Source organism: Mesorhizobium sp. B4-1-1 (genome assembly GCF_006439375.1).
In the GTDB taxonomy this organism is placed as follows: domain Bacteria; phylum Pseudomonadota; class Alphaproteobacteria; order Rhizobiales; family Rhizobiaceae; genus Mesorhizobium.
Genome location: NZ_VFTH01000006.1, coordinates 1 through 115,343, shown reverse-complemented (window position 1 = coordinate 115,343; position 115,343 = coordinate 1). Strand labels below are relative to the sequence as shown.

General features: G+C 64.6%; 103 protein-coding genes (1 of these 103 running past the window's edge). 63 read left to right on the top strand and 40 right to left on the bottom strand.

Translation table 11 applies throughout. The annotated features are described in order from the left end of the window. On the bottom strand, positions 1–519 hold the 5' portion of the coding sequence (locus FJW10_RS10840) for a CGNR zinc finger domain-containing protein (protein WP_140900092.1). The gene continues 90 nt to the left of window position 1, outside the view; only the first 519 of its 609 coding nucleotides appear in the window; it begins with the start codon at positions 517–519; its stop codon lies beyond the left edge, outside the window. A 95-nt stretch (positions 520–614) separates the two neighbouring features. Between FJW10_RS10840 and FJW10_RS10835 the strand changes: the two genes are divergently transcribed. From FJW10_RS10835 to FJW10_RS10820, 4 genes are all read left to right on the top strand, one after another. After that, on the top strand, positions 615–1,520 hold the full coding sequence (locus FJW10_RS10835) for a branched-chain amino acid ABC transporter permease (protein ID WP_140900091.1): 906 nt from the start codon (positions 615–617) through the stop codon (positions 1,518–1,520). A gap of 174 nt (positions 1,521–1,694) precedes the next feature. Then, positions 1,695–2,300 (top strand): TRAP transporter small permease subunit, encoded by a 606-nt coding sequence (locus tag FJW10_RS10830; RefSeq protein WP_140900090.1) that lies wholly within the window; start codon positions 1,695–1,697, stop codon positions 2,298–2,300. Further along, the gene (locus tag FJW10_RS10825) at positions 2,300–4,084 is read left to right on the top strand and encodes a TRAP transporter large permease subunit (RefSeq protein ID WP_140900232.1); all 1,785 of its coding nucleotides are present in this window, start codon (positions 2,300–2,302) and stop codon (positions 4,082–4,084) included. The genes FJW10_RS10830 and FJW10_RS10825 overlap by 1 nt, the downstream gene beginning before the upstream one ends. Positions 4,085–4,094: 10 nt before the next feature. Next, the gene (locus FJW10_RS10820) at positions 4,095–5,123 is read left to right on the top strand and encodes a zinc-dependent alcohol dehydrogenase family protein (RefSeq protein WP_140900089.1); all 1,029 of its coding nucleotides are present in this window, start codon (positions 4,095–4,097) and stop codon (positions 5,121–5,123) included. A gap of 134 nt (positions 5,124–5,257) precedes the next feature. On the opposite strand, the gene FJW10_RS10815 is transcribed toward FJW10_RS10820, so the two are convergent. Beyond that, positions 5,258–6,367 carry a TRAP transporter substrate-binding protein gene (locus tag FJW10_RS10815; protein ID WP_140832070.1) on the bottom strand — a complete coding sequence of 370 codons (1,110 nt, stop codon included), beginning with the start codon at positions 6,365–6,367 and terminating at the stop codon, positions 5,258–5,260. 264 nt (positions 6,368–6,631) lie between these two features. On the opposite strand from FJW10_RS10815, the gene FJW10_RS10810 reads away from it, so the two are divergent. Continuing rightward, entirely contained in the window at positions 6,632–7,405 is a 774-nt protein-coding gene (locus FJW10_RS10810; RefSeq protein ID WP_140900088.1) for a gamma-glutamyl-gamma-aminobutyrate hydrolase family protein, read from the top strand. Between the two features lie 18 nt (positions 7,406–7,423). Here the strand turns inward: FJW10_RS10810 and FJW10_RS10805 are convergent, their stop codons facing one another. From FJW10_RS10805 to FJW10_RS10785, 5 genes are all read right to left on the bottom strand, one after another. Beyond that, positions 7,424–7,810, bottom strand: coding sequence for a hypothetical protein (locus FJW10_RS10805; RefSeq protein ID WP_140900087.1), 387 nt, complete (start codon positions 7,808–7,810; stop codon positions 7,424–7,426). Positions 7,811–7,981: 171 nt separating this feature from the next. Further along, entirely contained in the window at positions 7,982–8,965 is a 984-nt protein-coding gene (locus tag FJW10_RS10800; protein ID WP_140900086.1) for a 2-hydroxyacid dehydrogenase, read from the bottom strand. Then, complete coding sequence (locus tag FJW10_RS10795; RefSeq protein ID WP_140832062.1) at positions 8,962–9,984, bottom strand: LacI family DNA-binding transcriptional regulator; 1,023 nt, start codon at positions 9,982–9,984, stop codon at positions 8,962–8,964. Before FJW10_RS10795 ends, FJW10_RS10800 begins: the two co-directional genes overlap by 4 nt. 81 nt (positions 9,985–10,065) lie before the next feature. Beyond that, positions 10,066–10,950: a DMT family transporter gene (locus FJW10_RS10790; protein ID WP_140900231.1), complete on the bottom strand. Its 885-nt coding sequence runs from the start codon at positions 10,948–10,950 to the stop codon at positions 10,066–10,068. Between the two features lie 177 nt (positions 10,951–11,127). Then, positions 11,128–11,535, bottom strand: coding sequence for a DUF2000 family protein (locus tag FJW10_RS10785; RefSeq protein ID WP_140832060.1), 408 nt, complete (start codon positions 11,533–11,535; stop codon positions 11,128–11,130). A 45-nt stretch (positions 11,536–11,580) separates the two neighbouring features. On the opposite strand from FJW10_RS10785, the gene FJW10_RS10780 reads away from it, so the two are divergent. Next, positions 11,581–12,438 carry an AraC family transcriptional regulator gene (locus FJW10_RS10780; RefSeq protein ID WP_140900085.1) on the top strand — a complete coding sequence of 286 codons (858 nt, stop codon included), beginning with the start codon at positions 11,581–11,583 and terminating at the stop codon, positions 12,436–12,438. Between the two features lie 205 nt (positions 12,439–12,643). Here the strand turns inward: FJW10_RS10780 and FJW10_RS10775 are convergent, their stop codons facing one another. Continuing rightward, entirely contained in the window at positions 12,644–13,114 is a 471-nt protein-coding gene (locus FJW10_RS10775; protein ID WP_140832056.1) for a MarR family transcriptional regulator, read from the bottom strand. Between the two features lie 387 nt (positions 13,115–13,501). Between FJW10_RS10775 and FJW10_RS10770 the strand changes: the two genes are divergently transcribed. The 5 genes from FJW10_RS10770 to FJW10_RS30380 all read left to right on the top strand — a co-directional run bounded on the left by FJW10_RS10770 (position 13,502) and on the right by FJW10_RS30380 (position 19,589). Beyond that, entirely contained in the window at positions 13,502–14,530 is a 1,029-nt protein-coding gene (locus FJW10_RS10770) for a GTP-binding protein (RefSeq protein WP_140832054.1), read from the top strand. A gap of 224 nt (positions 14,531–14,754) precedes the next feature. Then, a complete protein-coding gene (locus tag FJW10_RS10765) occupies positions 14,755–15,729 on the top strand; it encodes a WD40 repeat domain-containing protein (protein ID WP_140900084.1) in 975 nt (324 codons plus the stop codon). Positions 15,730–15,894: 165 nt separating this feature from the next. Continuing rightward, positions 15,895–17,277 (top strand): aspartate aminotransferase family protein, encoded by a 1,383-nt coding sequence (locus FJW10_RS10760; RefSeq protein ID WP_140900083.1) that lies wholly within the window; start codon positions 15,895–15,897, stop codon positions 17,275–17,277. An 11-nt stretch (positions 17,278–17,288) separates the two neighbouring features. Next, the gene (locus FJW10_RS10755) at positions 17,289–18,695 is read left to right on the top strand and encodes a glutamine synthetase family protein (protein ID WP_140900082.1); all 1,407 of its coding nucleotides are present in this window, start codon (positions 17,289–17,291) and stop codon (positions 18,693–18,695) included. Positions 18,696–18,698: 3 nt separating this feature from the next. Continuing rightward, positions 18,699–19,589: a UdgX family uracil-DNA binding protein gene (locus FJW10_RS30380; RefSeq protein WP_281405122.1), complete on the top strand. Its 891-nt coding sequence runs from the start codon at positions 18,699–18,701 to the stop codon at positions 19,587–19,589. Positions 19,590–19,943: 354 nt separating this feature from the next. On the opposite strand, the gene FJW10_RS10740 is transcribed toward FJW10_RS30380, so the two are convergent. From FJW10_RS10740 to FJW10_RS10725, 4 genes are all read right to left on the bottom strand, one after another. Beyond that, positions 19,944–21,203 carry a glycerate kinase gene (locus FJW10_RS10740; protein ID WP_140900081.1) on the bottom strand — a complete coding sequence of 420 codons (1,260 nt, stop codon included), beginning with the start codon at positions 21,201–21,203 and terminating at the stop codon, positions 19,944–19,946. After that, positions 21,200–21,703: a heme-degrading domain-containing protein gene (locus FJW10_RS10735; protein ID WP_140900080.1), complete on the bottom strand. Its 504-nt coding sequence runs from the start codon at positions 21,701–21,703 to the stop codon at positions 21,200–21,202. The genes FJW10_RS10740 and FJW10_RS10735 overlap by 4 nt, the downstream gene beginning before the upstream one ends. A 75-nt stretch (positions 21,704–21,778) precedes the next feature. After that, positions 21,779–23,092: a guanine deaminase gene (gene guaD, locus FJW10_RS10730; protein ID WP_140900079.1), complete on the bottom strand. Its 1,314-nt coding sequence runs from the start codon at positions 23,090–23,092 to the stop codon at positions 21,779–21,781. A 2-nt stretch (positions 23,093–23,094) separates the two neighbouring features. Beyond that, entirely contained in the window at positions 23,095–24,321 is a 1,227-nt protein-coding gene (locus tag FJW10_RS10725) for a urate hydroxylase PuuD (protein ID WP_140900078.1), read from the bottom strand. Positions 24,322–24,476: 155 nt separating this feature from the next. On the opposite strand from FJW10_RS10725, the gene FJW10_RS10720 reads away from it, so the two are divergent. The 3 genes from FJW10_RS10720 to FJW10_RS10710 all read left to right on the top strand — a co-directional run bounded on the left by FJW10_RS10720 (position 24,477) and on the right by FJW10_RS10710 (position 27,863). Continuing rightward, positions 24,477–25,397, top strand: coding sequence for a LysR family transcriptional regulator (locus tag FJW10_RS10720; protein ID WP_140900077.1), 921 nt, complete (start codon positions 24,477–24,479; stop codon positions 25,395–25,397). Between the two features lie 256 nt (positions 25,398–25,653). Further along, positions 25,654–26,616 (top strand): LLM class flavin-dependent oxidoreductase, encoded by a 963-nt coding sequence (locus tag FJW10_RS10715; RefSeq protein WP_140900076.1) that lies wholly within the window; start codon positions 25,654–25,656, stop codon positions 26,614–26,616. Next, the gene (locus FJW10_RS10710) at positions 26,613–27,863 is read left to right on the top strand and encodes an LLM class flavin-dependent oxidoreductase (RefSeq protein ID WP_140900075.1); all 1,251 of its coding nucleotides are present in this window, start codon (positions 26,613–26,615) and stop codon (positions 27,861–27,863) included. The genes FJW10_RS10715 and FJW10_RS10710 overlap by 4 nt, the downstream gene beginning before the upstream one ends. 6 nt (positions 27,864–27,869) lie before the next feature. Here FJW10_RS10710 and FJW10_RS10705 read toward each other — a convergent pair whose 3' ends face one another. After that, complete coding sequence (locus FJW10_RS10705) at positions 27,870–28,706, bottom strand: PhzF family phenazine biosynthesis protein (RefSeq protein ID WP_140900074.1); 837 nt, start codon at positions 28,704–28,706, stop codon at positions 27,870–27,872. 223 nt (positions 28,707–28,929) lie between these two features. Between FJW10_RS10705 and dps the strand changes: the two genes are divergently transcribed. Further along, positions 28,930–29,418 carry a DNA starvation/stationary phase protection protein Dps gene (gene dps, locus FJW10_RS10700; RefSeq protein ID WP_140900073.1) on the top strand — a complete coding sequence of 163 codons (489 nt, stop codon included), beginning with the start codon at positions 28,930–28,932 and terminating at the stop codon, positions 29,416–29,418. 30 nt (positions 29,419–29,448) lie between these two features. Here the strand turns inward: dps and xdhC are convergent, their stop codons facing one another. From xdhC to uraH, 4 genes are all read right to left on the bottom strand, one after another. Further along, positions 29,449–30,351: a xanthine dehydrogenase accessory protein XdhC gene (gene xdhC / locus FJW10_RS10695; protein WP_140900072.1), complete on the bottom strand. Its 903-nt coding sequence runs from the start codon at positions 30,349–30,351 to the stop codon at positions 29,449–29,451. Positions 30,352–30,413: 62 nt separating this feature from the next. Beyond that, complete coding sequence (gene xdhB / locus FJW10_RS10690; RefSeq protein ID WP_140900071.1) at positions 30,414–32,777, bottom strand: xanthine dehydrogenase molybdopterin binding subunit; 2,364 nt, start codon at positions 32,775–32,777, stop codon at positions 30,414–30,416. Then, positions 32,777–34,252: a xanthine dehydrogenase small subunit gene (gene xdhA, locus FJW10_RS10685; RefSeq protein ID WP_140900070.1), complete on the bottom strand. Its 1,476-nt coding sequence runs from the start codon at positions 34,250–34,252 to the stop codon at positions 32,777–32,779. Before xdhA ends, xdhB begins: the two co-directional genes overlap by 1 nt. A gap of 3 nt (positions 34,253–34,255) precedes the next feature. Continuing rightward, entirely contained in the window at positions 34,256–34,630 is a 375-nt protein-coding gene (uraH, locus tag FJW10_RS10680) for a hydroxyisourate hydrolase (protein ID WP_140647132.1), read from the bottom strand. 168 nt (positions 34,631–34,798) lie between these two features. On the opposite strand from uraH, the gene puuE reads away from it, so the two are divergent. Genes puuE through FJW10_RS10660 form a run of 4 tightly spaced genes read left to right on the top strand, consistent with a single transcriptional unit; the run spans position 34,799 to position 38,202 of the window. Beyond that, a complete protein-coding gene (gene puuE, locus FJW10_RS10675) occupies positions 34,799–36,223 on the top strand; it encodes an allantoinase PuuE (protein ID WP_140853712.1) in 1,425 nt (474 codons plus the stop codon). Between the two features lie 21 nt (positions 36,224–36,244). Next, a complete protein-coding gene (locus FJW10_RS10670; RefSeq protein WP_140853711.1) occupies positions 36,245–37,105 on the top strand; it encodes a bifunctional allantoicase/(S)-ureidoglycine aminohydrolase in 861 nt (286 codons plus the stop codon). Then, on the top strand, positions 37,102–37,593 hold the full coding sequence (locus FJW10_RS10665) for an ureidoglycolate lyase (RefSeq protein ID WP_140647135.1): 492 nt from the start codon (positions 37,102–37,104) through the stop codon (positions 37,591–37,593). Before FJW10_RS10670 ends, FJW10_RS10665 begins: the two co-directional genes overlap by 4 nt. 15 nt (positions 37,594–37,608) lie before the next feature. Beyond that, entirely contained in the window at positions 37,609–38,202 is a 594-nt protein-coding gene (locus FJW10_RS10660) for a nucleoside deaminase (protein WP_140853709.1), read from the top strand. Between the two features lie 10 nt (positions 38,203–38,212). Here the strand turns inward: FJW10_RS10660 and FJW10_RS10655 are convergent, their stop codons facing one another. Both FJW10_RS10655 and FJW10_RS10650 read right to left on the bottom strand, forming a co-directional pair. Beyond that, entirely contained in the window at positions 38,213–38,524 is a 312-nt protein-coding gene (locus FJW10_RS10655) for a BrnA antitoxin family protein (RefSeq protein WP_140900069.1), read from the bottom strand. Then, positions 38,511–38,765, bottom strand: a complete 255-nt coding sequence (locus FJW10_RS10650; protein ID WP_140784933.1) for a BrnT family toxin — start codon at positions 38,763–38,765, stop codon at positions 38,511–38,513. The genes FJW10_RS10655 and FJW10_RS10650 overlap by 14 nt, the downstream gene beginning before the upstream one ends. 185 nt (positions 38,766–38,950) lie before the next feature. Here FJW10_RS10650 and FJW10_RS10645 point away from each other — a divergent pair, with 185 nt between their 5' ends. From FJW10_RS10645 to FJW10_RS10600, 10 genes are all read left to right on the top strand, one after another. Continuing rightward, positions 38,951–40,936, top strand: a complete 1,986-nt coding sequence (locus FJW10_RS10645) for a CocE/NonD family hydrolase (protein ID WP_140900068.1) — start codon at positions 38,951–38,953, stop codon at positions 40,934–40,936. Positions 40,937–41,082: 146 nt separating this feature from the next. After that, positions 41,083–42,672 carry an ABC transporter substrate-binding protein gene (locus FJW10_RS10640; protein WP_140900067.1) on the top strand — a complete coding sequence of 530 codons (1,590 nt, stop codon included), beginning with the start codon at positions 41,083–41,085 and terminating at the stop codon, positions 42,670–42,672. 100 nt (positions 42,673–42,772) lie between these two features. Further along, entirely contained in the window at positions 42,773–43,732 is a 960-nt protein-coding gene (locus FJW10_RS10635) for an ABC transporter permease (RefSeq protein WP_140832007.1), read from the top strand. 55 nt (positions 43,733–43,787) lie between these two features. Then, a complete protein-coding gene (locus FJW10_RS10630; RefSeq protein ID WP_140832006.1) occupies positions 43,788–44,609 on the top strand; it encodes an ABC transporter permease in 822 nt (273 codons plus the stop codon). Then, the gene (locus FJW10_RS10625; protein WP_140900066.1) at positions 44,609–46,264 is read left to right on the top strand and encodes an ABC transporter ATP-binding protein; all 1,656 of its coding nucleotides are present in this window, start codon (positions 44,609–44,611) and stop codon (positions 46,262–46,264) included. Before FJW10_RS10630 ends, FJW10_RS10625 begins: the two co-directional genes overlap by 1 nt. A gap of 115 nt (positions 46,265–46,379) precedes the next feature. Further along, a complete protein-coding gene (locus tag FJW10_RS10620; RefSeq protein WP_140900065.1) occupies positions 46,380–47,969 on the top strand; it encodes an ABC transporter substrate-binding protein in 1,590 nt (529 codons plus the stop codon). 80 nt (positions 47,970–48,049) lie between these two features. Next, on the top strand, positions 48,050–48,889 hold the full coding sequence (locus FJW10_RS10615; RefSeq protein ID WP_140900064.1) for an alkaline phosphatase family protein: 840 nt from the start codon (positions 48,050–48,052) through the stop codon (positions 48,887–48,889). Between the two features lie 395 nt (positions 48,890–49,284). Beyond that, a complete protein-coding gene (locus FJW10_RS10610; RefSeq protein ID WP_140702217.1) occupies positions 49,285–49,851 on the top strand; it encodes a sigma-70 family RNA polymerase sigma factor in 567 nt (188 codons plus the stop codon). Next, complete coding sequence (locus FJW10_RS10605; RefSeq protein ID WP_140900063.1) at positions 49,848–50,516, top strand: anti-sigma factor; 669 nt, start codon at positions 49,848–49,850, stop codon at positions 50,514–50,516. The genes FJW10_RS10610 and FJW10_RS10605 overlap by 4 nt, the downstream gene beginning before the upstream one ends. Continuing rightward, on the top strand, positions 50,506–51,963 hold the full coding sequence (locus FJW10_RS10600; protein WP_140900062.1) for a S8 family serine peptidase: 1,458 nt from the start codon (positions 50,506–50,508) through the stop codon (positions 51,961–51,963). The genes FJW10_RS10605 and FJW10_RS10600 overlap by 11 nt, the downstream gene beginning before the upstream one ends. A gap of 47 nt (positions 51,964–52,010) precedes the next feature. Here the strand turns inward: FJW10_RS10600 and FJW10_RS10595 are convergent, their stop codons facing one another. From FJW10_RS10595 to FJW10_RS10585, 3 genes are all read right to left on the bottom strand, one after another. Beyond that, the gene (locus FJW10_RS10595; RefSeq protein WP_140900061.1) at positions 52,011–53,357 is read right to left on the bottom strand and encodes an FAD-binding oxidoreductase; all 1,347 of its coding nucleotides are present in this window, start codon (positions 53,355–53,357) and stop codon (positions 52,011–52,013) included. A 225-nt stretch (positions 53,358–53,582) separates the two neighbouring features. After that, the gene (locus FJW10_RS10590) at positions 53,583–54,071 is read right to left on the bottom strand and encodes a DUF417 family protein (protein ID WP_140831993.1); all 489 of its coding nucleotides are present in this window, start codon (positions 54,069–54,071) and stop codon (positions 53,583–53,585) included. A 315-nt stretch (positions 54,072–54,386) separates the two neighbouring features. Continuing rightward, complete coding sequence (locus FJW10_RS10585; protein WP_140831991.1) at positions 54,387–55,409, bottom strand: substrate-binding domain-containing protein; 1,023 nt, start codon at positions 55,407–55,409, stop codon at positions 54,387–54,389. Positions 55,410–55,768: 359 nt separating this feature from the next. On the opposite strand from FJW10_RS10585, the gene FJW10_RS10580 reads away from it, so the two are divergent. From FJW10_RS10580 to ugpC, 5 genes are all read left to right on the top strand, one after another. Further along, a complete protein-coding gene (locus FJW10_RS10580; RefSeq protein ID WP_140900060.1) occupies positions 55,769–57,124 on the top strand; it encodes an ABC transporter substrate-binding protein in 1,356 nt (451 codons plus the stop codon). A gap of 166 nt (positions 57,125–57,290) precedes the next feature. Further along, on the top strand, positions 57,291–58,304 hold the full coding sequence (locus FJW10_RS10575) for a sugar ABC transporter permease (protein WP_140900059.1): 1,014 nt from the start codon (positions 57,291–57,293) through the stop codon (positions 58,302–58,304). Between the two features lies 1 nt (position 58,305). After that, the gene (locus FJW10_RS10570) at positions 58,306–59,460 is read left to right on the top strand and encodes a carbohydrate ABC transporter permease (protein WP_140831986.1); all 1,155 of its coding nucleotides are present in this window, start codon (positions 58,306–58,308) and stop codon (positions 59,458–59,460) included. Positions 59,461–59,464: 4 nt separating this feature from the next. Further along, positions 59,465–61,129 (top strand): alpha-glucosidase, encoded by a 1,665-nt coding sequence (locus FJW10_RS10565; RefSeq protein ID WP_140900058.1) that lies wholly within the window; start codon positions 59,465–59,467, stop codon positions 61,127–61,129. A 33-nt stretch (positions 61,130–61,162) separates the two neighbouring features. Beyond that, positions 61,163–62,275 (top strand): sn-glycerol-3-phosphate ABC transporter ATP-binding protein UgpC, encoded by a 1,113-nt coding sequence (ugpC, locus tag FJW10_RS10560; RefSeq protein WP_140900057.1) that lies wholly within the window; start codon positions 61,163–61,165, stop codon positions 62,273–62,275. 94 nt (positions 62,276–62,369) lie between these two features. Here ugpC and FJW10_RS10555 read toward each other — a convergent pair whose 3' ends face one another. Further along, positions 62,370–62,603 carry a DUF680 domain-containing protein gene (locus FJW10_RS10555; RefSeq protein WP_140900056.1) on the bottom strand — a complete coding sequence of 78 codons (234 nt, stop codon included), beginning with the start codon at positions 62,601–62,603 and terminating at the stop codon, positions 62,370–62,372. Positions 62,604–62,673: 70 nt separating this feature from the next. Beyond that, complete coding sequence (locus tag FJW10_RS10550) at positions 62,674–62,880, bottom strand: DUF680 domain-containing protein (RefSeq protein ID WP_140831980.1); 207 nt, start codon at positions 62,878–62,880, stop codon at positions 62,674–62,676. Between the two features lie 614 nt (positions 62,881–63,494). On the opposite strand from FJW10_RS10550, the gene FJW10_RS10545 reads away from it, so the two are divergent. Then, positions 63,495–63,923: a PqqD family peptide modification chaperone gene (locus tag FJW10_RS10545; RefSeq protein ID WP_140832469.1), complete on the top strand. Its 429-nt coding sequence runs from the start codon at positions 63,495–63,497 to the stop codon at positions 63,921–63,923. A gap of 61 nt (positions 63,924–63,984) precedes the next feature. On the opposite strand, the gene FJW10_RS30755 is transcribed toward FJW10_RS10545, so the two are convergent. After that, complete coding sequence (locus FJW10_RS30755; RefSeq protein ID WP_246674204.1) at positions 63,985–64,188, bottom strand: hypothetical protein; 204 nt, start codon at positions 64,186–64,188, stop codon at positions 63,985–63,987. Positions 64,189–64,203: 15 nt separating this feature from the next. Here FJW10_RS30755 and FJW10_RS10540 point away from each other — a divergent pair, with 15 nt between their 5' ends. From FJW10_RS10540 to FJW10_RS10520, 5 genes are read left to right on the top strand one after another with little or no spacing between them, the layout of a single operon-like run. Then, positions 64,204–65,037 (top strand): serine kinase, encoded by an 834-nt coding sequence (locus FJW10_RS10540; protein WP_246674202.1) that lies wholly within the window; start codon positions 64,204–64,206, stop codon positions 65,035–65,037. Continuing rightward, positions 65,006–65,758, top strand: coding sequence for a glycosyltransferase (locus tag FJW10_RS10535; protein ID WP_181177489.1), 753 nt, complete (start codon positions 65,006–65,008; stop codon positions 65,756–65,758). Before FJW10_RS10540 ends, FJW10_RS10535 begins: the two co-directional genes overlap by 32 nt. Before the next feature lie 46 nt (positions 65,759–65,804). Beyond that, positions 65,805–66,557, top strand: coding sequence for a glycosyltransferase family A protein (locus FJW10_RS10530; protein ID WP_140900054.1), 753 nt, complete (start codon positions 65,805–65,807; stop codon positions 66,555–66,557). Next, on the top strand, positions 66,557–67,234 hold the full coding sequence (locus tag FJW10_RS10525) for a glycosyltransferase family A protein (RefSeq protein WP_140900053.1): 678 nt from the start codon (positions 66,557–66,559) through the stop codon (positions 67,232–67,234). Before FJW10_RS10530 ends, FJW10_RS10525 begins: the two co-directional genes overlap by 1 nt. Beyond that, positions 67,234–68,706: a nucleotidyltransferase family protein gene (locus FJW10_RS10520; protein WP_140900052.1), complete on the top strand. Its 1,473-nt coding sequence runs from the start codon at positions 67,234–67,236 to the stop codon at positions 68,704–68,706. Before FJW10_RS10525 ends, FJW10_RS10520 begins: the two co-directional genes overlap by 1 nt. A 13-nt stretch (positions 68,707–68,719) precedes the next feature. On the opposite strand, the gene FJW10_RS10515 is transcribed toward FJW10_RS10520, so the two are convergent. The 6 genes from FJW10_RS10515 to FJW10_RS10490 all read right to left on the bottom strand — a co-directional run bounded on the left by FJW10_RS10515 (position 68,720) and on the right by FJW10_RS10490 (position 74,701). Beyond that, positions 68,720–69,466 (bottom strand): ferredoxin reductase, encoded by a 747-nt coding sequence (locus FJW10_RS10515; protein ID WP_140900051.1) that lies wholly within the window; start codon positions 69,464–69,466, stop codon positions 68,720–68,722. 24 nt (positions 69,467–69,490) lie between these two features. After that, entirely contained in the window at positions 69,491–70,102 is a 612-nt protein-coding gene (locus FJW10_RS10510) for a molybdopterin-dependent oxidoreductase (RefSeq protein ID WP_140900050.1), read from the bottom strand. Positions 70,103–70,215: 113 nt separating this feature from the next. After that, positions 70,216–71,754, bottom strand: a complete 1,539-nt coding sequence (locus FJW10_RS10505) for a DegQ family serine endoprotease (protein WP_140900049.1) — start codon at positions 71,752–71,754, stop codon at positions 70,216–70,218. Between the two features lie 186 nt (positions 71,755–71,940). Then, entirely contained in the window at positions 71,941–72,687 is a 747-nt protein-coding gene (locus FJW10_RS10500) for an MBL fold metallo-hydrolase (protein WP_140900048.1), read from the bottom strand. A 14-nt stretch (positions 72,688–72,701) separates the two neighbouring features. Next, a complete protein-coding gene (locus tag FJW10_RS10495) occupies positions 72,702–73,868 on the bottom strand; it encodes a diphosphate--fructose-6-phosphate 1-phosphotransferase (RefSeq protein ID WP_140900047.1) in 1,167 nt (388 codons plus the stop codon). A gap of 164 nt (positions 73,869–74,032) precedes the next feature. Continuing rightward, positions 74,033–74,701, bottom strand: coding sequence for a L,D-transpeptidase (locus FJW10_RS10490; RefSeq protein ID WP_246674219.1), 669 nt, complete (start codon positions 74,699–74,701; stop codon positions 74,033–74,035). A gap of 332 nt (positions 74,702–75,033) precedes the next feature. Here FJW10_RS10490 and FJW10_RS10485 point away from each other — a divergent pair, with 332 nt between their 5' ends. From FJW10_RS10485 to xylB, 3 genes are all read left to right on the top strand, one after another. Continuing rightward, on the top strand, positions 75,034–75,657 hold the full coding sequence (locus FJW10_RS10485; protein WP_140900045.1) for a LysE family translocator: 624 nt from the start codon (positions 75,034–75,036) through the stop codon (positions 75,655–75,657). 103 nt (positions 75,658–75,760) lie between these two features. Beyond that, positions 75,761–77,080 (top strand): tetratricopeptide repeat protein, encoded by a 1,320-nt coding sequence (locus FJW10_RS10480; RefSeq protein ID WP_181177499.1) that lies wholly within the window; start codon positions 75,761–75,763, stop codon positions 77,078–77,080. An 82-nt stretch (positions 77,081–77,162) separates the two neighbouring features. Next, positions 77,163–78,617: a xylulokinase gene (gene xylB, locus FJW10_RS10475; RefSeq protein WP_140900043.1), complete on the top strand. Its 1,455-nt coding sequence runs from the start codon at positions 77,163–77,165 to the stop codon at positions 78,615–78,617. A 227-nt stretch (positions 78,618–78,844) separates the two neighbouring features. On the opposite strand, the gene FJW10_RS10465 is transcribed toward xylB, so the two are convergent. Then, positions 78,845–79,207, bottom strand: coding sequence for a nuclear transport factor 2 family protein (locus FJW10_RS10465; RefSeq protein ID WP_140831952.1), 363 nt, complete (start codon positions 79,205–79,207; stop codon positions 78,845–78,847). A 113-nt stretch (positions 79,208–79,320) separates the two neighbouring features. Here FJW10_RS10465 and xylA point away from each other — a divergent pair, with 113 nt between their 5' ends. After that, complete coding sequence (xylA, locus tag FJW10_RS10460; RefSeq protein ID WP_140900042.1) at positions 79,321–80,646, top strand: xylose isomerase; 1,326 nt, start codon at positions 79,321–79,323, stop codon at positions 80,644–80,646. Between the two features lie 170 nt (positions 80,647–80,816). After that, positions 80,817–81,020 (top strand): hypothetical protein, encoded by a 204-nt coding sequence (locus tag FJW10_RS10455; RefSeq protein WP_140702175.1) that lies wholly within the window; start codon positions 80,817–80,819, stop codon positions 81,018–81,020. Between the two features lie 77 nt (positions 81,021–81,097). Here the strand turns inward: FJW10_RS10455 and FJW10_RS10450 are convergent, their stop codons facing one another. After that, positions 81,098–82,078, bottom strand: coding sequence for a GlxA family transcriptional regulator (locus tag FJW10_RS10450; RefSeq protein ID WP_140900041.1), 981 nt, complete (start codon positions 82,076–82,078; stop codon positions 81,098–81,100). A gap of 131 nt (positions 82,079–82,209) precedes the next feature. Between FJW10_RS10450 and FJW10_RS10445 the strand changes: the two genes are divergently transcribed. The 12 genes from FJW10_RS10445 (at position 82,210) to FJW10_RS10385 (ending at position 100,119) form a co-directional block, all read left to right on the top strand. Continuing rightward, positions 82,210–83,133, top strand: a complete 924-nt coding sequence (locus tag FJW10_RS10445) for a 3-keto-5-aminohexanoate cleavage protein (protein WP_140900040.1) — start codon at positions 82,210–82,212, stop codon at positions 83,131–83,133. A 13-nt stretch (positions 83,134–83,146) separates the two neighbouring features. Further along, positions 83,147–83,770: an HD domain-containing protein gene (locus FJW10_RS10440; RefSeq protein ID WP_140900039.1), complete on the top strand. Its 624-nt coding sequence runs from the start codon at positions 83,147–83,149 to the stop codon at positions 83,768–83,770. Between the two features lie 5 nt (positions 83,771–83,775). After that, on the top strand, positions 83,776–84,924 hold the full coding sequence (locus FJW10_RS10435) for a carnitine 3-dehydrogenase (protein WP_246674200.1): 1,149 nt from the start codon (positions 83,776–83,778) through the stop codon (positions 84,922–84,924). A 4-nt stretch (positions 84,925–84,928) separates the two neighbouring features. Continuing rightward, positions 84,929–86,092 carry an acyl-CoA dehydrogenase gene (locus tag FJW10_RS10430; protein WP_140702167.1) on the top strand — a complete coding sequence of 388 codons (1,164 nt, stop codon included), beginning with the start codon at positions 84,929–84,931 and terminating at the stop codon, positions 86,090–86,092. Between the two features lie 64 nt (positions 86,093–86,156). Next, positions 86,157–88,235 (top strand): acetate--CoA ligase family protein, encoded by a 2,079-nt coding sequence (locus FJW10_RS10425; protein ID WP_140900038.1) that lies wholly within the window; start codon positions 86,157–86,159, stop codon positions 88,233–88,235. Then, complete coding sequence (locus FJW10_RS10420) at positions 88,228–89,010, top strand: carnitinyl-CoA dehydratase (RefSeq protein ID WP_140900037.1); 783 nt, start codon at positions 88,228–88,230, stop codon at positions 89,008–89,010. Before FJW10_RS10425 ends, FJW10_RS10420 begins: the two co-directional genes overlap by 8 nt. A 216-nt stretch (positions 89,011–89,226) precedes the next feature. After that, complete coding sequence (locus tag FJW10_RS10415; RefSeq protein WP_140900036.1) at positions 89,227–90,159, top strand: alpha/beta hydrolase; 933 nt, start codon at positions 89,227–89,229, stop codon at positions 90,157–90,159. A 365-nt stretch (positions 90,160–90,524) separates the two neighbouring features. Beyond that, positions 90,525–92,486 carry a hypothetical protein gene (locus FJW10_RS10410; RefSeq protein WP_140900035.1) on the top strand — a complete coding sequence of 654 codons (1,962 nt, stop codon included), beginning with the start codon at positions 90,525–90,527 and terminating at the stop codon, positions 92,484–92,486. Between the two features lie 10 nt (positions 92,487–92,496). Next, on the top strand, positions 92,497–96,372 hold the full coding sequence (locus FJW10_RS10405; RefSeq protein WP_140900034.1) for a DUF11 domain-containing protein: 3,876 nt from the start codon (positions 92,497–92,499) through the stop codon (positions 96,370–96,372). A gap of 390 nt (positions 96,373–96,762) precedes the next feature. Continuing rightward, a complete protein-coding gene (gene rpe / locus FJW10_RS10395; RefSeq protein ID WP_140900033.1) occupies positions 96,763–97,440 on the top strand; it encodes a ribulose-phosphate 3-epimerase in 678 nt (225 codons plus the stop codon). 258 nt (positions 97,441–97,698) lie between these two features. Continuing rightward, on the top strand, positions 97,699–98,436 hold the full coding sequence (locus tag FJW10_RS10390; RefSeq protein WP_246674198.1) for a GntR family transcriptional regulator: 738 nt from the start codon (positions 97,699–97,701) through the stop codon (positions 98,434–98,436). A gap of 156 nt (positions 98,437–98,592) precedes the next feature. Beyond that, the gene (locus tag FJW10_RS10385; protein ID WP_140900031.1) at positions 98,593–100,119 is read left to right on the top strand and encodes a malonyl-CoA synthase; all 1,527 of its coding nucleotides are present in this window, start codon (positions 98,593–98,595) and stop codon (positions 100,117–100,119) included. A 65-nt stretch (positions 100,120–100,184) separates the two neighbouring features. Here the strand turns inward: FJW10_RS10385 and nagA are convergent, their stop codons facing one another. Genes nagA through FJW10_RS10365 form a run of 4 tightly spaced genes read right to left on the bottom strand, consistent with a single transcriptional unit; the run spans position 100,185 to position 104,027 of the window. After that, a complete protein-coding gene (gene nagA / locus FJW10_RS10380) occupies positions 100,185–101,345 on the bottom strand; it encodes an N-acetylglucosamine-6-phosphate deacetylase (protein WP_140900030.1) in 1,161 nt (386 codons plus the stop codon). Then, entirely contained in the window at positions 101,342–102,373 is a 1,032-nt protein-coding gene (locus FJW10_RS10375; protein ID WP_140900029.1) for an SIS domain-containing protein, read from the bottom strand. Before FJW10_RS10375 ends, nagA begins: the two co-directional genes overlap by 4 nt. Then, on the bottom strand, positions 102,370–103,149 hold the full coding sequence (locus FJW10_RS10370) for a GntR family transcriptional regulator (RefSeq protein WP_140900028.1): 780 nt from the start codon (positions 103,147–103,149) through the stop codon (positions 102,370–102,372). The genes FJW10_RS10375 and FJW10_RS10370 overlap by 4 nt, the downstream gene beginning before the upstream one ends. Further along, on the bottom strand, positions 103,146–104,027 hold the full coding sequence (locus tag FJW10_RS10365; RefSeq protein ID WP_140659692.1) for an N-acetylglucosamine kinase: 882 nt from the start codon (positions 104,025–104,027) through the stop codon (positions 103,146–103,148). The genes FJW10_RS10370 and FJW10_RS10365 overlap by 4 nt, the downstream gene beginning before the upstream one ends. Positions 104,028–104,228: 201 nt before the next feature. On the opposite strand from FJW10_RS10365, the gene FJW10_RS10360 reads away from it, so the two are divergent. The 6 genes from FJW10_RS10360 to FJW10_RS10335 all read left to right on the top strand — a co-directional run bounded on the left by FJW10_RS10360 (position 104,229) and on the right by FJW10_RS10335 (position 110,649). Then, positions 104,229–105,179: an N-acetylmuramic acid 6-phosphate etherase gene (locus tag FJW10_RS10360; protein WP_140900027.1), complete on the top strand. Its 951-nt coding sequence runs from the start codon at positions 104,229–104,231 to the stop codon at positions 105,177–105,179. 117 nt (positions 105,180–105,296) lie between these two features. Then, entirely contained in the window at positions 105,297–106,556 is a 1,260-nt protein-coding gene (locus tag FJW10_RS10355; RefSeq protein ID WP_140659690.1) for an ABC transporter substrate-binding protein, read from the top strand. Between the two features lie 243 nt (positions 106,557–106,799). Continuing rightward, positions 106,800–107,729, top strand: coding sequence for a sugar ABC transporter permease (locus tag FJW10_RS10350; RefSeq protein ID WP_140659703.1), 930 nt, complete (start codon positions 106,800–106,802; stop codon positions 107,727–107,729). 8 nt (positions 107,730–107,737) lie between these two features. Further along, the gene (locus tag FJW10_RS10345) at positions 107,738–108,577 is read left to right on the top strand and encodes a carbohydrate ABC transporter permease (RefSeq protein ID WP_140900026.1); all 840 of its coding nucleotides are present in this window, start codon (positions 107,738–107,740) and stop codon (positions 108,575–108,577) included. Next, positions 108,574–109,635: a Gfo/Idh/MocA family oxidoreductase gene (locus FJW10_RS10340; protein ID WP_140900025.1), complete on the top strand. Its 1,062-nt coding sequence runs from the start codon at positions 108,574–108,576 to the stop codon at positions 109,633–109,635. The genes FJW10_RS10345 and FJW10_RS10340 overlap by 4 nt, the downstream gene beginning before the upstream one ends. 15 nt (positions 109,636–109,650) lie before the next feature. After that, the gene (locus FJW10_RS10335; protein ID WP_140900024.1) at positions 109,651–110,649 is read left to right on the top strand and encodes an ABC transporter ATP-binding protein; all 999 of its coding nucleotides are present in this window, start codon (positions 109,651–109,653) and stop codon (positions 110,647–110,649) included. 95 nt (positions 110,650–110,744) lie between these two features. Here the strand turns inward: FJW10_RS10335 and FJW10_RS10330 are convergent, their stop codons facing one another. The 3 genes from FJW10_RS10330 to FJW10_RS10320 all read right to left on the bottom strand — a co-directional run bounded on the left by FJW10_RS10330 (position 110,745) and on the right by FJW10_RS10320 (position 115,234). After that, complete coding sequence (locus FJW10_RS10330; RefSeq protein ID WP_140853621.1) at positions 110,745–111,590, bottom strand: fumarylacetoacetate hydrolase family protein; 846 nt, start codon at positions 111,588–111,590, stop codon at positions 110,745–110,747. A 194-nt stretch (positions 111,591–111,784) separates the two neighbouring features. Continuing rightward, positions 111,785–112,516, bottom strand: a complete 732-nt coding sequence (locus FJW10_RS10325) for an SDR family oxidoreductase (RefSeq protein WP_140900023.1) — start codon at positions 112,514–112,516, stop codon at positions 111,785–111,787. 342 nt (positions 112,517–112,858) lie between these two features. After that, on the bottom strand, positions 112,859–115,234 hold the full coding sequence (locus FJW10_RS10320) for an aldehyde dehydrogenase family protein (RefSeq protein WP_140900022.1): 2,376 nt from the start codon (positions 115,232–115,234) through the stop codon (positions 112,859–112,861). Positions 115,235–115,343: the final 109 nt, after the last annotated feature.

Sequence of the window (115,343 nt, the reverse complement as noted above, 5' to 3'; positions counted from 1 at the left end):
GAGGCGGCTGGCGTTGCGGCTGCGGTCGACGAACAGCCAGCTGCAATTGGGACAGATCCTCAGCCTCGCCACCGTTTCGTCGCGCAGCAGCGACAGGGCCGAAACGGCCAAAGCCGCCTCGAAGGCGATCGGTGTTTGCGGATCGCCGAAAGGCTGGCCAGGCGTTCCGATCTCGGTCTCGCTGCCGGACAGGCCGCCGGCGCAGGCCGTGAGGAAATCCGGCAGGTGGCTGGTCGCGAGCGCGCCGTTCGACACGGCGTGGCGAAACAGGCGATCGGTCGCTTCGCGGATCGAGATGACGATTGGCTTTATCTCGCCCGGCTCCGGCGCCCGCAGCCGGCGGCCGCCGAGCTCGGCGGCGCGAAAGCCGCTCGCCGCTTCGGCGAAACGGGCGATCTCGGCCGGTTCGTCGAACCGGTCGAAGGTTTTTTCCGGATCATTGCGCAATACGACGGTGTTCGCCGTATCGAGCGCAAGGATGCCACCGGTGAAACGATGCGGGGTCCAGGAGACTGTCATGCGCGGAAATCTAACCGATAAAACGCATTTGACAAGTTAGATTCCGAATGCAACGGTCCGTGCAGGGTCGCGTCATGCGACCCGTGGGATGCCGCATGCTCTATTTCTTCCAGCAGGTGCTGAACGGGCTGCATTCGGGCGCGCTCTATGCCCTGCTCGCCTTCGGCTATGTGCTGACCAACGGCATCCTGCATCGGACCAACCTCGCCTATGGCGCGCTGTTCGCCTTTTGCGGCCAGACGATGATCCTGACGGCCGCTTTCGGCTACCAGGCGCTGTGGCTGACGCTGGCCGCCGCGGTGGCGCTTGGCGTGGTCGCAGCCGTTCTTTATGCGGCGCTGATCAGCCATGTGTTGTCGCGCAGCGTTTTCGAGAGGCTCGCCGACCGCTCGCCCAACGCCATCGTGGTGACGACGCTCGGCATCCTGCTCTTCCTGTCGGAGGCGAGCCGCATCGCCGCCGACACGCACGATCTCTGGCTGCCGCCGATGCTCGCCAACCCCGTGATCTTCGCTGAGGGCGACGGCTTCAAGGTCACGCTCACCGTCATCCAGCTGCTCGATTGCGCGGGCGTGATCGCGGTGGTGGCGCTGGCGGCCTGGCTGTTTTCGCATTCGCGCTTCGGCCGTGCCTGGCGCGCCGTCTCCGACGATCCGAAAGCGGCGGCGATGTGCGGTGTCGATGTGCGCGCTGTGTTCCGCCTTGCCGTGCTGTTCGGGGGCTTTTGCGCCGCCCTGGCCGGCGTGCTTGCCGGCTTCTATTACGGCAATGTCTCCTTCGGCACCGGGCTGATCTACGGCCTCAAGATCCTGTTCGTGACGGCGGTCGGGGGCTATCTGTCGCCGCTCAAGGCGGCGCTTGGCGCCGCGGCTTTCGGCATGGCGGAATCGCTTTGGGCCGGCTATTTTCCGCTCGAATGGCGCGACGCCTGGATCTATCTCTTCCTCGTCGCCATGCTGGTGCTGATCGGCGCCGGGCGCGACCAGGCCAAGATCGCCTGAACCATCAGACTTTGGTTGCATGACGTTCGGTGAGCCCGCGGGGTTTCCGCCGTCGTGCCCGCTTCGTCCTGCCTGTCATGTTGACCTGCCGGACCACGCACTGCATACCGTTGGGCCAAGCGACGCGACACCGGAGGGGGAATCGGGCGCGCCGCATGGCCAGGGAGGATATGCATGGCAGGGCTGCTCGCTCTATCCAGGACGGTCGACCGCATCAACGAGTTCATCGGCCGCTGGGTCTCCTGGCTGATCCTGCTCGCGATCCTGGTGAGCGCCGGCAATGCCGTCATCCGCAAGGTGTTCGACACGTCCTCCAACGCGTGGCTGGAGTTGCAGTGGTACCTGTTCGGCGCCGCCTTCATGCTGGCCGCCGCCTACACGCTGAAGCAGAACGATCATATCCGCATCGACATCGTCTACGGCATGCTCTCGCGGCGCGTGCAGCACTGGATCGACCTGCTCGGCCACCTGTTCTTCCTGATGCCCTTCGTGGTGCTGATGGTGATCTATTTCGTGCCCTATGTGTCGCTGTCCTTCCGCAGCGGCGAGATGTCGACCAATGCCGGCGGCCTGATCGTGTGGCCGGCCAAGGCCATCCTTCTGGTCGGCTTCTTCCTGCTTGCTCTGCAAGGGGTTTCCGAGATCATCAAGAAGATCGCCATCATACACGGCGACATGGAGGATCCCAATCCTTTCGTGTCGGCGCACGACCAGGCCAAGCTCGAGGCGGAAGCGCTGGCCGAAGAGGCCAAGGCGATCGCGGGCGAGGTCCGCCCGTGATCGAATTCATCGCGCAGAACATGGCGCCGATCATGTTCGCCTCGCTGGTCATCTTTCTTTTGATCGGCTACCCGGTCGCCTTCTCGCTCGCCGCCAACGGCCTGCTGTTCTTCTTCATCGGCGTGCTGGTCTCGCCCTATTCAGGCGGGTCGATCAACCTTGCCTGGCCGCTGCTGCATGCGCTGCCGGACAATTTCTACGGCACCAGGGTGATGTCCAACGACACGCTGCTGGCGATACCCTTCTTCACCTTCATGGGCATCGTGCTCGAGCGGTCCGGCATGGCCGAGGATCTGCTCGACACGATCGGCCAGCTGTTCGGGCCGATCCGCGGCGGGCTTGCCTATGCGGTGGTCTTCGTCGGCGCGCTGCTCGCCGCCACGACCGGCGTGGTCGCCGCTTCCGTCATCGCCATGGGGCTGATCTCGCTGCCGATCATGCTGCGCTACGGCTATGACCGCCGTGTGGCTTCCGGCGTCATCGCTGCCTCCGGCACGCTGGCGCAGATCATCCCGCCGTCGCTGGTGCTGATCGTGCTTGCCGACCAGTTGGGACGCTCGGTCGGCGACATGTATGCCGGCGCCCTGATCCCCGGCCTCGTGCTGACCGGTCTCTACATGCTCTACATCCTGGTCATGTCGATCGTCCGGCCGAACTCGATGCCTGCGCTGCCGCTCGAAGCCCGTACGCTCGGTCACGGCGTGATATCTCTGCTGGTGGCACTTGCGGTGACGGGCGCGATTTCCTACGCGGCCTACCGCTACCTTGCGCCGAACCACGGCGACAATGCCGATATCCTCGGCTTTGCCATCGGCGTCGTCGTCATCTATGTCGTCGCCATCGCGGACCAGCGGCTGGGACTCAACCTCATGTCCAAGCTGGCGCAGCAGGTGGTGATCGTGCTGATCCCGCCGCTGGCGCTGATTTTCCTGGTGCTGGGCACGATCTTCCTCGGCATCGCCACGCCGACCGAAGGCGGCGCCATGGGCGCCGTCGGCGCGCTCATCATGGCGGCGATGAAAGGCCGCCTGACGATGGACGTCGTCAACCAGGCGCTGGCCTCGACGACCCGGCTTTCCGCCTTCGTGCTGTTCATCCTGATCGGCGCGCGCGTGTTCTCGCTCACCTTCTACGGCGTCAACGGCCATATCTGGGTCGAGCATCTGCTGATCTCGCTGCCGGGCGGCGAGACCGGCTTCCTGATCGGCGTCAACATCCTGGTCTTCGTGCTCGCTTTCTTCCTCGATTTCTTCGAGCTCGCCTTCATCATCGTGCCGCTCTTGGCGCCGGCCGCGGACAAGCTCGGCATCGACCTGATCTGGTTCGGCGTGCTGCTTGGCGTCAACATGCAGACGAGCTTCATGCATCCGCCCTTCGGCTTCGCGCTGTTCTATCTGCGTTCGGTGGCGGCCCGCGTGCCTTACCTCGACCGGATCACCGGCAAACAGATCGCGCCGGTCACAACGGGGCAGATCTATTGGGGCGCGGCGCCGTTCGTCCTGATCCAGGTGATCATGATCGGGCTCACCATCGCCTTCCCGCAAATGGTCATGCGCTACAAGGGAAATGCCGTGGAGCCAAGCACCATCGACCTCAAGCTGCCGGACATGCCTTCGCTGTCGCCGCTCGGCACGCCGCCAGCGGACAATGGCGCGGCTCCGGCCAATGGCGGCGCGCCGGCGGCACCCGGGACGCCCGACCTGTCGCAACCGCCGAGCTTCGGCGACGCGCCGGCCAAGCCGGCCCCCGCGCCCGATCTCTCGCAGCCGCCCAAATTCAATTGAGGTTATCGCCATGAGAGCCATCCGGCTGGAGGCAGTGGGCAGCATAGGGTTGCGAGAGGTCCCCAAACCCGTTCCCGGGCCCGAGGACGTTCTCGTGCGCATCGAAGCCTGCGGCGTCTGTGGCACCGACCGGCACCTCTTCCATGGCGAATTTCCCTGCACGCCGCCGGTGACGCTCGGCCATGAGTTCTCCGGCATCGTCGAAGCTGTCGGCGAGGCGGTGTCAGACATTGCCGTCGGCGACCGGGTCACCGGCGATCCGAACATAGCCTGCGGACGCTGCGCCCATTGCCATGCCGGCCGCGTCAATCTCTGCGGCAATCTGAGCGCCATCGGCATCCACCGCGACGGCGGCTTTGCCGACTATGTGCTGATGCCGCAGAAGCAGGCCTTCCGGCTGCCGGCAAATCTCAAGCCGACGCATGGCGCCTTCTGCGAGCCGCTGGCCTGCTGCCTGCACGGCATCGACCTTGCCGCGATCCGGCCGGGTTCGTCGGTGGCGGTGCTCGGCGGCGGCGTCATCGGCCTGCTCGTCGTTCAGCTGGCCAAGCTGGCGGGCGCGGCGACCATCATCCTGTCGACCAGACAGGCCTCGCGCCGTACGCTCGCCGAAGAGCTCGGCGCGACCGCGACTGTCGATCCAAGTGCCAGCGACCCAATCGCGGCCATCGCCGGGCCGACTGGCCTGGCGCCCGGCGGCGTCGACGTGGTGCTGGAATGCGCCGGCGTGCGCGACACGGTCGAGCAGTCGATGCGGATGGCAAGGGCCGGCGGCACGGTCGTCATCGTCGGCGTCGTGCCGCAAGGCATGAAGGTGGAAGTCGAGCCGTTCGATCTCTTGTTTCGCGAACTGAAGGTGCTGGGTTCCTTCCTCAACCCGTTCACGCATGGACGGGCGGCTCAGCTGATCGCCTCCGGTGCGATCGAGATCGACCGGCTGATCTCGAGGCAGGTCAGCCTGGAAGAGGCGCCGGACGTAATCGCCAATCCGCCGGCGCCGGGCGAGGTCAAGGTGCTGGTGGTGCCGGGTCGAGGTTAAGACCTTCCATCGTTTGTGCCCCCAGCGCCTCTATCCAGGGGGAATTTCCAAATTGCCGAAGCCGGCGCCGCCCCTCGTCCCCCTGCCGGGACCTTCTCCCCGCATAGTGACGGGGAGAAGGGACTGGTCGCGGCCTACAGCTTGCCGTTGCGCTGCTGCACCATCATGAAGGTGTCGTAATTGTATTCTGCGACCTGGGCCCAGAGATAGTGCTCCTTGCGGAACGCCTTGATCGATTCCCAGATCTTCTTGAAGGGCGCGTTGTTGGATTCCATCTCGGCATAGACCTCGTTGGCCTTCTCGAAGCAGGCCGCCATGATCTCCTGGCTGAACGGCCTTAGCTTCGCGCCGCCGGCCACCAGCCGCCGCACCGCCGGCGGATTCACATAGTCGTATTTCTGCAGCATGTTTGCATCCGCGGCCTGCGCCGCGGTGCGCACCAGCGATTTGTAGGTCGGCGAGAGCTCTTCATATTTTGCCTTGTTGAACAGCAGGTGGACGGTCGGGCCGCCTTCCCACCAACCTGGATAGTAGTAGTAGGGCGCGACCTTGTAGAAGCCGAGCTTCTCGTCGTCATAGGGGCCGACCCATTCGGCGGCATCGATGGTGCCCTTTTCCAGCGCCGGATAGATGTCGCCGCCGGCGATCTGTTGCGGCACCACGCCGAGCTTCTCGACGACCTTGCCGGCAAAGCCGCCGATGCGCATCTTGAGACCCGACAGATCGGCGACGCTGTTGATTTCCTTGCGGAACCAGCCGCCCATCTGGACGCCGGTGTTGCCGCCCGGCAGGCCGAACAACCCTTGCGCTCCGAGGAATTCGTTGAACAGGTCGATGCCGCCGCCATGATAGTGCCAGGCGTTCATGCCGCGCGCGTTGAGCGAGAAGGGCACGGCGGCACCCAGCGCCCAGGTGGGATCCTTGCCCCAGTAATAATAGGCGACCGTATGCGCCGCTTCGACGGTGCCGGCGGCGGCGGCGTCGGCCGCCTGCAGGCCGGGCACCAATTCGCCCGAAGCGAAGACCTGGATCTGGAAATTGCCGTCGGTCGCTTCAGAAAGCATCTTGGAGAAGACTTCGGCGCCGCCATAGATCGTGTCGAGCGACTTCGGGAAGGACGACGCAAGCCGCCAGGTCACTTTCGGGTTGGACTGGGCAATGGCCGGCGTGGCAAGTGCCGCGGCCGCTGCGGCGGCGCCCACGCCGGACACGCCGGCCTTGCGAATGAATGAACGACGATCCATTAAGTTTCCTCCCTTGCGGATCAGCTGACCGATGCGAGGGCATCCTCGGTGCCCTGATCGGTTGGGGAGAAACATACACGGGCAAGAAGTCGAGTCCAGCGCCGCGGGCCGAGGTTGCCGCCATTCCGCAACGCCTGCAACTATAGTCTAACGTTCTCTTCGCTGGCCTATCTGAGGCGGCCAAACTTGCCATGGAAAAGCCGCGACGGATCGCTTATTTTATAGGCAGGACAAATCCTTGGTCTGATGGAAACCAAACCCAAAATGCAGCAGCCGCTCGTCGCCGTCTCGACCGACGTCCGCCAGTTCGACAATTACACCTGGCACGCAGCCCCCCAGCAATATCTGGAAGCCGCAGTCGCGGGCGCCGGCGTGTTCCCCTTGCTGGTGCCGTCCTTCGGCGATCGGCTCGACCTCGATGAATTGCTGTCGTCGGTCGATGGCGTCATGGTGACCGGTTCGAAGTCCAATGTGCATCCTTCGCTCTATGGCGGGGACCCGAGCGAGGCCAACGGCCCTTACGATCCGGCGCGCGACGCCACGACGCTGCCGCTGATCCGCAAGGCGATCGAGCGCGGCGTGCCGCTTTTAGCCATCTGCCGCGGCATCCAGGAACTGAACGTTGCGCTCGGCGGCACGCTGGGCACCGAAATCCAGGAGCGCGAGGGCTCGCTCGACCACCGCGCGCCGGTGAGCGACAATCAGGACGAGCGCTTCGGCATCCACCAGACGATTTCGATCAAGCCCGGAAGCTGCCTTGCCGGCGTATTCGGCGCCGGCGAAATCAAGGTGAATTCCCTGCATCGCCAGGCGATCGACCTGCTGGGCTCCAGGCTCCAGGTCGAGGCCTTGGCTGGCGACGGCACGATCGAAGCGGTTTCCGTCAAGGATGCCCGCGCCTTCGCGGTCGGCGTGCAATGGCACCCCGAATACTGGGTGAAGTCGGACAGCAATTCCGCCAAGATTTTTCGCGCATTCGGCGATGCCGTACGCCTGCATGCGGCCGCGAAAACAAGTGCCCGCGCCGCGGCAGAGTAAGCTCGGACAGTTCCGCGGTTATTCGCCCGTGTTCAGCGCCAGAATCGGTGCGACCGGCGCGTAGGATTCGTAGCCGTCGCCATCGGCAACGCCGAAGGTGACGATCGGGTCGACGCCGTTCTCGCTGAAGGCGACCGAGCCGTCCGTCTGTTCGCGCCAGAATTTCGCGTGCTCGATGCCAGGCATCAGCTTGCGGCAATTCGGGGCGACGGAAAGCAACGACAGGCCGTCCGAGACTTCGGCGCCGCGGTGGATGGCGCAGGCCGCCTCATCGCCATTGGCGGTCAACCGGTAAGTGTTTGTCGGGGCGACTTCCGTGGCCACGCTTTGGCCGTTGCCGCCATGCAGGAACTGAACGCCCCCGAACAACGCGACCGACGCCACCAGGCCAACGAACAGCTTCACCCTGTCTCTCCGCACATAACCAAGTATGCAGAATCATTCCAAAGGGTTAAGTGGGCGTTAATAGATGTGGCGACGTGTGCGGATTGGAGCAATCCCAGGCCGGGCTTCCGTCCGGAATGCACCAAAACAAAGAGATAGGCCGTTCGCCGTTTCATGAAACGGCGAAACGCTTCAGGCGCGCGCCTCGACGTTGAGCGTCTCAGGCACCGGCGTCAGCGGCCGGCGCTCGGTAAACCACGACACGAGGTTGTCGACGCACAGATCGGCCATGGCGCGACGGGTGTGGTCCGACGCCGAGCCGACGTGCGGCAGAAGCGAGGTGTTGGGAGCGTCGAGCAGAGCCTGCGGCACGTTCGGCTCATCGGCAAAGACGTCGAGCCCGGCGGCCGCGATGGTGCCGCTCTTGAGGGCGGCGGCCAGCGCCGCCTCATCCACCGTCGAGCCGCGGCCGATGTTGACCAAGACGCCGTCCGAACCCAGCGCCGACAGGATCGCGGCATTGATCGCTTTCTCCGTGGCGGCACCGCCCGGGGCAATGCAGACCAGCGTGTCGACGGCTTCGGCGAGGCCTTTGAGCGTGGCATGATATTCGTAAGGCAGGCCTTCGACCTTGCGGCGGTTGTGGTAAGCGATCGGCAGGCCGAAGGCTTCAAGGCGACGGGCGACGGCACGGCCGATGCGGCCCATGCCGAAAATGCCAATGCTGCGGCCGCGCAAGGTAAGCCGGCTCAGACGATAATTGCCCTTCTCCACCCAGTCGCCGTCGCGCAGCCATTTCTCCGCGGTGTAGAGCTCGCGCACGGTGTTGATCAAAAGGCCAATGGCGGTGTCGGCGACCTCCTCGGTCAAGACGTCGGGCGTGTTGGTGACCATGATGCCGCGCTTGGCCGCATGATTGGCGTCGACCGAATCATAGCCGACGCCGAAGCTGGCGATGATCTCGAGATCGGGCAGCGCGTCGATCATCGCCGCGTCGATGCCTGCGTAGGAGGCGATGCCACGCACCGTGGCGCGCATCTCGTCCGTCACCAGCCCAGGGTCGGCGCGTTCGATCCGCACAAGCTTGAACGCCTTGTCGATGCGGCCGACGGCATGGTCGTTGAAATCACCCGGCACCAGGATGGCCACCGGCAATTTTCCCTCGGCCTTGGTCATGCACGCTCCACCGGCTTGCCGGTCGACTGCCGCACGTGCAGTTCCGGCTTGATCAGCTCCTGCGAGGGCCGCACCGCCTGCCCGTTCAATTTGTCGAGCAAGGCGCTCGCGGCGCGGCGGCCGACCTCGCGCTGGCCGTTCCAGACCGTGGTCAGGGCCGGCGTCGCGATCGCCGCCTCCTCGAGATCGTCATAGCCGGTCACGGAAATATCGACGCCCGGCACGAGGCCGGCGCGCGCGATACCGTTCATCAGCCCGATCGCGACCAGATCGTTCCAGCAGCAGGCGGCGGTGGGCCTGTCCTTCAGCGCCAGAAACTGTCCCGCGGCCTCGAAACCCGCCTGCTTGGTGCGCGGCCCGGGAATGCGCCAGGACGGCTTCACTTCCAGGCCGGCCGCTTCCATCGCGTTGAGATAGCCCTGGTAGCGGTCGCGGCCGGTCGAGGTCTGGTCGGTGCCGCCGACCATGGCGATGCGCTTGTGGCCGAGCGAGATCAGATGATTGGTGGCGAGTGCGGTGCCATAGGCATCGTCGCCGCGGAACACCGGCACGCCGGCGCCGGCGACGGTGCGCGCGATCAGCACGGCCGGCAGGCCGTTTTCCTCGGCCATTATGATGTCCTCGGCCGGCGTGCCGATGGCCGGCGACATGATGACGCCGTCGGCGCCGAGCTGCAGCAACGTGTCGATGAAGGTGCGCTGCTTTTCCAACTGGTCGTAGTGGTTGGACAGGATGAAGGTCTGGCGGCTGCGATCGAGCTCGCTTTCGATCGAGCGCAGGATCTCGGCGAAGAACGGATTCATGATGTCGTGCACGACGACGCCGACGATGCCGGAGCGCGAGGTGCGCAGCGAGGCGGCGCGGCGGTTGTAGATATAGCCGATGGCGCGGGCGTGCTCCTTGATGCGCTCGCGCGTGGCGCCGGCCACCAGCGGGCTGTCGCGCAGCGCCAGCGACACCGTTGCCGTGGAGACGCCGAGCGCATCCGCGATCGTCGAAAGCTTGATCTTCTGTGCCAGTGCCCTTCGCTCCCCAGGGTCCTTGGATTCAAAGTCTTTAAATTTTTTAAAACGGCCTTATGCCACCGGATTCGGCGCAAATCAAAGTTTTTTCGCCAGCGCCTCGGCTTCGGTGTCGAGCGAGGCGGAGTTGCGGACGCGAAGCCGATGTTCGCGGTGGATGATGTAGAGGCCGCTGGCAACAATGATGGCAGCACCCAGCAACGTCCAGCGATCGGGGAACTGGTGGAAGATCAGCCAGCCGGAAATGATCATCCACACCATCTGCGAATAGGGATAAGGCGCGAGCTGCGTCGTGGTCGCCAGACGATAGGCCCGGACCAGCAAATAGTGGCCGCCCGCCCCGAAGACGCCCAGCATCAGGACGACGAACCATTGAAAGCCGCCGTGCGGCAGCGCAGGCGAGAAGGCAAGCATCGGGGCCAGCAACACCGACGGCGCCAGCGCCGAGAACAGGATCAGGCTTTCCGACGTTTCCGTCGCCGACATGCGCCGCGTCATGATGACGTAGAAACTGTTCGACAGCATCGAGCAGAGCGCGAAGAGATGGCCGATGCCGAACACGCCGACGCCGGGCCGGGTGATGACCAGAACACCGACAAAGCCGGTGAGGATCGCCAGCCAGCGCCGCCAGCCGGCCCATTCGCCGAGCAGCGGCCCGGCAAGCGCGGTGATGACCATCGGGCCGAAGAAATAGATCGACGTTGTCTCGGCCAGCTGCAGCGTCTTGAGCGCCAGGATGTTGAACATGGTCGAGCCGAAAAGCATGCATCCGCGCAAAATATGCGCCGGCAGGTTGTTAGCGCGAAAACGTGCCGGCTCGCGCCAGCCGCGCAAGAAAAGGCCGACCAACAGCACATGAACGGTGAAGCGGGTCCAGGCGACGATCAACGCCGAGACGCCGGCCAGCACCAGATATTTGCTGGAGGTGTCGAGAAAGGTGAAGCAGACATAGACGCAAAGCATCAGAAGCATCGCCGCGGGCGGCGTTGCGCTGTCGTCTTGGGTTCGGGAAACGGACAAATTCGGGCCGAAAGGAAACAAAGGCGGAAGCCCAACCTTTGCGGCAATCAAAGCTTGCCGGCAAGCCAATTGTCCGACGTGGCCGGACCAAAAGCGGCCGCTGCAACAACGCCCCGGCGTTCAGCCATGCATTCGGGCGCCCTTGGTGATCTTGTCGACGAGCTTTTTGTCCCCGCGCAAGGCGATACCAACGATCCTGGCATCGTCCGGCGCGAATTCGGCGAAGACGGCGCGGTTGGCGGCATCATGGCCGGTCGAAAACATTTCCTCGACATAGGCTGACGTCGTCACGCCGCGCTCCAATGCCCTGCGATGGATCGTGCCCAGCGTCGCCGCATCGGCCGACAGGACGATGACCGGCTGGATCGACATCGGGTTGTAGAGGTTGCCGGCATGGTCGCGATAGGGCTCGCCTATGATCTCGGGGAATTGCGCGACGATGCCGCTGGTCAGGAACGCGGTGACGTTGAGCTTCTGCCACACGGGCAGATCCTCTCTCAGGACAATTGCAATTTTCGTATCGAACACCAAGATTGAAACTCCGGGACTGCCCATGACGGGCGGGGAAAGGCGATGGCGCAGGCTCTAGGCGCAGAAGCGAAGGAAGGTCTTGAACGTTCGTGCGCGGATGCGGCCAACGGCGATCGCATCGTGTCGGCGCCGGGCGGCTCGGGCCTCGAACGCATCGAGGCGCGTTTCCACGGCAACGCCTTCGAGCTGCATCGCCACGACACCTATGCCATTGGCGTGACGTTGCAGGGCGTGCAGCGCTTCCACTATCGCGGCGCGCTGCGGCACAGCCTGCCGGGCCAGGCGATCGTGCTGCATCCGGATGAATTGCACGATGGCGGCGCCGGAACAGAAGACGGCCTGCGCTACCGAATCCTGTATCTGGAGCCGTCCCTGCTGCTTGATTGCCTCGATGGCGAGCCGCTGCCTTTCGTCCGTGACGCCGTGGTCGACGATCCGGCGTTGCGCGACACGCTGCTCTCGGCGCTGGCGCCGCTGGACGAAGCACTCGGCGACCTGTTCGTGGCGGATTTCGTTGCGCAGCTGGCGCAACAGCTGAAACGCCACGCCGGGCAGCCGGCAAAGTCGACAGGCAAGACCGCATGGCGCGCCGCCGCGCTTGCCCGCGACTATCTGGAGGAGAATGCCGAGCGGCCGGTGCGCTCCGATGAGCTGGAAGCCGTTACCGGCCTCGACCGTTACGCGCTCTCGCGCCATTTTCGCGCCACCTATTCGACCAGCCCGCATCGCTTCCTGCTGATGCGGAGACTGCAAAGGGCGCGACGCATGATTGCCGAGGGAGAGTCGCTGGCGGAGATCGCCGCCGCCGCCGGTTTCAGCGACCAGAGCCATTTCAACCGGCATTTCAAGAAGGCTTTTGGATTGACGCCGGGGCGCTGGGCGGCGCTGGTAAGCGCGTAAGCGCGATGCCCAGCATCGTCGCTTAACCGCGAGACGTCCGGTGATGGCGCTCAGGCGCGACGCGCAGCGTCGTCGCTCTTTCCGCTAAGCCGGTGTGTGGAGCGACGATGCTGCGCATCGCGCTTGGATCGCTCGAGACGACGCTATCGCGTCGCTCGTTAATGGGAACGCCGCACGGTTGAGCGACGACGCTTCCGCGTCGCGCTTAATCATCCATCTCCGCGTCGTCATCCATGAGCACCAGGTCTTCGTTCGACAGGTTCGCCTCGATACGGGCGAGCAGCTTGAACAGCGCTTTCTGGTCCTTCTTGTCGAGGCCCTTCAGCGCCTGCTTCTCGGTCTTCTTGACCGACTTCTCGATGGCGCGGATGGTCTCGCGGCCGGACTCGGTGAGGAAGATGTGGGCCTGGCGGGCATCGGAGTTGGAAGCTCGCTTTTCAAGGAAACCCTGGGCCTGCAGCCGGTTGATGGTCTTGGTGATGGTCGGCGGACGCACGCCGAGCCGGCCGGCGAGATTGCCTGGGGTCTGGCCGTCCTCGCGGTCCAACGCCAGCATGATCTGGTCCTGGCCGGCATAGAAGCCGTGCGCCAGAAGCCGCGCGGCGAGCGCCGTTCGCGCGAGCCTTGCCGCCGAATGCAGCCGGCTCATTGTCGCTGTCTTGTCCGCCTTGGCCATGGTCGTTCCCTCTTCAGCCGAACCGGCGCGGGCAAGCATAGAGGCTGTCCGGCGGCTGGCAAATGACGATTTAAAGAGTCCGGCTTTGCAGAACGCTTTGCCGGCAAGCATTGCGGTGCCCGCGCAGGTGATGCCAGATGTTTATTTCAGTTAGATGACAAACGACTTTTGCGACGGCGAGATTCACGGCGGAAGCCGGCCAGAGCCATTGGACGCTCACGCGGCGCCGCCGTTTGGCCCGCATGGGCCGCCGCCGATCGATCCTCGGCGCCATCCCGGCTGAAGCGGCCGCCTGGCCCATCGGTTTGGCGCGTGCAAAAGCGCGGCACCCATCCTATATGAGGCCGACAACCCAAGATTTTCGAGGCCAAGATTTCGAGGCAAGCCATGAGCGATGCACAGACGCAAATCCCCGTAACCGTTCTCACCGGCTATCTCGGCGCGGGCAAGACGACGCTGCTCAACCGCATCCTGTCGGAGAACCACGGCAAGCGCTACGCCGTCATCGTCAACGAGTTCGGCGAGATCGGCATCGACAACGACCTGATCGTCGAATCCGACGAGGAAATCTACGAGATGAACAATGGCTGCGTGTGCTGCACGGTGCGCGGCGATCTGATCCGTGTCGTCGAGGGCCTGATGAAACGCCCTGGCCGCTTCGACGCCATCGTCGTCGAGACCACGGGTCTCGCCGATCCGGTGCCGGTGGCGCAGACGTTCTTCATGGACGACGACGTGCGCACCAAGACCAAGCTCGACGCGGTTGTGGCGCTGGTCGACGCCAAGCACCTGCCGCTGCGCTTGAAGGATTCCAAGGAGGCCGAGGACCAGATCGCCTTCGCCGACGTGGTGGTGCTGAACAAGACCGACCTTGTCACGCCTGACGAGCTGGAAAAGGTCGAAGCGACGATCCGCGCCATCAACCCGGCGGCCAGGATCCATCGCACCCAGCGCTCCGGCGTGGCGCTTAGCGAAGTGCTCGACCGCGGTGCCTTCGACCTGTCGCGCGCGCTGGAGAACGATCCGCACTTCCTCGACGCGGACGACCACGACCACGACCACCATCATCATGACGGCCACGATCATCACCATCACCACCATGCTTCCGACATCCACGACGTGACGGTGAAGTCGGTGTCGCTGCGCGGCGGCGAGATGGACCCGAAGAAATTCTTCCCCTGGATCGAGAAAGTGACCCAGATGGAAGGGCCTAACATCCTGCGGCTGAAGGGCATCATCGCGCTGAAGGGCGACGAGGACCGCTATGTGCTGCAGGGCGTGCACATGATCCTCGAGGGCGATCACCAGCGCGCCTGGAAGGACGGCGAGAAACACGAAAGCCGGCTGGTCTTCATCGGCCGCGATCTCGACGCCGAGCGGTTGCGCAAGAGTTTTGAAGCCTGCCAAGCGGCTTGATTTCCTGACTTTCAGGCGCTAGCGCTGCCCCTTCGTCCTTCTCTCCTTGTGAGAGAAGGTGGCCTCGCGAAGCGAGGTCGGATGAGGGGGTGCTTGGCAGCGACGGCGATCCGTCACCCACCCCTCATCCGTCTTGGCGCTACGCGCCAATCCACCTTCTCCCACAAGGGGAGAAGGTGGAGCCACACCCAGCCGCGCTGGCTAATCTCGAACGGACCGCTTGCATGCCCACAGTCGCCCCGCTTGATCTCGAAGGCCATTGCGTTGCGGCGGTGTTCCTCAACGACGTGCCGCATTTCGCTTTGGCCGACGGCGCGATCCACCGGTTGGACAATGGACAAAAGACGGTGCAGGCCAATGACGGCCTGCTTGCCACCTTCCACGACGCGGCCAACGACCGGCTGATCACCGGCGGCGAGGACGGCAAGGTGTTTGCCGTGAAGGCCTGTGGGGAGGTGAATGAACTCGCCAATGCGGGCAGGAAATGGGTCACCAGCGTCAGCGCCGGACCACAGGGCGCGATCGCCTGTGCCTCGGGCAAGACCGCCTTCGTGCGTTTCGCCGACGGCAAGATCAAGGAATTTACCCATCCGCGCTCGGTGGAGGGGCTCGCCTTCTCGCCCAAGGGGATGCGTTTCGCCGTCGCCCGCTACAATGGCGCGACGCTGCATTTCCCGGCCGCCGAGGGCAAGCCGGTGGAGCTCGAATGGGCCGGCGCCCATACCGGCATCACCTTTTCGCCGGACGGCGCCTTCCTCGTCACCACCATGCAGGAAAACGCGCTGCATGGCTGGAAGCTTGCCGACGGCAAGCACATGCGCATGAGCGGCTATCCGGGCAAGGTGAAAAGCCTGTCCTGGAGCGTGAAGGGCAAATGGCTGGCGAGCTCGGGCGCGCCGGCGGCGATCGTCTGGCCCTTCGCCAGCAAAGACGGGCCGATGGGCAAGGCGCCGCTGGAGCTCGGCACGCGCGGCAACACCATGGTGACATGCGTCGCCTGCCATCCGAGCCAGGATGTCGTGGCGATCGGCTACGAAGACGGCATGGTGATCGCGGCGCGCTTCGCCGACGCCAAGGAGGTGCTGCTGCGTCGCCCCGGCAAGGGCGCCGTCACCTCCATGATGTGGGACAAGGAAGAGCGACGCATCGTGTTCGGCAGCGCGGCCGGCGATTGCGGCGTGATCGATATTACGGGGTGAGGCAGTAGGGAATAGGGAATAGGCAGTAGGGAAATAGAAAAAGAGCTCTACTGCCTACTGCCTATTCCCTAATCCCTACTGCCTGATCCAACGTCCGCCCCCGACGCGGCCAATTGCGGTTTTGCAAACCGGTTGGCAGAGTGCCGCGCGAACACAGGGGTTTTCATGCAGGCACCGGATAGTTCAACCAGGTCCATCGGCGGCATCGACGTCGCCCGCATCGCCGAATTGCGCGAGACGGAGGCAGCCGCCTTCCGTAAGGCACGGCCGAAATCCGAGGCGAAGCTGGGCAACGGCATCGTCGGTTTCCTCGGCGGCGTGCCGATGCACTGGATGACCGACTGGCCGACGCCGTTCCCGATCCTGGTCGACGGCGCGAAAGGCGCCACCATTACCGACATCGACGGCAACAAGCTCGACGATTTCTGCCTCGGCGACACCGGTTCGATGCTCGGCCATTCGCCGCCGGCGGTCGCCCGCGCCATCCGCCGGCAGTCCGGGCGCGGGCTGACCTATATGCTGCCCAGCGAGGATGCGCTGGCGATCGGCGCGCTGCTGCAGCAGCGCTTCGGCCTGCCCTACTGGCAGATCGCCACGACCGCCACCGACGCCAATCGCTTCGCGCTGCGCGTCGCCCGTGCCGTGACCGGGCGCGAGAAGATCCTGGTCTTCAACGGCTGCTATCACGGCTCGGTCGACGAGACGATGGTGCGGCTGATCGACGGCAAGCCGGTGAATAGGCCTGGATTGGCCGGCGAATTCCGCGACCTGACGCGAGCAACGAAGGTTGTCGAATTCAACGATGTTGCCGCATTGGAAGCAGCGCTGGCTGACCGCGACGTCGCCTGCGTCATCGCCGAGCCGGTGCTGACCAATTCCTGCATGGTGCTGCCGGAACCCGGCTTTCACGACACGCTGCGACGTTTGACCCGCGAAGCCGGCACGCTGCTTCTGATCGACGAGACGCACACGATTTCGACCGGCCCCGGCGGCTATACGCGCAAGCACGGGCTGGAGCCGGACCTGTTCGTGCTTGGCAAGCCGGTAGCGGGCGGCGTGCCGGCGAGCATCTGGGGCATGAGCGAGGAGGTCGCCACGCGCTACGGCGCCTACAACCGGGTGAAGGAGCCCGGCTATTCCGGCATGGGCACGACGCTGTCTGCCAACCCGCTGCAATTCGCGACGATGCGGGCGACGCTGGAAGAGGTGATGACCGAGGAGGCCTACGCCCATATGGACCGGCTGGCGCGCCGCCTCGACGCCGGGCTGACATCCGTCATCGCGCGCAACAAGCTGCCCTGGCATGTCGCGCGTGTCGGCGCCCGTGTCGAGTTCATCTGCGCGCCTGGGCCGCTGCACAATGGCGGCGAGGCGGAAAAGGCGCATGCGCCTGAGCTGGAGGCCGCAATCCATGTGGCGCTGGTCAATCGCGGCGTGCTGATCGCGCCGTTCCACAACATGATGCTTATCTCGCCGGCAACGACTTCAGCGCAAGTGAGCCGGCTGATCGCCGCCTTCGCCGCGGTTGCGGCAAGGCTTACGGCGTGAGAAAAGCGGCGATGGACAATCCGAACGCCGTAACAACTTCGCCCTCCGGCTCGACGCCTGCCGAGGCGAAGGCCTTTCTCGACGCGCATCCGGAGATCGAGGCGTTCGACATCGTGCTTACCGACGCCAACGGCATCGGCCGCGGCAAGATCGTGCGCCGGCACGAGCTGATGGGCATTTTCGAGAACGGTCGGCACCTTCCGATCTCGATCCTCGGCCTCGACATCACCGGCGAGGACGTGCACGAAACCGGGCTGGTCTGGGACACCGGCGACGGCGACCTGCGCGCATGGCCGATCCCAGGCACGTTGGCGCCGCTCTTCGGCACCAACCCGCCGCGCGGCCAGGTGCTGATGTCGATGCACCACCTCGACGGCGCGCCGATGACCTCAGACCCGCGGCTGGTGCTGGCAAGGCAGGTGGAACTGCTGGCGGCACGCGGCCTGCATCCGGCCGGCGCCTTCGAACTCGAATTTTTTCTCCTTGCCAACGAACGTGACGCGGACGGCAAGGTGCAAGCCGCGCGCGCGGTGCTCGACGGCCGCCGCTCGGCCAAGACCGAGGTCTATTCGGTCGACCATCTGCATGGTATGGAGCCGCTGTTTTCCGACATCTATGCGGCTGCCAAGGCGCAAGGCATCCCGGCCGAAACCGTCATTTCCGAATACGCGCCCGGCCAGTACGAGCTGACGCTCAACTACCGCAAGGACGTTATGCGGGCAGCCGACGATCTCGTCATGCTGAAGCGGCTGGTCAGGGCGCAGGCGCGCCGGCACGGCGTCACCGCCTGCTTCATGGCCAAGCCGATCGAGGCCTATGCCGGCTCGGGCATGCATTTCCATGTCTCGCTGCAGGACGATGCTGGCCGCAACGTCTTCACCGAGGCCGCCGGTGAAAAGTGGTCGCCAACACTGCTCAATGCGCTTGGCGGCCTGATCCACACCATGGCGGAATCGATGCTGGTGTTCGCGCCGCACGCCAATTCATGGCGGCGCTTCGTCGCTCAATCCTACGCGCCGGTGGCGCCGACATGGGGCGTCAACAACCGCTCGGTGGCGCTGCGCGTGCCGGCGGGCGACGCCAAGAACCGCCGCATCGAGCACCGGCCGTCGGGCGTCGACGCCAATCCCTACCTGATCGCCGCAACGGTGCTGGCCGGCATCGTCAAAGGCCTGGATGAGGGTCTGGACCCCGGCCCCGAGACGACCGGGAATGGCTACGAGCAGGCACCGGAGAAATCGACCATGCCGGCCGACTGGCGCGCCGCGATCGAGGCGGCCAGGAGCTCCGATTTCCTGAAATCAGCGCTCGGCGCTGACCTGCATCGCACCTTCGTGGCGATCAAGCAGGCGGAATATCTGCGTGTCGCCCGCACCGTCAGCGAGTTGGATTATCATCTCTACCTGCACGAGGTGTGAGGGCTGGGCGCCGGCAAGCGCGACGCGCCGGTCGAGGACGATGCCGAGGCGCTGCGGCGGACCTATTTCGAAAACATCTTCAACCCGGCCCGCCTCAAGGTGAAGGCGATGCAGAAGAAGATGCCGAAGAAATATTGGGGGAACCTTCCCGTGGCCTCACTCATTCCAGATCTGATAGCAGGAGCGGATAGAGCCGCGTCAGAGATGATCGCCCGGATGCCAACCACCCCAGCACCGCACCATGCCAAGGTGAAGGTCAAGCACTGGCCGACGCCCGAGCCGGCCGATGTGGTTGCGCCTGAAGCCGAAGACATTCCGGAGTTGCGCGAAGAGGCGAAAGGCTGCCATCGCTGCCCGCTCTGGCGCGATGCGACGCAGACGGTGTTCGGCGAGGGACCGGAGAATGCCAACGTGATCTTTGTCGGCGAACAGCCCGGCGACCAGGAGGATCTGGCCGGCAAGCCTTTCGTCGGACCGGCGGGCAAGGTGTTCGACAGCATCCTGGACGATGCCGAGATTGACCGCCGCAAGGTCTATGTGACCAATGCGGTGAAGCACTTCAAATTCGAGCCGCGCGGCAAGAGGCGCATCCATTCGAAGCCCAATGCCGGCGAAATCCAGGCATGCCGCTGGTGGCTGGACAAGGAGCTCGATCTGATCAAGCCGAACCTCGTGGTGGCGCTCGGCGCGACGGCGGCGCAGTCGCTGCTCGGCAAGGCGGTGCCGATCACCAAGATGCGCGGCGATGTGATCGAGCGCGAGGATGGCTTGCGCGTGTTCGTGACCATCCACCCCTCCTTCATCCTGCGCATCCGCGATCGGGAGGACAAGGAGGCCGAGAAGGAGCGGTTCTTGCAGGATATGCGGAAGGTGAAGCAGCTGATGGCTGCTTGACGGGGTATTGCTAGCCGCGTCTCTTTCGATCATCATGTAATGCCGATTAAGCGGCGATCGTCCGCGCTGCCCCTCATTGCCCTGCCGGGCATTTCTCCCCGTATAGTGACGGGGAGAAAGAGCTGTCGCGCAGCGCTTCGCCAATCGCCAGCGTGGCGCGGCTATCGCCTTCTCCCCGTTCACGGGAGAAGGTGCCCAAAGGGCGGATGAGGGCCAGCGCCTGCGCTCGCAAAGATGACACGGCGGTCGTCGTCTAGAGCAATTCCAGGAAAAGTGTGAGCGGTTTTCCGTTCGGAATTGCATCAAAACAAAGGGATAGAGCGGTTCGCCGTTTCCGTGAAACGGTGAAACGCTCTAACGGACGAGTATCGCCCTCAGATCATTCACGTTCGTCCCAGTCGGACCCGGGACAAACAAATCCCCGACCGCATTGAAAGCCGTCCAGGCGTTGTTGCCGGCGAGCATCGCCTTGGCGTCGGCGCCGGCCGCACGCATGCGCGAGACCGTCGAGCCGTCGGCGAAGGCGCCGGCATTGTTCTCGGAGCCGTCGATGCCGTCGGTGTCGGCGGCCAACGCATGTATGCCGTTCACGCCATCGATGCCGATGGCAAAGGCGAGCAGGAATTCGGAGTTGCGGCCGCCTTTGCCCTTGGCGCGCAGCGTCACCGTCGTCTCGCCACCTGACAGGATCAGCACCGGCTTGGCGAAGGGGCGATTGCGGGTCGCCACCTCGCGCGCGATCGCGGCATGCACGCCGCCGACCTCACGCGCCTCGCCTTCGATCGAATCCGAGAGGATGACGGCCTCGATGCCTTGCCGCTTCGCTTCGGCGGCCGCCGCTTCCAGCGACACGCCGGCCGAGGCGGTCAGGTGCACCTCGTTGCCGGCGAAGCGCGGATCGTCGGGACGCGGTGCGGCCGCCGCTGGCGACTGGATATGCGCCATCACCGAAGCCGGCAGCTTCATGCCATAGGCGGCGATCGACGCCAGCGCATCCTCGCGGCTGCCTGTGTCGGGAATGGTCGGTCCTGAGGCAACCAGCGCCGGGTTGTCGCCGGGAATGTCGGAGACGACCAGCGACACCACGCGCGCCGGATGAGCGGCCGCGGCCAGGCGTCCGCCCTTGATGGTCGAGACATGCTTGCGGATGGTGTTCATCGCCGCGATCGGCGCGCCGGAGGCAAGCAGCGCCTCGTTGACGGCGATCTCGTCGGCAAGCGTCAATCCGGCAGCGGGCGACGGCAGCAGGGCCGAGCCGCCGCCGGAGATCAGCGCTACCACCAGATCGTCAGCGGTTAAGCCCTGTACCTTCTCAAGCAGCCGGCGCGAGGCTTCCAGGCCGGCGGCATCCGGCACCGGATGCGCCGCCTCGATGATTTCGATACGCTCGCATCTGGCACCGTAACCGTAGCGGGTGACGACAAGGCCGTCGACGGGACTGTCCCAGACCTTCTCGAAGGCTGCCGCCATCTGCGCCGAGCCTTTACCCGCGCCGATGACGATGGTGCGGCCCTTCGGCTTCGCCGGCAAATGACTGCGGATCGTCTTTTCCGGGTCGGCGGCGGCGACGGCGGCGTTGAAGATCGAGGTCAGGAAGCTTTTCGGGTCGGTCATTTTTCTTCCGGCGACAGCGCGAGCCCGCTCGCATCGATGCCAAGATGGGCGCAAAGCGCGTCGACGACTACGCCATGGTCCTCGCGCTCGGGCAGGCCCGAGACGGCGATGACACCGATAACGCCGGCGCCCTTGACGGTGACCGGGAAGCCGCCGCCGGCCAGCACGTAGTCGGCGATGTCCAGACCCTCACCGACCTTGAAAGTGCGGTCCGATCTCTGCTGCTCCAGCACCAGGCGATAGGTGCTTCTCAGATAGCGCTTCACGACGTTGATCTTGCGCCGCGCCCAGTCGGGATTGGAAGCATTCGAGCCCGGCATCGCGGCGTAGAAGAGCGGCCGGTCGAAGGTCCTGATGTCGACGATAACAGGCAGGTTTTCCTTCAGCGCCCGGTCCCTGATGGCAGAGCCGATCTTGAAAGCGACGGCCTCGTCGAAGGCCTGGAAGACCAGCGTGGCTTCCTGTTTCTTGATCAGAGCGATGTCGTCGGCGGTGGCCATGGCGTTCCCCTGTCAGCGTCGAGGCACGCTTTGGCCGATGACTGACGCCGGGTCAAGCCAAGAGCGCATCGAAGCTCACGCCGCAATGGCGCTCTTCGCCGGCCGCCCCGCCACATAAACCTCGCGCACGGCGCGGTCGTCGCCCAGCGTCTGCAGCAGGAAGAGTTCTTCCGCCAGCGTTTCCACCGTCTCCATCCTGAGCCGCATGCCCGGCGTGGCGCGGGCGTCGAGCACGACGATATCGGCATCGGTGCCTTCGTCCAGCGTGCCGACCTTGTCGGCCACCGACAGCGCCTCGGCATTGCCGCGCGTCAGCTGCCAGAAGGATTGGAACGGGTTGAGCTTCTCACCGTTCAGCGCGATGACCTTGTAGCCCTCGTCCATGGTGCGCAGCATCGAATAGTTGGTGCCGCCGCCGACATCGGTGGCGGCCGCGATCCTGAGCGGTGCCTCGCGCCGGCGATAACGCTGATAGTCGAACAGGCCGGAACCGAGGAAGAGATTGGAGGTCGGGCAGAACACCGCGACCGAGCCCGATCGCGACAGCGCATCCGCCTCGCGTTCCGACAGGTGGATGCAGTGGCCGAACAGGCTCTTCTTACCGAGCAGGCCATAATGTTCATAGACGTCAGTGTAGTCGCGCGACCAGGGATAGAGCTCCTGGGTGAAGGCGATCTCGGCGTGGTTTTCCGACAGATGCGTCTGCATGTGGAGATCGGGATATTCGCGGCACAGCGCGCCGGCCATCTCCAGCTGCTCGGGCGTTGACGTGATGGCGAAGCGCGGCGTGATGGCACAGAGCTGGCGGCCCTTGCCGTGCCATTCGGCGATGAGCGCCTTGGTATCGTCATAGCCGGTCTGGGGCGTGTCGAGCACGCCGTCCGGCGCGTTGCGGTCCATCATCACCTTGCCGGCGATGTTGAGCATGTTGCGTTCATGCGACTCGGCGAAGAAGGCTTCGGCGGAAGATTTGTGGACCGAGCAATAGGCAGCGACCGTCGTCGTGCCATGCCGCAACATCTCGTCGAGGAACAGCCGTGCGATGCGGCGTCCATGCTGCGCGTTCTGGAATTTCGATTCTTCCGGAAACGTGTATTTGTTCAGCCAGTCGAGCAGCTCGGCGCCGTAAGACGCGATGATCTGCATCTGCGGCACATGCACATGGGCATCGAGGAAGCCCGGCAGGATCAGATGCTGACGATGGTCGATCGTCTCGACACCGGCGCCCGCCTTCTTCAGGACCTCCGCATAGGAGCCGGCGGCGACGATCCTGCCATTGTCGATCAGCAGACCGCCATCCTCCTCGTAGAGCCAGGCGGAATGGTCGTCTATCGCTTCGGGCCAGCGCCGGAAAGACAGCGTGCGGCCGCGCAGAAGTTTCGATGTCATGCTCACTTTCCGGCGCCTTCGAACCAGGCGACCAGGAGGGCCCGTTCCTGGTCGGTTATGTGGCTGACGTTGGCGGGCGGCATGGCATGCGCCCGGCCGGCCTGAATATAGATCTCGCGCGCATGCTCGGCGATGCGCTCGTCGGTGTCGAGCAGCACGCCTTTCGGCGCATGGTAGATGCCTTCATAGACCGGCTCTTGTGTGTGGCACATCGAGCAACGGCCAAGCACCGTGTCGCGCACCGCAGGGAAGTGGGCCGAAGCGATGTAGACCTGGGCGGCGGCCGACGCGGCGGAAGCCTTCGGCTCGCCGGTCAGCACTTTCGGCACGGTCGACAGCCAGATGATGATCATGAACAGCACGGCGGCGCCCAGCCAGGTCCAGGTCGGGTTGCCTTTTCGCGCATGCATCGTGTTGAAATAGTGCCGGATCAGCACGCCGATGATGAAGACCAGCGAGGCGATGATCCAGTTGAACTGGGTGCCGAAAGCCAGCGGGTAGTGGTTCGACAGCATCAGGAACAGGACCGGCAAGGTCAGGTAGTTGTTGTGCAGCGAGCGCTGCTTGGCGATCTTGCCGTATTTCGGGTCGGGCTTGCGTCCGGCGATCAGGTCGGCGACGACGATCTTCTGGTTGGGGATGATGACCATGAAGACATTGGCCGACATGATCGTGGCGGTGATGGCGCCGAGATGCAGGAAGGCGGCGCGGCCGGTGAAGAGGTGTGTCAGCCCCCAGGCGATGAAGACCAGCACGCAATAGAGCACCAGCATCAGCCCGGTATCGCTTTTACCCAACGGCGAGCGGCAGAGCAGGTCGTAGACGATCCAGCCGACGCCGATGGTGGCCAGCGACAGAAGAATGCCGACCGGCACCGAGATGTTGAGCACATTGGGGTCGATCAGGAAGAGATCGGCGCCGGCATAGTAGACCACGCAGAGCATGGCGAAGCCCGACAGCCAGGTGGCGTAGGATTCCCATTTGAACCAGGTGAGGTGCTCCGGCATCTCGGCCGGCGCCACCAGGTATTTCTGGATGTGATAGAAGCCGCCGCCATGCACTTGCCATTCCTCGCCGAAGGCGCCGGCAGGCATGCCCGGCCGCTGGCGCAGGCCAAGATCGAGCGCGACGAAATAGAAGGACGAGCCGATCCAGGCGATGCCGGTAATGACATGCAGCCAGCGGACCGCAAAACTCAGCCAGTCCCAGAAAATCGCGAAATCCGTCATCGAGTGGCCCCTGGGAACTCGTCCTTGCCGATGAGAGGGACTTTACGGGCTGGAGCGCAAACGAAAAGAGGCGAGGTGCGCGATGACTTTCAAAAAAAAATAAAAAATACTAGGCTTGCTTCTCCCAGCCTTTTTAGAGCCACGGAAGCCGCCGCATGGCCTATCTCGACAACATTGCCGTCTTCGTCCGCGTCGTCGAACTCGGCAATCTGTCGGCGGCGGGGCGCGACATGCGCATTTCGCCGGCGGTCGCCTCCAACCGCATCAAGGAACTGGAAAAGCATCTCGGGGTCAGGCTGTTCAACCGCACCACAAGGCAGTTGATGCCGACCGAGCACGGCACGGTGTTCTACACCGGCGCCAAGCAGGTACTGGACGCGATCACCGAGGCGGAAGCCGCGGTCGCGGCACTTTCCGGCCAGCCGCGCGGCACCATCAGGGTCACGGCGCCGCTCGGCCTCGGCCGGCGGCTGATCGCTTCCGGCATTCCGGATTTCCACGACAGATACCCCGATATCGAGGTGCGGCTCAGGCTTTCCGACCACAATGTCGATATCATGAAGGAAGGCATCGACGTCGCCTTCCGACTCGGCATCATCGAGGATTCGAGCCTCAGGATGCGCGGCATCATGGAATGCGAGCGCGTGCTGGTGGCCGCGCCGAAATATCTGGAAGCCCGCGGCGAGCCGGCCGAGGCGCAGGAACTGATCGGCAAGAAGCACGACTGCCTGATGTTGCGTTATGCCGGCGCGCGCGAATATGTCTGGACGCTGCAAACGCCGAGCGGACCGCAGAAATTCGAGGTGCACGGCCCCTACGACACCGACGACGGCGACGTTCTGACCGGCTGGGCCTTGTCGGGCCGCGGCATCATCAACAAGCCGCGTTTCGAGGTCGAGCCGTTCATCCGCGACCGGCGGCTGAAGGTGATCCTGCCTCAGGCGCCGCCGACGCCGGTGCAATTCGCCGCCGTCTATCCGCACAAGAAGCTGCAGGATCCGAAGGTGCGGCTGCTGCTCGACTTCATGGCCGAGCGCTGCCAGCGGCTGATCAAGGACCTCTTGGCCGGAAAGTAAAGCTGGTAGCGTTGTGTCGCGATTGGCCGAAGCGTCCGTGACGTCGTCATCCACTTGCTCCGCCATAGAATGACGACTTGATGGGCGTTCAGGCTAATCGTCTTCAGGCCGTAAAGACCTCCATCTCGGCACACGGGAAGGCTGGCTGGCAAGTGACAGTCCGGTGGCCCATTTGCTCCCGTTGCCTTGCGCGAAAGCGAGCCTAGGTTGGTAGCCAAAACGGCTGCCGATTTTCACGGCGACCGAAGGGCCGCACATGCATCTCGCCATTTCGCTGAACATCGCCGCCGCCGACGGACAAGACGTCCTGAACTTCGGCCAGATCAGCGCCTTGGTGCGGAACGCGGAGGCGGCGGGCGTGGACATGGTCATCATTTCCGACTCCGCCGATACGCCATCGAGCAGCCCGTTCGAAGCGACCACGCTGCTGGCCGCTTTGGCGACGGTGACCGACAGGATCGGACTCGTCGCCAGCGCCTCGACGCTCGCGCATCAGCCCTACAATTTGGCGCGCCGCTTTGCCTCGCTCGACATCATCAGCCATGGCCGCGTCGGCTGGAACGCCACGACGGCGCAGAACCCGCGCGAAGCTGCGAATTTCAGCCGGCCGGAAGGTTTCTCCGACGATGATTTTCGCCGCCGCGCCAGGGAGTTCATCAACATTGTGCGGCTCTTGTGGATCGGCTGGGAACATGACGCCTTGTTGTTCGACAAGGCCTCAGGCCGCTTCCACGATCCGGACAAGATGCACCCGGCGAACTTCACCGGTGAATTCTTCTCGGTGCGCGGGCCGCTCAATGTCGCCCGTTCGCCGCAAGACGTGCCAGTGCTGGTGATGTCCGGCTTGGCAGGGACCGAGCTCGATTTCGCCAGTCGCCGCGCCGATGTCGTGCTGCTGGACAAGCTTGAATCGTCGGGCGCGAGAGCGACCCGCGATGAGATCAAACACAGGGCGCACGAAGCAGGGCGCGACCCGGTGGCGATCAAGGTGCTGGCGACGGCCGATGCGGGGTCGGAACACGATGGCCGTAGTCTGGAGGACCTATGCCTCTCATCCGGCTGCGACGGCATCGTTCTGACTGTGCAGCCTCGGGCTGCCGCAGTGGAGGCTTTTGTCGAGCGATTGCTGCCGGAACTCAAGCGACACGGATTTGCCAAGGCACAGCCGGGCAAGACGCTGCGCGATCGCCTTGGGTTGAGTGAGGATAGCAAGCCATGAGCGCGCGTCAGATAAAGCTCGGCCTGTTTTTGTGGGCGACCGGCCATCACATCGCCGCATGGCGTCATCCGGACGCGCATGTGAGAGCCGGCATCGACATCGACCACTACATAGAGCTGGCGCGCACGGCCGAAGCGGCGAAGTTCGACATGGTGTTCTGCGAGGACGCCGCCGGCCTGCGCGAGGCCAATATCAACATCGCCAGCCAGACCTCGCGCTCGATCGGCTTCGAGCCGATCAGCCTGCTTTCGGCGCTGGCCGCGCAGACCGAGCGCATCGGCCTCGTGTCCACGGCATCGACCAGCTACAACGAGCCCTACGGCCTAGCGCGGACTTTTGCCTCGCTCGACAATCTGAGCGGCGGTCGGGCCGGTTGGAACCTCGTCACCTCGGCCAGTCCGATCGAGGCCGCGAATTTCGGCGCGACGGGTTTGCGGCCGCATGCCGACCGTTATGCGCGGGCGCGGGAATTCGCTACGGTGATCACCGGCTTGTGGAACCGGCGCGCCGCCGGCCATGACGGCGAGAGCTTTTCGGTGCGCGATCCACTCGACATCCCGCCCTCGCCGCAAGGCGCGCCGGTGATGGTGCAGGCGGGCGCCTCCGACGACGGCAAGGATCTTGCCGCGCGCACCGCCGATGTCGTGTTCTCGGCGGCGCAGACTTTCGAGGAAGCCAAGGCCTTTTACGACGACCTCAAGGGGCGGCTCGCCGCCTATGGACGACAGCCGGACGACGTGAAGATCATGCCCGGCGTGGCGCCGGTCGTGGCCGCCACGAAAGCCGAGGCGCAGGCCAAATACGACGCGCTGCAGGAATTGATCCCCGACGATGTCGGCGTGGCGCTGCTCTCCAGCTATCTCAGCATCTCCGACCTCGGCCGCTACCCGATCGATGGGCCGCTGCCCGAACTGCCGGAAAGCGAAGGCATGAAGAGCCGGCAGGCGCTGGTCATCGAGCAGGCGCGTCGCGATGGCCTGTCGATCCGCCAGCTCGCGCGCTATTTTGCCGGCGCGCGCGGCCATTGGCGGATCGTCGGCACGGCGGAGCAGATCGCCGACGAGTTGCAGGCCCGCTTCGAAGGCGGCGCCGCCGACGGTTTCAACGTGATGCCGTCTTGGTTCCCGGGCGAGCTCGACGCCTTCGCGACGCTGGTCGTGCCGGAGCTGCAGCGGCGCGGGCTGTTCCGCAGGGACTATGAAGGCCGCACGCTGCGCGAACATCTCGGCCTCAAGCGGCCTGCGTGAGGCACCTCAGTCAGCTTCCATCAATCGCGCCGTTCCGGAGACCCTGATCGAGCTGCCGGCGGTCGGCGGAATACCGGCATGGAGGCGCGAGCGCATGCCCATATCCTCGCCCTGGACGATGTCGATCGAGCCGCCATGCGGCCAGCCGAGGTCGCGCAAATAGCCGGCAAAGGCCGCGGTCGCGGCGCCTGTCGCCGGATCCTCATAGACGCCGCCGGAAGCAAATGGATTGCGCGTGTGGAGGAGGCGCGGCGTCTCGGCATGGGCGAGCAGGATCGTGACCAGGTCTTCGCGCCGCATGAAGGACTGGCCTTGCTTCAGATCATAGACCATGTCGGCCAACGCCTCGCGCGACTTCAGCGCCAGCACCAGATGATCGGCGCCGCCATGGATGAGCGCCGGCGGAATGGCGGGATCGAGATCGCCCGGCTCATAGCCGAACAAGGCGAGCGCCTCGCCGGCCAGTTCCGACGAAGCCGGCCGGCTGCGCGTCGGCGGCGACTGCAGGGCGGCGGCAAAGTTGGCGCCATCGCGAAAACCTTCGACGGTTATGTCGGCCTGGTTGAGGATCAGCCTGAAAATGCCGTCACCGAACTTTCCGACCAGCGCCGCGCCAAGCGCGATGGTGGCGTGGCCGCAGAACGGTACTTCCGACTCCGGCGAAAAGTAGCGCACGCGCCATTGATCGCCTTCGGGCGCGGCAAAGGCGGTTTCCGAAAAGCCGACTTCGGCCGCGACGCGCTGCATGTCGGCCGCATCGGGCAAGGCTTCGCCAATCACCACGCCGGCCGGATTACCGCCGGTGTTGCCATCTGAAAATGCTGCGATCTTCAATACATCCATGTTCCTGGTCTCGTTGTGCTTGGGCGCAACAGACACGTTTCGGGCCGTCTTGGGAAATGAAGAAAGCGGCGAGCAGCGGTGAGCGCCAGTCACATCTGCGATCGGAGCCAGCGCTTCAATCCAATGCGGAACGAAATTCGACCCATCGCCGTTTTGACGATTGGCGGTCGTTCGGGCCGTCCTTCAGTTCCCAGCCATCGACGCAGCGCGACAGGAGCCAACCATGGACGCCATCGTCACCAAGAACGACCTCAAATCCGATGCCAAGAAGGAATCGATCGATCTGCTCAACGCCAGGCTTGCCGACGCCATCGACCTGGCCCTGATCACCAAACAAGCGCACTGGAACGTCAAGGGGCCGCAGTTCATCGCCATCCATGAGATGCTGGATGAATTCCGCGAGGAGATCGACGGCCATGTCGACATCATCGCCGAGCGCGCCGTGCAGCTCGGCGGCACCGCGCATGGCACCTCGCAGGAAGTGTCGAAGACGACCAGGCTAAAACCCTATCCGACCGACATGCACAAGACCAAGGATCATCTGGCGGCGTTGATCGACCGCTATGCGGCGGCGGCCAAGCTGGCCCGCGAAGCGATCGACGAGGCGGACGACGCCGGCGATGCCGACACCGCCGATATCTTCACCGCCTATTCTCGCTCGCTCGACAAATTGCTGTGGTTCCTCGAGGCGCACACGCAGGAAAAGGAGTAACCGGGAACTGTTCTTGCTTGGCCGGCCGGATCAGCCGGCCATCGCCTTTTCAGCACTGGCTGCGCTTGGCGTATCCGAGGCACGCGACACCAGCGCGGTCATGATCTCGGCGGCGGCAAGCGCGGCGATCACCGGCGGCCGCTTGTCCTTCACCGCATTGCCGCCGATCGGCGAGATGAGGCGATTGAATTCGGCCTCGCTGCCCTCGGCCGACTTCAGGAACCAGCTCCGGAAGGTGGCCTTCTTTGTCTTCGAGCCAATCATGCCGACATAGGCGGTATCGTCGCGCTTCAATGCTTCGGCGACGATCAGGAAATCCAAGGCATGGTCATGCGTCAGGATGGCGAAGGCCGACCCAGCCGGCGCCTCGCGCACTACTGCTTCGGGCATAGGCGTCAGCCGGGTCTCCACCGTTTCCGGCATGCCTCCCAGCGCGTCGGCGCGGGTTTCGACGACGACGACGTGGATCGGCAGCAGCGCCAGCGACGCGGCCAGCGCCTGGCCGACATGGCCGCCGCCGAAGAGATAGACATGCGGAAGATGCGCTTCCTCGGCTTCTGCGTTGGCGATCAGTTGCTGCTCCACCGAACCATCGACGAGGCGGATCGACACTTCGACACGCCCGCCGCAACATTGGCCGATTTCCGGTCCGAGCGGCACGTCGAGCGTGGCGCAGACCTCATCGACCTCTATGCGGGCCTGTTCACCCTCCCCGTTGTCGCGAGGCGAGGAGCGCAGCATCTGCCGCGCCTTGTCGATCGCCATATATTCGAGCTGGCCGCCCCCGATCGTACCGAAGATCGATGATGAAGAGACAAGCATAAAGGTGCCGGCCTCGCGCGGTGTCGAGCCTTTGGTGGCCGCCACTTCGACGAGAGCGACCCGGCCAGCTTGGCCGAAAAACGTCTTCAGGCTTTGCACGTTCGAGTTCATCGTCCGCATTTCCATCACGGAAATATAACGTTTTACGTCCCGAATTGCACCTTTAGCCGGATTCAGGCCGACTTTTCGGCTTCCCGCTTCAATCGCTCGATCGCCGTCAGCACCCGCTCCGGCGTCGCCGGCGCGTCGAGACGGGGACAGATCTTGTGGTCGGCGACGCTAGCGACCGCGTCCGACAGCGCATGCAGCACCGACATGCCGTGCGGCAGCGGCGGCTCGCCGACCGCCTTGGAGCGATGGATGGTCGGCTCATAGGCCGACGACCAGTCGGTCAGCTTGACGTTGAATATCTTTGGACGGTCGGAAGCGAGCGGGATCTTGTAGGTCGACGGCGCGTGCGTGCGCAGTCGGCCGCTATTGTCCCACCACAATTCCTCCGTCGTCAGCCAGCCCATGCCCTGGATGAAGCCGCCTTCGATCTGACCGAGGTCGATCGCCCGGTTCAGCGAGCGGCCGGCGTCGTGCAGGATATCGGTGCGCTCGACGACATACTCGCCGGTGAGCGTGTCGACCGAGACCTCCGAGCAGGCCGCGCCGTAGGCGTAATAGTAGAAGGCATGGCCGCGGCCCTTGCTGCGGTCCCAATGGATCTTCGGCGTCTTGTAGAAACCGGCCGCCGAGAGCTGGATGCGGTTGATATAGGCCTGCTTGACCAGATCGTTGAAGGCCACTTCCTGATTGCCGACGCGCACCCGGTTGGGCAGGAACACGACCTGGTCGTGCGGCACCTGGTATTTGTCGGCGGCGAAGTCGGTCAGCCGCTTGCGGATCTGCCGGGCGGCGTCCTGCGCCGCCATGCCGTTGAGGTCGGCGCCGGAAGACGCGGCCGTCGGCGAGGTGTTCGGCACCTTGGCGGTGGTGGTCGCGGTGATCTTGACCCGGTCGAGATCGATCTGGAATTCTTCCGCCACGACCTGGGCCACCTTGAGATGCAGGCCCTGACCCATCTCGGTGCCGCCATGGTTCATGTGGACCGAACCGTCGGCATAGACATGCACCAGCGCGCCGGCCTGATTGGCCTCAGTCTTGGTGAAGGAGATGCCGAACTTCACCGGCGTCATCGCCAGCCCGCGCTTGACGAACCGACTGTTGTTGTTGAAGGCGCTGATCTCGCGGCGGCGCCGCGCATAGTTCGCGCTTTCCTCCAGCTCCGCGACGATGCGCTGGATGATGCAATCCTCGACCTTCTGGTGGTAGGGCGTGACGCTGCGCTCGCCGATCGCCTCCATCGGATCGTAAAAGTTCAGCTTGCGGATCTCGAGCGAGTCCTTGCCGACGGCGAAGGCCACCTCGTCGATGACGCGCTCGGCGCCGACCATGCCCTGGGGGCCGCCGAAGCCGCGGAAGGCGGTGTTGGAGACGGTGTTGGTGTAGAGCGGCGCCGATTTTGCGTGCACCGCCGGGTAGAAATAGGCGTTGTCGCAGTGGAACAGCGCGCGGTCGCCGACCGGACCGGACAGATCGGCGGAAAAGCCGCAGCGCAACGCGTAGGTGAAGTCGACGCCGAGGATGTTGCCCTCGTCGTCGAAGCCGACCTCGTAATCGATGGCAAAATCATGCCGCTTGCCTGTGGCGGTCATGTCCTCGTCGCGGTCGAGCCGGATTTTGACCGCGCGCTTGAGCTTCTTGGCGGCAATGGCTGCGATCGCCGCGCATTGGTTGGCCTGGGTTTCCTTGCCGCCGAAGCCGCCGCCCATGCGGCGCACTTCGACCGTGACAGCATGGCTCGGCACGCCGAGCGCATGAGCGACCAGATGCTGCGTCTCACTCGGGCCCTGCGTCGAGCAATAGACGATCACCTCGTCGTCCTCGCCAGGGATCGCCAGCGAGACCTGGCCCTCGAGATAGAAATGATCCTGGCCGCCGAGCCACATGCGGTTCTTGATGCGGCGGGGAGCCGCCGCGATCGCCGCGGCGGCATCGCCGCGCTTCAGAATGAGCGGCGTGGTGACCAGCCTGTCCTTGACCGGATCGAGGTTCCAGATGTCGATGACGGCCGGAAGCTCGTCATACTCGATTTTTGCGAGACGCGCGGCGCGGCGCGCTTCCTCGCGCGTCTCTGCAACCACTGCGAAGATCGGCTGTCCGTAAAACTGCACGTTGGCTTCGGCGAGCACCGGATCGTCATGCATGTTGCTCGGCGAGACATCGTTCTCGCCGGGCACGTCGGCATAGGTCAGCACATCTACAACGCCGGGCGCGGCCCGCACGGCCGACAGGTCGACGCTCTTCAACGTGCCGTGCGCGACCTTGGAGAGGCCGAGGCCGACATGCAGCGTGCCGGCAGGCTCCGGCATGTCGTCGATATAGACGGCGGTGCCGCTGACATGCTTGTGCGCGGAATCGTGCCGCTGGTCGGTGGCAACGCCGCCGACGATCTTTTCCGCCTTCAAATTGGGAGTGGCGTGCTTGTTCATCAGGCCGCCTCGTCGCGTGACACCTGGAACGGGGTCTTCGTTCCGGTGGTCTCGATATAAAAGCGCAACAGCAGATTCTTTGCCGCGAGCGCCCGGTACTCGGCGGTCGCTCGCATGTCGGTCAGTGGCGTGAAATCCTTGGCGTACTCAGCCATCGCGGCCTCCACCGTCGCTTCATCCCAGGCCTTGCCGATCAGCGCCTGCTCGACCGCGCCGGCGCGCTTCGGTGTCGCCGCCATGCCGCCATAGGCGATACGGATGTCGGCCACCGTGCCATCCTTGGCCAAGGTCAGGTAGAAAGCCCCGAGCGTTGCGGTGATATCCTCGTCGCGGCGCTTGGTGATCTTGTAGACGGCAAACTTCGTGCCCTTTGCCGGCACGGGCACTTGGACTGCTTCGACGAATTCGCCGGGCTGACGGTCCTGCTTGCCATAGGCGATGAAGAAGGTTTCGAGCGGTATCGTGCGGCGGGCCTTGCCCTTGCGGAGCGTCAGCTGCGCGCCGAGCGCGATCAAGGGCGGCGGCGTGTCGCCGATCGGCGAGCCGTTGGCGATGTTGCCGCCGATCGTGCCCATGTTGCGCACCTGTTCGCCGCCGATGCGGTCGACCAGCGGTCCCAGTGCCGGGATGCGCTTCGACAGCATCTCGAAGGCTTCAGTGTAGGTGACGCCGGCACCGATGGTGATGACGCCATCTTTCTCCGACGTCGTACGCAAGCCTTCGAGGCCGCCGATGAAGATCGCCGGCGAGATGTCGCGCATGTGCTTGGTGACCCACAGGCCGACATCGGTCGAACCGGCGACGATGGTGGCGCCCTGCTCCTTCTCGAGCAAAGTGGCGAAATCGTCGACGCTGGCGGGCACGATCAATCGCGCCTTGCCCGACCCGATCTCGACCCTGGCGCCGTCTCGCAACACCTTCAGGCGCGCGGTGATGTCCTCGCGCTCGACCGCCAGCGGATCCTTAGCCGCCTTGCCGTAGCTCGAAATGGCGTGCGCGGCGCGCATGATGGCCTCGTAGCCGGTGCAGCGGCAGAGATTGCCCTGCAGCGCCTTTTCGATCGCGGCGTTGGACGGATCGGGGGCCTTCATCCAGAGCCCATAGAGCGACATGATGAAGCCCGGCGTGCAGAAGCCGCATTGCGAGCCGTGGAAATCGATCATCGCCTGCTGCACCGGATGCAGTTTCTCACCGTCGCCGCGCAGGTGCTCCACAGTCACGACATGCGTGCCGTCGAGCGAGCCCATGAAGCGGATGCAGGCATTCACGCTTTCGTAGACCAGACCTTCGGCGGAGAGCTTGCCGACCAACACCGTGCAGGCGCCGCAGTCGCCCTCGGCGCAACCTTCCTTGGTGCCGCGCAGAGAGCGGTTGAGCCGCAGCCAGTCGAGTAGCGTCGCATCGGGCGCGACATCCTTCAGAGCCACGTCGCTGCCGTTCAGGATAAAGCGTATTTGATTGCGGGTCTCAGCCATGTCTCAGCTCCCCCGATAGGTCGAGTAGCCATAGGGCGAAATCAAGAGCGGGACGTGATAATGCCGCTGCTCCGCCATACCGAAGCGGATCGGCACGATATCGAGAAAGGCGGGTTGGGGCAGGTCGATACCCTGGCCGCGCAGATAGTCGCCAGCGGCGAAGACCAGCTCATATTCGCCGGTAAGGAAATCGGCGTCGGCCAGCAGCGGCGCATCGCAGCGGCCGTCGTCATTGGTGGTCACGGTCTTGAGACGCGTGCGGCTCTGGCCTTCGATGCGGAAAAGCTCGATCGACAGTCCTTTTGCCGGCCGGCCGGTCGCGGTGTCGAGCACGTGGGTCGTCAGACGCCCGCCATCGGCTTTCGACGTTTCTGCCACTGGCCGCCTCCCATCCCGGTACGTTTCAGGTCGATTGTGCGCCAATTAAAGGCGATGCATAAGCCCCGGTCGAGCGGAGTGCGGCAAAAAGCACTTTCAAAAATTTTCGGGGGAATGCGTGCGCACTCCTTTCGATATCTTCATCTCAACCATCGGGCAGGAGTGGCAATGCGTTACGATCGGGACATGCGCGGTTATGGGGCCAATCCGCCGGACCCGAAATGGCCCGCCGGCGCGCATGTCGCGGTGCAGTTCGTCGTCAACTATGAAGAAGGCGGCGAGAACTGCGTGCTGCATGGCGACAAGGCTTCGGAGGCCTTCCTTTCGGAGATCGTTGGGGCGGCTCCCTGGGTCGGCCAGCGCCACTGGAACATGGAATCGATCTACGAGTATGGCGCGCGGGCCGGCTTCTGGCGGCTCTACCGGCTGTTCACCGAAGCGCAGGTGCCGGTGACCTGCTACGGCGTCGCCACGGCGTTGGCGCGCTCGCCCGACCAAGTGGCCGCCATGCAGGAGGCTGGTTGGGAGATCGCTTCGCACGGGCTGAAATGGATCGACTATCGCGACCATGCGGCCGAGGATGAGCGGCGCGATCTCGAAGAGGCGATCAAGCTGCATTACGAGGTCACCGGCGCGCGCCCGACCGGCTGGTACACCGGCCGGACCTCGGTCAACACGGTGCGGCTCGTCGCCGAGGAAGGCGGCTTCGACTATGTCTCCGACACCTATGATGACGAACTGCCCTATTGGTTCGACCGCGACGGGCTGGAGAAACCGCAGCTCATCATCCCCTACACGCTCGACGCCAACGACATGCGTTTTGCGACGCCGCAGGGCTTCAACTCGGGCGACCAGTTCTTCGCCTATCTGAAGGACAGTTTCGACACGCTCTATGCCGAGGGCAAGGCAGGCCGGCCGCGCATGATGAATATCGGCCTGCACTGCCGGCTGGTCGGCCGTCCCGGGCGGGTGGCGGCATTGAAGCGCTTCGTCGACTATGTGAAGTCGCACGACAAGGTATGGCTGACGCGGCGCATCGACATCGCCAAACACTGGCGCGAAACGCACCCCTACGAGGCGCCGGCGCTGCGTCCGTCGCGGATGGAATTCGAGGAATTCGTACATGCCTTCGGCGGCGTGTTCGAGCATTCGCCCTGGATCGCCGAGCGCGCCTACGAATTGGAGCTCGGCCCTGCGCATGACAGCGCCGGCGGCCTGCACAACGCGCTCTGCCGCGTCTTCCGCGCGGCGAGCGAAGCCGAACGATTTTCCGTGCTGAACGCCCACCCGGACCTCGCCGGCAAGCTGGCCAAGGCCAAGCGCCTGACAGTGGAATCGGCCAAGGAGCAGGCCTCAGCCGGGCTCGATGCGCTGACCGACAAGGAGCGCGAGCTGTTCTCGAAACTCAACGCCGCCTACGTCACCACCTTCGGCTTCCCCTTCATCATCGCGGTCAAGGGCAAGAGCAAGGACGAAATCCTGGCGGAGTTCGAGGCGCGGATCGGCAACAGCCGCGGCACCGAGTTCGAAACCGCCTGCAGACAGGTCGAACGCATCGCCCTGCTTCGGCTGAAAGACATGCTTCCATTGTAATGTTTTGAGGGCCAGGACCCCATGGATATGATCAAGACTGCCGAGCGAACCTATTACGCCCCGCATGGCGGCCATCCCGGCCAGAACGAGCTTTTGACCGGCCGCGCCGTCTTCACCGAAGCCTATGCGGTCATCCCCAGGGGCGTGATGCAGGACATCGTCACCAGTCCGCTGCCGTTCTGGGACAAGACGAGGGCCTGGATCATCGCAAGGCCACTGTCGGGCTTCGCCGAGACCTTTTCGCAATACATCGTCGAGGTTCTGCCCGGCGGCGGCAGCGGGCGGCCGGAACTCGATGCCGCCGCCGAGGGCGTGCTGTTCGTCGTCGAGGGCGAACTCACCGTATCGCTTGCCGGCAAAGAACACGTGCTTGCCCCCGGCGGCTTCGCCTTCCTGCCGCCATCCAGTGGCTGGACGGTGCGCAACGAAAGCGGCACTGCTGCCCGCTTCCACTGGATCCGCAAGACCTATGAGGCTGTCGACGGCCTCGACGCGCCGGAAGCCTTCTTCTCGAGTGACCAGGATGTGGCGCCGAGCCCGATGCCGGGCACGGAGGGGCGCTGGGCAACGACCCGCTTCGTCGACCCAGCCGACATGCGCCACGACATGCACGTCACCATTGTGACGCTGAAGCCGGGCGCGGTCATCCCTTTCGCCGAGACGCATGTCATGGAGCACGGGCTCTATGTGCTCGAAGGCAAGGCGGTCTACCGCCTCAACCAGGACTGGGTCGAGGTCGAAGCCGGCGACTTCATGTGGCTGCGCGCCTTTTGCCCGCAGGCCTGCTATGCCGGCGGCCCGGGTAATTTCCGTTATCTGCTGTACAAGGACGTCAATCGTCATGCCAGGCTTGGCGGCTATCTTGGGGGCAAGGCGCGGTGAGCCGCATCGTCGCCCGACCGCTGACGCGCGAGAACTTCGCGCCCTTCGGCGACGTCATCGACATGGGCGGCGACAACCGCTACCCGATCAATGCTGGCAAGGCGATGCGCTATCACGACCTCGCCACGGCGGAGGCCGCCGGACCGAATGCGCGCGTGCTGATCTCGATGGTGCGCGGCACGCCCTATGAGATGCCGCTGAAGCTCACCATGGTCGAGCGCCATCCGCTTGGGAGCCAGGCCTTCATCCCGCTGTCGCCGCGACCGTTCCTGGTGGTCGTCTGCCACGACAGCGAGGATGGGCCGGGCGAGCCGCATGCCTTTCTCGCCGGTCCGGGACAGGGCATTAATTACCGCCGCAACCTGTGGCACGGCGTGCTCACGCCGATCGGCGAGGAACAGGATTTCCTCATCGTCGACCGCGGCGGCGACGGCTCCAATCTCGAAGAATTTTATTTCTCGCATCCATACGAGATCCACCTCTCCTGAAAGCTCGCGATTTCCATGACCGACATTTCGCTGATCGACCGCCTGCTCGACGTGATCGAGCACGACATCGTGCCCAAGACCGCCGAAGGCGTCGCCCATGGCAACAAGCTGTTTGGCGCCGCGATCCTGCGGAAAGACGACCGCTCGCTGGTGCTGGCCGAGACCAACAACGAGATCGAAAACCCGCTCTGGCATGGCGAGGTGCATTGCCTGAAGCGCTTCTACGAAATGCCAAAAGCCGAGCGCGTCGACACCAAGGACGCGCTATTCATAGCCACCCACGAGCCCTGCTCGCTCTGCCTGTCGGCGATCACCTGGACCGGCTTCGACAATTTCTACTACCTGTTCAGCCATGAGGATTCACGCGACAGTTTTGCAATCCCGCACGACCTCAAGATCCTGAAAGAGGTCTTCACCCTCGACCCCGGCGGCTACAATGCCGAGAACGCCTATTGGAAAAGTTTCTCCATCCGCAGGCTGGTGCGGGCGTTGCCGGAGGCCGAACGCAACCGTCTGGAAGCGCGCATCGGCAGGATTTCGACGCGTTATGAGGAGCTGTCAGGCGCCTATCAGGCCAGCAAGGCCGAGAACGACATTCCGCTGAACTGACGCGTATAGCCTACCTTACCTTCGCGTTTTTCAGCACTTCATTTATCTTTGCCTGCCAGCCCTTGCCGGTCGCCTTGAATTTTCTGACGACATCCTGGTCCAGGCGGATGGAGACGACTTGCTTTGGTTTCTCCAGGGTCGGTCGGCCACGGGAACGCCTTATGCTCTCGAAAAGCTCCGGGAGCACTTCCGCGAAAGGCTTGGCTTGTGTCAGCTGTTCGTCGGTCGCCTCCCCGTCCTCGGGATCAGCAGCAATCTGTCTTTGAATTTCGGCTTCCTCGGCATCGGTAAGCCGCCGAATGTGTGACTTAGTGTTGCTCATACACGGACCTTTCCTTTCGGCTGGCATGACGCATCGAGATCACCGAGATCGCTTCGGAACCAAGCGGCTTGAAGATCACGGCGAGAATGATCTCTCCAAATTCTCCAATCGCCTTCAGCCGACCGGCCTTGGCCGGGAGGACGATTGACGTGGCAAAAAACTCGATATCGAGATCGGAGAAGTCGAGACCCCGGTTTGCGAGGTTCGTCACCCGTTTTGGCTCATCCCAAACGATTTTCAGGCGAGATCATCCAGTGTGTCTGCGTCAGGCCACGTGAATAAACGTAATACACAAATTAATCGAGAGATACAAGAATAGCTGGATGATCGGAGGGTGCGTTCGCTAACGACCCAGGTCGCATATTTCGCTGCTCCAGTCGCGAATGGCGATTGAAAGTCGCAGCGCAGCGGGGCGTTATGCGCCCCATGAAAACCGTCACCGAATTCCCCCGAAAAGTCGTCGAATTTCCCGATATGGGCATCGTCATGCCGGACGGCTGCCGGCTGTCGGCGCGCGTCTGGATGCCCGAGGACGCGACGGACAATCCGGTGCCGGCGATCCTCGAGCACCTGCCCTACCGCAAGCGCGATGGCACCATTTTTCGCGACCAACTCACCCATCCGTATTTCGCCGGCCACGGCTACGCCTCGATCCGCGTCGACATGCGCGGCAATGGCGATTCCGAAGGGCTGATGGACGACGAATATTCCGAGCAGGAATTGCAGGATGCCTGCGACGTCATCGCCTGGGCGGCGGCGCAGCCCTGGTGCAACGGCAATGTCGGCATGATGGGCATTTCCTGGGGCGGCTTCAACTGCCTGCAGGTGGCGGCGAAACAGCCGCCGGCGCTGAAGGCGGTGATCAGCCTGTGCTCGACCGTCGACCGCTATGCCGACGACATCCATTACAAGGGCGGCTGCCTGCTCTTGGAAAATTTCGGCTGGGCCTCGACGATGCTGTCCTATTCGTCGCGGCCGCCGGACCCGGCGATCGCCGGCGGCAATCGCTGGCACGACCTGTGGCTCAGCCGGCTGGAGAACCAGTCTTTTCTCCTGCCGCTCTGGCTCAGCCACCAGCATCGCGACGCTTATTGGAAGCGCGGCTCGATCTGCGAGGATTTTTCGGCGGTGAAAGCGGCCGTGCTGTCGATCGGCGGCTGGCATGACGGCTACCGCAACACCATCTCCAATCTCGTCTGCGGCATCCAATCGCCGGTCAAAGGCATCGTCGGCCCCTGGATCCACAAATACCCGCATTACGCCGGGCCCAATCCGGCCATCGGCTTCCTGCAGGAGGCGCTGCGCTGGTGGGACCGCTGGCTGAAGGGCGCGGAGACCGGCGTCGAGGCCGATCCGGACTATCGCGCCTATGTCATGGACAGTGTGCGGCCGGCGCGCTGGCATCCCGAGCGGCCGGGCCGCTGGGTCGCGGAACAGGAATGGTCGTCTTCCAACATCAAGGTCGAGGCGATCGAGCTCATTTCCGCGGGCGCAAAGCCGTCGATCGTCGCGTCGCCGCAGACCTGCGGGCTTGCCGGCGGCGAGTATTTTCCCTTCACCTTCGGACCGGAATTGCCGGGCGACCAGCGTCCCGACGACGCGCTTTCGGTTTGTTTCGACCAGCCTGAGCTCGGCGAGGCGATCGACATCGTCGGGGCGCCGGAGCTCGAGGTCCGGGTTGCTTCCGATCGACCCCAGGCCAACATCGCGGTTCGCCTCTGCGACGTGCATCCCGATGGGGCCTCGGAGCTGATCTCCTATGGCGTGCTCAATCTCACGCACCGAAACTCGCATGAATTTCCGCAAGCGCTAATTCCCGGCGAGACGGTTTCGGCGCGCGTCGTGCTCGACCAATGCGCCTACCGGGTGCCGGCCGGCCACAAATTGCGCGTCGCCGTTTCGACCGCCTACTGGCCGATGATCTGGCCCTCGCCGGAGCCGGTGCGGCTTGATCTCGCGACGGCGACGCTGAAGCTGCCGTTGCGCCCGCTGGCGAAAGGCAATGAGGTTTCGTTTCCTGAGCCGGAAGGCGCGACACCCTGGGCGACCGAGACGATCCGGCCAGCGAATTCCGAACGCCATGTCGACCGCGACGAGAAGACCGGTCTTGTCACGCTTTCCATAACCGACGATTTCGGCGAGGTGCGCGACCTCGACCATGGGCTGGTCAATGGCAGCATCGTGCGCGAGACATGGACGATCCATCCCGATGACCCGCTGTCGGCCACCGGAGCCACGCATTGGACGCAGACATTGTCGCGCAATGAATGGTCGGTGCGGACCGAAACTTTTGCCGAGATGCGATCGGACGCCGTCAACTTCATCGTCAGCGCCAGAATCGAAGCCTATGAGGGTGAAAAACTGGTCTTCGAGCGCGACTTCGAGCAGGCGATTCCCCGCGCCTTGGTTTGAGCCAGGGCAGATTGGGCCAAATGCGACGTGCGATTTACGCCACGGCATGTCGCATTCGGTCTTGCCTGCCGCTTTCCCTTACGGTCATTATCTCCTCCAATAGCAAGAAACGACCTAAGGTCGGATATCCAGAGTGAGGAACCGTAATGTCCAACGAACTCGACTATCTCAGCCGGCGAGTCGCGGCCGGAAAACTTAGCCGTCGCGATTTTCTCGGCCGCGCCGCGGCGCTCGGCGTCGCCGCCACCGTTGCAAACTCGCTGCTCTCCAAGGCCGTTCGTGCGGCCGGCCCGGTCAAAGGCGGCACGTTGAAGGCCGGCCTGCAGGGCGGTGAATCCACCAACAGTCTCGATCCGGCGACCTTCCTTAGCCAGGTTCCGTTCGCCTTCGGCAAATGCTGGGGCGAAACGCTGGTCGAGCTCGCGCCGGGCGGCGGTGTCGAATACCTCATCGCCGAGGAGATCGGCAGCTCGAAGGACGCCAAGACCTGGACGATGAAGATCCGCAAGGGCGTCCAGTTCCACAACGGCAAGGAAGTGACGCCGGACGACGTCGTGGCGACGCTGAAGCGCCACAGCGACGAGAAGTCCAAGTCGGGCGCGCTGGGCGTGCTGAAGAGCATCGACACCATCAAAGCCGATGGCGGCAATGTCGTGGTCACGCTGAAAGACCCGAATGCCGACATGCCCTATTTGATGGCGGATTATCACATCATCATCCAGCCGAATGGCGGCATGGACAAGCCGGACGCCGGCATCGGCACCGGCCCTTACAAGATCACCGGCAATCAGCCCGGCGTGAAGCACACCGCCGAGCGCTTCGCCAATTACTGGCAGCCCGACAAATACGGCCATGCCGACCAGGTCGAGATCGTCGTCGTCAACGACCCGACGGCGCGCATGGCGGCGCTCCAGGGCGGCCAGGTCAACATGATCAACCGCGTCGAGCCGAAGATCGTCGATCTGGTCAAGCGGCTGCCCGGTGTCACCATCCGCGCCGCTTCGGGCCGCGGGTTCTATCCCTTCAACATGTTCTGCGACACCGCGCCCTTCGACAACAACGATCTCAGGATGGCGCTGAAGCTCGCCATGGACCGCGAGGAGATGCTGACCAAAATCCTGCGCGGCTACGGCGAGGTTGGCAACGACATGCCGGTCAACAAGGCCTACCCGCTGTTCGCAGGCGATTTCGAGCAGCGTAAGTTCGACCCCGAAAAGGCGGCCGCGGCTTACAAGAAGTCGGGCCATAGCGGCTCGATCCTGCTGCGCACCTCCGACGTCGCTTTCCCGGGCGCGGTCGATGCGGCCCAGCTTTACCAGCAGAGCGCGGCCAAGGCCGGCATCAAGATCGAGATCAAGCGCGAGCCGGGCGACGGTTACTGGACCGAAGTCTGGAACAAGCAGCCCTTCTCGCTCTCCTACTGGGGCGGACGCCCGACCCAGGACCAGATGTATTCGACCGCCTATCTGTCGACCGCCGACTGGAACGACACCCGCTGGAAGCGCCCGGAATTCGACAAGATGGTGCTTTCGGCGCGCGGCGAGCTCGACGAAGCCAAGCGCAAGAAGATCTACCGCGACATGGGCGAGATCATGCGCGACGAAGGCGGCCTGATCGTGCCGTTCTTCAACCAGTTCGTCGACGCGACCGGCAAGGGCGTCGAAGGCTGGGTCGACAACCCGGCGCAGGAACTCAGCAACGGCCATGCCCTGATCGGGTGCTGGCTACAGGCCTGATGAAGGATCAGGGAAGGGTTGGCGCAGGCCGGCCCTTCCCCGTTTTCATGACCCGCCCGAAAGGCGGGCGTCGTCCCTTCTTCACCGTTGCAGGTAGCCGATGTCGTCTCCGATCCTAAGATTGGTCGCTCAGCGCGTCTTGCTGGGCCTGGTTCTTCTTTTGGCCGTTTCGGTGCTTATCTTCGCCGGCACGCAGATTCTGCCGGGCGACGTCGCCCAGGCGATCCTCGGCCAATCGGCGACGCCGGAGGCGCTGGCGAACCTGCGCGAACAGCTCGGGCTGAACGATCCGGCGTGGCTGCGCTACGTGCACTGGCTCTGGGGCATCCTGCATGGCGACTTCGGCACGGCGCAGTCGAGCGGACTGGACATCGCGACCTCGATCGGCACCCGGCTGAAGAACACACTGTTCCTGGCCGCTTGCGCCGCGATCGTCGCTGTGCCGCTGGCGATCGTCCTCGGTCTGATCGCGGTGCGCTACCGCAACGGCTTCGTCGACAAGCTGATCTCCGGGCTGGCGCTGGCCTCGACCTCCTTCCCGGAATTCTTCATCGGCTATGTGCTGATCTATTTCTTCGCCGTGAAATGGCAGATCTTCCCCAGCATCTCGACGGTGGATGACTCAACTCCCTTCCTCGAAAGGTTGCAGGCCGTCGTGCTGCCCGCGACCGCGCTGACGCTGGTGGTGCTCGCCCATATGATGCGCATGACGCGCGCGGCGATCCTCAACGTCATGCAGTCGGCCTATATCGAGACTGCAGAATTGAAGGGGCTGAAGGCCTTCGACATCATCCGCAAGCATGCTTTCCCGAACGCGATAGCGCCGGTCGTCAACGTCGTCATGCTCAACCTCGCCTATCTTATCGTCGGCGTCGTGGTGGTGGAGGTGATCTTCGTCTATCCGGGCATGGGACAGTATCTGGTCGACCATGTCGCCAAGCGCGACGTGCCGGTGGTGCAGGCGGTCGGCCTGATCTTCGCCGCGGTCTACATCACGCTCAACATCGTCGCCGATATCGCCGCCATCGTGGCCAATCCGCGGCTTAGGCATCCGAAATGACGGGGGCCTGCGAAATGACGGGCCGGATGCGGGACGAGAGGGGGAACTGAGGCGAATGGCGTTGCGACAAATCCCGATTACCGCCTGGGTGGGGCTCATCCTGACCGGCTTCTTCGCGTTCTGCGCCATCTTCGCGCCGTGGATCGCACCGCATGGCAATGGCGAGATTGTCGGCGACGTGTGGGAGCCGATGTCGGCCGCGCATTGGCTGGGCACCGACAATCTCGGCCGCGACCTCATCTCACGCATGATCTACGGCGCGCGCATCACCATGGAGATCGCGGTGGCGGCGACGGCGTTGTCCTTCTCGCTGGGCTCGATCCTCGGCTTCTCTGCCGCGGTGTTCGGCGGCTGGTTCGACACGCTGATGTCGCGCTTCGTCGACCTTTTGATGTCGATCCCGACGCTGATCTTCGGCCTCGTCGTGCTGTCCGTGCTGCCGACCAACGCGCTGACTCTGATCCTCGTCATGGGCATCCTCGATTCGACCCGCGTCTACCGGCTGTCGCGCGCGGTGGCCGTCGACATCAACGTCATGGATTTCGTCGAGGCGGCCAAACTGCGCGGCGAAGGCAAAGCCTGGATCATCTTCCGCGAGATCCTGCCCAATGCGCTGTCGCCGCTGGTGGCGGAGCTCGGCGTGCGCTTCATCTTCGCCGTGCTGTTCCTGTCGGCGCTGTCCTTCCTCGGCCTTGGCGTGCAGCCGCCGGATTCGGACTGGGGCGGCATGGTCAAGGAAAACAAGGACGGCATCGTCTTCGGCATTCCGGCGGCGCTGATCCCCGCCGCGGCAATCGCGGTGCTGGCGATCTCGGTCAACCTCGTCGCCGACTGGGTGCTCAACCGCACGACGAGCCTGAAGGGAGGACGCGGCTGATGGCCGACACCAAGGCAAATTCAGGCAGGCTCCTCGATATCCGCAATCTGCGCATCGAGGCGATGGTCTACCCGCCGGGCGAAGCGCCGAAGACCATCACGCTCGTCCATGACGTTTCGCTGACGCTTGAGAAGGGCAAGGTTCTCGGCCTGATCGGCGAATCCGGCGCCGGCAAATCGACCATCGGCCTGTCGTCCATGGCTTATGGCCGCGGCGGCGTGCGCATCACCGGCGGCGAGGTGATCCTCAACGGCCGCGACATCCTGAAAGCAGGCCCAAGGGGCGTGCGGGCGCTGCGCGGACGCGAGGTGTGCTATGTCGCGCAATCGGCTGCCGCGGCCTTCAATCCAGCGCACAAGCTGATCGACCAGGTGGTCGAGGCCGCCATGTTGCACGGCACCGCGACCCGCGCCGAGGCCGAAAAGCGGGCCGTAGCGCTGTTCAAGAAGCTCAGCCTGCCCAATCCCGAAACGATCGGCGAACGCTACCCGCACCAGGTCTCCGGCGGTCAGCTGCAGCGCGTGATGACGGCGATGGCGCTGTGCTCGGAGCCCGACCTCATCGTCTTCGACGAGCCGACCACGGCGCTCGATGTGACGACGCAGATCGACGTGCTGGCGGCGATCAAGGACGCCATTCGCGACACGCATGTCGCGGCCCTCTACATCACGCATGACCTTGCCGTCGTCGCCCAGGTCTCGGACGAGATCATGGTGCTGCGCCACGGCCGGCTGGTTGAATGGGGCGGCACACGGCAGATCATCAAGGAGCCGCGCCAGGAATACACCAACGCGCTGGTCTCGGTGCATGAGATCGAGCACAAGGAACAGCAGCCAGGCGCAACACCTTTCCTGTCGGTGAAGAATGTGACCGCCGCCTATGGCGGCGGCCATGTGAAAGTCCTGAAGAACGTCTCGGTCGACATCTATCCCGGGCAGACGCTGGCCGTTGTCGGCGAGAGCGGCTCCGGTAAGTCGACGCTGGCGCGCGCCATCACCGGGCTGTTGCCGCCCGAGGAAGGCACCGTCACCTTCGACGGCAGGCCGCTCGCCAACAGGCTGGCCGATCGGCCGAAGGAGGATCTGCGCCAGCTGCAGATGATCTACCAGATGGCCGACGTGGCGATGAACCCGCGCCAGACGGTTGGCACCATCATCGGCCGGCCGCTGGAGTTCTATTTCGGCATGAAAGGCCGCGAGCGCGACAAGCGCGTCGCCGAGCTGCTCGACGAGATCGAGATGGGCAAGGGTTTCGTCGACCGCTATCCGGCCGAGCTGTCCGGCGGCCAGAAGCAGCGCGTCTGCATCGCGCGCTCGCTCGCCGCCAAACCGAAGCTGATCATCTGCGACGAGGTGACCTCGGCGCTCGATCCGCTGGTTGCCCACGGCATTCTCAAGCTGCTTCTCAATCTGCAGCAAATCGAAAACGTCGCCTATCTGTTCATCACCCATGACCTTGCGACGGTGAAGTCGATAGCCGATTCGATCGCGGTGATGTATCGCGGCGAGGTGGTGCGTTACGGCTCCAAGAGCAAGGTGCTGACGCCGCCCTTCGACGCCTATACCGACCTGCTCTTGTCCTCCGTGCCGGAGATGGAGATCGGTTGGCTGGAGAAGGCGATCAAAGGGCGGCGCATGGAAAGCGCCGGAAATTAGCCCACGAAAGTCAGCCCGAACCAGAAGCTGTCATGCGGCTGCAATGCGCAGCGGGAAAGATCGGCCGCGGGCGGGTAGAGCCCGCAGCAAACCAATCTCAAAAAGGGGGCAGGACATGCAGACGGAACTCGACCATCTCGCCGCACTCGCCGGCAAGGGCAGAATCTCGCGGCGCGATTTCCTCGGCCGCGCGGCGGCACTGGGCGTCTCGGCGGCGCTGGCCACGACGCTTGCCGGCAAGGCTTTCGCCGCGAGCCCGGTGAAGGGCGGCATCATCAGGGCCGGCCTGCAGGGCGGTGAATCGACCAACAGCCTCGACCCGGCGCTGAACCTCAGCCAGGTGACCTACAGCTTCTGCAAGCAGTGGGGCGAATTCCTCGTCCGCCTGACCCCGGAAGGCGGCGTCGAGAACCTGATCGCCGAGGAGATCGGCGCCTCGGCCGACGCCAAGACCTGGACCATGAAGATCCGCGACGGCATCGAGTTCCACAACGGCAAGACGGTAACGGCGGAAGACGTTGTCGCGACGCTCGAGCGCCACGCCGACGAGAAGTCGAAATCCGGCGCGCTCGGCATTCTGAAGAACATCAAGACCATCAAGGCCGACGGCAAAGAGGTGGTGGTGACGCTCGGCGACGCCGATGCCGACTTCCCCTATCTGATGGCCGACTACCATCTGGTCATCCAGCCGAATGGCGGCAAGGACAACCCGAATGCCGGCATCAGCGCCGGCCCGTACAAGGTCGCCGTCAACCAGCCCGGCGTGAAGCATGGCGGCGAGCGCTTCGCCAATTACTGGCGCGGCGACAAGGCCGGCCATGCCGACCAGATCGAGATCGTCGTCATCAACGACCCGACAGCCCGGCTTGCGGCGCTGCAGGGCGGTCAGGTGCACCTCATCAACCGCGTCGAACCCAAGGTGGTCGACCTGGTGAAGCGCATGCCGGGCGTCACCATCGAGAACGTCGCCGGGCGCGGCTATTATCCGTTCAACATGTTCTGCGACACCGCGCCCTTCGACAACAATGACCTCAGGATGGCGTTGAAGCTGGCGATGGACCGCGAGGAGATGCTGGACAAGATCCTGCGCGGCTACGGCTCGGTCGGCAACGACTTCCCGATCAACGAAGCCTATCCGCTGTTTTCCGCCGACATCGAGCAGCGCAAGTTCGATCCCGAAAAGGCGGCCGCGGCCTACAAGAAGTCGGGCCATAGCGGCTCGGTCCTGCTGCGCACCTCCGACGTCGCCTTCCCCGGGGCGGTCGATGCGGCCCAGCTCTACCAGCAGAGCTGCGCCAAGGCCGGCATCAAGATCGAGATCAAGCGCGAGCCCGGCGACGGCTACTGGTCGGAAGTGTGGAACAAGCAGCCCTTCTCGCTCTCCTACTGGGGCGGCCGGCCGACGCAGGGCCAGATGTATTCCACCGGCTATCTGTCGACGGCCGACTGGAACGACACGCGCTTCAAGCGGCCCGAATTCGACAAGATGCTCTACACGGCGCGTGCCGAGTTGGACCAGGCCAAGCGCAAGGCGATCTACCGCGACATGGCAACGCTGATGCGCGACGAAGGCGGCCTGATCGTGCCGTTCTTCAACCAGTTCGTCGACGCCGCCAACACCAAGAAGGTCAGCGGCTGGGTGAAGAACCCGAATGGCGAGATGATGGACGGCTACGCGCTCTGCGAGTGCTGGCTGAACGCCTGATATCGGGCTATCCAAAGAAGCGCCGCGTGTCCGCGCGACACGCGGCGCTTTCGTTTCGAAGAACAATCACAGGAACGTTCGTGGCGCTCAAATCCAAACTGCTGCTCATCATCCTCGACGGCGTGCCCTACCGGAACTGGCGCCGGCTGATGGGCAACCTCGAGGGCTGGGCGCAGTCCGGCGAGGCGCAAGTGTGGAAGATGCGCTCGGTGCTGCCGTCGACCTCGGCCTGCTGCTACGCCTCGATCCACACCGGTGTCACGCCGCAGGTGCACGGTATCCTTTCCAACGAGAACCGCTTTCGCGTCACGCAGCCGGATATCTTCTCGGAAGTCAGCGAGGCCGGCGGCAGGACCGGCGCCGTGACCCATTCCTACTGGTCGGAATTCTTCCGCTCGTACCCGTTCGACCTGGTCGAGGACATGGAGTTCGACGAGCCAAGCGGGCCGATCACGCATGGCCGCTTCCACACCATGACCGGCTACAATCTCAAGAACCAGATGACGCCGAGCGACGTCGACCTGTTCGCGACGCTGACCATGCTGGCGAAGCGCCACGGCATCGATTACGGCATCCTCCACACCTGCACGCTGGACTCGATGGGCCATCGCTTCGGCCATGACTGTCACGAGATGGACCATGCCTGCTACGCGATGGACGCGATGCTGGCAGCCTTCCTGCCGCAATGGCGCGCAGCCGGCTATGAAGTGATCGTGACGGCCGACCACGGCCAGACGGACCGCGGCCATCACGGCGGCCATGACGACGAGATGCAGGATTTCGCGCTCTATTATTTCGGCCCGGCCAGGGGGCCGCAAGCCGACACGCTTCTCGACCAGCTGCAGCTCGCGCCGACGGTGCTGAGCCGGCTCGGCGTGGCAATACCCGAGACGATGAAGGCGAAGGTGTTCTTGGTTTAGTTCCCCCTTTCTCCCGTTGCAACGTTGGAGATTGGCGAAGGCCAAGCAACTTCGTCATCCACGGGCGGAGCGGGAGCGAAGCGGACGCGCAGACCCGAGGATCCATTCCGTGACCTCGCGCGAGGGATGCAACTGAGAAAGTTCTGCAACGGGATCAATGCCTTGACGTCACGGAATGGATCCTAGGGTCTGCGCCGCGTCGCTTCGCTCCTTGCTTCGCCCTAGGATGACGAAGCAATAGGCGTCTCGGCCTATCGCCGGGAAGGAGTAGGAGAAGCGCCCCTCTGGCAACCTCCCCTCTCTTCGGTTAGCCTCCGAAAATTCCTTGGCGGAGGATGAACCTTTTTGGACCGATCAGCGACAGAGCCACGAGGAGCCAGGCGGCTCGACCGGCCATGAATGCGGCGACCGAAACCGATCGCGCGCTTGTGGACCGGGTCGCGAAGGGCGACCGGGCCGCCGTCCGGCTCCTGTTCATGCGTCACCACGCGCGGATCTACCGCTTCGTGGCGCGCCAGACGGGATCGGAAATGATGGCCGACGATATCGCGAACGAGGTCTTTCTGGAGCTGTGGAAACAGGCGCCCGGCTTCGAGGGGCGCTCTGAAGTTTCCACGTGGCTGCTTGGCATCGCCCGCTTCAAGGGGCTGTCCATGCTGCGCAAGAAGAAGGAAGACTGGATCGACGACGACGACGCGGCGCAGGTTCCCGACGGCGCCGATACGCCGGAAGTCGTGACCATGAAGGAAGACAAAGCCGCCGCCTTGCGCCGCTTCATCGATGCCTTGCCGGAAGAACACCGCACGGTGATCGATCTTGCCTATTACCATGGCCAGTCGGTGACCGAGATCGGCGAGGTGCTCGACATCCCGGTCGCCACCGTCAAGACCAGGATGTTCTACGCCCGCAAGAAACTCGGCGAAGCCCTCAAGGCCGCCGGTTACGACAGGGGTTGGCCATGAGCGCCGCAGAAAAGATGTCGCGCCGCGACGAGATGGAAACGCTGCTGCCGTTCTACCTGAACGGCTCGCTGGAAGGCGCCGAGCTGGAGGCCGTGGAGGAATGGCTGGCCACCGATCCGGCGGCGATGAATGCGCTTGGCGAAGCGGAGGCCGAGTTCTCCGGTGCCGCCGCCGCCAACGAGGCGATCCGGCCGCCCGCCGACGCGCTCAGCCGGTTCGCCAAGGCGCTCGACGCCGAGGCCGGCCCGGCGCGCGCGCCGGCCGGCCAATCGTGGCTCGCCAAGGTTTTCGGCCGGGTGACGGCAATGCCTGCCGGCATCGCCTGGGCCGCGGCCGCGGCGCTGCTTGCGCTGGTCATCGTGCAGTCGTTCGAGCAGCCGGGCGGCAAGGGCAACGACTTCGAAGTGGCCGGCGCTCAGGACGATCTCGCCAAGCTGCCTTTCGCGCTGGTCAAGTTCAAGCCGGATGCCAAGATGGCCGATATCGCCGCCTTCCTCGGCCAGAACGGGTTGAAGATCGCCGGCGGCCCGACCGCCGACGGCGTCTTTCACCTGACCATTCCGGCGAGCAGTGCGGCCGATTACGACAAGCTCGTCGGCCTTATTGCGGTCCAGCCTTTCGCCGATACCGTGATCCAGGGAAGGAAACCGGTCGATGGCGGCTAAGGCGGTCATGCTGCATGCGGCACTCCTCGCGGCGGCGGCCTTTGCCGCCGCGCCTGCGTTTGCTCAGACCAACGATCCCAATCTTTCGCAGACCCAGCTCGACTGCCTGAACCGCACGACAGCGGCGGGCGCCGGCTGCGACAAGAACGGCGGCCCCGCGAATAATAGCGAGAAACCGGGAGCTGGCGGCGCCACAGGCAGCGCGGTGTTCCTGCCGGCGCTGATCGTCGACTTGTTCCCGAACACACCCGCCGGCGCGGCCCCACAAACGCCCGCACCGTCCAATGGAACATCATCGTCGAACGATTCCGGTAACACGCCGCCGCCAGCGCCGACGCCGAACGGACCCGTCACTGTGCCGCACGGTCTCAACCTCGCCGAGCCGCCGCGCGCGATTGCCGGCGAATTCGTGCCCGACGAGGTGCTGGTGACCGTGGACGGCGATGCCGGGGTGGTGCAGCAGATCGCCAATTCCTTCGGCCTGCAGGTGCGCTCGCAGCGCCAATCGCGGCTGCTCGGCACCACGCTGGTGCGCTTCGGCATCACCGACGGGCGGCCCGTCGGCGTGGTGCTGGCGCAGCTTGCCGCGGACGGGCGCACGCAGCGCCGCGAACCGAACCACATCTACACGCTGCAGCAGGCGGCCGGCGTCGTGAATTACGCCTTCGACCGCATCGCGCTCGATTCAAAACAGGCGAGCGGCGAGAATGTGCGCGTCGCCGTCATCGACACCGGCATCGACGACACCAATCCGGCGCTGGCCGGCGTCATTGCCGCGCAGTTCGACGCCATGCCCAACGTGCCGATCGAAAAGCGCGACCACGGCACCTCGGTCGATGGGCTTATCGCCGGCGTCGGCCCGCTGGAAGGCATGGCGCCGGGCGCGAAAATCTATCACGCGCGCGCCTTCGAAGGCGGCAAGTCGACCATGGATGTCATCCTGTCGGCGCTGGACTGGGCCGCCGAACAGGACGCACGCATCATCAATATGAGCTTCGTCGGGCCGAAGAACGACCTGCTCGGCACCGCCTGCCGCAATGCGCGCGCGGCGGGCATCGTGCTGGTGGCGGCCGCCGGCAACAACGGGCCGAAGGCGCCCTATGGCTATCCGGCCGCCTTCGACGGCGTCATCGCCGTCACCGCCACCGACGCCAAGGACGGGCTGATGCCGCAGGCCAATCGCGGTGCCTATGTGTTCATCTCGGCACCTGGCGTCGAGATGGTGGCGCCGAGCGGCGCCGGCTCCGACGTGGTGACCGGCACGTCCTTCGCCGCGGCGATCGTGTCCGGCGCCATCGCCAACCTGATCCACGCCGCGCCCCACCGCTCGGCCGACGAGATCGAGAAGGCGCTGGCGGCAACGGCCAAGGATCTCGGCCCCAAGGGGCGGGACAATGACTTCGGCTATGGGCTGATCGATACGAAAGCGGCTGAGGCGGCGAAGTAGCGAATCCGGGCAGTCGACGGACCGTTTGCCGACTGCGCGCGACCGATTCAAAGCGCCGGACCCAGCCGGACAGGGCTTCCATCATAGAAACGCGACAGCCGGAAGCGGCTGAGATCGTGCCCGGTTTCGTTTCCCTGGATCATGTCGGAGACGACGCGGCCTATGCCAGGTCCGATGCCGAAGCCATGGCCGCACATTCCCGTCGCGACGAAAAGACCGCCGATTGTGCGCACCTGGTCGACTACGGGGACGACGTCGGGCAAGGCGTCGATCATTCCGCCCCAGCCGGCCTTCAGGCGAACCGTCTCGAACCGGGGGAAAAGCTGCTTGAAATTGCGCTCGATCGAACGAAGCTTTGCCGGCTCAGCGGCTGGGTTGAGCACCCGCATTCTCTCGAAAGGACTCTCTGAATCCGGCGCCCAATTGCGCGGCGTCGACCAGCCATCGGGGTAGCCCGACGGAGCGAAGGGGAAATAGCGCGTTCCGAACGGATTGTCCCTGAGGGCGGGAATATATTGGGTGAAGTGCCGGAATGCGTCGGGCCCCAGGTAAAGCAAGTGGCTGCCGCCCGCGGCGAGCGTGTATCCGCCATCCTGCCTGCGCCTGAAGGCGATGTGATCGTCGGCGGCCGCGCCTGCATAGATTTCGGGCAAGGGCTCCGTTGCGGCCACGGTCACCCGAACGCTGAGCTGGGGAATGGATACGCCATGTCTCGCCAGGAACAGGGACGACCAGGCGCCGCCCGCGACCAGCACGGTGGAGGTCTCGATAAATCCCGCCTCGGTCCATACGCCCTTGATCCTGCCGGCCGCGATGTCGAGACCTCGCGCCGCGCAGCTCTCGACGATCCTGGCGCCTTTGCGCACCGCAAGCCGGGCCAGCGCCGGCACGGCCAGCCAAGGCTCCGCACGCATATCGGAGAGCGTCGTCATAGCGCCCTTGAACCTGCGCGACATGCCGGTGATGAGCTTCGCGGTTTCGTCCGCATCCAGGAGGCGCGTGTCGAGCTCATGGATCGCGGCGATCTTCATGAACGCTTCGAAGCCAGCCATGTCCTTGTCGGCGTTCGCCAGATAGGTCACGCCGGTCTGCTTCAGCCCGATGTCCTCGCCGCTTTCCTCAGCCAACTGCCGCCACAGGCGGATAGCCTCGATGACGATCGGCAGTTCATCCGCGTCCCGTCCCTGCTTTCTGATCCAGCCCCAATTTCTCGAGGACTGCTCGGCGGCTACGCGGCCCTTTTCCAGCAGCGTCACCGGAATGTTTCGGGAGGCGAGGAATAGGGCCGTCGTCACGCCGATAATGCCGCCACCGACGATCACCACCTGCGAGGTCTTCGGCGGCGGCCCGGGGTATTGGATCGGATCCGCTTCGGTGAACGGGAATGTGGGCAAATGGCGCACTCTGCAGGACTGGTTGACGGCTCTGGCTTATCGGTTGTCACCGTCCAAGAGCAGGAGCAGCCGAATGCGGATCGTTGTCCCACGACGGCAAAGGCAGCCGGTCGAGGAAGCCGTTGGATCGTGACCTAGCCGGCGCCCAAGTGGCTTGTCCGGCAAATGTCGCAGAATGCTCAACTCTAGACGCGAGCTAGCCTCCAACGAGTACGCCATCCATCGTTATTTTTCTCGAAGGCGGACCAAAGCCGTCGGGAGGGAATTAAGAAATAAAACCAGGCAAACGCAGAGAAGCACTATGTCTTTATAGAGAAACTCTCCAGCTAGATTCCAGGCAATGGGATCGGTGGAGATGCTCCATACGACAACACCAGGGGTCGTAAAGAAAAATGACCAGGTAATAAGAAACGTACCGACCCCGATCAAAGAGCCCAGTGCAGATAGGATGGGCACAAAAGCCCCCAAGGCCAAAAGAGCAGCCGTCGCCAACTCGATGCAGCCCAGAAGATAGGCCTCGCCTCTGATTCCAAAAATCTGGAGCCAGGAAACGAACGGACTGTTTGAGATAAATAGAGCGATCCCTTGTGCTGACTGCGGTGTGAACTTCTGGATGCCGAACGACACGAAAATCAGCACCATTACCCATCTGAGGATGGCGAGCGGCCAATAAGAGCCGAAGCCGGTCTCAGCGATATTGAACTCTCTATGCATGCTGTGTCCTTTGCCGGAAGCGATATGCCATACTAGGGAGCTGCAGCCGGCAGTGGGTTTGGCAAGCTGCGGGCTCCTGAGGGGCCGTCCAGCTTACTTCGTCGGCAGGGGGATTTCGTTACACCCCAAACTGGAAGAAACAGGGGCCGCCCTGGTCGGCATCATAGGCCGGGCCGGCGCGTGCTTGTTTGAGAGTTGACTGGGATGCAGGGTGATCTTGCTCAACAACGACCGAAATGTCCCGCAAAACTGCCGCTCGCGCTTCGGGGGAAGACGTCGGCTCACTGCGTCATTTCGAGCGCTTGAATTTGCTCCCTATACCGGCGCCCCTGCCACCGATCCCCTGACCACGAGATCGACCGGCCAGACCTCTCCCCGCGCGCCCTCCTCCAGCCCCGATATGCGCGCCGCCAGGCGCTCGGCGACACGCGCGCCGGCAAGGCGGATCGAGGAGCGTGTCGTCGACAGCGGCACCGGGAAATTCTCCGGCCGCAGCCAGGGGAAGACGTCGTCGTGGGCAACCAGCGACAGGTCGCCTGGAATGGTAAGGCCAAGGTCTCGCACGGCGCGCACGACGCCGAGCGCCATGATCAGACTGGAGCAGACGATCGCCGACGGCGGCTCATCTTCCTCGAGCAGGCGGCGGGCGGCGCGATAGCCGTTCTCCTCGGTCATCGCCACCGAACGGATGTGGCGCCCGCCGAGCGTCAGACCGCTTGCGGCAAGCGCCCGGCGCACGCCGCGCTCGCGGTGGATGGCGAAGGTCTCGCGGTCGTTGCCGTTGATCAGCGCCAGGCGCTTGTGGCCTAGCTGGATCAGCAGTCTCGACGCTTCGTGGAAGGCGCCCTCATTGTCGATGTCGAGATAGGGATAGTCGAAGTCGAAGCCTTCGCTGCGGCCATGGACGAGGAAAGGGATGCCCAGCGTGTTGACCAGAGCCAGCCGCTTGTCGGCCGGCCGCGGCGAGGACAGGTAGACGGCGTCGACCTGGCGGTTGGCGACGATGCGCCGGTAGGTCGTTTCCTCGTCGTCGGCATCGGCAGGCGAAAGCACGAGGTCGAGCTCGTGCGCGCGGGCATAGTCGCCAAGGCCGGAGAGGAATTCGACGAAGTGCGGATCGATGTCGACGGCGGCGCCCGTCGGCAGCACATAGCCGATCATCCCCGACTTGCCGGTGGCGAGCCGGCGCGCGCTGGGGTTCGGCCGGTAGCCATGGCGCTTGGCCGCGTCCATCACCCGGCGACGGGTTTCCTCGTTCACCTCGGGATAGCCGTTCAGCGCCCGGCTCACCGTGGTCTGCGAGAGTGACAGCATATGCGAGAGTTGCTTGAGGTTCATCGGAGGCCTCCAGCCTCAAAGCGCTTTCAAATTTGAATCGATCCGATGATTGTTGGCGAGATCGCCAAGGATGACGACCTTAGAGGGCCCCAGGCGCCGTTTGAAGCAAAAATTGCTGCTGCGGTGCTAAAAACTATGCTGCAGTGCACCTTTCTCACTTTATCCCGAGAGATTTAAATCGATTTATAAACTCTCCCACTTGACTCTCGAGCAATTCAATGGCGAGATCAAAATAGCCAAAGCGCTTTGGAAGTCTCTTCGAAAGGTTGCGGTTGCCCTTTCGCTGAGTCACAGTTCCGCGGGCGTCGGCGGACGAAATGGAGGTTTCGTCCTGTTTGTGACCACTGGGAGGACTTGCGATGAAGAAAATGCTTCTCTTGGGTGCGGCCTTCGCGGCACTCACCCTCAGCCTGCCGGCGCAAGCCGAACTGAAGTTCAAGCCGGGCGAGGATCCGAAGTTTCACTGGGCGAACTACGACGACCTCAAAAAGGTCGATCTCAAGGGCGAGACGCTGACGATCTTCGGGCCGTGGCGCGGCGAGGACGAGACGCTTGTGCATTCGGTTCTCGACTATTTCGCCGAGGCCACCGGCGCGGAGGTGAAATATTCCTCGTCCGAGAACTATGAGCAGCAGATCGTCATCGACACCCAGGCCGGCAGCCCGCCCAACATCGCCGTCCTGCCGCAGCCCGGCCTCATACAGGACCTTGCTTCCAAGGGCGTGCTGACCCCGATGGGCGACGACGTCGCCGCCTGGATCAAGGAAAATTACGCCGCCGGCGACTCCTGGGCCAAGCTCGGGACCTATAATGGCAAGGACGGCAAGCCCGGCTTCTACGCCTTCCCCTACAAGATCGACGTGAAGGGGCTGGTCTGGTACTCGCCCGACAATTTCGACGAGGCCGGCTACAAGGTGCCGAAAACCCAGGAAGAACTCGCCGACCTCGAAAAGAAGATCATCGCCGACGGCGGCAAGCCCTGGTGCATCGGGCTCGGTTCCGGCGGCGCCACCGGCTGGCCGGCGACCGACTGGGTCGAGGACATCATGCTGAGAACCCAGCCGCCGGAAGTCTACGACAAATGGGTGAAGAACGAGATCCCGTTCACCGACCCGGCCGTGGTCAACGCCATCGACATCTTCGGCAAGATCGCCACCGACGACAAGATGGTGGACGGCGGCGCCAAGGCGGTGGCGGCGACCGACTTCCGCGACAGCCCGAAGGGCCTCTTCACCGTGCCGCCCAAGTGCTACATGCACCATCAGGCATCGTTCATCCCCTCCTTCTTCCCGGAAAACGTGAAGCTCGGCCAGGACGCGGACTTCTTCCCCTACCCGCCTTACGCCTCCAAGCCGGAACTGGGCACGCCGCTGGAAGTGGCCGGCACGCTGGTGATGATCACCAAGGATTCCAAGGCCTCGCGCGAGTTCATCAAATTCCTCGAGATGCCGCTCGCGCATGAATTGTGGATGGCGCAGAAGAGCTTCGTCACGCCCTTCAAGTCAGCCAACAAGGATGCCTATGGCAGCGACGCGCTGAAGAAGCAGGGCGAGATCCTGGTCGGCGCCACGACTGTACGCTTCGACGGGTCCGACCTGATGCCGGGCAAGGTCGGCGCGGGCTCGTTCTGGACCGGCATGATCGACCTGGTTGGCGGCAAGTCCGCGCAGGACGTCGCCGCCGACATCCAGAAAAGCTGGGATGCCATCAAGTAAGCATCCTGAAATCCTCCTAATCCTCCACCTGGATCCGGGCTACGGCCCGGATCCGACCGGCGGTCAACGCCGGAAGCCTTCGCGTTTCGATTGTTCCGAATAACCGAAAGTCGGTGCATCCGATCGCCAGCCCTGGCTGACCGGTCATGCGCAGGGAGAGGGACCCATGGCGACTCAGATTTTCTCGGCCATATTCGTCATCATCATCGGCGTCGGCGGCTGTGTCGCCTATTTCTGGGGCGCCAACAAACTGCTCGATCTTGTCTTCCCGTCACGCGGCGTCGCGGGCGCCGCCGCCGTCGACAATCTGCGCCGGCAGGGACTGGTGCGGCCTTGGCTGTTCGTCGGCCCGGCGATGATCATCCTTACCATCTATCTGATCTACCCGGTCGTCGAGACGCTGAGGCTCTCCTTTCTCGATCGCGGCGGAGAGAATTTCGTCGGCCTAGCCAATTATGAATGGGCGCTCGGCGATCACGATTTCCGCAATTCGATCCTGAACAATGTGCTTTGGCTGGCGGTGGTGCCGGCGACCTGCACCTTCCTTGGGCTGATCATCGCCGTGCTCACCGACAAGATCTGGTGGGGCACGATCGCCAAGAGCCTGATCTTCCTGCCTCTCGCCATCTCCTTCGTCGGCGCCAGCGTGATCTGGAAGTTCATCTACGAGTATCGTGGCGAGGGCCAAGTGCAGATCGGCCTGCTCAACGCCATCATCCAGTATTTCGGCGGCCAGCCGCAGGTGTGGATATCGCTGCCGTTCTGGAACAATTTCTTCCTGATGATGATCCTGGTCTGGATCCAGACCGGCTTTGCGATGGTCATCCTGTCGTCGGCGCTGCGCGGCATTCCGGAAGAGACGCTGGAAGCGGCCGTGATCGACGGCGCCAACCCGTTCCAGATCTTCTGGAAGATCATGGTGCCGCAAATATGGGGCACGATCGCAGTGGTGTGGACCACCATCACCATCCTGGTGCTGAAAGTGTTCGACATCGTGCTGACCATGACCAACGGCCAATGGAACAGCCAGGTGCTCGCCAATCTGATGTTCGACTGGATGTTCCGCGGCGGCGGCGATTTCGGCCGCGGCGCGACGATCGCCATCATCATCATGATCGCGGTCATCCCGATCATGATCTGGAACATCCGCCAGGCCAACAAAGAGACGGGAGGGCACTGAGATGGCCGCCAGGACCGGAAAATCCTTCGCCGGCCGCTTCGGCGTCCACATCGCCGTGCTCGTCTTCGTGGTGATCTGGACCATTCCCACGCTCGGCATTCTCGTCTCGTCGCTGCGCGACAAGGACCAGATCGTCGCCGCCGGCTGGTGGAACTCCTTTGCCAGTTCCAGCCAGAGCGAGGCCGGGCGGCTTCCCGCGGCGTCGGCGCAAACCCAGAAGGACGGCAAATACGTCATCGAGGGCAACATCTTCGGCGATGGCCCCAAGCGCGAGATCAGCGCCTTCGGCGTGAAATCTTCCGCGCCGACGCAGTACAAGGCGGGGTCGGTCGCCGACCTCAATGACGGCGTCACGCTGCAGATGAATGCCGATGGCGGCTTCGTGCTGTCGTCACCGAAGGCCTTCGAGGGCGACCGCGGCCAACGCGTCTATTTCGCCTCCTCCGCGCCGCCGAAATTCACCACGGACAACTACGATGCCGTGCTGTTTTCCGAAGGCATCGGCCGCTCGTTCATGAACTCGCTGACGGTGACCATCCCGGCAACGATCATCCCCATCCTCATCGCAGCCTTCGCGGCCTATGCATTGGCCTGGATGCGCTTTCCGGGCCGGGCGCTGCTGATTGCCGTCATCATCGGCCTGCTGGTCGTGCCGCTGCAGATGTCGCTGATCCCGCTGCTCAAGCTCTACAACGGCGTCGGCACCTTCTTCGGCGTGCCGTCCAAGACCTATCTCGGCATCTGGCTGGCGCATACCGGCTTCGGCCTGCCCTTCGCCATCTACCTGCTCAGGAGCTACATTGCCGGCCTGCCGCGCGAGATCATGGAATCGGCGCGCATCGACGGCGCCAGCGACTTCGAGATCTTCGTCAAGATCGTTCTGCCGCTGTCCTTCCCGGTGCTTGCGTCCTTCGCCATCTTCCAGTTCCTGTGGGTATGGAACGATCTCCTGGTGGCAATGGTTTTCCTCGGCACGGCGCCCGATCAGATCGTGCTGACGGCCAAGCTCAACGCGCTGCTCGGCTCGCGCGGCGGCAACTGGGAGATCCTGACGACATCGGCGTTCATCACCATCATCGTGCCGCTGATCGTGTTCTTCTCGCTGCAGCGCTATTTCGTCCGCGGGCTGCTTGCCGGCTCGGTGAAAGGAGGTTGAAGACATGCAATCGGCTTTGAAGGCGACTTCGAGACCAGACCCCGCCGTCGATCGCGACTGGTGGCGGGGCGCGGTGATCTACCAGATCTATCCGCGCTCCTACCAGGACTCCAACGACGACGGCATCGGCGACCTGCAGGGCATCGTGCGGCGCCTGCCCTACATCGCTTCGCTCGGCGTCGATGCCATCTGGATCTCGCCCTTCTTCAAATCGCCGATGAAGGATTTCGGCTACGACGTGTCGGATTATTGCGACGTCGACCCGATGTTCGGAACGCTCGCCGATTTCGACGCGCTGGTGACGGAAGCCCATCGGCTGGGCCTCAAGGTGATGATCGACGAGGTGCTGTCGCACACCGCCGACATCCACCCCTGGTTCAAGGAAAGCCGCTCCAGCCGTAACAATCCGAAAGCCGACTGGTATGTATGGGCGGACGCAAAACCCGACGGCACGCCGCCCAACAACTGGCTGTCGATCTTCGGCGGTTCGGCCTGGCAGTGGGACACCAGCCGCCAGCAATATTACATGCACAATTTCCTGGCCGAGCAGCCGGACCTCAACTTCCACAACCGGCAAGTCCAGGATGCGCTGCTCGATATCACCCGCTTCTGGCTGGAGCGCGGCGTCGACGGCTTTCGCCTCGACACGATCAATTTCTACTTCCACAGCCAGGGGCTGGAGGACAATCCTCCGCTGCCGCCGGAGCAGCGCAACGACCAGACGGCGCCGGCGGTCAACCCCTACAACTATCAGGACCACATCTACGACAAGAGCCGGTCGGAGAACCTCGGCTTCCTGGAGCGGTTCCGCGCCCTTCTCGACGAATATCCGGCGCAGGCCGCCGTCGGCGAGGTCGGCGACTCGCAACGCGGTCTCGAGGTGGTCGCCGCCTATACCGCCGACGGCAAGCGCGTGCATATGTGCTATTCCTTCGACTTCCTGGCGCCGGAGAAGATCAGCGCGGCGAAGGTGCGCGCGGTGCTGGAGGCCTTCGGCACGGTCGCGAGCGACGGCTGGTCGTGCTGGGCCTTCTCCAACCATGACGTGATGCGGGTCGCCTCGCGCTGGGCCGCCAACGAGGCGGACCCGACCGCCTATCTGAAGGTGATCTCGGCACTTCTGATGTCGCTGCGCGGCTCGGTGTGCATCTATCAAGGCGAAGAGCTCGGCCTTGGCGAAGCAGAGCTGAAATTCGAAGACCTGCAAGATCCATACGGCATCCGGTTCTGGCCGGAGTTCAAGGGCCGCGACGGCTGCCGCACGCCGATGGTGTGGGACGCGACCGCCAAGAATGGCGGTTTCTCGACCGCCAAGCCGTGGCTGCCGGTGCCGGGCAAACACCTGTCGCAGGCCGTCAACGTGCAACAAGGCGACGCAAGCTCGCTGCTCGAACATTACCGCCGCTTCCTCGCCTTCCGGCGCCAGCATCCGGCGCTGGCCAAGGGCGACATCGACTTCATCGAAAGCGATGGCGACACCGTCGCCTTCACGCGCCGCGAGGGCAATGAGCGGATCGTCTGCGCCTTCAACCTCGGCGGCAAGGCCGCCGAGATCGATCTCGGCAAAGGCGCGCTGCAACCCTTGCCCGGGCATGGCTTTTCGGGACAGACTGGCACCGGGCCGGTCCGCCTCGGCGGTTATGGCGCCTGGTTCGGGCGTGTCGACTGAACATTGCAACGGAAATCATTGGGAGGAGAAAACATGGCCGATGTCACGCTGAACCAGGTGAAGAAATCATACGGCAACCTCAACATTCTCCACGGCATCGACCTCGACATCAAATCGGGCGAGTTCATCGTCTTCGTCGGTCCGTCGGGTTGCGGCAAATCCACCTTGCTGCGGTCGATCGCCGGCCTCGAGGAGATCACCTCGGGCGAGCTGAAGATCGACGGCGAGGTGGTGAACGACGTGCCGCCGTCGAAGCGGGGCATCGCCATGGTGTTCCAGTCCTATGCGCTCTATCCGCATATGACGGTCTACGACAACATGGCCTTCTCGATGAAGATCGGCAAGGAAAGCAAGGCCGAGATCGATAAGCGCGTGCGCCAGGCGGCGGAGATCCTGCAGCTGACCAAGTATCTCGACCGCCTGCCCAAGGCGATGTCGGGCGGCCAGCGCCAGCGCGTCGCCATCGGCCGCGCCATCGTGCGCAACCCGAAGGTGTTCCTGTTCGACGAGCCGCTGTCGAACCTCGACGCCGCGCTTCGCGTCGCCACCCGCATCGAGATCGCCAAGCTCAAGGAATCGATGCCGAACACCACCATGATCTACGTCACGCACGACCAGGTCGAGGCGATGACGCTGGCGGACCGCATCGTGGTTCTGAAGGAAGGTTATATCGAACAGGTCGGCACGCCGATGGAGCTCTACAAGCGTCCGGGCAATTTGTTCGTCGCCCAGTTCATCGGCTCGCCGGCGATGAACATATTGCCGGCAAAGATCGAGAAGGCCGGAAATCCGACCGTGGTCAGCCATGTCGGCGGCCGCAAGGCGACGGTGCCGATCGCGACGCCGGCCTCGGCGAATGGCTCCGCGGTCAGCTTCGGCGTGCGGCCGGAGGATCTCGCGATCGCCACAGGTACGGACTATCTGTTCGAAGGCAAGGTCGACTATATCGAGCAGCTTGGCGAGGTTCAGCTCGTCTATGTCGATATCGGCCGCACCGACCTGCCGCTGGTGGCCAAGCTGCCGGGCAATGTCGAGGTCAAGCGCGGCGAGACCTTGCGGCTCAACGCCAGCGGCGGCGATCTGCACATCTTCGACGCCGACGGCCATTCCTTCACGCTGCATCGCGAGGAAGCAAAGGCTGCCTGACGCTTAACCGCTCCGGCTGACGCATGGTCGTTGCGGAAAAGAAAAACGGCGGGCCAAGGCCCGCCGCTCTTTGTTCGTATATCGTCTAAAGTTGTTAGCGGCCGAAGAGGTTACGGTCGGTGCCCTGAGGGGCCGACTTGTGAACGTCGTTCGACGAGTTCAACAGCTTGTAGACCGTCGAGTCGGTATTGATCGACGACGTGCGCGTGGTGTCGACGGCGGGAGCCGGCTGGCTGGCGCCTACGTCACCGGTATGGCCGCTTTCCGCGGCAAAAGCAGCGCCGGAAACGGCCAACAGAGCGGCCGTGGCAAGAACGATCTTCTTCATTTCAGTGCTCCTGAATCTTGTGATCCGACCGATGCGGCGGGCGAGCCCGCCGCCGGTTCAAGGTCGGTTGTTAGTTGTTGCCGAACAGGTTGTGGTCGGCGCCCGTCGTGGCAGGCTGCTGAGTGGCCGGCGCAGACTGGTGGACCGAAGCCGTGTAGGACGAGTCGACCTTGCCGGCCGCCTGATTGGCTTCGTTCGGGTTGTAATGGTCGCTACCAGCGAAAGCGCTGCCAGAAATTGCCAGAAGGGCTGCGGCAGTGAGAACAATCTTTTTCATTTTTGCTACTCCAGTATCTTTATTCAGTCCGTCTAGCGGCGTGTCTTGGGAATGAAATCGCGTCGTTCGGACAACGCTGATTTGGGTGAGGCGACTGCCGGATTCCAATCACGAAGTTTTTCCATCTGGACCATGAATCCGCATCTTGAAGTTTTCATAAGCATGCCTATGACTTTATTTTTATCCCATTAAATCAATATTTTAATCCGATTATAAGATTGGCTCACCAAATGTATCGGAAGGCGAACGTTCACACCATCCTGCACGCACCGTCAACAGAAACGAACCGTTCAGTTCGATTTTAGAATCCCCTAATAGTCACTTTTCGATACTATTAACCATCCCACCCGCGTTCCGCGGGCCGATTCGGCTTCGCATCGGGACAGTGTTTCGACCGAGGGCCAAGGGGGCGTTCGTGCCGAAAGCGCCGCGGCTGTCCCCTGTCGACGCTCGAGATCCAGGCTCGAACCGCGAACTAAACCCCGAAAGGTCGAGATGGCGCCGGCACGCCTTGCCTTGCCAAGCAAGGACCGAGTGTTTACAGGCGTTGTGCAGGGGTCAGGCAACGATGGACCGGCGCAGCCGCCGGCTGGAATTGCAGCGGGGTCAACGACATGCCTCTTTCCGACGTCTATGCCGTTGCGAGCAAGGACATTGTCTTCGAATCCTTCGACGGCGAAGCTGTCGTGCTCGACCTCTCCAACGGCAAGTATTTCGGCTTCTCCGATTCCGGCAGCAAGGTATGGCAGGCGCTGGCCTCGGGTGTCGGCACCGAAGCGCTGATCCGATCGGCGGCGGGCGCTGCCAGGATCGACGCCGCCGCGTTCGAGTCCTTCATTGGGCAGTTGGTCGAGTTTGGGCTGCTAGCGCCTTCCGGCGCAATGCCGCTGCCCTCTTCCGACGATTTGCCGGCGGCGCTGGCGGCGGCGCGCGAGCCGCTCAATGTCAGCGTCCATGACGACCTTGCCGACCTCATTACCGTCGATCCGATCCACGAAGTCGAGGAACCGCTCGGCTGGCCGGCCGTCAAGCAGGTTTCCTGAGCGACCGGCGAAGGGCGAGGTCAGGCTGGAACAGACCATGCCACGCGTCACGCTCGAGACCCTACCGGACTACGCCCGCTTCCTCCTCGCCGCCGCCGAGAGCGCGGCCGGGCAATTCCCGGTCCAGCGGACTGTCCGCCTGCCAGGGCTGGAATTGATCGCGCATCTCGAGCCCGGCGCGCTCGCGGATGCCCTTGGCCAGGCTTTCATCGAAGCCGGCGGCGATCCGCGCGACTCCCGTCAATGCCATGTCTTCGTCGGCCATCCAGGCGTCGGCGACATGCCGGTGCCGGCAAGCTGGGGCGATGCGCATTTCACCGAACACGGCTTTGCCCAGAGACTCGCCGAGGTGGGGCTGCGCGGCCATCATTACCACGATCTGGATTTTTGGCAGGTCTACGACCCCGACCGACGGATCGGCGTCCAGCTGATGCGGTCCCCCGACGCGTTTCCGCCCTGGGAGCAAGGGGCGCCGCTGCGTGCCTTCCTGCATTGGGAATACGCCGCGCGCGGCATGCGCCTTGCCCATGCCGGCACGCTTGGCCTCGATGGCAAGGGCGTGCTGCTGGCAGGCGCCGGGGGCGCGGGAAAATCCGGAACCGTCGTTGCGGGACTGCTCAACGGGCTGGACAGCGTCGGCGACGACTATGTGCTGATCGACCTTTCCGGCGGCGTGACCGCGCGACCGCTGTTTTCGATCCTGAAACAGGATCAGCCGGGTTTCGCCCGGCTCGGGCTGGGAAGGCGGCTGGGAACCGACCGACCGCTCAACTGGCAAGGCAAGCATGCCTTTCACATTAACGAGATCGCGCCTCGGCCAGTACGCGCGAGTCTGGACATTTCTGCGTTGATGGTGCCACATATCAGTGGCGGAAAGACGAGTTCGATCGCACCGATTTCGCGCAAGGATGCCCTCATCGCGCTGGCGCCCTCCGGCATTGCCCAGATGCCTGGCGAGCGGGAAAGCGGGTTTCGCTTCTTCAGCGATCTCACACGCTTGCTGCCATGCTACCGGCTTTACCTCGGGACGCATCCGAAGGAGATCGCCGACACGATTGCGGATTTCCTTGCGCGGGCGCCCGATGAAGCTGAGCGTGATCATGCCGGTCTATAACCGCGAGCGCTTCGTCGTCCCGGCTCTGCGCTCGCTGCTCAGGCAGCGCGACGCCGTCGACCTCGACATCATCGTGATCGACGACGGCTCGACGGACGGTTCGGCCGAGGCGGTTCGCGCGATGATGGACGAGAACCCCTGCATACGCCTGTTCCAACACACGCATATGGGTGTTGCCGGCGCCCGCAATGCCGGGCTGCGGCAATTGCCGGCGGACGCCGGCTTCGTGTCCTTCCTCGATTCCGACGACATTTCCCTTCCCGGCCGATTCAAGGCCGACCTCGCTCATTTCGAAACGCGTCCCGGCCTCGATCTGACCTACTCGCTGATGGCGCTGGTCGACCGGATCGACGACGAGACATTGGAGCCGGCCGCGAACAGCCGTATCATGACGCTTCGCGGGCTCTCGCTGTGCACCGCCCTGTTCGGCCGGGCGCTTGTCGATCGCATCGGCTGGTTCGACGAGGAGTTCGCGTTGTCAGAGGACACAGACTATCTGCTGCGCGTCTTCGAAACGGATCCCCGTTACGAGCTGCTAGACAACGTCGCGATCTACTATCGGCGTCATGCAGGGAACGCGACACGGCAGCATGACGGCAGGCTCCGCGACCATCTGCGGGCGATCCACAAATCGATACGACGGCGCAAGGCGGATCCGTCGCTGCGCGAGGCTCCGGGCATTTTCGAGTATAAGAGCCCACCCAACTGGCAGGGTATGTGATGGACGCCGGGGGGCTGGACCACACAAGACAGTTCGGGGGGCACAGATGAAGCTCTCCGTGATCATGCCGGTACACAACCGCGAGACCTACGTCGGCGCAGCACTCCGCTCGCTGCTCAGGCAGCGCGACGCCGCCGATCTCGATATCGTCGTGATCGACGACGGCTCGACCGACGGTTCGGCTCAAGCCGTACGCGCGATGATGGACGAAGCATCCTGCATCCGGCTGTTTCAGCAGGAGAACATGGGCGTGACCCGGGCCCGCAACAGCGGACTGAGACAGCTCGAGCCGGAGGCCGAGCTGGTGTCCTTTCTGGATTCCGACGACATCTCGCCACCAGGGCGCTTCGCCGCCGACATAGAGCTTTTCCGAAAGGATCGCGCTCTCGATCTCACCTATTCCAGGATGATGCTGGTCGACAGGATCGATGACCAGACGCTGGAGCCGGCACCAGACTGCAACAGCATCACCATTCGCGGCATTCATCTGTCGGCCGCGATCTTCTCGCGCCGTTTGGTCGACCGGCTCGGCGGTTTCGACGAGGACTTCGTCCAGGCCGAAGATACGGACTTTCTGCTGCGCAGCTTCGAGGTCGGCCCCCGATACCTGCTCCCGGACACGCTGGCGCTTTATTACCGGCGGCACGCCGGCAACATGACGAGGCAGGATGACGTACAGTCGCGCGAGTTCATGCGCGCGATCTACAAGTCGATGAAGCGCCGCAGGGCCGACCCGTCGCTCAAGCCGATCGAAGGCATCTTCGAACTGAAGAAACTCGCGGACTGGCGGTTCATGTGATGAGCGGATACGGCGTCGTCATTCCGGCCTACAACGCCAGCGCCACGATCGCCGAGACGCTGCGATCGGTGGCGGCGCAGACGCTGCGGCCCGAACTGGTCGTGGTGGTCGATGACGGCTCGACCGACAATCTCGCCACCGCTGTCGGCGGCATCGACCTGCCGCTCAAGCTTTTGCGCCAGGACAATGCCGGGCCGGGCAGCGCGACCACCCGCGGCATCGCCGCGCTGTCGACGCCCTTCATCGCCACGCTCGATGCCGACGACCTTTGGCTGCCCGGAAAGATCGCCGCGCAGCTTGCCCATCTCGAACGGCTTCCCGGGACATCGGGGGTCTTCACCCATATACGCAGTTTCCGCGACGGAGAGCCCTATGCGATGGCCCCGACCGCAACGCCCGGCTGGTCGCGCTCGACGATGCTGATGCGCCGAGCGGCCGCGCAGAGCGTCGGACCGATGATCGATCCGCCGGGCGGCCGTGGCGAGATGATCGACTGGATCGCCCGCGCGCGGGAAAGCGGTTTTGTCCTCGACATGATGCCTGACGTCCTGGCGCTGCGGCGGATCCGGCCGGGAAGCCTGTCCTACGGGCGCGATGCGGCACGCGACCGCGGCTACCTGGAAGTGGCTCGGCTCGCCATGCTGCGACGGGCGCAAAGCAAGGCCGGTTCCAGCTGATGGCGAAGATCCGTCGCATCGGCAAGCGTTTTCCAGACTATGGCTGGTCCTGGCCGACCGGCTCGCTCGACCAATTGCTCAAGGCAGCGCTTCTGCCCGATGAAGAAGCGGCGCGCCTTTGCGCCGAAAGGTGGCTGGACGAGAACGACATCGACCATGTCTCCTTCAGGGAACACCGGCTGCTTGCCGCGATTTCCGACAGGTTCGGACGCAAGCTTGCCGGCCACGCCGCCTATCCGCGCCTGGTCGGCCTGCAGAAGATGCTGTGGACCAAGTCGCGCATGGCCATGCGCGAGGCGGAGCCGGCCTTGAAGGCGATGGTCGATGGCGGCTGCACGGTGATGCTGATCAAGGGCGCCAGCCGCATTGCGCTCGACGCCGCCGCGCAGCGCGGGCGCGTGGCGCACGACATCGATATACTGGTGCGACCCGACGATATGCAGCCGGCTTTCGATGTGCTGCGCGACCGCGGCTGGCAGATCGCCACCGGCGTTTCCCCGCAATATCTGCGCACAAGGCTGGCATCTCTGCGCTCGATGAATTTCTTCAAGGGAAATTACGGCGACATCGACCTACATCAGCTCGCCTATGACGGCTCGCAGCAGAACGCCGAGGACGACCTCGCGATCTGGCGCCGCGCGATTGCCGCCAAATTCAGCGAGGTCAGCGTGGTCGTTCCTTCGCCTGCCGACCGCATCGCCTTGGCCATCGCGCATGGCGGCCTCGACGCGCATACGCATAGCGACTGGCTGGTCGACTGCACCGTGGCCATCGAGGGCGGCGATGTCGACTGGGCGCTATTCCTCGACGTCATCGCCAGGCGCGGCCTCGCCGTCGCCGCGGCGGTCGCGCTTTCCTACCTCGCGCTGGAGATCGGCATCGCGGTGCCGGAAGCTGTCCTGGCGCAGGTGGTGGACATGGCCGACCGGCGCGGCGCGGCGCGCCTGTCATCCGTCCTGCAGGCCAAGCCGCGCACCGATTTCGGGGCGCTGACCTGGCTGTCGCGGGGATTTGCGAAGCAGCTGCGCCTGCGGCGCAAGAAAGGCCGGCTGAAGCAGACCGAGCCGAACATCGTGTGGCGCGGCAAGTCGATGACCGCGAAGGCAGCCGGCGGGCCGGCGCCGTTCGTGCTTTCGCAGGCATTGGATGAACCGCAGGGCGAAGCCGGCGAGATGATGCTCGATCTCGTCGTGCGCATCGTCGTTCCGCCGGTCAGGCGACGCATCGAAATGGAGATCAATGCGGGCGGCCGGCATGTGGCCCGGCTGCGCTCGATGGCGATCAGCCGTTCCGGCGGGGAGCGGATGCTGCGCTTTCGCGGCAAGGTGGAGCTTGACCGGACGGGACGGACCCTGGTGCTGGAGGCGCGGCCGTCACGACAGTTTCGCGTCTGGGACAACGAGCAAGCCGTCGCCATCTATGGCGCGCTGCCTTTCCAGCTCGTTTCGGCAAGATTCTCCCGACCCGGATGAGACGAGGCTCGCCTCAGACGCCATAACGCTCGGTGCGGATCAACCCCGCCGGAACGCCGGCGCCGATCAGCGCGTCGGCGGCGGCCGACACGAATGCATTCGAGCCGCAGACATAGGCGAGCCTCGGCGTCTTTGGCAGACGCTCGATGGCCTGCGCCATCATGCGGGCGTCGACGCGCCGGGAATAGTCGGAGGGCCTCTTCGCCGGCTCGCGTGTCAGCGTCAGCACCAGATCGAATCCGTCGCGACGATCGTCGAGGCCGACCAGCTCATCGCCGAAAATCACCTCGTCCCAGACCCGCGCCGAGAACACCAGCGCGACGGGCACCGCATTGTTGCGCAGCGTGCGATGGCGCAGCATCGCCATCAGCGGCACGACGCCCGAGCCGCCGCCGACCAGAAGGATCGGCCCGCCGTCGCTCTCCTCCCAGATGAAATGGCCGCCCAGCGGCCCGCGCAGTTCGATCTCGTCGCCGACCGCCGCCACGTCGTGGAAGAAGGGCGAGATCTCGCCGTCGTCGAGCCGTTCGATCGCGAGCTCGATGCCGCCACCTGCTTCCGGCGCCGAAGCGATGGAATAAGAGCGGCGCGCCTGATAGCCGTCCGGCGCCGTCAGCCTGATGTCGACATGCTGCCCTGCAAGATGGGCGAAGGGTCGCGACGGCTGGAACCAGAAGCTGGTGACGCGCGGCGTGCGCTTTTCGATGCGGGTGATCGTGGCTGCCTGCCAAGGCGATTGCGGCGACGGCTCGGCGGTCATCGATTGCTGCTCACAGATCGCCCCTCACGGGTCACTGGAATAGCGCTGCTCGCGCCAGGGATCGCCATACATGTGATAGCCGCGCAGTTCCCAGAAGCCCGGCTCATCGCGCTCGGTGAACTGAAGCCCGTTCACCCATTTGGCCGATTTCCAGAAATAGAGATGCGGCACCAGGAGCCGCGCCGGCCCGCCATGATCGGGCGTGATCGCCTTGCCCTCATAGAGCAGCGCCACCATCGCCTTGCCGGTGACGAGGTCCTTGGTCGGGACATTGGTGGAATAGCCGTCAAAGGACAGCGCCAGCGTATAGGCGGTCGGCGGCTCGATGCCGGCATCGGCGAGGATGTCGTCGATCATCACGCCTTGCCACGGCGTGTTGAACTTGGTCCAGGCCGTGACGCAATGGATGTCGCGCGTCATCTTGCTCTGCGGCAGGGCGTTGAATTCGACCCAGTTCCATTTCTTGAGCGGCCGCGGCCCCTGCTTGAGGGTGAAGGACCAGTCCTCGGCGCGCACCCGCGGCGTCGGCCCGGCCGACAGAACCGGGAAACCCTGCTCCAGATACTGGCCGGGCGGAATGCGCGCGTCGGTGTCGGAAGGGGGACGCCGTCCAGAAAAGAAACCACGCGTGACCATCGAGACGCCTCCTGCGCCGGCAGCAACGATCGGCGCAGTGTTCTCGAAGATATCGCCGCGGGCAACAGGAATCTCGGCGACCTGCCGGTTTCCGGCAGGTCGCCATGCGTTCGTCAGCCGGCGGCGAAGGGCACGGCCACGAAGATCTGCGCGTCGCCGCGATCGATCAGCAAAAGCACCGACTTCTTGCCGGACTTGCCCGCCTCGGCGATCGCCTGGTTGGCCTGCCGGGCCGTCTTCACCGGCATCTGGTCGACGCCGACGATGACGTCGCCGGGCTGGATGCCGGCTACCGAAGCCGCCTTGTCCGGATTGACCCGCTCGACCACGGCGCCGCGCTGGTTGCCCGCCAGATTGAGCTGGTCGCGGATGTCGGGCGTGAGGTCGGTCAGGCCGAGGCCGAGCGACGGGACGCGCAGGTTCTGCCCGACCGACGGACTGCCGCCTTCATTGCCGTTCGACGCGGTCTTCTGATCGTCGCTGTTGCGGCCGACATCGGCCGAAATCTGCATCGCCTTGCCCTTGCGCCAGACATCGAGCGTTTCCTTGGCGCCCGGCGACACATCGGCGACGGCGCGCGACAGATCCTTCGGATCCTTGACCTCCTGGCCGGCGAAGCCGGTGATGACATCGCCGGTCTCAATGCCCGCCTTGGCGGCAGGCGAGCCTTGCGTGACCGCCGAGACCAGTGCGCCGCCCGGATGGTCGAGGCCGATGGCGCTGGCGACATCCTGGGTGACCGGCTGGATCTGCACGCCGAGATAGCCGTATTCGATGTCGCCGCCCTTCATCAGCTTGGCGACGACCTTCTCAGCCTGGTCCGACGGGATGGCAAAGCCGACGCCGACGCTGCCGCCATTGGGCGAATAGATCGCCGTGTTGATGCCGATGACATTGCCGTTGACGTCGACCAGCGGGCCGCCGGAATTGCCGTGATTGATCGGCGCGTCGATCTGGATGAAGTCGTCGAACGGTCCGCTATGCAGGTCGCGGCCGCGCGCCGAAACGATGCCGGCGGTAACCGTGGTGCCGATGCCGAACGGGTTGCCGATCGCCAATACCTGGTCGCCGGTCATCAGCTTGTCGGAATCGCCCCATTTGACGGTCGGAAGAGGCTTGTCGGCCTTGATCTGGAGCACCGCCAGATCGTTCTTGGCGTCGTGGCCGACGAGCTTGGCGGGAAGCTCGGTACCGTCGTCGAGGGTCACCTTGATCGAGCTCGCGCCGTCGACGACATGGTTGTTGGTGACGATCGTGCCGTCCGCGCCGACGATGAAGCCGGAGCCAAGCGCCTCGGCGCGCTGCCCCTGCTGCTGCGGCGGCGCCTTCGGCATCGGCATGCCCTGATCACCGAAGAACTGCTGGAAGAACTGGTCGAAAGGCGCATTGCCGCCGAGCGGCGAGCCCTCGTCCTGTGGCTGTGCCTTCATGACCGAAGTGATGGTGACGACGGCCGGCTTGGTGACGGCGATGACCGGCGCGAAGGAGCCGTTCGGAGCGGTGATGCCGGCGACCGGCGTCTGCGTCGTCGCGGCCACGGTACTGAGGCCGGCATTGCTCTGGGCGAAGGAGACGATGACGGGCGAAATGATCAGCGCGGCGCCCAACAGGGCGGCGACGCGATGTCTGCGAAGAATGCTTGAGGGTGACATGGTCGTTCTGTCCGGGCGAGCGTTGATCCGGCGTCGCGGGCGCTCCCACGGGATCGTCCGTCGACGTGCCGATGACCGGATTTGCCTGTCTCGCCGTGCATGGCAGCCGGCCGTCTCGACAGACACGCATCTAGGACGCCTAGTTGCCATAATTAGGGTTTTGAGGCGACCTTACGAAGATTTAATTCAGAGGGCGCTTACGAACCGCTCCCGGCGGCGCAGGTAGGACGAGGCCATTTCGCGCATGCGGGCGGCATCGAAGCTCGGTCCGTGGCCGCCATGGCCGAGGCGGATCGGCAGGTCGAGCAGGCGCTGCATGGTGCGGCAATAGGCCGTGCGGTCCGAATCCGGCAGGTCGTCGATCAGCATGCCGTCATAGATGGCGTCGCCGGCGAAGAAGACGCCGTCGGCCTCGTCGAAAAGCGCGATCGAGTCCGGCGAATGTCCGGGCAGATGCAGCACGCGGAACTTCCTGTCGCCGAGATCGACGATATCGCCCTCGTCGAGCGCACGGGTCAGCGGGGCGGGAGGAATGCGATAGTCAGCCGCCGTCCAATCCGGCGCCGGCAGCTTCGAGACGGCACCGTCGAGATTGTGGAACATATACGCGTAGGTGGCAGCGTCATCCATGTCGTCGAACCGCGCAGCGCTCATCTTCGGCCCCATGCGAAGCGGGAACTCATGCAGCGAGCCGACATGGTCGAGATGGATATGGGTGGCGACGACGATGAGCGGCTTGCCGGCCGGCGTGTCGATCTCGGGTGCCAGCGGGCGAATGCCCATACCGGTATCGACCAGCAGATCGGCGTCACGGCCCTTGAGATGCCAGATATTGGCGCGCACGAAATCATGCACGAAGGGTTCGGTCAGCATCGTGGTCACGGCATCGACTTTTGCCTTGCCGAACCAGTCGCCAACCTCAAGCTCGGGCATCGGGCCGCCGCCCATCAGACGAACGGCTTCCCGACCTTGTACTTTTCCGGCACCAGCCGCTTGAGATAGGCCATGCCGGCGTCCGAAAGCTGGTTGACGTCCGGCTGCATGAAATCGTCGGGCATGTGACGCGTCTTGCCGGCCACCGCCTTCAGCGGCACCTTCTTCAGCACGGTCTTCGACCCGTCATACTGGATCGCGACCGAGCCGCCGCCTTCGCCGGCGACGGCAACCGCGAAGGCGCCGGCGTCGAAGGCTTCCTTGGCGTCGACGGCGCTGATCGCGCCGACATAGCCGCGCGGCATGTAGCCCAGCGCGTCGACCCGCGCGCGCTTGCCCGGCAGGCCTTCGGCCAGAGCGCGTTCGAGCGCCGCAGGCAGGTCGCTGCCCGACAGTTTGACGTTGCCGTGCTGGTCGCGCTCGAGCTTGTCCGGCGGCACCAGGCTTTCGACCAGCGCCTTGCCGTCGGCGGTGCTGACGCCTTCCGAGACGGCGACGATGCAGCGCTTGTGGCGATCCAGCTTCTCGCGCACTTCATCGATGAAGCGCTTTGCCGAGAAGGCGCGCTCCGGCACGTAGACCAGATGCGGGCCGCTGTCGGGATCGAGCTGCCAGGCGGCAGCGGCTGCGGTGAGGAAGCCGGCGTGACGGCCCATGACGATGCCGACATAGATGCCGGGCAGCGCGCGGAAATCGAGATCGACCGACAGGAACGCGCCGGCGACGAACTCGGCCGCCGAGATGAAGCCCGGCGTGTGGTCGTTCTCCTCGAGGTCGTTGTCGATGGTTTTTGGCGCGTGCACGAAGGCGATCGAGCCACCGGCGGCATCGGTCAGGATCTGCTGCGTGCCCGACGTGTCGTTGCCGCCGATATAGATGAAGGCGTCGGCGCCTGCCTTCTTCAGGCCGCTGAGGATGACCTCGCAATAGGCGGCGTCCGGCTTGTCTCGGGTCGAGCCGAGGGCGGCGCTCGGCGTGCCGGCGATCAGCCGCAGCTGGTCCTCGGGGATGGCGGAGAGGTCGACATAATTGCCGTCGCGGATGCCGCGCACGCCGTGGATCGAGCCCAGCACCCTGGCGCCGGGATGACGCTTGCGGATTTCCAGCGTGGCGCCCACGACCGTCTGGTTGATGACCGCGGTCGGGCCGCCGCCCTGTGCGATGACGAAAGTTCCGGCCATGTTTTCTACTCCCGAGGCGAAGGTTTTCAGGGCACCTTCGCCTGTCTTGCCGCATCGCGCAACGGGGGAGTGGGAAGCATGATCCCGAAAAGTGGAAACCGGTTTTCGGAACGGATCATGCTCAAGCTAGAACAGAGGGCGGCCGGTCGGCCGCCCCGAAAAGATCAGACCACGACGACCGGGTTCTTCTTGGAAACGCGGCTGTAGAGATCGATGATGTCCTGGTTGATCAGGCGCACGCAGCCCGACGACATCGCCTGGCCGATGCTCCACCATTCGGGCGAACCGTGGATGCGGTAGCCGGTGTCCTTGCCGTTCTGGTAGATGTAGAGCGCGCGCGCCCCGAGCGGGTTGGTGAGGCCGCCGGGTTGGCCGCCCTGCCATTTCACCAGCTCCGGCTTGCGCTGGATCATCTCCGGCGGCGGCGTCCACACCGGCCATTCCTTGCCGTACTGGATGTTGGCGCGGCCGGACCAGCGGAAGCCGTCCTTGCCGATGCCGACGCCGTAGCGGATGGCGTCGCCGCCCGGCTGGACGAGATAGAGCATGCGCTCCTGCAAGTGGACGACGATGGTGCCGGGCGCCTCGCCGGTCTTGTCGACGACGATCTGGCGGCGGAACTGCGGCTTGACCTTCTGCCACGGCACCTCCGGCACCTGGAAACCGCCATCGGCGAGCGAGGCGTACATGACGTCGGGGCCGGTGATGTTCTTGTCGACGCTGATCGCCGGGCGCATGGGCGGCACGGAACCGGTGACGGTGTTGTCGAGCTGCATTTGCGGCAGGTCGAGCGTGTCGGTGGTGCTGCAGCCGGCCAGGCCGAGCAGCGCCATGGCGCCAGCGCCGGAAAGCACGGCGCGGCGGGAAAGCTGAATTTCAGTATCGATTGCGGCGCCGCTCGAAGGCGGCGTCAGACTTTGCGGCAACTCGCGCATGCACCAAACCCTACGCTGCCGGCGGGAAGCACGGTCCGGCCGGATCGCAGGCATTTTCGCCACTCATGGTTGAAAAAGGGTGAAAGACCAGAAGCCGGGCTTAACCCTAACGAACCGTTGCGGCGACCGATGGGCCTTCGGCACGGGCGCCGAAGATTTGTCCAACGGCCCCTTTACATTCCCGGCGACCCCAGGATTTATCCTTTTCTTTGCGCTCAAGGAGCAGGGAAATGTCCTTCGAAAACTGGGCCGCCTTCGCCGCCGCCTCGTCCATACTTCTCGTCATTCCAGGCCCGACGATCCTGCTGGTCGTCTCCTACGCGCTGGGGCAAGGCTGGCGCACCGCGCTGCCTATGGCGGTGGGCGTGGCGCTGGGCGACTTCACCGCCATGACGCTGTCGATGCTCGGCATCGGCGCGCTGCTCGCGGCTTCGGCCACGGTGTTCACCGTGCTCAAGGCGGTCGGCGCCGGCTATCTCATCTATCTCGGCATAAAACTGTTCCGCGCCGGCGGCGCGCTGAAGGCCGAGCCGCGCACCGACGCGGTCTCGGCGGCAAGGATGATGGCGCATGCCTGGCTGGTGACGGCGCTCAACCCGAAGAGCATCACCTTCTTCGTCGCCTTCCTGCCGCAGTTCCTCGACCGGCACGCCGACTTCTGGACGCAGATGCTGATCTTCGAGACGACCTTCCTGACCTTGGCTTTCGCCAACGCCTTCGGCTACGCGCTGATCGCATCCAGGGCCCGCGCGATCGTGCGCAACCCGAAGGCGATCCGCATCTTCAACCGCACCGGCGGCACCCTGCTGGTCGGCGCCGGCGTCGCCACGGTGGCGATGCGCTCCAGCAGCTAGGCCTAGGGCAAAAGCGAGGCAGATCACATCTGCGCGGTTGGCGGGTTGGTGCGGGTTGCTCTAGGATCGGATCCCGAAAATCGTCGATAACGAGGACGTAATGATGAAGGACGCATTCGGGCTGGCTCACTCGGGCGCGACCGAAGCCGGGTTTTCGTCCTATGCCCGCGCCGTGCATGAGCTGCAGTGCTTCGTCGGCGACCCGGTCGCTACAATCGACCGCGCCATCGCCGACGATCCCGGCTTCGTGATGGCGCATGTGTTCAAAGGCTATCTGTTCGGCCTTGCCACGGAGCGGGAGGCGATGGCCATCGTGCGATCTTGTCATGCAGCGGCGCGGCCGCTTGCCGGCACCACGCGCGAACAGGCACATGTCGCGGCGCTCGGCCATCTCGCCAATGGCCGCTGGCATGAGGCCTCGCGCATCCTCGAGGACATCGCGATCGACACTCCGCACGACGCGCTGGCGCTGCAGGTGGGGCATCAGATCGACTTCTTCACCGGCAATGCGCGCATGCTGCGCGACCGCATCGGCCGGGCGCTGCCGGCCTGGCAAAAAGCCATGCCGGGCTACCACGCCATTCTCGGCATGCAGGCCTTCGGGCTGGAGGAGATGGGCGATTATGCCCGTGCCGAATCCTTCGGCCGGCAGGCTGTGGAGATCGAACCGCGCGATGGCTGGGCGCAGCATGCGGTCGCGCATGTCATGGAGATGCAAAGCCGACAACGAGACGGCATTGCCTGGATGCGCGCCAATCCGGAGGCATGGACGAAGGACAGCTTCCTCCAGATCCACAATTGGTGGCACCTGGCGCTGTTCCATTACGATCTCGGCGAAACCGACGAGGTGCTCAAGCTCTATGACGGGCCGATCTATGGCGACCGCTCGACATTGGCACTCAACATGGTCGATGCCTCGGCGATCCTGTGGCGCCTCACTCTGGGCGGCGTCGATGTCGGCGACCGCTGGGCGGCGCTCGCCGCCAACTGGATCCCGAAAGCCGCCGCCGGCAATTACGCCTTCAACGACGCGCATGCGATGATGGCCTTTGTCGGCGCCGGACTGGAGGCGCCGGCCAAGACGCTGCTTGAGGCGCAGCGCGAAGCGATGCGCGGCAGCGACGACAACGCCGCCTTCACGCGCGATGTCGGACATCCGCTGACGCTTGCGATCAAGGCCTTCGGCGAAGGCAATCACGACGAGACAGTGCGCCTGATCCGGCCGATCCGCTCGATCGCGCATCGTTTCGGGGGCAGCCATGCGCAGCGCGACGTGATCGACCTGACGCTGATCGAGGCCGCTCTGCGCGCCGGCGATACGGCGCTCGCGCGGGCGTTGACGGCCGAGCGACAGCTGGCGCGGCCGGAAAGCCCGCTGTCGGCGCTGTTCATGCGGCGCGCCGCCGATTTGTCAGAGAATTGACCCGGGACGGATCTTGCCCTAAAAACTGGCCAAGCCAGATTTTTTCGAGATCCGAAAAAATTAACGGCATTGGGAGGAAATCATGTATCTCGGTCTCGACCTGGGCACATCGGGCGTCAAGGCGCTGCTGATCGACGACGGCCAGAAGGTCATCGGCTCCGGCCACGGATCGCTCGATGTCTCGCGGCCGCATCCGGGCTGGTCGGAACAGGATACGGCGCATTGGATCGAGGCCTGCGAGGCGGCGATTGCCGAACTCAAGGCTTCGCATCCGAAAGAGCTGGCCGCGGTCAAGGGCATCGGCCTTTCCGGCCAGATGCATGGCGCCACCCTGCTCGATGCATCGGACAAGGTGCTGCGCCCCTGCATCCTGTGGAACGACACCCGCAGCCATGTCGAGGCGGCCGCACTCGATGCCGATCCGCGCTTCCGCAAGCTCACCGGCAACATCGTTTTCCCGGGCTTCACCGCGCCGAAGCTTGCCTGGGTGAAGGAACACGAAGCCAAGATCTTCGCCGCTGTCGCCAAGGTGCTGCTGCCCAAGGATTATCTGCGGCTCTGGCTGACTGGCGAGCATGTATCCGAAATGTCGGATTCGGCCGGCACCTCGTGGCTCGATGTCGGCAAGCGCCGCTGGTCGGCCGAATTGCTGGCGGCGACGTCGCTCGACGAAAAGCACATGCCCTCGCTGGTCGAAGGCACCGCCAAGGCCGGCGCCTTGCGCGGCGAACTGGCCGCAAAATGGGGCGTCGCGGCCGGCATTCCGGTTGCCGGCGGCGCCGGCGACAACGCGGCCTCGGCCTGCGGCATGGGCACGGTCGGCGCCGGCCACGCTTTCGTGTCGCTCGGCACGTCGGGCGTGTTGTTTGCGGCGAACGCCTCCTATCTGCCGAACCCGGAAAGCGCGGTGCACACTTTCTGCCATGCGCTGCCCAACACATGGCACCAGATGGGCGTCATCCTGTCGGCCACCGATTCGCTCAACTGGCTGTCGGAGATCACCGGAAAGAGCGCGGGCGACCTGACGCGTGAACTCGGCGATGCGCTGAAGGCGCCCACGGGCGTCACCTTCCTGCCCTATCTTTCGGGCGAGCGCACGCCGCACAATGATTCCGCCATCCGCGGCTCCTTCACCGGGCTCGCGCATGAATCGAGCCGCGCGGTGCTGACGCAGGCGGTGCTCGAAGGCGTCGCCTTCGCTTTCCGCGACAGTCTCGAGGCCCTGAAGAAGGCCGGCACGGAGCTGACCCGGGTGACCGCGATCGGCGGCGGCTCGCGCTCGCGCTATTGGCTGAAGGCGATCGCCACCGCACTGCAGGTGCCGGTCGACATTCCCGCCGATGGCGATTTCGGCGCCGCCTTCGGCGCGGCACGGCTGGGGTTGATCGCCGCGACAGGCGCTGATCCGTTGGCCGTGTGCACAGCGCCGGCAACGGATGCGACGATCGAGCCGGATGCTGGGCTTGGTGGGGCTTATGCTGATGCCTATCAGCGCTATCGCGCGCTCTATCCGGCGATCCGGGCTGTAACCGCGTGAGCAGGCGCGAGGCACCTAGTAGTTGCATGGGTAGGCGCGAGGCACCCCCCTCTGCCCTGCCGGGCATCTCCCCCGCAAGGGGGGAGATCAGCAGCTTCAGCGCCACTGCACTTTTTTCAACGCTTGCGATTGGCGAAGGCCTGCGTGACAGCCAATCTCCCCCCTTGCGGGGGAGATGGCCGGCAGGCCAGAGGGGGGTGCCTCGCACCGTCCCTCCGAAATTAGCCTCACTGCGCCGGCACCTTATCCAAGAACCCGGTGACGCTCTTCAGGCGGCCATCCTCGATGACGCCGATATCCGTTCCCTCGATGACGGGTTCCGCGCCCTCCGGTCCCAGATTCCACGAGAAACGGATGCGGTCGGCGAAACCGTCCGGCTCGCCTTTCAGAGAGAAGCGGAAGCCGGCAAAGCGCTGCTGCACGCCGTCGATCAGTGCCGCGACGCCAGCATGGCCGTCGCCCCGCATGACCGGGTCGCGATAGCTGACATCCTTGGTGAAGGCCGCGTCGAGCAGCGCCTTGCGGCGGGCCGCATCGCTCTCGTTCCAGGCGGCGATGTAGTTCCGGGCGATCGTGTTGAGGTCGGTCATGGTCATCATCCTTCATTGGATCGTTTCGACATGACGCTTTTCGCGCCCCGCGGACGCCAAACCAATTACGCCTGAGGTAATCGGGCGAAACCATCTCGGAGAGGAAGGAAACCATGAGCAGCGGATTTTTCGGCGACATCAAGACAATCAAATATGAAGGGCCGGATTCGACCAATCCGCTGGCCTATCGCTATTACAACCCCGATGAGGTGGTGGCCGGCAAGCGGCTGGAGGACCATCTGCGCTTCGCCGTCGCGTATTGGCATTCTTTCGCATGGCCGGGCGGCGACCCCTTTGGCGGCCAGACCTTCGACCGCCCTTGGTTCGCCAAGCCGGGCGGCGTCGACACGATGGAACTGGCCAAGCTCAAGGCCGACGTCGCCTTCGAGATGTTCTCGCTGCTCGGCGCGCCCTATTTCTGCTTCCATGACGCCGACGTGCGCCCGGAAGGCAAGGATTTTTCGGAGAGCGCCGCCCGCCTCGACGAGATCACCGACTATTTTGCCGGCAAGATGAAAGAGACCGGCGTCAAGCTGCTCTGGGGCACGGCGAACCTCTTCTCCAACCGCCGCTTCATGTCGGGTGCCGCCACCAATCCCGATCCGGACGTATTCGCCTATGCGGCCGCGACGGTGAAGAGCTGCATCGACGTCACCAAGAAGCTCAAGGGCGAGAATTATGTGCTGTGGGGCGGGCGCGAGGGCTACGAGACGCTGCTCAACACCGACCTTGCCCGCGAGCAGGAGCAGGCCGGACGCTTCCTCAACCTCGTCGTCGACTACAAGCACAAGATCGGCTTCAAGGGCACGATCCTGATCGAGCCGAAGCCGCAGGAGCCGACCAAGCACCAGTATGATTACGACGTCGCCACGGTGTACGGCTTCCTCAAACGCTTCGGGCTGGAGAAGGAAGTAAAGCTCAACATCGAGCAGGGCCACGCGATCCTCGCCGGCCATTCCTTCGAGCATGAGCTGGCCCTGGCCAATGCGCTTGGCATCTTCGGCTCGATCGACATGAACCGCAACGACTACCAGTCGGGGTGGGACACCGACCAGTTCCCCAACAACGTGCCGGAAATGGCTTTGGCCTATTACCAGGTGCTGCAGGGTGGCGGCTTCAAGACCGGCGGCACCAATTTCGACGCCAAGCTCAGGCGTCAGTCGCTCGACCCGGATGATCTCCTGATCGGCCATATCGGCGGCATGGATGCTTGCGCGCGCGGCCTGAAGGCCGCAGCCAGGATGGTCGAGGACAAGGCGCTGTCCGGTCCGCTCGCGGAACGCTATGCCGGCTGGAACACCGCCGAAGGCAAAGCGATGCTGTCCGGCAAGCGCACGCTGGAAGAGATCGCCGAACGCGTGGTGAAGAAGAAGATCGAGCCGCAGCCGCGCTCCGGTCGCCAGGAACTGCTGGAGAACATCGTCAACCGCTACGTCTGATCGCTCAGGCGGGATGCCGACCGTATAGCATTCGCGCGGGGCAGAACTTCACGACAAGGTTTTGCCCCGAGCCGCCCCTTAATCGCCCCGCTCTTGCCTTCAAACAGCCGTCACGGAACTCGTATAAACGTGGCTCCTGTGGCGGGTGAAGAAGAAGGAGGCGAACCGATATGCAGCATGAACGCGAAATCGACGCCCTGCTCTCGTCCGGCGAAACCGGATCGATCATCGACCGGCTGATGGCATTGCCTCGGCCTACGAACGACGTGAAGACCGAATGGGATCGCGCCGTCAGCAACCGCTTCGAAATCCGTCTTGCGAGACAGATGCGCTCGCAGATGGACAGCGCCAGCGACCGGCAGACCGCCGCTTGAGCGACCGGCAGACCGCCGCATAGCGAGCGGAAGCGGCAAGCCGCCGCCTTAGCGAGCGGAAGGCCGCCTCCTTAGCCCTACCCTCGGCGAAGCCTGACCGGCGCCTCGCCGAACGCTCTCGAAAATGCCCTGGAAAATGCCGCGGCGGACGAAAAGCCTGTACGCCCGGCGATATCGGCCATGGCAATGCGCGTGTCGACGACGAGGCGGCGGGCGGCGCTGAGGCGCAGCCTCAGATAATAAGCGCCCGGCGTCTCGCCGATCGATTTGCGAAAAATGCTTTCCAGCGTTCTTGCCGTCACGCCGGCGCGCCTGGCCACGGCGTCGATGGTGAGCGGCTGGTCGACATGCGCTTCCATAAGGCGGATCGCCTGGGCAAGCCGCGGGTCGTAGCCGTCGAGCCGGCCGAGCGAGACCAGCGGCTGCGCGTCGGTCGCGGCGCGGGCTTGGTCGTAGATGAAGACGCTCGCCACATCGAGCGCGGCGGCCATGCCGAGCCGGGTGCGGACCAGATGCAGCATCAGGTCGAAGGTCGGCGAGGCGCCGCCCGAGGTGAAGACCGGCCCGTCGATGACATAGCGGTCCGGCCGCACGTCGACGCCGGGAAAGGCGGTCGAAAACTCCTCCATGTCCTCCCAATGCGTGGTGGCGCTGCGGCCCTCGAGCAGGCCGGCGCGCGCCACCAGCCAGGTGCCGGCCTCGACGCCGCCGCAGGCGCGGGCCGCCCGCGCCGCCCTGCGCAGGCCGGCAAGCAATGCCGAGGTGGCGTAATTCTGGGTCCCGAAGCCGGCGACGACGACCAGCATGTCGGTCAGCTCGGCCGCGTCGAAGCGGCCGCTGACGGCAACCGGCAGGCCGCAAGTGGTCACCGGCGCCTCGCCGGTGACCGAGACCAGCTTGAAATCGAACAGCGTCTCGCCCGAGATGCGGTTGGCGGCGCGCAACGGATCGACCGCCGAGGCGACGCACATGATCGATGAGCCCGAGAACACCAGGAACATCACCTTGAGTGGCTCGCGTTCGGATCGAAAGATGGTCGGTTTTTCGCTTTTGATCATGAGACCTTCGTAAAACGCAAAACAGTTTCCGGCAAGTCGGGCATTCTTGATGAATTCCTGTGCATGCCGTGCCATTGTCGGCTCCCGCTTCTGGGTGGCATGCATGGCCGATCGAATCTGGGAGGATCAAGATGCCGCTTGCGATGAACCGCGAGGTCTTCATTACCTGTGCCGTGACCGGTTCCGGCGGCACGCAGGACCGCAGCCCGCACGTGCCGCGCTCGCCCAAGCAGATCGCCGATTCGGCGATCGACGCGGCCAAGGCAGGTGCTGCGATCGTCCATTGCCATGTGCGCGACCCCGAGACCGGCAAGCCCAGGCGCGACGTGCATCTCTACCGCGAGGTGACGGAGCGCATCCGCGAGGCCAATGTCGACGTGGTGCTGAACCTGACCGCCGGCATGGGCGGCGACATGGTGTTCGGCTCGCCGGAAGCGCCGCTGCCGCTCAACGAGAAGGGCACCGACATGGGCGGCGCCACCAACCGCATGGAACATGTGCGTCAGTGCCTGCCGGAGATCTGCACGCTGGACTGCGGCACGATGAATTTCGCCGAGGCCGACTACGTCATGACCAACACGCCCGGCATGCTGCGCGCCATGGGCGGCATGATGACGGCGCTGGGCGTGAAGCCGGAGATCGAGGCTTTCGATACCGGGCATCTGTGGTTCGCCAAGCAACTGGTCGAGGAAAAGGTCCTCAACCCGGATGCGCTGGTGCAGCTCTGCATGGGCGTGCCGTGGGGCGCGCCCGACGACCTCAACACCTTCATGGCGATGGTCAACAACGTGCCCTCGACCTGGAACTGGTCGGCCTTCTCGATCGGCCGCAACCAGATGGCCTATGCGGCGGCGGCGGTGCTCGCCGGCGGCAATGTCCGCGTCGGTCTGGAAGACAATCTGTGGCTCGACAAGGGCGTTCTGGCGACCAACGCACAGCTTGTCGAACGCGCGGCGAGCATCGTCACCAATCTCGGCGCGCGCGTGCTCGGGCCTGAGGAAGTGCGCAAGAAGCTCAACCTCACCAAGCGGGCGCCGATCGCTGCTGCAGCGTAAACGGGGGCGCGCCATGGCTACCGTCAAATTCACCGCGATGAAGGACGGCGACAAGGAAGACTACGAATTCCTGACCGCCCATGAGATCGACTATGCCGCCAAGACCGGCGACCGGCTGCTCGACGCGCTGGTGCAACTCGACGAAGGGCTTTCCGGCTACAAGATCACCCGGCTCGGCCATTCGCTGCAGGCCGCGACGCGGGCCTGGCACGATGGCGCGGACACCGACTGGATCGTCTGCGCTCTGCTGCACGACATCGGCGACATCTACGCGCCCTACAATCACGACGAATATGCGGCCGCAATCCTGAAGCCCTTCGTGCGCGAGCAATGCACCTGGGTGGTAGAAAAGCACGGCGATTTCCAGCGGCTCTATTACGCGCATCATCTGGGTGGCAACCGGCACGCACGCGACCGATTCGCCGGCCACCTCTATTTCGACGACTGCGACCGGTTCTGCGAGCGCTGGGACCAGTCGAGCTTCGACCCCGACTACGAGACGCTGCCGGTCGAGTTCTTCCGGCCCTTCGTGCTCGAAGTCTTCGCCCGCAAGGCCTACGATCCGGCGGTGATCCGCGCCGGCGAGCGTGTGGCCCTCACCGATCCCGATACAGCCAAGACGAGAACCGGAGCCTGACAAGCATGAGCATCATCAACAAGGCGGCCGCCATTGGCGGCGGTGTCATCGGCGCCGGCTGGGTGGCGCGGCTGCTCTTGAACGGCATCGACGTGTCGATCTTCGACCCCGATCCGGAAGCGTCGCGCAAGGTGGGCGAAGTGATGAAGGGCGCGCGCCGCGCATACAAGCAGATGCTGCCCGGCGGCCTGCCCAAGGAAGGCAAGCTCACCTTCGCCAAGACCATCGCCGAGGCGGTGGCCGATGCCGACTTCATCCAGGAAAGCGTGCCGGAGCGGCTCGATCTCAAGCACAAGGTGCTGGCCGAGATCGACGCGCATGCGCCGGCCAACGCCATCATCGGCTCGTCGACCTCCGGCATCAAGCCGACCGACATGCAGGTGGCGATGAAGAAGCACCCGGAGCGGCTGGTGGTCGGCCATCCGTTCAACCCGGTCTATCTGTTGCCGCTGGTCGAGATCGTCGGCGGCGAGCAGACCTTTCCGGAGGCGATCGAGGTCGCCAAGGAGCTCTACGCCTCGATCGGCATGAAGCCGGTGGTGGTGCGCAAGGAGATCGAGGCCTTTGTCGGCGACCGCCTGCTTGAAGCCGCCTGGCGCGAGGCGCTTTGGCTGGTCAAGGACGGCATCTGCACCGTCGAGGAACTCGACGACATCATGCGCTATTCCTTCGGCCTGCGCTGGGCGCAGATGGGCATGTTCCAGGTATACCGGGTCGCCGGCGGCGAGGCCGGCATGCGCCACTTCATGGCGCAGTTCGGACCTTGCCTGAAATGGCCGTGGACCAAGCTGATGGACGTGCCGGAGTTCAACGACGAGCTGGTCGAGCTGATCGCCACGCAGTCGGACGAGCAGGCGCATGGCCTGTCGATCCGCGAGCTGGAGAAGATCCGCGACGACAATCTGGTCGCGATCATGGAAGCGCTGTCGAAACAGAACAAGGGCAAGGGTTGGGGCGCCGGCGCGCTGCACAAGGATTATACAAAGCAGCTTGCCAAGCTGGCGGCGAAGAAGACCCCAGCCGGGGCCATCGCAAAGGCCAAGGCGACAAAGCCGGCGAAGAAAGCCGCGAAGCCGGCAAAGGCTGAAAAGCCGACAAAAGCCGGGAAGCCCGCAAAGGCCAATAAGGCTAAGAAGAACAAGAAGAAGGGCTGAGGCGATGCATTTCGGTCTTTCGGAAGAACAGAAGCTTATCGTCGAGACAACGCGGGCCTTCGTCGAGAACGAGCTTTATCCGCATGAGCGCGAGGTGGAGCGCACCGGCGTGCTGCGCCGCGAGCTGATCGACGAATTGAAGGCCAAGGCGATCGGGGCCGGGCTCTATGCCGCCAACATGCCGGCCGATGTCGGCGGCGCCGGCTTGGACACGGTAAGCTGGCTGCTCTACGAGAAGGAACTCGGCCGCGCCAACTACGCGCTGCACTGGACCTGCGTGGCGCGGCCCTCCAACATCCTGCTCGCCGGCACGCCGGAGCAGCGCGAGAAATACCTCTTCCCCTGCATTCGCGGCGAGAAATGGGACTGCCTGGCGATGACCGAGCCGGGCGCCGGCTCCGACCTGCGCGGCATGAAGGCGACCGCGGTGCAGGACGGCTCGGACTGGGTGCTCAACGGCACCAAGCATTTCATCTCGCATGCCGACATCGCCGACTTCGCCATCGTCTTCATGGCCTCGGGCGAAGAGGACTCGCCGCGCGGCAAGCGCAAGAAGATCACCGCCTTCTTCGTCGACAAGGGCACCAAGGGTTTTTCGGTGCGCGACGGCTATCGTAACGTCTCGCATCGCGGCTACACCAATTCGATCCTCGAATTCGACGATTGCCGGCTGCCGGCTTCCCAGGTGCTCGGCGAGGTGCACAAGGGTTTCGACGTTGCGAATTCGTGGCTCGGCGCGACGCGCCTGCAGGTCGGCGCGACCTGCCTTGGCCGCGCCGAGCGCGCGCTGTCGCACGCCATCGAATATGCCGCGCAGCGCCAGCAGTTCGGCCAGCAGATCGGCAAGTTCCAGGGCGTCTCCTTCAAGCTCGCCGACATGGCGACGGAATTGAAGGCCGCCGATTTGATGGTCTTCGAAGCCGGCTGGAAGTACGATCAGGGCACTGTCACCGACCAGGACATGGCGATGGCCAAGCTGAAGGCCACCGAGATGCTGGCCTTCGTCGCCGACGAAGCCATCCAGATCCATGGCGGCATGGGTCTGATGGACGACCTGCCGCTGGAGCGCATCTGGCGCGATGCCCGCGTCGAGCGCATCTGGGAAGGCACGTCGGAGATTCAGCGACATATTATTTCGCGGGCGCTGCTGCGTCCGTTCGGAGCTTAGAGCATGATTACCCCAAACCGGGACCGGTTTTGGGGAAAGATCGTGCTCAAACGAAAAGATGGCCATGCATAAACTCGAACGTCTCCTGCGCCCGAAATCGATCGCCGTGTTCGGCGGGGCGCAGGCCGCCGCCGTCGTGGCGCAATCGATCAAGATGGGATTTGCCGGCGAAATCTGGCCGGTGCATCCGACCAAGGACGAGGTCGCCGGCCGCAAGGCCTACCGCTCCGTCGCCGACCTGCCCGGCGCGCCGGACGCCGCCTTTGTCGGCGTCAACCGGCACCTCACCATCGAGGTGATCAAGGCGCTGGCCGAGCGCGGCGCCGGCGGCGCCGTCTGCTTTGCCGCCGGCTTCCTCGAGACCGAGGCCTATGACGAGGATGGCGAGCGGCTGCAGGCCGAACTCGTTGCCGCCGCCGGCCAGATGCCGATCATCGGCCCGAACTGCTACGGCCTGATCAACTATGCCGACGGCGCGTTGTTGTGGCCCGACCAGCATGGCGGCATCCGCCTGGCCGAGGGCGGCAAGGGCGTCGCCATCATCACGCAATCCTCCAACATCGCCATCAACATGACGATGCAGAAGCGCGGCCTGCCGATCGCCTTCCTGATGACGGCTGGCAACCAGGCGCAGACCGGCCTGTCGGAAATGGCGCTCGGCCTGATCGAGGACGAGCGCGTCACCTCGCTCGGCCTGCATATCGAGGCTTTCGACTCGGTAGCCGGCTTCGAAAGGCTGGCGGCGCGCGCCCGCGAGCTGGAGAAGCCGATCATCGCCATGAAGGTCGGCCGCTCGGAGCAGGCGCGGCAGGCGACCGTCTCGCATACCGCCTCGCTGGCCGGCTCGGACGCCGCATCCGGCGCGTTCCTGAAGCGGCTCGGCATTGCGCGTGTCGATTCCATCCCGGCCTTCATCGAGGCGCTGAAGCTGCTGCACATCACCGGGCCGCTGCCCGGCTACAAGCTGTCCTCGATGAGCTGCTCAGGCGGCGAGGCTTCCGTGATGGCCGACAGCGCCGAGGGGCGCTGGGTGCATTTCCCGGCCCTGGCGGCCGAGCACCGTGCCCATGTCAAATCGACGCTCGGACCGCTGGTCGCGGTCGCCAATCCGCTCGACTACCACACCTTCATCTGGAACAACGAGCCGGCGATGACGGCCACCTTCACCGCCATGGTGTCGGGCGGTTTCGACCTCAACATGCTGGTGCTGGACTTCCCGCGCCCCGACCGTTGCTCGGACGTCGACTGGTGGGCGACGCTGCGCGCCTTCGAGGCGGCATTGAAGACCAACAAGGCGCAAGGCGCGATCGTCTCGTCGCTGCCGGAAAACTTACCTGAGGAATACACCGCCGGGCTGATGGCGCGCGGCATGGTGCCGTTGTTCGGCATTTCGGAGGCCATGGACGCCGCGCAGGCCGCCGCCTTCATCGGCTGGGCCTGGCGCGAGCCGCAGGCGCAGCCGGTCGACACCACGGCGGCGGGCGCGTCGGAAGCCGAGCGTGTGACGCCGGACGAGGCCGAAGCCAAGGAAAGGCTGATCAAGGCCGGCCTGCCGGTGCCGAAGGGCGAACGCGCTTCCAACGCGGTCGAGGCGGTGATCTCGTCGATGACGCTGGGCTTCCCGGTGGCGCTGAAGGCGCTCGGCGTCACGCACAAGTCGGAAGTCGGCGCCGTCAGGCTGAACCTCAAGGACGCCGAGTCCGTCAGCGCCGCCGCGCATGACCTTCTGCCGCTCGGCACCGGGCTCTATGCCGAGCGCATGGTGCGCGACGGCGTCGCCGAGCTGATCGTCGGCTTCACCCGCGATCCGATGTTCGGCGTGGTGATGACGCTCGGCACGGGCGGCGTGCTGGTCGAGCTTCTGCGCGATAGCGTGACCCTGATGCTGCCGGCGACGCGCGACGACATCGAGGCGGCGCTGCGTGGATTGAAGCTCTATCCGCTCCTCGAAGGCTATCGCGGCCGGCCGAAGGCCGATGTCCAGGCGGCCATCGACGCCATCGCCGGCATTGCCGACTTCGTCCAGAAGAACGAAGGCGAGATCGAGGAACTCGACATCAACCCGCTGATCGTCTGCGCCGAAGGCAAAGGCGCCTGGATCGCGGATGCCCTGCTGGTGCTTGGAGAAAAGAAGAATGGCTGAAATCATCACCACCCGCCGCGAGGGCACGATCCTCGAGGTCACGCTAGACCGGCCGAAGGCCAACGCCATCGACCTGAAGACATCGCGGCTGATGGGCGAGACCTTCAGGGCGTTCCGGGACGATCCCGACCTGCGCGTCGCGATCGTCAAGACCGCAGGCGACAAGTTCTTCAGCGCCGGCTGGGACCTGAAGGCGGCCGCCGCCGGCGACGCGGTCGACGGCGATTACGGCGTCGGCGGCTTTGCCGGACTGCAGGAGCTGCGCGACCTCAACAAGCCGGTGATCGCCTGCGTCAACGGCATGGCGGTAGGCGGCGGCTTCGAGCTGGCGCTGTCCTGCGACCTCATCTACGCCTCGGACCATTCCTCCTTCGCGCTGCCGGAGATCCGTGCGGGCACGCTGGCCGACGCAGCCACCATCAAGCTGCCGAAGCGCATCCCCTACCACATCGCCATGGACCTCCTGTTCACCGGCCGCTGGATGGATGTCGCCGAAGCGCATCGCTGGGGCCTGGTCAACGAAGTGCTGCCCAAGGACAAGCTCGAAGAGCGCGTCTGGGAGATCGCAAGGCTCTTGGCCAACGGCCCGCCGCTGGTGTTCGCCTCGATCAAGGAGACGGCGCGCGTGGCCGAGGCGCTGACCTTCCAGGACGCGATGAACAAGGTGACACGCCGGCAATTGCCGACGGTCGACGCGCTCTATGGCTCCGAAGACAATATGGAGGGGTTCCGGGCGTTCGCGGAAAAGCGCGACCCGGTGTGGAAGGGAAAGTGACGCTGCGGAGATGATGGCGCGAGGCACCCCTCTCTGCCCTGCCGGGCATCTCTTCCGCAAGGGGGGAGATTGGCAGTGTCGGCGCCGGCGCTCACCTTCCCCCGCTGGAGATTGGCGAAGGCAAATGCGACATCCGATCTCCCCCCTTGCGGGGGAGATGGCCGGCAGGCCAGAGGGGGGTGACCGGGCTGAACCTCTCCAGTCGGTCCAATCGCCATGACCGACTACAAGACCCTGATCGATGCCGAGACCTGGGCCTTCATCGAGAAGACCAATTCCTATTATCCGCCGGACACGATCGACTACACGATCATCCAGCAGCGCGCGATCTATGACCGGATGTGCCGGGAGTTCTTTGCCGGCTATCCGCAAGGCGTGACCGCCGAGACGACAAGCATCGCCAACAGCATCCCAATCCGCATCTATCGCTACGCCACGCCGAACACTGCCGCCATGGTCCTCTATCTCCATGGCGGCGGCTTCATCCTCGGCGGGCTGGACAGCCATGACGACGTCTGCGCCGAGCTTTGCGCCCGCACCGGCTTCGAGGTGGTCTCGGTCGATTACCGGCTGGCGCCGGAAAATCTGCATCCGGCCGCCTTCGACGACGCGATGGACGCTTTCGAATGGGCCGCCAGGACCTATGACCGCCCTATCGTGCTTTGCGGCGACAGCGCCGGCGGCAATCTCTGCGCGGCGACAGCGCATGCGACGCGCGGCCATGCGAAGAAGCCGGCCGGCCAGATGCTGATCTATCCCGGCCTTGGCGGCGACCATTCGCGCGGCTCCTACGTCACCCATGCCGAGGCGCCTATGCTGACGGTGCGCGACCTCGATTTCTACAAGCATATCCGCACCGGCGGCGTGGACCGGACCGGCGATATCACGCTCTACCCGCTCGCCGACGCCGATTTCGCCAATTTGCCGCCGACGGTGCTGATCACCGCCCAGTGCGACCCGCTGTCTTCCGACGGCGAGGCCTATCGCGACCGCATCGTCGCGGCCGGCGGACGCGCCACCTGGTTCGAGGAGCCTGGCCTTGTGCACGGCTATCTCCGAGCCCGGCATATGGTCGGCCGGGCACGGACGAGCTTCACCCGCATTGTCGAGGCGGTATCGGCGCTCGGCCGGGGCAGCTGGATCTGGTAACGCCCCGGCGGCCCAGGAACGCTTTCCGCTCCGCCATCCGCAAATGAACCTTTCCCTGCCTGACAGCGACTGATGGCCAGGCGCCGCAATGTTGCGGCCCGGAAAGGGAAAGCCCCATGACCAGAAACCCAGAGACTCCGTGGTCTCCGGGAACAACGGGAGTCCAGCGCGATCACCGCCCTCGGGAAGGGGTCGACGCGCTGGGCTTTCGGCTGATTCCGTTGACCATGCATAGGCGCAGGCGTATCCTCACCAAGAGGAAAGCAGACAATTCGATCGGGGAAGAACGTGCCGCAACGCCGCGCCTTGCCCTGGTTGGCGCGACAAGACCGGATGTTCCTTCCTGCGGCTTCGGGGGGAGTTCAATGTCTGGCGGTCGCGGCTCGTTCGTGCGTTCTCGTGGCGGCCGTCTGCGCCGCGCAATAGCAACGACCAGTGGAATTCTTGCCGTGGCGCTGTCCGCCAGCCTCTGGCTCGGCGGCGTTGCGAAGGCGCAGGAAACGCAGATCATCTATCCCGGATCGATAGCGGTCACCGGCTTCCCCGGCACCGTGATCCCCGATTTCGATCAGGGCTTGCCGCCCGGCGCCGATCCGGTCGACGAGACCTTCATCGACACCTCGCGGGCGTCCTTGCGCATTTTCGACGTCTCGCACCTCGGCGGGCCTGCCTCGGGCCAACTCGTCTTCACGCCGCCGCCCTTCGAGGTGACGGCTGGGCAGATCGGCGAGGTGTTCGGACTGACCTATGACGATGGCGTGCGTGATGGCGTGCCGTCGGGCATTCCCAATCTTTATGCCGCCGCGACCTCGCTGCATGGCGTCGAGATCGTCACGCCGGACGCCGACGACGACGGGCGTCCGGAGCGGCAGCGTCGCGGCGCCGCCGGCGCCACCTTCATGGACGGCCAGTTCGGCACCGAGAATGGCGGCGGTCCAGGCACGATCTGGAGGATCGACGGCATCACGGGCGCCGTCTCGAAATTTGCCGACATCGACACCAACAGCGGACCGGGCATCGGCAACCTCGCCTTCGATCCCATCCACCGCCAGTTCTTCGCCTCGGATCTCGACACCGGCCTGATCCATCGGATCGACGCCACCGGCCATCTGATCGACACGTACGACCATGGTGTCGCCGGCCGCCCGGCGCATGGGCTTGGCCCCATCGCCGACGATGGCGCGGTCATGGACATCCAGGGCGCGGCCTTCGATACAGAAGACCCCGAGACCTGGGGCTATACGCAGGACGAGCGCCGTGTCTGGGCGGTCTCCTATCATGGCGGCCGGCTCTATTATTCGGTCGGCGAAAAATCCGAGATCTGGTCGGTCGGCATCGCGCGCGACGGCACGTTCGCCGGCGATCCGCGTTGGGAACTGACGGTCAGGGCGGAGAAGGATTACGCTGTCACCGACATCGCCTTCGACAACAAGGGCTTCATGTATCTCGCCCAACGCGGCCCGGTCGAAAACCGTTACGATTACAGCCGCTTCGCCGATTCCGGCAAAGGCGAGCTGATCCGCTACTGGCGCGAGGACCCGGACGATCCGGCGACGGAATCGGCCTGGGTCGAGGTGCCGCAGGAATACGCGGTCGGCTTTCCGCAAGGCAACCGCCAGTCGGCCGGCGGCGTCGACCTGCAATATGGCTATGACGCCGACGGCAATATCGACACCAGCGTCTGCACCGAGACCGCCGTCAACACCGGCGACAAGTTGCGCGACAATCCCGCGCTTGCCGAGCGCCTCGCCGCCGGCGGGCCGCTTGCCGTGCACGGCGTGCAGTTGACGCCGAGCGCGCTGGTCAAGCCGGCGAACGTTCCGCCCTTCGGCTCGTGGTTCGTCGACTTCGACGGCTATTTCGAAGACCCGGAGGTCGAAGGCCATGTCGGCGACATAAGGGTCTGGCGCCCCTGCGAAGGCCGCGCCGGCTATTATGAGGAAATCCCCGGCGGCTATCTGCCTCCGTTCTATCCGCCCGACTTCCCGCCGCCCGGCAATCTGCCGCCCTGCGTCGACGTCGAGGATGTGCACTATTATTGCACGCCGCGCGGACTTCGGGCCGAACTCTATCTCCATGACCATGCCGGCTTTGGCGGCGATTCGATCAAGGCGCAGTCCAGGACGCCCGGTGTCGGGGTATCGACCCCTATGTCGCATGTTCCGGGCAAGCCCTACGCGGTCGACATCACCGGCCATGATCCTGGCGACACCGTCAATGTCGGGCTCTGCTTCTATCGCAGGTCCGACCAGGACAAGGGCGGCTACTACCCTTGCTGCAAGATGACGCTGCCGCTCAGAACGCCAGCCGTCAGCTGCGAACGTTGAGGAGGGACAGATGACAAATCTCGCCCTTTCCCACCTCGCTTCGCGCAACACGAAAACCGTCATGGAGACGATCATGAAACCCCTGTCATACGCCAGGCGCGGCGCGCGCTGGCTGATGGCGGCCGGTATCGCGGTCGCCATGATGCCGGCGCTGCCGGCGCTTGCCGAAGACACCGCGCCGGCCAAGCTCACCGAAGTCGCCGGACCGGAGCCCAGGCTCGACCTGGACAATCCGCGCATCGTCAACCCCGAACCCGGCCGCATCGTGCCCTTCTTCACCAAGACGGGCGGCCAGCGCGGCTGCGACTATGTCTACTATACGCTGACCTTTGGCCTGCGCGGCAATGCGCAAGCCTTCGCCAATCCGGCTTTGGCCAACGCACTGAAGAACGCCAGGATCGAGTTCAAGGACCAGCTTCCGCATGGTCTGAAGATCGTCAACCTGAATGTGACCGGCGACGGCACGGATGCTGGCGGCGGCCCGCTGCCGGCGGCCGCGATCAGCAGCTCGGCCAATCCCGACGACACTGCGACGGTTTCCGATTTCCGGATTTCCGCCGACGATCTCGACGGCTCGGGCGCGCCGAACGAGCGTGTCATCACCTTCCGCATCCTGGCCAAGATCGACCTGGCGGCCTTTCCCGCGCCGGCCAATGTCGACAACCAGGGTCAGATCAAGGTGTCGATGGGAGGCGGCCCGGCAACCGTCATCCCGTCGCAGGACCCGAGCAAGCCGGACGACGGCGACTTCCTGACCGGCGCCAAGACGACGACCCATATCGACGTCACCAAGTGCAACCCGCCGCCACCTCCCGGCAAGGAATGCTTCAAGGTCGAGCACGGCACGGTCGACTGCGTGCCCGGCGGCGGCGCCTTCATCTACCACATGCCGGTCGGCCCGGAGATGGGCGGCAAGCGGGTGCAGGTGTCGACGACGACGCCCGGCATCACCATCGTTCCCGACACGCAAAAGGTACCGGTCGGCGGCGGCGTGCTGAACTGGAAGATCATCGGCGCCTCGCCCGGCGAGGCCATCCATCTCGTCGTCACCGGCATCGAAACCTATGCCGGGCCGAAGGAAGGCTGGGGGCTCTGCTGCACGCAGGTCATCGACATCGTCATCCCGCGTGATCTGAGATGCCCGCCGAAAGACAAGGAGCCGGACCTCAAGGTCGAGAAGCACGCCGACGTGCCACGCTGCACGATGGCCGGCGGCTGCGACTTCACCATCACCGTCACCAATGTCGGCGACGCGCCCTATAACGGCAAGATCGTGCTCGACGAGGTGACGCTGCCGGCAGGCTCCGTGCTGGCCTCCGGGCCGAACGCGCCCTGGGTCTGCGTGCCCGGCACGACGCCGATGACCTGCACCTATCCGCCGACCACGCTCAACCCCGGCGCTTCCGTCAACCTCAAGCTTGGATTCAAGCCCGCGGGCGGGTGGCAGGGCAGCGTGCTGCGCAACTGCGCCGCCTATGACTACCAAGCCAGCGGCAAGCCGCTGTTCGGCAGCCAGCAGAACGACCGCGGCTGCGCTTCGATCCCGATCTGCCGCCGTGGCGACCGCGATCCGCAGTGCCAGCCTCCGGTCGAAAAGAAGGTCGACCTGATCCTGAAGAAGCGCGCCCGCGTACCGGTCTGCACGCCGGACGGCGTGTGCTTCTTCGTGATCGACGTCATCAACAACGGCAGCAACACCTATAACGGGCCGCTGACGGTGATCGACAACTACCCCGGCGGTGCGCCCACCTCGTCGACCTTCGGGCCGAGCCCGCCGTGGAGCTGCGGACCGAACGGGCCCGGACAGTTCCGCTGCGACAATGCCGGCATCTCGCTGCCTCCGGGCGCGTCGACGCCGATCATCGTCAAGGCGGTAATGCCGGCAAACTACCGGCCGGATACGGTGGAGAACTGCGCCGAGGTGAAGGCCATTCCCGGCGAGGTCGACCTCGCCAACAACAAGGCCTGCGCCATCGAGCGCATCCGCCATCCGAATGGCGGCCAGCCTGGCCTGCGCATCACCAAGACCTGCGGCGGCGATCAGCTCGTGCGCGCCGGAATGGTCGCTTGCCGCATCACCATCAGCAATGCCGGCACCGCGGCTCCCACCGGACCGGTGCGGGTCAACGATGCCGCGGCCCTGGTGTCGGGCGGCGCTCCGGTGCAGATCCAGACCGTCGCCCCGGACGGCCCGGAATGGAACTGCGGACCAGTGCCTGCCAACACGCTGTCGTGCCAGATTCCCGGCGCCGTGATGACACCCGGAACCTCCAGGCACTTCGACGTGACGGTGAGCGGGAATGGCGCGTTCGAAAACTGCGCGCGCGGCTCCTTCGGGCCGGCGCCGGGCGACGACATCGTCTACCCGATCGGCCAGGCTTGCGCGAAGGGCGGCGGCGCCTCGACCATTCGTGTCGAGAAGACCGGCGATGCCGAGTGCCAGCCGGGAGTACCCTGCTCGTTCAAGATCACCATCACGAATGATGGGCCAAACCCCTTCTCCGGTCCGGTCCGCATCGGCGATGCGATCGGCGTGGAAGGGCTCGGCCGGCTGGAAGACGTTCAGATCACCTCGATCGATCCGCCCTTCGGCTGCTCGCCGGAGCCGACGACGCTGCCTCTATCCTGCATCGCCGACCTGACGCTGGGGGCAGGCGAAAGCCGCACCCACCACGTCACCGTGATCCTTCCCGAGGACGGGCGTCTTGCCGATCTGCAGGGTTCGGTCAACGGCCAGAACTGCGTCGGCGTGCTTCCTCCGAACACGCCGGTGCAAGGCGGCGGCGACGGGCTGTCGCGCGACCTGACCACCAGCCAGGGCGATCGCGGCAAGGCCTATTCATGCCACCCCTTCACCATCAGGCATGAGGTGAAGAAACAGTGCTCGGATGGGCTGGTGCTGAACTCGGCCGGCCGTTGCGCCTGCCCGGACGGCACCACCTTCCGCAATGGCCAGTGCTCAGGCGGCGGCACCAAGCTCTTGCCGCTGCCCGTGCCGCCGCGCTGCGTGCTGCTGCAGGGCCAGATCCGCACCGTGGACGGACGCTGCGTCTGCCCGCGCGGCACCGATCTGGAGAACGGCAAGTGCGTGCGGGGCGAAGAGCCGCAGGAACCGGAATGCACGCTGCGTCCCGGCCAATACCGCGACCAGGACGGCAATTGCGTCTGCCGCCGCGGCGAGCTGGTCAACGGCGTATGCCAGGTCATTCCGCCGAAATGCACGATCCGTGGCGCGGTGCCGACTTCGAACGGCAACGGCTGCACCTGCCCGGACGGCACACATCTCGACCGGGTGGCCAAGGCCTGCGTGCCCGACAGGCAGCCACCCGCCCAGTGCCGCATCCGGGGCCAGTCCCGCAATGCCGATGGCGATTGCGTCTGCCCGATCCGCACGGAAGTCCGTGACGGCGCCTGCCGGCCGATCGTGTCGAGGCAATGCCCGATCCGCGGCCAGGTGCGCGACGCCAACGGCAACTGCGCCTGCCCGGATGGCCTGGAGGTGCAGGGCAAAGCCTGCAGGCCGCCAAAGCCGAAGCAGGAGCAGTGCACCATTCGCGGTCAGGTCCACAACAAGCGGGGCGACTGCGTCTGCCCGCGTGGCACCGAAATCCGCGACGACGCCTGCCGCAAGCCGCAACAGGAATGCGCGCCGGGCTCGCGCTACATCGACGGCCAGTGCCAGCCCGTGCTGACCAAGCGGCGCTGCCCGGTCGGCACGACCGGACGGTTCCCGGACTGCACGCCAATCCGCAGGCGGCCGGGCATCGAGATCAACCCCGGCATCCTGCTCAACCCGAACGTGCTGCAGCAACTGGTGCCGCAGCGCCAGCCGCGGCGCGTGCCGCAGGATCCGGCGGGCGCCAACATCCAGAACTTCAAGCCGTAATCTTGCAGCCGGAGACCTAGACCCGCCGGAGCGATCCGGCGGGTTTGCTTTTCCACATCGAAGACAGCCCTGTGGCAAGCGGGCCGATGCGCCTGTCGAAAACATGCTTCCCCTTGGCCGGATCATGGTCTAGCGCGTCGCTGAAGCGGATTCAGGCGACGCGCTTTAAGCCTTTGTTTTCATGCATGTGGTTATCGCAAAGCCGCTGCACACTTCTGCGCGACATGCATTAGCGCGTTTCACCGTTTCACGGAAACGGCGAACCCTCTATCTCCTTGTTTTGACGCAATTCCGGACGGAAAACCGCTCGCACTTTTCCTGGAATTGCTCTAGGCAATCGCCCTGACAGGCGCGACTTACGCGCGCAGGACTGCCGGGAGAATTTGCGCCATGAGCAAGAAGACCCTGATCGCGCCATCGGTGCTGGCTTCGGATTTCTCCAAGCTCGGCGATGAGGTCGAGGCCGTCGCGGCGGCCGGCGCCGACTGGATCCATCTCGACGTGATGGACGGCCATTTCGTGCCCAACATCACCTTCGGCCCGCCGGTGATCAAGGCGATCCGCAACCGCACCAAGGCCTTCTTCGACTGCCATCTGATGATTGCGCCGGCCGATCCTTACCTGGCGGCCTTCGCCGAAGCCGGCTGCGACGGCATGACGGTTCACGCCGAGGCCGGGCCGCATCTCGACCGTTCGCTGCAGACCATCAAGAGCCTTGGCAAGAAGGCCGGCGTCTCGCTCAACCCGGCGACGCCGGAAACGGCGATCGAGTATGTGCTCGACCGGCTCGACCTCATCCTGATCATGACCGTCAATCCGGGCTTCGGCGGACAGGCCTTCATCCCGGCGATTGTCGACAAGGTGAAACGGGTCAAGGCGCTGATCGGCAGCCGGCCGATCCACATCGAGATCGACGGCGGCGTTTCGGCCGAAACGGCGCCGCTGGTGACCGCGGCCGGCGCCAATGTGCTGGTGGCGGGCGCCGCTGTCTTCAAGGGCGGCAGCGTCGAAGCCTACAGGGCAAATATCGAAGCAATTCGAACGGCCGCCGACAGGGCCGCCAGTTAAACGTATAACTGCCCCACCTCTCGCCTGAGTTGCATAACCGCGGCAATTGAACGACTGTTCGATATATGGGGCGACGCGGGAATATCGGCTTTTCCCCGAGATTCTACTTTATTCGATGAATAGAGGGCCTGCCTTGTCTTAAAGTCGAATATCGTCATCTTCCGCTTGAGGTGCCGTTGCCCGGCTGTATGATACATGTACGGGAATTGCTTCGCCGCGGGGCCCTGGCAAACCAGGGGCAAAGCAACAGGAGTTCGATTGACAAACGGAAACACCGAGCCGGGCGAGAGCAAGGGCGCCAAAAGCACGCTTGCCAGTTCGGTCTACCAGCAACTCCGCGACGACTTGCTGCGCGGAGCTCTGGAGTCCGAGACGAAACTGCGTGTCGAATGGGTCGTTTCCCGCTATGGCGCCGGCGCCTCGCCGGTGCGCGAGGCCCTCAACCGCCTGGCCGCCGAGGGCCTGCTCGGACGTCACGACCAGCGCGGCTTCTTCCTGATGCCGGTCAGCGCCGCGGAGCTGGAGGAGTTGACGCGTACGCGCTGCTGGCTGGAGGAGCAAGCGCTGCGCGAATCCATTGCGCACCGCACCGCCGAATGGGAAGAGCAGCTGGTGCTGGCCCTGCACCGCCTCGCGCGCGCCGAGCGCCGCCTGCCGGAAGACCCGGCAACCAACAATCCGGAATGGGAGAAGCTGCACCGCGCCTTCCATCGCGCGCTGATCGCGGCGTGCCGGTCGCATTGGTTGATCGGCTTTTGCGATCAGCTTTCCGATCAGGCTTCGCGCTACCGCCTGATCTCGCAAAACGAGCCGGGCATGGGACGCGACGATCTTGGCGAGCACCGGATAATTGCCGAGCGCACGCTGGATGGCGACGCCGACGGCGCGGTCGAGGCGCTTCTCAATCATTACCGCCTCACCGCGGCGATGTGCATGGAACGCCTCGCGCAGGGTTATGATCCGAAGGCCGGCGTCAGCAAAGGGCGCCGCAGATAACTGCCGCGCCGTTTTTGCTCCAGCCGCCAAATCTGGTATTCGCTCGGGCAGCGCAACGCCTGGGCCATTCGGCGTGCGCTCTATTTCCTGTTTTGACGCAATTCCGGACGGAAAGCCGCACACACTTTTCCTGGAATTGTTCTAGAGGACATTTTCATGACCAATCATCTCTTCGGCGCTTTCCGTTCCCATATGCCGGCGCCGGGCCGGCTGCTGATGGAGACGGATGACGGCCGTTCGATCACCTATGGCGACATGCTGGCGGAGTCGGCGCAACTGGCGCATGCGCTGGTGCAGGCAGGCGTCGAGCCCGGAAACCGTGTCGCCGTCCAGGTCGAGAAGAGCCCGGAGGCGGCGCTGCTCTATCTCGCCTCGTTGCGCGCCGGCGCGGTCTTCCTGCCGCTCAACACCGCCTACACGCTGCCGGAGCTCGACTATTTCTTCCGCGACGCCGAGCCGAGGCTGATCGTGTGCGATCCGGACCGTCTTTCGGGCGTCGAGCCGCTTGCCGCATCGATCGGCGCGACGGTGCTCACGCTCGGCCGCGACGGGCAGGGAACGCTCGCCAGCCAGGCTTCGCGGCAGGCGACGGATTTCAGCGATGTCGCGCGCGGGCCGGACGATCTTGCCGCTATCCTCTATACGTCCGGCACGACCGGCCGTTCCAAGGGCGCGATGCTCAGCCACGAGAACCTTGCTTCCAATGCCCGCGTGCTGGTGGAGCAGTGGCGCTTCGGCGCCGACGACGTGCTGATCCATGCGCTGCCGATCTTCCACACGCACGGCCTGTTCGTCGCCACCAACGTCATCCTGATGGCCGGCGCGACAATGTTCTTCGAGCAGAAATTCGACCCGGCGCGCATCCTGTCGCTGATGCCGCGCGCGACCGCGCTGATGGGCGTGCCGACCTTCTATGTACGGCTGTTGCAGCAGCACGGCTTGACGCGCGAAGCGGCCAGCGCCATCCGGGTCTTCATCTCCGGCTCGGCGCCGCTGCTCGCCGAGACGCACAAGGCCTGGCGCGAGCGCACTGGCCACGCCATCCTCGAGCGCTACGGCATGACCGAGACCAACATGAACACGTCCAATCCTTATGACGGCGAGCGGCGCGCCGGCACGGTCGGGTTCCCCTTGCCCGGCGTCTCGCTGCGCGTCACCGATCCCGAGACGGCCAGGCCGCTGGCCCAGGGTGAGATCGGCATGATCGAGGTCAAGGGCCCGAACGTCTTTGCCGGCTATTGGCGCATGCCCGAAAAGACCAGGGCCGAGTTTCGCGACGACGGCTTCTTCATCACCGGCGACCTCGGCCTGATCGATGCCGACGGCTATGTCCACATCGTCGGGCGCGGCAAGGACCTGATCATCTCGGGCGGCTACAATGTCTATCCGAAGGAGATCGAGAGCGAGATCGACGCGCTTGATGGCGTCGGGGAAAGCGCGGTGATCGGCGTCGCCCATCCGGATTTCGGCGAAGGCGTCACCGCGGTCGTGGTGCGCAAGCCGGGATCGGCGATCAGCGCGGCCGACATTGCCGGCGCCATCGCCGGCCGGCTGGCGAAATACAAGCATCCGAAGCAGGTGATCTTCGTCGACGAGTTGCCGCGCAACACGATGGGCAAGGTGCAGAAGAACGTGCTGCGCGAGACGTACAAGGATATCTATGCGGCGCGCGTAGCCGGCTAACGATTATCGAGCCGCAGGCCTCGAAGCGACGCGCGCAGACCCTAGGATGACGAAAATCGCGGAGGTTACGCCCCAAAAACCTTCTTGCCGCCGATCCAGACGTTCCTGACATCCAGCCCCTCCGACAGGCCGACAATGTCGGCGGCGGTGCCGTTGGCGAAACGGCCGAGGCGATGCGCCTGGCCGATAGCCTCGGCCGGATAGAGCGAGGCCATACGCAAGGCCTCGTCGAGGTCGAGGCCGACGACGCGGTGGACGAAGCGGACGGCGGAAATCATGTCGAGATCGGCGCCGGCAAGCGTTCCGTCGGCAAGCCTGAGGCTGCCGTCCTTGCGGTAGATGGTGCGGCCGTTCAGCGTGAACGACGTCATGTCGGTGCCGATCGTTGCCATGGCGTCGGTGACCAGCACGATCTTGCCCGGCCCCTGCTTGCCGCGCAGCGCCAGGATCATCGTCGCGGGATGGACATGGATGCCGTCGGCGATGATGCCGGCGTACAGACCGCCGGTGTCGATCGCAGCACCCGCCAGACCCGGCTCGCGGTTGCCGATCTGGCTCATGGCGTTGAACAGATGCGTCACCACCGTGGCGCCGGCGCCGGCAAAGGCACTGGCGGTCGAATAATCGGTATCGCTATGGCCGAGGCTGACGACGACGCCGGCCTTGGCCAGCGCCGTGACACGGGACGGTTCGACCGATTCCGGGGCGATCGTGGTGAGCAGCACGGGAAGCTCGCTGCGCGCGGCGATCAGCGCCGCCTGGTCGGCGTCGGTCATCGGCCGGATCAGCGCCGGATCATGCGCGCCCTTGCGGGCTACGGAGAGATGCGGCCCTTCCAGATGCAGGCCGAGGAAGCCCGGCGCCTTTTCCCGCGCCGCCTCGGCGCCGGCGGCAATCGCCGCGGCGGTGATCGCCGGCGTGTCGGTGATCAGCGTCACCAGCAGCGCGGTGGTGCCGAAGGGCGCGTGCGCCCGGCAGATGGTCTCGATCGAGGCGACGTCGGGATGGTCGTTGAGCATCACGCCGCCGCCGCCATTGACCTGGATGTCGACGAAACCAGGAACCAGCAGGCCACCACCGGTCTCGACCGCCGGAACGCCGGACGGAATCGCGCCTGCGGGCAGGATGGCCTCGACCGCGTCGCCCTTGACGACAAGGGCGGCGTTGTCATGCCAGTCGGCGCCGTCGAAGATGCGGGCGCCGGCGAGTGCGAAACGGTCGCTCATACGGTTTCCGTCACTTTGCGCAGGTTGCGCGGCGTGTCGGGGTCGAGGCCGCGATGGCGCGCGAAGGCCTCGACGAAGCCGTAGAAGGACACGATCAGCGGCAGCGGGTCGGTCAGCGGGTGGCCGGTGGCGACATGCGGCAGGAGTTTCGCGGCCTTCGCCTTGTCGGAGGTGATGAAGGCGGCCGCGCCCTTGGCCGTCAGCCCGTCGGCCGCCTCGGCGACCGAGGGTTCGGACGCATCGCGCGCGGCAAGCGCCAGAACCGGGAAGCCGGGTCCGACCAGCGCCAACGGCCCATGCATGACCTCGGCGGCGCTGTAGGCCTCGGCGTGCATGGCGCAGGTTTCCTTGAATTTCAGCGCCGCCTCGCTGGCGATCGCGAAGGATGGGCCGCGGCCGAGGATGAACAGCGACCGCGGATTTTCCAACGCGCCGGCGAGCGCCATCCAGTCGCAGGCGATCGCCTTCTCGAAATGGCCAGGCAGGCCGGCGAGCGCCTTCAGCAACGGCTGGTCGTCGGTCGCATGCGCCATCAGCGCAAGGCCGGCGACGGCCGAATTGACGAAGGTCTTGGTGGCCGCGACGGAGCGTTCCGGCCCCGCCAGAATGTCGATGGCATAGTCCGAGGCGCGCGCCAGCGGCGAGTCGGCCGTGTTGGTGATGGCGACAGTGAGCGCTCCTCCGGCTCTTGCCGTTTCGGCCATGGCGACGATATCGGGGCTTTTGCCCGACTGCGAGACCGCCAGGCATGCGGAGCCGCGCAGCCTGAGCTTCGCGCCGTAAATGGACGCGATCGACGGCCCGACCGAGGCGACCGCAAGACCCGCCGTCAATTCGACGGCATATTTCATGAAGGTCGCCGCATGGTCGGATGAGCCGCGCGCCACGGTGACGACGAAATGCGGGTCGCGCTCGCGCAGGCCACGACCGGCCTCGGCCAGCGCCGAGGCCGAGCCGTCGAGAAGGCGGGCGGCGGCTTCAGGGATCTCATCGATCTCGCGCCGCATGTGGGTGGTGTTTGCCATCATGGCCGGATCTCCTCTCCCGGCCCAGTCAGCCGGAGTTCCGCGACGAAATCATAGGCGTCGCCCCTGTAGACCGAGCGGGTGAACTCGATCACCTTGCCGCTCGCCAGATAGGAAATGCGCTCGATCTGCAGACCGGCAACCCCCGGCGGCACTTCCAGCAGGCGCGCATCGGCGTCGCCGAGATTGGTGGCCGAGATGCGCTGCACGGCGCGTACCGGGCGATTGCCGGTCGTGCCCAGCGCCGCATAGAGCGAGGAGCCGATCGCCTCGGGGTCGGGCAGGACGCTGGCCGAGAGCGCGGCGCACTCGATCGCCAGCGGCGTGTCGTTGGCGATGCGCAGGCGCGCGACGCGCGCCACCAGCTCGGTCGAGGACAGGCCCAGCACCATCATCTCATCCGGCGACGGCGCATAGAGGCCGCGGTCGAGCCAGACGGAGCGCACGTTCATGCCGCGGCGCGCCATGTCCTCGGTGAAGGAGGTGAGCCGCGACAGCGATTGCTCGACGCGCTCCATGCGGGGAGCGACGAAGGTGCCCGAGCCATGACGCTGCACGAGGATGCCACCCTTTACCAGGTCCTGCACAGCCTTGCGCACGGTGACGCGCGAGATATCGGCCTTGCTGGCGATGTCGCGCTCGGACGGCAGCGCGTCGCCGGGGCCGATCAAGCCGCGATTGACAGCTTCCTCGATGCTGCGCCTGAGCTGCAGGTAAAGCGGCGCGCCGCTTTGCGAGGATTCTTTCAGCATGGCGAAAATCTGGTCGGCGGCGCTCATCGGCCGACCTCCGAACCCTTGGCGAAGACGCGCAAGGCCATCTGCACGGCGCCGCCGAGCGCGTCGTCGAGCGGAGCTTTCAGCAGCGCCTGATAGCGCGCCGACAGGCGCGGCGCGTAAAGCGGCGCCAGGCCGCCCAGCAGGCAAAGCGGGGCATCTTCGGCGAGATCGAGCGCGCCGAGCGAAGCCTCGACATCGGCCACCGCCTTGCCGAGGATCCAGTTGGCGACGAGATCGCCCTTTTCGGCATGGTCGAAGACCTTTGGCGCGAAGCCACCGAAATCGCCCGGCTTGGCGTTGGTGGTGAATTCGACCACGTCTTCCGGATTGTTGCGGAAGACGGCGAGCATGGCGTCGGTCAAGGGGGAGCCGGGACGGATGCCGTCATAGGCAAGCAGCGTCTGCTCAAGCAGGTCGCGGCCGATGCGGGCGCCGCTGCCCTGGTCGCCGACCTGGAAACCCCAGCCGCCGATGGCGCGCGATTTTCCGCCCTTACGCGCCATATAGGCTGTGCCGGTGCCCAGGATGGCCATGGCGCCGTCGCCGGAACCGACCGCGCCTTCGAGCGCGATCTCGGCATCGGTTTCGACACGGCTTTGGCTGAAAGGCAGGATTGCCTCGAGCTGCTGCCGGTAGGTGCCGACATTGGCGCCGGCAAGACCAAGGATGGCAGGTGTCCGCGGGATCAGCTCCGGATCGTGGCCGGCGGCGAGGAAAGCCTGTCTCGCCGCTTCGACGATGTTGGCGCGGGCGCCGGTGAGATCGGTGCGGATGTTGGCGGCGCCGCTTTTGGCGCGGCCGACGACAGCGCCGTCGACGGTCGCAAGGGCCGCCCTGCAGCTGGTGCCGCCGCCATCGATGCCAAGCACGAATTTCACGCGATTTTCTCCTCGGTCGGGATAATACCAATAAAATACCAATAGCCAAGAGTTAATTTCGGTTCAAAAAAGATTAAGGCGTATTTTATTGAAAACCCACGATAATTTGCCGGCAAGCGACTTCCCTTACCTGAAATTCGTTAATGCGTGTGGACAAGTGGTATTTTTTTGGTATTGTTCGCTCAGTTGGGAGGAAAACGGATGGCCGAGACGCGCACGGAAGCGCTCCACCAGAATGCCGAGGGGCTGGATGTCCAGGCTCCCGAAGCCATTCTGGCGTTCCTGGCCAATGCCCAGATCGAGGCCAGCAAGGCCGTGCACGGCGCCATTCCGGCAATCGCCGCTGCCGCCGAACTCATCGCGAAGCAGTTGAAGAGCGGCGGCAGGCTCGCCTATGCGGCGGCCGGCAGCTCCGGCCTTATGGCGCTGGCCGATGCGCTGGAACTGCCCGGCACGTTCGGCATTGCGCGCGACCGCATCGCCATCCTGATCGCCGGCGGCGACGAGGCCTTCCGCACGCTGGCCGGCGGACCGGAGGACGACACCGGGGAAGCGGCGGCGGCCGTCGCAGCGGCCGATATCGGCAAGGGCGACTGCCTGATCGCCATTTCCGCCAGCGGCTCGACCCCTTATGCAGTCCAGGCGCTGCAGGACGCGCGGCGCCGGGGCGCTGCCACCATCGCCATCGCCAACAACCGGGGCGCCGCGCTGTTCAAGCAAGCCGACGTCGCCATCCTGCTCGAAACGCCTCCGGAGCTGATCGCCGGCTCGACGCGCATGGGCGCGGGCACCGCGCAGAAGATCGCGCTCAACATGCTGTCGACACTCGCCGCCATCCATCTCGGCCATGTCCATGACGGCTACATGGTCAACCTGACCGCCGACAACATCAAGCTGCGCGACCGCGCCGTGCGCATGGTCGCCGCCATCAGCGGCAAGAGCCGCGACGACGCGGCCCGCCTGCTCGAGGAAAGCGGCGGCGGCGTCAAGACCGCCATTCTGCTCGCCGCCGGCGCCGCCAACGCCGACGCGGCCGAGAAGATACTGGAAGGAACCGGCCAGAAGCTTCGGCCGGCGCTTTCCGCGCTGGGGCATGATCCCGAAAAGTGGAACCCGCTTTTCGGAAAAGATCATGCCCTAACAAAGAAGTAGGGCCTGTTTCATCCCGATTTCCATCGGGGTGAAACGGGCTTGCGAGGGGAGCAAGGGGCGCTGAGCCCCTGTTCTCATCAAAACGGAACCTGAAAAAGGTCAACAGGGAGACTGAAGATGAAGACCAAACTACTGACAGCCCTTCTGCTCGGCACAAGCATCCTCGGCACGACCGGGATGGCGCTGGCCGAGGACGTGACGCTCAACATCGAAAGCTGGCGCGGCGACGACCTGACCATCTGGAAGGACAAGCTGATCCCGGCCTTCGAGGCCAAGAACCCCGGCATCAAGGTGGTGTTCGCGCCTTCGGCCCCGACCGAGTATGACGCGGCCCTCGGCGCCAAGCTCGCCGCCGGCTCGGCGGGGGACCTGATCACCTGCCGCCCCTTCGACAAGTCGCTCGAGCTGTTCAAGAAGGGCAACCTCGCCGACCTTAGCTCGTTGCCGGGCATGGAGAACTTCTCGCCCGTCGCCAAGTCCGCCTGGCAGACCGACGACGGCAAGTCGAGCTTCTGCGTGCCGATGGCCTCGGTCATCCACGGCTTCATCTACAACAAGGACGCCTTCGAAAAGCTCGGCCTCAAGGTGCCGACTACTCGCGACGAGTTCTTCGCCGTGCTCGACAAGATCAAGGCCGACGGCACCTACATCCCGATGGCGATGGGCACCAAAGACCTCTGGGAAGCCGCGACCATGGGCTACCAGAACATCGGCCCGAACTACTGGAAGGGCGAGGACGGCCGCGCGGCCCTGATCAAGGGCGAGCAGAAGCTGACCGACAAGGACTGGGTCGCGCCGTATGAGGAACTGGCCAAGTGGAAGCCGTATCTCGGCGACGGCTTCGAGGCGCAGACCTATCCTGACAGCCAGAACCTGTTCACGCTCGGCCGCGCAGCCATCTACCCGGCCGGATCCTGGGAAATCGGCCTGTTCAACACCCAGGCTCAGTTCAAGATGGGTGCCTTCCCGCCGCCGGTCGAGAAGGCCGGCGACACCTGCTACATCTCCGACCATACCGACATCGGCATGGGCCTGAACGCTGCTTCCAAGCACGCGGATGCGGCAAAGACCTTCCTGTCCTGGGTGGCCTCGCCGGATTTCGCCACCATCTACGCCAACGCGCTGCCGGGCTTCTTCAGCCTGAACTCCTCGCCGGTGAAGATGGAAGACCCGTTGGCGCAGGAGTTCGTTTCCTGGCGCGACAAGTGCAAGTCGACGATCCGCTCGACCTACCAGATCCTGTCGCGCGGCACGCCGAACCTCGAGAACGAGACCTGGGTGGAATCGGCCAATGTGATCAACGGCACCGACACGCCGGAAGCCGCGGCCAAGAAGCTGCAGGACGGCCTCGACAGCTGGTACAAGCCGGCGAAGTAGGAGCATCGATTGCGATGCCGGCCGGGCGCGGGCCCGGCCGGCATTCAAACAGTTCCAGATAGCGATTGTCGGCGCAGCCTCCCGGTCTTACCCTCACCTTGCGGGGAAGACGGAGCCGATCTGTCGCTGGCCTTGTCTTTCTCCTCGAAGGGGACAGCCAAGCCGTGCATCGGGGCATCAGCTAGCATCACCTGAACTGGAACCCAGAGACGGCGGGGAACCGAACTCATGGCTACCGAACTCATGGCTGCAGAAACGCGACCGAAAAGACCGATCCGCTGGCATGTCGGCGTCTTCCTGGCGCCGGCGGTGCTGGTCTACACCGCATTCATGATCCTGCCGCTGTTCGGCACGCTGCAGCTCTCGCTGTTCCGCAACATAGACCAGTCCCAGGTCTTTGTCGGACTGGGCAACTTCCGCACGCTGTTCGGCGATCCGAACTGGTCGGTGAATTTCTGGAACGCGCTGCGGAACAATGTCTGGTTCTTCATCATCCACATGCTGGTGCAGAACCCGATCGGCATCCTGCTCGCGGCGCTGCTTTCCAGCCCCAGGCTGCGCTTCACCGCCTTCTACCGCACGGCGATCTTCGTGCCGACGATCCTGTCCTTCGTCATCGTCGGCTTCGCCTGGAAGCTGATCCTGTCGCCGCTGTGGGGCGTGGCGCCGCATCTGCTCGATTTCGTCGGCCTGAAGAGCCTGTTCACGCCATGGCTCGGCAAGGAGCAATATGCGCTTACCGCGCTCAGCCTGGTGTCGGTCTGGCAATTTGTCGGCATCCCGATGATGCTGATCTACGCGGCGCTGCTGTCGATCCCCGAAGAAGTGATCGAGGCGGCCGAATGCGACGGCGTCACCGGCATGGCGCAGTTCTGGAAGATCAAGCTGCCGCTGATCCTGCCCTCGATCGGCATCATCTCGATCCTGACCTTCGTCGGCAATTTCAACGCCTTCGACCTGATCTACACCGCGCAAGGCGCGCTCGCCGGACCGAATTATTCGACCGACATCCTCGGCACCTTCCTCTACCGCGCCTTCTTCGGCTTCCAGCTGCAGGTCGGCGACCCCAACATGGGCGCCGCGATCGCCACGATCATGTTCCTGATCATCCTCGCCGGCGTCTGCGTCTACCTGTTCCTCGTGCAGACGCGCCTGCGTCGCTACCAGTTCTGAGGCGCGCCATGAGCACAGCCACCCGTTCGCTTCCCCGCACCATCGGCGCGCATGCGATCCTGCTGACCTACACGGCGATCGCGCTGTTCCCGGTGATCCTGGTGGTGATGAATTCGTTCAAGTCTCGCGCGGGCATTTTCGGCGCGCCGCTGACGCCGCCGACGACGAAGACCTTCGACCTGATCGGCTACACCACGGTGTTCGGCCAGGGCGATTTCTTCCACTATTTCCAGAACAGCCTCATCGTCACCGTCGCCTCGCTGTTCTTCGTGCTGCTGTTCGGGGCGATGGCCGCTTTCGCGCTGTCGGAATACCGCTTCCGCGGCAACACGCTGATGGGTCTTTACCTGGCGCTCGGCATCATGATCCCGATCAGGCTCGGCACTGTCGCCATCCTGCAATTGATGGTGGCGAGCGGGCTGGTCAACACGCTGACGGCGCTGATCCTGGTCTACACGGCGCAAGGGCTGCCGCTGGCGATCTTCATCCTGTCCGAATTCATGAAGCAGGTGTCCAGCGATCTGAAGAACGCAGGCCGCATAGACGGGCTCTCGGAATACACGATCTTCTTCCGCCTTGTGCTGCCGCTGGTGCGGCCGTCGATGGCGACCGTCGCCGTCTTCACAATGATCCCGATCTGGAACGATCTGTGGTTCCCGCTGATCCTGGCACCTTCGGAAGAGACCAAGACCGTGACGCTCGGCGCGCAGCTCTTTCTCGGCCAGTTCGTCACCAACTGGAACGCGATCCTGGCGGCGCTGTCGCTGGCGATCCTGCCGGTGCTGATCCTCTATGTCATCTTCTCGCGGCAGCTGATCCGCGGCATCACGTCGGGGGCCGTCAAGTGAGCTCGGAAGAACCCCTTCGCGTCGTCGTCGCCGGACTCGGCAATATGGGCCGCAGCCATGCGCTCGCCTACCACACCAATCCAGGCTTCGAGATCGCCGCACTCGTCAACCGTTCCGACGTGCCGCTGCCGGGGGGGCTCGGGAGCTACGGCATCAGACGCTCCTTCGTGGACGCGCTGCGCGACGAGAAGCCAGACGTCGCGGCGATCGCCACCTATTCCGACAGCCATGCCGATTATGCGGTCAGGGCCTTCGAGGCCGGCTGCCATGTCTTCGTCGAGAAGCCGCTGGCGACGACGGTTGCCGACGCGAAGCGCGTCGTCGACGCCGCCAAGGCCAACGGCAGGAAACTGGTGATCGGCTATATCCTGCGTCACCATCCGTCCTGGGTGCGGCTGATCGCCGAGGCGCGCAAGCTCGGCGGTCCATATGTTTTCCGCATGAACCTCAACCAGCAGTCTTCCGGCCACAGCTGGGGAACGCACAAGCAATTGATGCAGACGACGTCGCCGATCGTCGACTGCGGCGTGCACTATCTCGACGTGATGCTGCAGATCGCCGATGCGAAGCCCGTCGAAGTGCGCGGCATGGGGGTGCGGCTGAGCGAGGAGGTGGCGCCGTCGATGTACAATTACGGCCACCTGCAGGTGCTGTTCGAGGACGGCTCGGTCGGCTGGTACGAGGCCGGCTGGGGTCCGATGATCTCGGAGACGGCCTTCTTCGTGAAGGACGTGATGTCGCCCAAGGGCTGCGTGTCGATCGTGATGAAGGAGGGCGTCAAGTCCGACGACATCGACACCCACACCAAGACCTCGACGATCCGGCTGCACAGCGCCGAGACCGGACCGGACGGTAAATTCGCCAGGGAAGACCAGCTGCTGTCGATGGAAGGCGAGCCGGGGCATCAGGAGCTCTGCGATCTGGAGCAAGCCTTCCTGCTCAAGGCCATCCGCGACAATATCGACCTCACCCGCCACATGGACGATGCCGTGAAGTCGCTCGCCGTCTGCCTCGCCGCCGACGAGAGCGTGCGCAGCGGCAACGTCGTCAAACTCTAGAACAGGAACGAAGCCGTGGGCTCGCTGAAAATCGAGAATGTGAAGAAGGCTTTCGGGCCGGTCGAGGTTCTGAAGGGCATCGACCTCGAGGTGACGGACGGCGAGTTCGTCGTCTTCGTCGGCCCGTCCGGGTGCGGAAAATCGACGCTGTTGCGCGTCATCGCCGGGCTCGAGGACTCGACCTCCGGCCGTGTGCTGATCGACGGCGCGGACGTTTCCGTCACGCCGCCCGCGAAACGCGGCATCGCCATGGTGTTCCAGACCTACGCGCTCTACCCGCATCTGACGGTGAAGAACAACATGGCGCTGGGCCTGAAGCAGGCCGGCACGCCGGCGGCCGAGATCGAGCGGCGCATCAAGATCGCTTCCGCGATGCTGTCGCTAGAGCCCTATCTCGAGCGCCGGCCGGCGGAACTGTCGGGCGGCCAGCGCCAGCGCGTCGCCATCGGCCGCGCCGTGGTGCGCGAGCCGAAGCTTTTTCTCTTCGACGAGCCGCTGTCGAACCTCGACGCCGCGCTTCGCGTCAACACCCGCCTGGAGATCGCGCAGCTGCACCGACGGCTGAAGGCGACGATGATCTACGTCACCCACGACCAGGTCGAGGCGATGACGCTGGCCGACAAGATCGTCGTGCTCAATGCCGGCCGCATCGAGCAGATCGGCAGCCCGATGGAGCTCTACAATTCGCCGGCTAATGAATTCGTCGCCGGCTTCATCGGCTCGCCGAAGATGAATTTCATCGATGGCGCCAGGCTCGGCGAGACGGCCAAGACCGTCGGCGTGCGGCCGGAGCATCTGACGGTCGATACGAAGTCCGGCGCCTGGAAAGGCACGGTCGTGCATGCCGAGCATCTCGGCGCCGACACCAACCTCTATCTCGACTGCGAGAAGGCCGGGCTGATCACCGTGCGCATCTTCGGCGTCTACAACGCCGAGCCGGGCGCGACGCTCTATGCGACGCCCGATGCGGCGAAGACGTATCGGTTCGGGGCGGATGGGAAGGTGTTGAATTAGGCCGGAGTTTCTTTCCTCTCCCTCCGGAGGGGGGAGAGGTGGCGCGAAACCACCTTCACTTCCGGATACCAAAAGGAGAGAACGGAAAGTCTGCGTTACTCGTCCGCCTTGAACGTCTGTTTCTGCTGACCGAGCCCTTCGATGCCGAGTTCCACGACGTCGCCGGCCTTCAGGAACACCGGCGGCTTCATGCCGAGGCCAACGCCGGGCGGCGTGCCGGTGGAGATGATGTCGCCGGGATGCAGCGACATGAACTGGCTGAGGTATGACACCAGATACTTCACGCCGTAGACCATGGTCTTGGTCGAGCCGTTCTGCATCGTCTTGCCGTTGACGGTCAGCCACATTTTCAGGTTCTGCGGATCGGCGACCTCGTCCTTGGTCACCAGCCACGGGCCGGTCGGGCCGAAGGTGTCGCAGGACTTGCCCTTGGTCCACTGGCCCTGACGCTCGGCCTGGAAGGCGCGCTCGGAAACGTCGTGCGCGACGCAGTAGCCGGCGACATAATCCAGCGCGTCGTCCTCCGAGACATACTTCGCCGTCTTGCCGATGACGACGCCGAGCTCGACCTCCCAGTCGGTCTTGACCGAGCCGCGCGGGATGAGCACGTCGTCATCCGGCCCGACGATGGCCGAGCTTGCCTTCATGAAGATGATCGGCTCGGACGGCACCGTGGCGCCAGTCTCGGCGGCGTGGTCGGAATAGTTGAGGCCGATGCAGATGAATTTTCCGGTCCCGGCGACACAGGCGCCCAGGCGCGGCTTGCCGGAAACCACCGGCAGCGATTTCGGATCGAGCTTCGAGAGCATCTCCAGCGAGGCCGGATGGAGCGTCGTGCCGGCGATATCGGCGACATGAGCCGAAAGGTCGCGGATCGTCCCATCCGCATCGAGCAGGCCGGGCTTTTCGCTGCCAGCTTCGCCATAGCGCAACAACTTCATCATTCTTCTCCTAAGGTGCGGCCTGAAGCCATTTTTTGCAAAATTCGTTTCGATTGGGGTGACGAAAGCCGGGCGGACCGTAGCCATCGATCTGATCCCCGGCAAGCGAACGCCGCATCGGGCGATCTGGCGAAAGGAATTTTCAGACTGATCGATGCGAAACCCCGATCTCCTGCCAAGCCCTTTCCGATCCTTCAGATCGACCAGCCGCCGTCGATGTTGTAGGCCTGCCCCGACGTGTAGGTTGCGCCGGCAAGGTAGACGGCGAGGTCGGCGATCTCCTCGGGCGTGCCAAGCCTGCCCATCGGCTGGCGGGCGATGAAGGCCGCGCGGGCCGCCTCATAGTCGCCCTGCGCATGCATGCGGTCCTGCAGCGACGGGCTTTCGACCGTGCCCGGGCAGATCGCATTGCAGCGAATGCCCTTGGCGACATAGTCGGCGGCGACCGCCTTGGTGAGGCCGATCACCGCTGCTTTGGTCAGGCCGTAAACGAAACGGTTCGGCACGCCCTTCTGCGAGCTTGCCAGCGAGGCCATGTTGATGATGGAGCCGTCGCCGCGCTCCAGCATGCCGGGCAGCACGGCGCGGATGGTGCGGATCATCGAGCGGACATTGAGGTTGACCGCGAAGTCGAGATCCTCGTCCTTCATCTCGAGGATCGAACCCCCATGGACGAAGCCGGCGCAGTTGAACAGCACATCGACCCGCCCGATCTCGGCGAAGGCGGACGCGACGGCCGCGTCGTTCAGCACATCGAGCGTGCGGGGCTTGATACCGGGCGTCTTGCCCAGCTCGGCCAGCAACGGCTCGTTGATATCGGTGGCGTGAACGGTCGCGCCTGCCTTGGCGAAGGCCAGCGCACTAGCCCGGCCGATGCCTTGCGCCGCCGCGGTGACCACGACCATTTTGCCCGCCAGATACGCCATGTTCTTCTCCTCGCCTGCCTGGAGCGGTTCGCCGTTTCACGGAAACGGCGAAACGCTCTATCTCCTTGTTTTGACGCAATTCCAGACGGAAAACCGCTCGCGCTTTTCCTGGAATGCTTAATGCGTCCGCGTCTATCGATGGCCAGCCCTGGCGTCATGTACCAGACCACCAGCATCGTGCGGCCTAAGTCCCGCTTCACAGATAAAGATGTTTTTTCTCGTTAAAGAACACTGACCCGAGCGTCAAGCCCGAACGCCATCACCTTCGCGACAGCAGCCAGACCGGCTTCGGCGCCGACTATCGTTGCCGCAAGGCTGCGGACGCGCCTCGTGCGAAGGGCTTCAGTCGCCATAGGGAACCCAGACGTTCTTGACCTCGATGGCGCGGCGCAGGAAGGCCTCGCCGGCCGCTTCGCTTGACGCCCAGTCGAGCGTGCGGCCATTGCCGGTCCAGACGCGCTTGAGGTTGCCGATGGAGTCGGCCTCCGCCTTGGCGCAGGTCTCGGCGTCGGCGAACACCCAGAGCCCGTCGACGTCGTCATGTTTGGCCAGCACGCCGGCCAGCTCGGCGCTGCGGCCTGTGACGATGTTGATGGCACCGGCCGGGATGTCGGAATATTCGATCACCTGGTAGAGGTCGGTCGCCAAAAGCGGATGCCGCTCAGACGGGACGGCGACCACGGCGTTGCCCATGGCGAGCGCCGGCGCCACCAATGAGATGAAGCCGAGCAGCGGCTGATTGTCGGGCGCGACGATGCCGACGACGCCGACAGGCTCATGCAGCGCCAAGGTGACGACGCGGGCCGGCGGCTGGTGAACACGGCCCTCGAACTTGTCGGCGAGGCCGGCATAGAGGAACAACCGCTCGATCGACTGCTCGACCTCTTCGCGCGCAGCCTTCGCCGTCACGCCGGTCAGCTGGACAAGGCGCGCGGCGAACTCGTCGGCGCGGCCGGACAGATTTTCGGCAAGATAATAGAGCACCTGGCTGCGGTTATAGGCCGTCGCATCCGGCCAGGCCTTGCAGGCACGGGCAGCGGCGACGGCGTCGCGGATGTCCTTGCGGTTGCCGAGACCGACTTCGCCGGCCAGCTTGCCCTTGGCGCTGGCGACGGCAAGCGAGTAGTTGCCGTCCGGCCGCACCTGCTTGCCGCCGATGAACAGCTTTGCGGTGCGGTCGATGGCCGTGCCGTCGGCCTGCTCGACCGGCTGGGCCGATCCGGCCGCGGCCGGCCTGATGGCAGGGCCGGCCGGCAGCTTGGCGGTGAGATATTCGAACATGCCTTCGCGGCCGCCTTCGCGGCCGAAGCCGCTCTCACGGTAGCCGCCAAAGCCGCAGGCGGCGTCGAACATGTTGGTGCCGTTGACCCAGACGACGCCGGCCTTCAATTGCGGCGCGACGTGCAGCGCGAGATTGATGTTCTCGCTCCACACCGAAGCGGCCAGGCCGTAGCGCGTGTTGTTGGCAAGCTCGATCGCTTCCTCGGTGTTGCGGAAGCTCATCGTCGCCAGAACCGGCCCGAAGACCTCTTCCTGTGCCAGAATATTAGCCGGCGAAACAGATGTCGCAAGCGTGGGCAGATGATAATAACCGGTTGTCGGCAGCGCGGCGTCCGGCTGCCAGCAGACTGCGCCCTGTTTCGCGCCCTCGGCGATCAGGCCCTTGACGCGGTCGAGCTGGCTGCGGTCGACCAGCGGGCCGATATCGGTGTTCTTGTCGAGCGGGCTGCCGACCCGCAGCCGGCTCATCCTGACCTTGACCTTGGCGATCAGGGCTTCCGCAATGCCCTCCTGCACCAGGAGGCGCGAGCCGGCGCAGCAGACCTGACCCTGGTTGAACCAGATACCGTCGACCAGGCCTTCGACGGCGCTGTCGAGATCGGCATCCTCGAAGACGACGAAGGCCGACTTGCCGCCGAGCTCCAGCGAGAGCTTCTTGCCCGAGCCGGCTGTCGCCTTGCGGATGATCTTGCCGACTTCGGACGACCCGGTGAAGGCGATCTTCTGGACGCCGGGATGATTGACGATGGCAGCACCGGCTTCCGGTCCGCCCTGGACGATGTTGACGACGCCCTTCGGCACGCCCGCGCGCTCGCAGATCTCGGCGAACAGGATGGCGGTGAGCGGCGTGAATTCGGCCGGCTTCAGAACCACCGTGCAGCCGGCGGCCAGCGCCGGCGCGATCTTCCAGGCCAGCATCAGCAGCGGGAAATTCCACGGGATGACCTGGCCGACGATGCCGACCGGCTTGTGGTCGGGAAAATCCTTCTCGAGCGCCTGCGCCCAGCCGGCATGATGGATGAAGTGGCGGATCGCCAGCGGCACGTCGATGTCGCGGCTCTCGCGGATCGGCTTGCCGTTGTCGATCGATTCCAGCACCGCGAACAGGCGCTGGTGACGCTGCATGGCGCGGCCGATGGCGTAGAGCACTTTTGCTCTGGCGTAGCCTGAACTGGCGCTCCATTTCGGCAACGCCTTGGCGGCGGCCGCGACCGCGGCATCGATATCGGTGGCGCCCGCATCCGAGACCTTGGCAAGCAGCTTGCCGGAGGACGGTTCGCTGGTCTCAAAAGTCTTGCCGCTTGCCGCCGCTTTCCAGGCGCCGTCGATGAACAGGGCCTTGGAGAAATCGCGTGCCGCGAGCCAGGCATCTGCCTCGTTGCGGGCTTCCGGCGCCGGACCGTATTCCATGGCGTGATAGCGTTCGAGGATGTTCATAACATGCTCCTGGTAATCGTCTTGGCAGGCGATCCTTCGCGCCCCCCTCTGTCCTGCCGGACATCTCCCCCACAAGGGGGGAGATCAGCCTTCACGCCTGGCGGCTGCC

Bases quoted from the DNA above. Each gene is read 5' to 3' on its own strand.
- xdhC (WP_140900072.1), bottom strand. From the start codon at position 30,351: ATGAACTCGAACGTGCAAAGCCTGAAGACGTTTTTCGGCCAAGCTGGC.
- FJW10_RS10535 (WP_181177489.1), top strand. From the start codon at position 65,006: ATGAAGCTGAGCGTGATCATGCCGGTCTATAACCGCGAGCGCTTCGTC.
- FJW10_RS10500 (WP_140900048.1), bottom strand. From the start codon at position 72,687: ATGCCCGAGCTTGAGGTTGGCGACTGGTTCGGCAAGGCAAAAGTCGAT.
- FJW10_RS10450 (WP_140900041.1), bottom strand. From the start codon at position 82,078: ATGATCAAAAGCGAAAAACCGACCATCTTTCGATCCGAACGCGAGCCA.
- FJW10_RS10725 (WP_140900078.1), bottom strand. From the start codon at position 24,321: ATGACGGATTTCGCGATTTTCTGGGACTGGCTGAGTTTTGCGGTCCGC.
- FJW10_RS10820 (WP_140900089.1), top strand. From the start codon at position 4,095: ATGAGAGCCATCCGGCTGGAGGCAGTGGGCAGCATAGGGTTGCGAGAG.
- FJW10_RS10385 (WP_140900031.1), top strand. From the start codon at position 98,593: ATGACCAATCATCTCTTCGGCGCTTTCCGTTCCCATATGCCGGCGCCG.
- FJW10_RS10410 (WP_140900035.1), top strand. From the start codon at position 90,525: ATGTCTGGCGGTCGCGGCTCGTTCGTGCGTTCTCGTGGCGGCCGTCTG.
- FJW10_RS10455 (WP_140702175.1), top strand. From the start codon at position 80,817: ATGCAGCATGAACGCGAAATCGACGCCCTGCTCTCGTCCGGCGAAACC.
- FJW10_RS10420 (WP_140900037.1), top strand. From the start codon at position 88,228: ATGGCTGAAATCATCACCACCCGCCGCGAGGGCACGATCCTCGAGGTC.
- FJW10_RS10350 (WP_140659703.1), top strand. From the start codon at position 106,800: ATGGCTGCAGAAACGCGACCGAAAAGACCGATCCGCTGGCATGTCGGC.
- FJW10_RS10435 (WP_246674200.1), top strand. From the start codon at position 83,776: ATGAGCATCATCAACAAGGCGGCCGCCATTGGCGGCGGTGTCATCGGC.
- FJW10_RS10485 (WP_140900045.1), top strand. From the start codon at position 75,034: ATGTCCTTCGAAAACTGGGCCGCCTTCGCCGCCGCCTCGTCCATACTT.
- FJW10_RS10360 (WP_140900027.1), top strand. From the start codon at position 104,229: ATGGCCGAGACGCGCACGGAAGCGCTCCACCAGAATGCCGAGGGGCTG.
- FJW10_RS10415 (WP_140900036.1), top strand. From the start codon at position 89,227: ATGACCGACTACAAGACCCTGATCGATGCCGAGACCTGGGCCTTCATC.
- FJW10_RS10835 (WP_140900091.1), top strand. From the start codon at position 615: ATGCTCTATTTCTTCCAGCAGGTGCTGAACGGGCTGCATTCGGGCGCG.
- FJW10_RS10515 (WP_140900051.1), bottom strand. From the start codon at position 69,466: ATGACCGCCGAGCCGTCGCCGCAATCGCCTTGGCAGGCAGCCACGATC.
- FJW10_RS10765 (WP_140900084.1), top strand. From the start codon at position 14,755: ATGCCCACAGTCGCCCCGCTTGATCTCGAAGGCCATTGCGTTGCGGCG.
- FJW10_RS10325 (WP_140900023.1), bottom strand. From the start codon at position 112,516: ATGGCGTATCTGGCGGGCAAAATGGTCGTGGTCACCGCGGCGGCGCAA.
- FJW10_RS10610 (WP_140702217.1), top strand. From the start codon at position 49,285: ATGAATGCGGCGACCGAAACCGATCGCGCGCTTGTGGACCGGGTCGCG.
- FJW10_RS10670 (WP_140853711.1), top strand. From the start codon at position 36,245: ATGGATATGATCAAGACTGCCGAGCGAACCTATTACGCCCCGCATGGC.
- FJW10_RS10600 (WP_140900062.1), top strand. From the start codon at position 50,506: ATGGCGGCTAAGGCGGTCATGCTGCATGCGGCACTCCTCGCGGCGGCG.
- FJW10_RS10575 (WP_140900059.1), top strand. From the start codon at position 57,291: ATGGCGACTCAGATTTTCTCGGCCATATTCGTCATCATCATCGGCGTC.
- FJW10_RS10550 (WP_140831980.1), bottom strand. From the start codon at position 62,880: ATGAAAAAGATTGTTCTCACTGCCGCAGCCCTTCTGGCAATTTCTGGC.
- FJW10_RS10640 (WP_140900067.1), top strand. From the start codon at position 41,083: ATGTCCAACGAACTCGACTATCTCAGCCGGCGAGTCGCGGCCGGAAAA.
- FJW10_RS10605 (WP_140900063.1), top strand. From the start codon at position 49,848: ATGAGCGCCGCAGAAAAGATGTCGCGCCGCGACGAGATGGAAACGCTG.
- FJW10_RS10540 (WP_246674202.1), top strand. From the start codon at position 64,204: ATGCCGGTGCCGGCAAGCTGGGGCGATGCGCATTTCACCGAACACGGC.
- FJW10_RS10655 (WP_140900069.1), bottom strand. From the start codon at position 38,524: ATGAGCAACACTAAGTCACACATTCGGCGGCTTACCGATGCCGAGGAA.
- FJW10_RS10635 (WP_140832007.1), top strand. From the start codon at position 42,773: ATGTCGTCTCCGATCCTAAGATTGGTCGCTCAGCGCGTCTTGCTGGGC.
- FJW10_RS10660 (WP_140853709.1), top strand. From the start codon at position 37,609: ATGACCGACATTTCGCTGATCGACCGCCTGCTCGACGTGATCGAGCAC.
- FJW10_RS10375 (WP_140900029.1), bottom strand. From the start codon at position 102,373: ATGATGGCAAACACCACCCACATGCGGCGCGAGATCGATGAGATCCCT.
- FJW10_RS10630 (WP_140832006.1), top strand. From the start codon at position 43,788: ATGGCGTTGCGACAAATCCCGATTACCGCCTGGGTGGGGCTCATCCTG.
- FJW10_RS10645 (WP_140900068.1), top strand. From the start codon at position 38,951: ATGAAAACCGTCACCGAATTCCCCCGAAAAGTCGTCGAATTTCCCGAT.
- FJW10_RS10710 (WP_140900075.1), top strand. From the start codon at position 26,613: ATGAGCGCGCGTCAGATAAAGCTCGGCCTGTTTTTGTGGGCGACCGGC.
- guaD (WP_140900079.1), bottom strand. From the start codon at position 23,092: ATGACATCGAAACTTCTGCGCGGCCGCACGCTGTCTTTCCGGCGCTGG.
- FJW10_RS10715 (WP_140900076.1), top strand. From the start codon at position 25,654: ATGCATCTCGCCATTTCGCTGAACATCGCCGCCGCCGACGGACAAGAC.
- FJW10_RS10625 (WP_140900066.1), top strand. From the start codon at position 44,609: ATGGCCGACACCAAGGCAAATTCAGGCAGGCTCCTCGATATCCGCAAT.
- FJW10_RS10830 (WP_140900090.1), top strand. From the start codon at position 1,695: ATGGCAGGGCTGCTCGCTCTATCCAGGACGGTCGACCGCATCAACGAG.
- FJW10_RS10815 (WP_140832070.1), bottom strand. From the start codon at position 6,367: ATGGATCGTCGTTCATTCATTCGCAAGGCCGGCGTGTCCGGCGTGGGC.
- FJW10_RS10430 (WP_140702167.1), top strand. From the start codon at position 84,929: ATGCATTTCGGTCTTTCGGAAGAACAGAAGCTTATCGTCGAGACAACG.
- FJW10_RS10510 (WP_140900050.1), bottom strand. From the start codon at position 70,102: ATGGTCACGCGTGGTTTCTTTTCTGGACGGCGTCCCCCTTCCGACACC.
- FJW10_RS10490 (WP_246674219.1), bottom strand. From the start codon at position 74,701: ATGGCGCTGCTCGGCCTGGCCGGCTGCAGCACCACCGACACGCTCGAC.
- FJW10_RS10620 (WP_140900065.1), top strand. From the start codon at position 46,380: ATGCAGACGGAACTCGACCATCTCGCCGCACTCGCCGGCAAGGGCAGA.
- FJW10_RS10465 (WP_140831952.1), bottom strand. From the start codon at position 79,207: ATGACCGACCTCAACACGATCGCCCGGAACTACATCGCCGCCTGGAAC.
- FJW10_RS10505 (WP_140900049.1), bottom strand. From the start codon at position 71,754: ATGTCACCCTCAAGCATTCTTCGCAGACATCGCGTCGCCGCCCTGTTG.
- FJW10_RS10440 (WP_140900039.1), top strand. From the start codon at position 83,147: ATGGCTACCGTCAAATTCACCGCGATGAAGGACGGCGACAAGGAAGAC.
- FJW10_RS10520 (WP_140900052.1), top strand. From the start codon at position 67,234: ATGGCGAAGATCCGTCGCATCGGCAAGCGTTTTCCAGACTATGGCTGG.
- FJW10_RS10320 (WP_140900022.1), bottom strand. From the start codon at position 115,234: ATGAACATCCTCGAACGCTATCACGCCATGGAATACGGTCCGGCGCCG.
- FJW10_RS10775 (WP_140832056.1), bottom strand. From the start codon at position 13,114: ATGGCCAAGGCGGACAAGACAGCGACAATGAGCCGGCTGCATTCGGCG.
- FJW10_RS10370 (WP_140900028.1), bottom strand. From the start codon at position 103,149: ATGAGCGCCGCCGACCAGATTTTCGCCATGCTGAAAGAATCCTCGCAA.
- FJW10_RS10555 (WP_140900056.1), bottom strand. From the start codon at position 62,603: ATGAAGAAGATCGTTCTTGCCACGGCCGCTCTGTTGGCCGTTTCCGGC.
- rpe (WP_140900033.1), top strand. From the start codon at position 96,763: ATGAGCAAGAAGACCCTGATCGCGCCATCGGTGCTGGCTTCGGATTTC.
- puuE (WP_140853712.1), top strand. From the start codon at position 34,799: ATGCGTTACGATCGGGACATGCGCGGTTATGGGGCCAATCCGCCGGAC.
- FJW10_RS10780 (WP_140900085.1), top strand. From the start codon at position 11,581: ATGGCGCAGGCTCTAGGCGCAGAAGCGAAGGAAGGTCTTGAACGTTCG.
- FJW10_RS10740 (WP_140900081.1), bottom strand. From the start codon at position 21,203: ATGACCGACCCGAAAAGCTTCCTGACCTCGATCTTCAACGCCGCCGTC.
- FJW10_RS10585 (WP_140831991.1), bottom strand. From the start codon at position 55,409: ATGAACCTCAAGCAACTCTCGCATATGCTGTCACTCTCGCAGACCACG.
- FJW10_RS10525 (WP_140900053.1), top strand. From the start codon at position 66,557: ATGAGCGGATACGGCGTCGTCATTCCGGCCTACAACGCCAGCGCCACG.
- FJW10_RS10760 (WP_140900083.1), top strand. From the start codon at position 15,895: ATGCAGGCACCGGATAGTTCAACCAGGTCCATCGGCGGCATCGACGTC.
- FJW10_RS10705 (WP_140900074.1), bottom strand. From the start codon at position 28,706: ATGGATGTATTGAAGATCGCAGCATTTTCAGATGGCAACACCGGCGGT.
- FJW10_RS10770 (WP_140832054.1), top strand. From the start codon at position 13,502: ATGAGCGATGCACAGACGCAAATCCCCGTAACCGTTCTCACCGGCTAT.
- dps (WP_140900073.1), top strand. From the start codon at position 28,930: ATGGACGCCATCGTCACCAAGAACGACCTCAAATCCGATGCCAAGAAG.
- FJW10_RS10330 (WP_140853621.1), bottom strand. From the start codon at position 111,590: ATGAAGTTGTTGCGCTATGGCGAAGCTGGCAGCGAAAAGCCCGGCCTG.
- FJW10_RS10790 (WP_140900231.1), bottom strand. From the start codon at position 10,950: ATGCTTTGCGTCTATGTCTGCTTCACCTTTCTCGACACCTCCAGCAAA.
- FJW10_RS10800 (WP_140900086.1), bottom strand. From the start codon at position 8,965: ATGACCAAGGCCGAGGGAAAATTGCCGGTGGCCATCCTGGTGCCGGGT.
- FJW10_RS10445 (WP_140900040.1), top strand. From the start codon at position 82,210: ATGCCGCTTGCGATGAACCGCGAGGTCTTCATTACCTGTGCCGTGACC.
- nagA (WP_140900030.1), bottom strand. From the start codon at position 101,345: ATGAGCGACCGTTTCGCACTCGCCGGCGCCCGCATCTTCGACGGCGCC.
- FJW10_RS10495 (WP_140900047.1), bottom strand. From the start codon at position 73,868: ATGGCCGGAACTTTCGTCATCGCACAGGGCGGCGGCCCGACCGCGGTC.
- FJW10_RS10355 (WP_140659690.1), top strand. From the start codon at position 105,297: ATGAAGACCAAACTACTGACAGCCCTTCTGCTCGGCACAAGCATCCTC.
- FJW10_RS10530 (WP_140900054.1), top strand. From the start codon at position 65,805: ATGAAGCTCTCCGTGATCATGCCGGTACACAACCGCGAGACCTACGTC.
- xdhA (WP_140900070.1), bottom strand. From the start codon at position 34,252: ATGGCTGAGACCCGCAATCAAATACGCTTTATCCTGAACGGCAGCGAC.
- ugpC (WP_140900057.1), top strand. From the start codon at position 61,163: ATGGCCGATGTCACGCTGAACCAGGTGAAGAAATCATACGGCAACCTC.
- FJW10_RS10545 (WP_140832469.1), top strand. From the start codon at position 63,495: ATGCCTCTTTCCGACGTCTATGCCGTTGCGAGCAAGGACATTGTCTTC.
- FJW10_RS10580 (WP_140900060.1), top strand. From the start codon at position 55,769: ATGAAGAAAATGCTTCTCTTGGGTGCGGCCTTCGCGGCACTCACCCTC.
- FJW10_RS10345 (WP_140900026.1), top strand. From the start codon at position 107,738: ATGAGCACAGCCACCCGTTCGCTTCCCCGCACCATCGGCGCGCATGCG.
- FJW10_RS10735 (WP_140900080.1), bottom strand. From the start codon at position 21,703: ATGGCCACCGCCGACGACATCGCTCTGATCAAGAAACAGGAAGCCACG.
- FJW10_RS10480 (WP_181177499.1), top strand. From the start codon at position 75,761: ATGAAGGACGCATTCGGGCTGGCTCACTCGGGCGCGACCGAAGCCGGG.
- FJW10_RS10565 (WP_140900058.1), top strand. From the start codon at position 59,465: ATGCAATCGGCTTTGAAGGCGACTTCGAGACCAGACCCCGCCGTCGAT.
- xylB (WP_140900043.1), top strand. From the start codon at position 77,163: ATGTATCTCGGTCTCGACCTGGGCACATCGGGCGTCAAGGCGCTGCTG.
- FJW10_RS30755 (WP_246674204.1), bottom strand. From the start codon at position 64,188: ATGGCCGACGAAGACATGGCATTGACGGGAGTCGCGCGGATCGCCGCC.
- FJW10_RS10720 (WP_140900077.1), top strand. From the start codon at position 24,477: ATGGCCTATCTCGACAACATTGCCGTCTTCGTCCGCGTCGTCGAACTC.
- FJW10_RS10570 (WP_140831986.1), top strand. From the start codon at position 58,306: ATGGCCGCCAGGACCGGAAAATCCTTCGCCGGCCGCTTCGGCGTCCAC.
- FJW10_RS10425 (WP_140900038.1), top strand. From the start codon at position 86,157: ATGCATAAACTCGAACGTCTCCTGCGCCCGAAATCGATCGCCGTGTTC.
- FJW10_RS10590 (WP_140831993.1), bottom strand. From the start codon at position 54,071: ATGCATAGAGAGTTCAATATCGCTGAGACCGGCTTCGGCTCTTATTGG.
- xylA (WP_140900042.1), top strand. From the start codon at position 79,321: ATGAGCAGCGGATTTTTCGGCGACATCAAGACAATCAAATATGAAGGG.
- FJW10_RS10405 (WP_140900034.1), top strand. From the start codon at position 92,497: ATGACAAATCTCGCCCTTTCCCACCTCGCTTCGCGCAACACGAAAACC.
- xdhB (WP_140900071.1), bottom strand. From the start codon at position 32,777: ATGAACAAGCACGCCACTCCCAATTTGAAGGCGGAAAAGATCGTCGGC.
- FJW10_RS10810 (WP_140900088.1), top strand. From the start codon at position 6,632: ATGCAGCAGCCGCTCGTCGCCGTCTCGACCGACGTCCGCCAGTTCGAC.
- FJW10_RS10755 (WP_140900082.1), top strand. From the start codon at position 17,289: ATGGACAATCCGAACGCCGTAACAACTTCGCCCTCCGGCTCGACGCCT.